136 protein-coding genes, 2 tRNA genes, 5 pseudogenes and 1 other annotated feature (2 of these 144 cut by a window edge) are annotated in these 113495 nt (G+C 37.6%); of the genes and pseudogenes, 122 read left to right on the top strand and 21 right to left on the bottom strand.

The features are described 5' to 3' along the window. From efrB to FTX43_RS01660, 3 genes are all read left to right on the top strand, one after another. Positions 1-400 carry the 3' end of a multidrug efflux ABC transporter subunit EfrB gene (gene efrB / locus FTX43_RS01670; RefSeq protein WP_002310221.1) on the top strand. 1361 nt of this gene lie to the left of the window's left edge, so only the last 400 of its 1761 coding nucleotides appear in the window; the start codon falls outside the window, past its left edge; it ends in the stop codon at positions 398-400. 94 nt (positions 401-494) lie between these two features. Then, a complete protein-coding gene (locus FTX43_RS01665; protein WP_002310222.1) occupies positions 495-692 on the top strand; it encodes a hypothetical protein in 198 nt (65 codons plus the stop codon). A 149-nt stretch (positions 693-841) separates the two neighbouring features. Beyond that, positions 842-1327 (top strand): gamma carbonic anhydrase family protein, encoded by a 486-nt coding sequence (locus tag FTX43_RS01660; protein WP_002310223.1) that lies wholly within the window; start codon positions 842-844, stop codon positions 1325-1327. Between the two features lie 100 nt (positions 1328-1427). Here FTX43_RS01660 and clpP read toward each other — a convergent pair whose 3' ends face one another. After that, positions 1428-2021: an ATP-dependent Clp endopeptidase proteolytic subunit ClpP gene (gene clpP / locus FTX43_RS01655; RefSeq protein WP_002289402.1), complete on the bottom strand. Its 594-nt coding sequence runs from the start codon at positions 2019-2021 to the stop codon at positions 1428-1430. Positions 2022-2200: 179 nt separating this feature from the next. Between clpP and FTX43_RS01650 the strand changes: the two genes are divergently transcribed. From FTX43_RS01650 to FTX43_RS01620, 8 genes and pseudogenes are all read left to right on the top strand, one after another. Next, on the top strand, positions 2201-2728 hold the full coding sequence (locus tag FTX43_RS01650) for a hypothetical protein (RefSeq protein ID WP_002289403.1): 528 nt from the start codon (positions 2201-2203) through the stop codon (positions 2726-2728). Positions 2729-2818: 90 nt separating this feature from the next. Then, the gene (locus tag FTX43_RS01645) at positions 2819-3556 is read left to right on the top strand and encodes a glycerophosphodiester phosphodiesterase (protein WP_147606686.1); all 738 of its coding nucleotides are present in this window, start codon (positions 2819-2821) and stop codon (positions 3554-3556) included. A 3-nt stretch (positions 3557-3559) separates the two neighbouring features. Beyond that, the gene (miaA, locus tag FTX43_RS01640) at positions 3560-4477 is read left to right on the top strand and encodes a tRNA (adenosine(37)-N6)-dimethylallyltransferase MiaA (RefSeq protein WP_002290343.1); all 918 of its coding nucleotides are present in this window, start codon (positions 3560-3562) and stop codon (positions 4475-4477) included. Position 4478: 1 nt separating this feature from the next. Further along, the gene (gene hflX, locus FTX43_RS01635; RefSeq protein WP_147606684.1) at positions 4479-5708 is read left to right on the top strand and encodes a GTPase HflX; all 1230 of its coding nucleotides are present in this window, start codon (positions 4479-4481) and stop codon (positions 5706-5708) included. 228 nt (positions 5709-5936) lie between these two features. Then, positions 5937-6329 (top strand): MerR family transcriptional regulator, encoded by a 393-nt coding sequence (locus tag FTX43_RS01630; protein ID WP_002290339.1) that lies wholly within the window; start codon positions 5937-5939, stop codon positions 6327-6329. Between the two features lie 27 nt (positions 6330-6356). Then, complete coding sequence (glnA, locus tag FTX43_RS01625) at positions 6357-7697, top strand: type I glutamate--ammonia ligase (RefSeq protein ID WP_002287001.1); 1341 nt, start codon at positions 6357-6359, stop codon at positions 7695-7697. A gap of 300 nt (positions 7698-7997) precedes the next feature. Next, positions 7998-8177, top strand: a pseudogene (locus FTX43_RS15400) (hypothetical protein); the annotation flags it as partial. 178 nt (positions 8178-8355) lie between these two features. Beyond that, positions 8356-9966 (top strand): CTP synthase, encoded by a 1611-nt coding sequence (locus FTX43_RS01620; RefSeq protein WP_002310226.1) that lies wholly within the window; start codon positions 8356-8358, stop codon positions 9964-9966. On the opposite strand, the gene FTX43_RS15395 is transcribed toward FTX43_RS01620, so the two are convergent. Then, positions 9943-10155: a hypothetical protein gene (locus tag FTX43_RS15395; RefSeq protein WP_002316919.1), complete on the bottom strand. Its 213-nt coding sequence runs from the start codon at positions 10153-10155 to the stop codon at positions 9943-9945. The genes FTX43_RS01620 and FTX43_RS15395 overlap by 24 nt on opposite strands. 102 nt (positions 10156-10257) lie before the next feature. On the opposite strand from FTX43_RS15395, the gene FTX43_RS01610 reads away from it, so the two are divergent. From FTX43_RS01610 to FTX43_RS01595, 4 genes are all read left to right on the top strand, one after another. Then, on the top strand, positions 10258-11127 hold the full coding sequence (locus tag FTX43_RS01610) for a class II fructose-bisphosphate aldolase (protein WP_002290335.1): 870 nt from the start codon (positions 10258-10260) through the stop codon (positions 11125-11127). 164 nt (positions 11128-11291) lie between these two features. Beyond that, positions 11292-12563, top strand: coding sequence for a UDP-N-acetylglucosamine 1-carboxyvinyltransferase (locus FTX43_RS01605; RefSeq protein ID WP_002290334.1), 1272 nt, complete (start codon positions 11292-11294; stop codon positions 12561-12563). Beyond that, positions 12560-13855, top strand: a complete 1296-nt coding sequence (gene rho / locus FTX43_RS01600; protein WP_002290332.1) for a transcription termination factor Rho — start codon at positions 12560-12562, stop codon at positions 13853-13855. Before FTX43_RS01605 ends, rho begins: the two co-directional genes overlap by 4 nt. 98 nt (positions 13856-13953) lie before the next feature. After that, entirely contained in the window at positions 13954-14217 is a 264-nt protein-coding gene (locus tag FTX43_RS01595; protein WP_002290330.1) for a type B 50S ribosomal protein L31, read from the top strand. A 91-nt stretch (positions 14218-14308) separates the two neighbouring features. On the opposite strand, the gene FTX43_RS01585 is transcribed toward FTX43_RS01595, so the two are convergent. Continuing rightward, positions 14309-15205: a helix-turn-helix domain-containing protein gene (locus tag FTX43_RS01585; RefSeq protein WP_002290328.1), complete on the bottom strand. Its 897-nt coding sequence runs from the start codon at positions 15203-15205 to the stop codon at positions 14309-14311. Between the two features lie 377 nt (positions 15206-15582). Between FTX43_RS01585 and FTX43_RS01580 the strand changes: the two genes are divergently transcribed. The 6 genes from FTX43_RS01580 to FTX43_RS01555 all read left to right on the top strand — a co-directional run bounded on the left by FTX43_RS01580 (position 15583) and on the right by FTX43_RS01555 (position 18717). After that, entirely contained in the window at positions 15583-16116 is a 534-nt protein-coding gene (locus tag FTX43_RS01580; protein WP_147606682.1) for a hypothetical protein, read from the top strand. A 114-nt stretch (positions 16117-16230) separates the two neighbouring features. Next, on the top strand, positions 16231-16593 hold the full coding sequence (locus FTX43_RS01575; protein WP_002310231.1) for a thioredoxin family protein: 363 nt from the start codon (positions 16231-16233) through the stop codon (positions 16591-16593). A gap of 165 nt (positions 16594-16758) precedes the next feature. After that, positions 16759-17472 carry a C47 family peptidase gene (locus FTX43_RS01570; RefSeq protein ID WP_002290326.1) on the top strand — a complete coding sequence of 238 codons (714 nt, stop codon included), beginning with the start codon at positions 16759-16761 and terminating at the stop codon, positions 17470-17472. A gap of 21 nt (positions 17473-17493) precedes the next feature. Then, positions 17494-17895: a hypothetical protein gene (locus FTX43_RS15075; RefSeq protein ID WP_002320697.1), complete on the top strand. Its 402-nt coding sequence runs from the start codon at positions 17494-17496 to the stop codon at positions 17893-17895. Positions 17896-17949: 54 nt separating this feature from the next. After that, entirely contained in the window at positions 17950-18195 is a 246-nt protein-coding gene (locus FTX43_RS01560) for a hypothetical protein (protein WP_002310235.1), read from the top strand. Between the two features lie 156 nt (positions 18196-18351). Continuing rightward, the gene (locus tag FTX43_RS01555; RefSeq protein ID WP_002289228.1) at positions 18352-18717 is read left to right on the top strand and encodes a DUF2512 family protein; all 366 of its coding nucleotides are present in this window, start codon (positions 18352-18354) and stop codon (positions 18715-18717) included. A gap of 146 nt (positions 18718-18863) precedes the next feature. Here FTX43_RS01555 and FTX43_RS01550 read toward each other — a convergent pair whose 3' ends face one another. Together FTX43_RS01550 and FTX43_RS01545 are read right to left on the bottom strand one after the other, a co-directional pair. Next, a complete protein-coding gene (locus FTX43_RS01550) occupies positions 18864-20072 on the bottom strand; it encodes an MFS transporter (RefSeq protein WP_002290321.1) in 1209 nt (402 codons plus the stop codon). Between the two features lie 18 nt (positions 20073-20090). After that, entirely contained in the window at positions 20091-20369 is a 279-nt protein-coding gene (locus tag FTX43_RS01545; RefSeq protein ID WP_002289230.1) for a hypothetical protein, read from the bottom strand. A 192-nt stretch (positions 20370-20561) separates the two neighbouring features. Between FTX43_RS01545 and FTX43_RS01540 the strand changes: the two genes are divergently transcribed. Beyond that, on the top strand, positions 20562-21218 hold the full coding sequence (locus FTX43_RS01540; RefSeq protein ID WP_033627209.1) for a Crp/Fnr family transcriptional regulator: 657 nt from the start codon (positions 20562-20564) through the stop codon (positions 21216-21218). 383 nt (positions 21219-21601) lie between these two features. Here FTX43_RS01540 and FTX43_RS01535 read toward each other — a convergent pair whose 3' ends face one another. From FTX43_RS01535 to FTX43_RS01525, 3 genes are read right to left on the bottom strand one after another with little or no spacing between them, the layout of a single operon-like run. Further along, positions 21602-22399 carry a TPM domain-containing protein gene (locus FTX43_RS01535; protein WP_002292333.1) on the bottom strand — a complete coding sequence of 266 codons (798 nt, stop codon included), beginning with the start codon at positions 22397-22399 and terminating at the stop codon, positions 21602-21604. Beyond that, complete coding sequence (locus FTX43_RS01530) at positions 22396-23580, bottom strand: hypothetical protein (protein ID WP_002292334.1); 1185 nt, start codon at positions 23578-23580, stop codon at positions 22396-22398. The genes FTX43_RS01535 and FTX43_RS01530 overlap by 4 nt, the downstream gene beginning before the upstream one ends. 24 nt (positions 23581-23604) lie before the next feature. Next, positions 23605-24852, bottom strand: a complete 1248-nt coding sequence (locus FTX43_RS01525) for an SPFH domain-containing protein (protein ID WP_002292335.1) — start codon at positions 24850-24852, stop codon at positions 23605-23607. A gap of 214 nt (positions 24853-25066) precedes the next feature. Here FTX43_RS01525 and dnaX point away from each other — a divergent pair, with 214 nt between their 5' ends. The 10 genes from dnaX to dinB all read left to right on the top strand — a co-directional run bounded on the left by dnaX (position 25067) and on the right by dinB (position 33143). After that, a complete protein-coding gene (gene dnaX / locus FTX43_RS01520) occupies positions 25067-26812 on the top strand; it encodes a DNA polymerase III subunit gamma/tau (RefSeq protein ID WP_002292336.1) in 1746 nt (581 codons plus the stop codon). Positions 26813-26832: 20 nt separating this feature from the next. Then, a complete protein-coding gene (locus FTX43_RS01515) occupies positions 26833-27147 on the top strand; it encodes a YbaB/EbfC family nucleoid-associated protein (protein WP_002292337.1) in 315 nt (104 codons plus the stop codon). 24 nt (positions 27148-27171) lie between these two features. Next, complete coding sequence (gene recR, locus FTX43_RS01510) at positions 27172-27768, top strand: recombination mediator RecR (protein ID WP_002292338.1); 597 nt, start codon at positions 27172-27174, stop codon at positions 27766-27768. Positions 27769-27831: 63 nt separating this feature from the next. Then, positions 27832-28476, top strand: a complete 645-nt coding sequence (tmk, locus tag FTX43_RS01505) for a dTMP kinase (RefSeq protein ID WP_002345571.1) — start codon at positions 27832-27834, stop codon at positions 28474-28476. A gap of 14 nt (positions 28477-28490) precedes the next feature. Continuing rightward, positions 28491-28820 carry a cyclic-di-AMP receptor gene (locus tag FTX43_RS01500; protein WP_002292340.1) on the top strand — a complete coding sequence of 110 codons (330 nt, stop codon included), beginning with the start codon at positions 28491-28493 and terminating at the stop codon, positions 28818-28820. A 13-nt stretch (positions 28821-28833) separates the two neighbouring features. After that, a complete protein-coding gene (holB, locus tag FTX43_RS01495; protein ID WP_147606680.1) occupies positions 28834-29772 on the top strand; it encodes a DNA polymerase III subunit delta' in 939 nt (312 codons plus the stop codon). Positions 29773-29807: 35 nt separating this feature from the next. Further along, positions 29808-30632, top strand: a complete 825-nt coding sequence (locus FTX43_RS01490; protein WP_002320696.1) for a stage 0 sporulation family protein — start codon at positions 29808-29810, stop codon at positions 30630-30632. After that, positions 30625-30972 carry a DNA replication initiation control protein YabA gene (locus tag FTX43_RS01485; protein ID WP_002288076.1) on the top strand — a complete coding sequence of 116 codons (348 nt, stop codon included), beginning with the start codon at positions 30625-30627 and terminating at the stop codon, positions 30970-30972. Before FTX43_RS01490 ends, FTX43_RS01485 begins: the two co-directional genes overlap by 8 nt. A 68-nt stretch (positions 30973-31040) precedes the next feature. After that, positions 31041-31913: a 16S rRNA (cytidine(1402)-2'-O)-methyltransferase gene (rsmI, locus tag FTX43_RS01480; RefSeq protein WP_073490628.1), complete on the top strand. Its 873-nt coding sequence runs from the start codon at positions 31041-31043 to the stop codon at positions 31911-31913. 108 nt (positions 31914-32021) lie between these two features. Next, complete coding sequence (gene dinB, locus FTX43_RS01475) at positions 32022-33143, top strand: DNA polymerase IV (protein WP_002316927.1); 1122 nt, start codon at positions 32022-32024, stop codon at positions 33141-33143. Between the two features lie 53 nt (positions 33144-33196). Here the strand turns inward: dinB and nrdG are convergent, their stop codons facing one another. Continuing rightward, positions 33197-33799, bottom strand: coding sequence for an anaerobic ribonucleoside-triphosphate reductase activating protein (gene nrdG, locus FTX43_RS01470; RefSeq protein ID WP_002292348.1), 603 nt, complete (start codon positions 33797-33799; stop codon positions 33197-33199). 557 nt (positions 33800-34356) lie between these two features. After that, the gene (gene nrdD, locus FTX43_RS01465) at positions 34357-36546 is read right to left on the bottom strand and encodes an anaerobic ribonucleoside-triphosphate reductase (RefSeq protein WP_002292349.1); all 2190 of its coding nucleotides are present in this window, start codon (positions 36544-36546) and stop codon (positions 34357-34359) included. A 319-nt stretch (positions 36547-36865) separates the two neighbouring features. On the opposite strand from nrdD, the gene FTX43_RS01460 reads away from it, so the two are divergent. The 11 genes from FTX43_RS01460 to FTX43_RS01410 all read left to right on the top strand — a co-directional run bounded on the left by FTX43_RS01460 (position 36866) and on the right by FTX43_RS01410 (position 48344). Beyond that, a complete protein-coding gene (locus tag FTX43_RS01460; protein ID WP_147606678.1) occupies positions 36866-37633 on the top strand; it encodes an ABC transporter ATP-binding protein in 768 nt (255 codons plus the stop codon). Beyond that, positions 37623-39665 carry an ABC transporter permease gene (locus FTX43_RS01455; RefSeq protein ID WP_147606676.1) on the top strand — a complete coding sequence of 681 codons (2043 nt, stop codon included), beginning with the start codon at positions 37623-37625 and terminating at the stop codon, positions 39663-39665. Before FTX43_RS01460 ends, FTX43_RS01455 begins: the two co-directional genes overlap by 11 nt. Before the next feature lie 404 nt (positions 39666-40069). Further along, the gene (locus FTX43_RS01450) at positions 40070-40219 is read left to right on the top strand and encodes a teichoic acid D-Ala incorporation-associated protein DltX (protein WP_002292353.1); all 150 of its coding nucleotides are present in this window, start codon (positions 40070-40072) and stop codon (positions 40217-40219) included. Positions 40220-40229: 10 nt separating this feature from the next. Continuing rightward, on the top strand, positions 40230-41744 hold the full coding sequence (dltA, locus tag FTX43_RS01445; RefSeq protein ID WP_065772842.1) for a D-alanine--poly(phosphoribitol) ligase subunit DltA: 1515 nt from the start codon (positions 40230-40232) through the stop codon (positions 41742-41744). Beyond that, complete coding sequence (gene dltB, locus FTX43_RS01440; protein ID WP_086310134.1) at positions 41741-42946, top strand: D-alanyl-lipoteichoic acid biosynthesis protein DltB; 1206 nt, start codon at positions 41741-41743, stop codon at positions 42944-42946. The genes dltA and dltB overlap by 4 nt, the downstream gene beginning before the upstream one ends. A gap of 44 nt (positions 42947-42990) precedes the next feature. Then, positions 42991-43224, top strand: coding sequence for a D-alanine--poly(phosphoribitol) ligase subunit DltC (gene dltC / locus FTX43_RS01435; RefSeq protein WP_002310246.1), 234 nt, complete (start codon positions 42991-42993; stop codon positions 43222-43224). Positions 43225-43226: 2 nt separating this feature from the next. Then, a complete protein-coding gene (dltD, locus tag FTX43_RS01430) occupies positions 43227-44492 on the top strand; it encodes a D-alanyl-lipoteichoic acid biosynthesis protein DltD (protein ID WP_147606674.1) in 1266 nt (421 codons plus the stop codon). Between the two features lie 141 nt (positions 44493-44633). Continuing rightward, positions 44634-45716, top strand: coding sequence for a M42 family metallopeptidase (locus FTX43_RS01425; protein ID WP_002310248.1), 1083 nt, complete (start codon positions 44634-44636; stop codon positions 45714-45716). Next, the gene (locus tag FTX43_RS01420) at positions 45716-46519 is read left to right on the top strand and encodes a DUF975 family protein (RefSeq protein WP_002335415.1); all 804 of its coding nucleotides are present in this window, start codon (positions 45716-45718) and stop codon (positions 46517-46519) included. Before FTX43_RS01425 ends, FTX43_RS01420 begins: the two co-directional genes overlap by 1 nt. A gap of 69 nt (positions 46520-46588) precedes the next feature. Beyond that, the gene (locus tag FTX43_RS01415; protein WP_025477114.1) at positions 46589-47329 is read left to right on the top strand and encodes an MBL fold metallo-hydrolase; all 741 of its coding nucleotides are present in this window, start codon (positions 46589-46591) and stop codon (positions 47327-47329) included. Between the two features lie 10 nt (positions 47330-47339). Then, positions 47340-48344 carry a lipoate--protein ligase gene (locus tag FTX43_RS01410; RefSeq protein ID WP_002310251.1) on the top strand — a complete coding sequence of 335 codons (1005 nt, stop codon included), beginning with the start codon at positions 47340-47342 and terminating at the stop codon, positions 48342-48344. Between the two features lie 46 nt (positions 48345-48390). Here the strand turns inward: FTX43_RS01410 and FTX43_RS01405 are convergent, their stop codons facing one another. Next, positions 48391-50235, bottom strand: coding sequence for a hypothetical protein (locus tag FTX43_RS01405; protein WP_147606672.1), 1845 nt, complete (start codon positions 50233-50235; stop codon positions 48391-48393). A gap of 210 nt (positions 50236-50445) precedes the next feature. Here FTX43_RS01405 and FTX43_RS01400 point away from each other — a divergent pair, with 210 nt between their 5' ends. From FTX43_RS01400 to FTX43_RS01380, 5 genes are all read left to right on the top strand, one after another. Next, complete coding sequence (locus FTX43_RS01400; RefSeq protein ID WP_002292363.1) at positions 50446-50964, top strand: signal peptidase I; 519 nt, start codon at positions 50446-50448, stop codon at positions 50962-50964. Positions 50965-51091: 127 nt separating this feature from the next. Continuing rightward, positions 51092-51775, top strand: coding sequence for an O-methyltransferase (locus tag FTX43_RS01395; RefSeq protein WP_002310254.1), 684 nt, complete (start codon positions 51092-51094; stop codon positions 51773-51775). A 313-nt stretch (positions 51776-52088) separates the two neighbouring features. Beyond that, positions 52089-52162: transfer RNA gene (locus FTX43_RS01390), tRNA-Arg, on the top strand. 156 nt (positions 52163-52318) lie between these two features. Then, positions 52319-52678, top strand: a complete 360-nt coding sequence (locus tag FTX43_RS01385) for a DUF1304 domain-containing protein (RefSeq protein ID WP_002310256.1) — start codon at positions 52319-52321, stop codon at positions 52676-52678. Positions 52679-52798: 120 nt separating this feature from the next. Continuing rightward, positions 52799-54430, top strand: a complete 1632-nt coding sequence (locus FTX43_RS01380; protein WP_002314221.1) for a SulP family inorganic anion transporter — start codon at positions 52799-52801, stop codon at positions 54428-54430. A gap of 61 nt (positions 54431-54491) precedes the next feature. On the opposite strand, the gene FTX43_RS01375 is transcribed toward FTX43_RS01380, so the two are convergent. Beyond that, positions 54492-55133: a uracil-DNA glycosylase gene (locus FTX43_RS01375; RefSeq protein WP_002344043.1), complete on the bottom strand. Its 642-nt coding sequence runs from the start codon at positions 55131-55133 to the stop codon at positions 54492-54494. Between the two features lie 189 nt (positions 55134-55322). Continuing rightward, positions 55323-55399 (top strand) — a sequence feature (ribosomal protein L21 leader region). A 19-nt stretch (positions 55400-55418) separates the two neighbouring features. On the opposite strand from FTX43_RS01375, the gene rplU reads away from it, so the two are divergent. From rplU to rpmA, 3 genes are read left to right on the top strand one after another with little or no spacing between them, the layout of a single operon-like run. After that, complete coding sequence (gene rplU / locus FTX43_RS01370; protein ID WP_002289450.1) at positions 55419-55727, top strand: 50S ribosomal protein L21; 309 nt, start codon at positions 55419-55421, stop codon at positions 55725-55727. A 27-nt stretch (positions 55728-55754) separates the two neighbouring features. After that, the gene (locus FTX43_RS01365; protein WP_002289451.1) at positions 55755-56099 is read left to right on the top strand and encodes a ribosomal-processing cysteine protease Prp; all 345 of its coding nucleotides are present in this window, start codon (positions 55755-55757) and stop codon (positions 56097-56099) included. 12 nt (positions 56100-56111) lie between these two features. Continuing rightward, complete coding sequence (rpmA, locus tag FTX43_RS01360) at positions 56112-56405, top strand: 50S ribosomal protein L27 (protein ID WP_002289452.1); 294 nt, start codon at positions 56112-56114, stop codon at positions 56403-56405. A 92-nt stretch (positions 56406-56497) separates the two neighbouring features. On the opposite strand, the gene FTX43_RS01355 is transcribed toward rpmA, so the two are convergent. The 4 genes from FTX43_RS01355 to FTX43_RS01340 are packed head-to-tail and all read right to left on the bottom strand — an operon-like array spanning position 56498 to position 58800. Next, entirely contained in the window at positions 56498-57646 is a 1149-nt protein-coding gene (locus FTX43_RS01355; protein WP_147606670.1) for a site-specific integrase, read from the bottom strand. Positions 57647-57657: 11 nt separating this feature from the next. Beyond that, positions 57658-57969: a hypothetical protein gene (locus FTX43_RS01350; protein ID WP_016628577.1), complete on the bottom strand. Its 312-nt coding sequence runs from the start codon at positions 57967-57969 to the stop codon at positions 57658-57660. Positions 57970-58021: 52 nt separating this feature from the next. Continuing rightward, entirely contained in the window at positions 58022-58417 is a 396-nt protein-coding gene (locus FTX43_RS01345) for an ImmA/IrrE family metallo-endopeptidase (protein ID WP_002321996.1), read from the bottom strand. A gap of 35 nt (positions 58418-58452) precedes the next feature. Next, positions 58453-58800 (bottom strand): helix-turn-helix domain-containing protein, encoded by a 348-nt coding sequence (locus FTX43_RS01340; protein ID WP_002301535.1) that lies wholly within the window; start codon positions 58798-58800, stop codon positions 58453-58455. A 297-nt stretch (positions 58801-59097) separates the two neighbouring features. Between FTX43_RS01340 and FTX43_RS14845 the strand changes: the two genes are divergently transcribed. The 21 genes and pseudogenes from FTX43_RS14845 (at position 59098) to FTX43_RS01245 (ending at position 67774) form a co-directional block, all read left to right on the top strand. Further along, positions 59098-59319, top strand: a complete 222-nt coding sequence (locus FTX43_RS14845; protein ID WP_002332750.1) for a hypothetical protein — start codon at positions 59098-59100, stop codon at positions 59317-59319. Between the two features lie 125 nt (positions 59320-59444). Next, positions 59445-60221, top strand: coding sequence for a phage antirepressor KilAC domain-containing protein (locus FTX43_RS01330; protein WP_002330307.1), 777 nt, complete (start codon positions 59445-59447; stop codon positions 60219-60221). 2 nt (positions 60222-60223) lie between these two features. After that, positions 60224-60436 carry a helix-turn-helix transcriptional regulator gene (locus tag FTX43_RS01325; RefSeq protein ID WP_002330306.1) on the top strand — a complete coding sequence of 71 codons (213 nt, stop codon included), beginning with the start codon at positions 60224-60226 and terminating at the stop codon, positions 60434-60436. Further along, the gene (locus tag FTX43_RS01320) at positions 60414-60698 is read left to right on the top strand and encodes a hypothetical protein (protein ID WP_002333281.1); all 285 of its coding nucleotides are present in this window, start codon (positions 60414-60416) and stop codon (positions 60696-60698) included. The genes FTX43_RS01325 and FTX43_RS01320 overlap by 23 nt, the downstream gene beginning before the upstream one ends. Before the next feature lie 20 nt (positions 60699-60718). Further along, complete coding sequence (locus tag FTX43_RS01315; RefSeq protein ID WP_002311421.1) at positions 60719-60907, top strand: hypothetical protein; 189 nt, start codon at positions 60719-60721, stop codon at positions 60905-60907. Next, complete coding sequence (locus FTX43_RS14840) at positions 60904-61077, top strand: hypothetical protein (protein WP_002301528.1); 174 nt, start codon at positions 60904-60906, stop codon at positions 61075-61077. Before FTX43_RS01315 ends, FTX43_RS14840 begins: the two co-directional genes overlap by 4 nt. 155 nt (positions 61078-61232) lie before the next feature. Continuing rightward, positions 61233-61574, top strand: a complete 342-nt coding sequence (locus FTX43_RS01310; protein ID WP_142972305.1) for a hypothetical protein — start codon at positions 61233-61235, stop codon at positions 61572-61574. Next, a complete protein-coding gene (locus tag FTX43_RS01305; protein WP_002322006.1) occupies positions 61567-62301 on the top strand; it encodes a DUF1071 domain-containing protein in 735 nt (244 codons plus the stop codon). Before FTX43_RS01310 ends, FTX43_RS01305 begins: the two co-directional genes overlap by 8 nt. A 5-nt stretch (positions 62302-62306) precedes the next feature. Then, positions 62307-62993, top strand: a complete 687-nt coding sequence (locus FTX43_RS01300) for a putative HNHc nuclease (protein WP_104867298.1) — start codon at positions 62307-62309, stop codon at positions 62991-62993. 2 nt (positions 62994-62995) lie between these two features. After that, positions 62996-63223 (top strand): hypothetical protein, encoded by a 228-nt coding sequence (locus tag FTX43_RS01295; protein WP_025481093.1) that lies wholly within the window; start codon positions 62996-62998, stop codon positions 63221-63223. Between the two features lie 2 nt (positions 63224-63225). Then, positions 63226-64053: a replisome organizer gene (locus FTX43_RS01290; RefSeq protein ID WP_147606668.1), complete on the top strand. Its 828-nt coding sequence runs from the start codon at positions 63226-63228 to the stop codon at positions 64051-64053. A gap of 11 nt (positions 64054-64064) precedes the next feature. Then, a complete protein-coding gene (locus tag FTX43_RS01285; protein ID WP_104857089.1) occupies positions 64065-64334 on the top strand; it encodes a hypothetical protein in 270 nt (89 codons plus the stop codon). 4 nt (positions 64335-64338) lie between these two features. Further along, entirely contained in the window at positions 64339-64503 is a 165-nt protein-coding gene (locus FTX43_RS14835; RefSeq protein WP_187160006.1) for a hypothetical protein, read from the top strand. Then, positions 64496-64798: a hypothetical protein gene (locus FTX43_RS01280; protein ID WP_002292987.1), complete on the top strand. Its 303-nt coding sequence runs from the start codon at positions 64496-64498 to the stop codon at positions 64796-64798. The genes FTX43_RS14835 and FTX43_RS01280 overlap by 8 nt, the downstream gene beginning before the upstream one ends. Continuing rightward, positions 64795-64956, top strand: a complete 162-nt coding sequence (locus tag FTX43_RS01275; RefSeq protein ID WP_002301517.1) for a hypothetical protein — start codon at positions 64795-64797, stop codon at positions 64954-64956. The genes FTX43_RS01280 and FTX43_RS01275 overlap by 4 nt, the downstream gene beginning before the upstream one ends. 2 nt (positions 64957-64958) lie before the next feature. Beyond that, positions 64959-65258 (top strand): hypothetical protein, encoded by a 300-nt coding sequence (locus FTX43_RS01270; RefSeq protein WP_048946631.1) that lies wholly within the window; start codon positions 64959-64961, stop codon positions 65256-65258. Further along, positions 65258-65533: a hypothetical protein gene (locus FTX43_RS01265; protein ID WP_002333651.1), complete on the top strand. Its 276-nt coding sequence runs from the start codon at positions 65258-65260 to the stop codon at positions 65531-65533. Before FTX43_RS01270 ends, FTX43_RS01265 begins: the two co-directional genes overlap by 1 nt. A 20-nt stretch (positions 65534-65553) precedes the next feature. Next, positions 65554-65766, top strand: a pseudogene (locus tag FTX43_RS01260) (hypothetical protein); the annotation flags it as partial. Beyond that, positions 65766-66083, top strand: coding sequence for a hypothetical protein (locus FTX43_RS01255; protein WP_002322112.1), 318 nt, complete (start codon positions 65766-65768; stop codon positions 66081-66083). The pseudogene FTX43_RS01260 and the gene FTX43_RS01255, both read left to right, overlap by 1 nt. Continuing rightward, positions 66080-66895 (top strand): prohibitin family protein, encoded by an 816-nt coding sequence (locus tag FTX43_RS01250; RefSeq protein WP_002322113.1) that lies wholly within the window; start codon positions 66080-66082, stop codon positions 66893-66895. Before FTX43_RS01255 ends, FTX43_RS01250 begins: the two co-directional genes overlap by 4 nt. Positions 66896-67033: 138 nt before the next feature. Next, on the top strand, positions 67034-67774 hold the full coding sequence (locus FTX43_RS01245) for a DUF1642 domain-containing protein (protein WP_147606666.1): 741 nt from the start codon (positions 67034-67036) through the stop codon (positions 67772-67774). A 144-nt stretch (positions 67775-67918) separates the two neighbouring features. Here the strand turns inward: FTX43_RS01245 and FTX43_RS01240 are convergent, their stop codons facing one another. Further along, on the bottom strand, positions 67919-68758 hold the full coding sequence (locus FTX43_RS01240) for a DUF4393 domain-containing protein (protein WP_147606665.1): 840 nt from the start codon (positions 68756-68758) through the stop codon (positions 67919-67921). Positions 68759-68852: 94 nt separating this feature from the next. Between FTX43_RS01240 and FTX43_RS01235 the strand changes: the two genes are divergently transcribed. The 16 genes and pseudogenes from FTX43_RS01235 to FTX43_RS01165 all read left to right on the top strand — a co-directional run. Then, on the top strand, positions 68853-69041 hold the full coding sequence (locus FTX43_RS01235; RefSeq protein ID WP_147606663.1) for a toxin PIN: 189 nt from the start codon (positions 68853-68855) through the stop codon (positions 69039-69041). 11 nt (positions 69042-69052) lie between these two features. Next, positions 69053-69349 carry a hypothetical protein gene (locus tag FTX43_RS01230; RefSeq protein ID WP_104833045.1) on the top strand — a complete coding sequence of 99 codons (297 nt, stop codon included), beginning with the start codon at positions 69053-69055 and terminating at the stop codon, positions 69347-69349. A 76-nt stretch (positions 69350-69425) separates the two neighbouring features. Next, a complete protein-coding gene (locus FTX43_RS01225) occupies positions 69426-69839 on the top strand; it encodes an ArpU family phage packaging/lysis transcriptional regulator (RefSeq protein WP_010706374.1) in 414 nt (137 codons plus the stop codon). Between the two features lie 12 nt (positions 69840-69851). Then, positions 69852-70250 (top strand): hypothetical protein, encoded by a 399-nt coding sequence (locus tag FTX43_RS01220; RefSeq protein ID WP_147606661.1) that lies wholly within the window; start codon positions 69852-69854, stop codon positions 70248-70250. Between the two features lie 347 nt (positions 70251-70597). Beyond that, entirely contained in the window at positions 70598-70972 is a 375-nt protein-coding gene (locus FTX43_RS01215) for a hypothetical protein (RefSeq protein WP_147606660.1), read from the top strand. 36 nt (positions 70973-71008) lie between these two features. After that, entirely contained in the window at positions 71009-71173 is a 165-nt protein-coding gene (locus tag FTX43_RS14830; protein ID WP_187160005.1) for a hypothetical protein, read from the top strand. Next, positions 71170-71400 carry a hypothetical protein gene (locus FTX43_RS01210; RefSeq protein WP_147606658.1) on the top strand — a complete coding sequence of 77 codons (231 nt, stop codon included), beginning with the start codon at positions 71170-71172 and terminating at the stop codon, positions 71398-71400. Before FTX43_RS14830 ends, FTX43_RS01210 begins: the two co-directional genes overlap by 4 nt. Positions 71401-71418: 18 nt before the next feature. Beyond that, positions 71419-71874, top strand: coding sequence for a terminase small subunit (locus FTX43_RS01205; RefSeq protein WP_002311445.1), 456 nt, complete (start codon positions 71419-71421; stop codon positions 71872-71874). Further along, entirely contained in the window at positions 71867-73165 is a 1299-nt protein-coding gene (locus FTX43_RS01200; RefSeq protein WP_008274581.1) for a PBSX family phage terminase large subunit, read from the top strand. Before FTX43_RS01205 ends, FTX43_RS01200 begins: the two co-directional genes overlap by 8 nt. A 12-nt stretch (positions 73166-73177) precedes the next feature. Then, the gene (locus tag FTX43_RS01195) at positions 73178-74677 is read left to right on the top strand and encodes a phage portal protein (protein WP_147606656.1); all 1500 of its coding nucleotides are present in this window, start codon (positions 73178-73180) and stop codon (positions 74675-74677) included. Between the two features lie 4 nt (positions 74678-74681). Continuing rightward, the gene (locus FTX43_RS01190; RefSeq protein ID WP_104889530.1) at positions 74682-75602 is read left to right on the top strand and encodes a minor capsid protein; all 921 of its coding nucleotides are present in this window, start codon (positions 74682-74684) and stop codon (positions 75600-75602) included. A gap of 161 nt (positions 75603-75763) precedes the next feature. Then, a complete protein-coding gene (locus FTX43_RS01185) occupies positions 75764-76366 on the top strand; it encodes a DUF4355 domain-containing protein (RefSeq protein WP_002322712.1) in 603 nt (200 codons plus the stop codon). A 12-nt stretch (positions 76367-76378) separates the two neighbouring features. After that, entirely contained in the window at positions 76379-77302 is a 924-nt protein-coding gene (locus FTX43_RS01180) for a phage major capsid protein (protein WP_002322711.1), read from the top strand. A gap of 17 nt (positions 77303-77319) precedes the next feature. Continuing rightward, positions 77320-77583, top strand: coding sequence for a hypothetical protein (locus FTX43_RS01175; protein WP_010725227.1), 264 nt, complete (start codon positions 77320-77322; stop codon positions 77581-77583). 11 nt (positions 77584-77594) lie between these two features. Further along, entirely contained in the window at positions 77595-77924 is a 330-nt protein-coding gene (locus FTX43_RS01170; protein WP_010725226.1) for a phage head-tail connector protein, read from the top strand. Beyond that, positions 77921-78118, top strand: a pseudogene (locus FTX43_RS01165) (hypothetical protein); the annotation flags it as partial. The gene FTX43_RS01170 and the pseudogene FTX43_RS01165, both read left to right, overlap by 4 nt. 139 nt (positions 78119-78257) lie before the next feature. Here the strand turns inward: FTX43_RS01165 and FTX43_RS01160 are convergent. Then, positions 78258-79475, bottom strand: coding sequence for an IS110 family transposase (locus FTX43_RS01160; RefSeq protein ID WP_073490895.1), 1218 nt, complete (start codon positions 79473-79475; stop codon positions 78258-78260). Between the two features lie 366 nt (positions 79476-79841). Between FTX43_RS01160 and FTX43_RS01150 the strand changes: the two genes are divergently transcribed. The 17 genes and pseudogenes from FTX43_RS01150 to FTX43_RS01070 all read left to right on the top strand — a co-directional run bounded on the left by FTX43_RS01150 (position 79842) and on the right by FTX43_RS01070 (position 96790). Then, positions 79842-80180 carry an HK97-gp10 family putative phage morphogenesis protein gene (locus FTX43_RS01150; protein ID WP_010722880.1) on the top strand — a complete coding sequence of 113 codons (339 nt, stop codon included), beginning with the start codon at positions 79842-79844 and terminating at the stop codon, positions 80178-80180. Then, a complete protein-coding gene (locus FTX43_RS01145) occupies positions 80180-80572 on the top strand; it encodes a phage capsid protein (RefSeq protein ID WP_147607131.1) in 393 nt (130 codons plus the stop codon). Before FTX43_RS01150 ends, FTX43_RS01145 begins: the two co-directional genes overlap by 1 nt. 10 nt (positions 80573-80582) lie before the next feature. After that, a complete protein-coding gene (locus FTX43_RS01140; protein ID WP_002293017.1) occupies positions 80583-81095 on the top strand; it encodes a phage major tail protein, TP901-1 family in 513 nt (170 codons plus the stop codon). A 45-nt stretch (positions 81096-81140) separates the two neighbouring features. Continuing rightward, on the top strand, positions 81141-81509 hold the full coding sequence (locus FTX43_RS01135; protein WP_002293018.1) for a tail assembly chaperone: 369 nt from the start codon (positions 81141-81143) through the stop codon (positions 81507-81509). A gap of 53 nt (positions 81510-81562) precedes the next feature. Further along, entirely contained in the window at positions 81563-81850 is a 288-nt protein-coding gene (locus tag FTX43_RS01130) for a hypothetical protein (protein WP_002318903.1), read from the top strand. Positions 81851-81866: 16 nt separating this feature from the next. Then, positions 81867-84688, top strand: a pseudogene (locus FTX43_RS01125) (phage tail tape measure protein). 11 nt (positions 84689-84699) lie between these two features. Beyond that, positions 84700-85488, top strand: a complete 789-nt coding sequence (locus FTX43_RS01120) for a distal tail protein Dit (protein ID WP_315970209.1) — start codon at positions 84700-84702, stop codon at positions 85486-85488. After that, positions 85485-88331, top strand: coding sequence for a phage tail spike protein (locus tag FTX43_RS01115; RefSeq protein WP_147606654.1), 2847 nt, complete (start codon positions 85485-85487; stop codon positions 88329-88331). The genes FTX43_RS01120 and FTX43_RS01115 overlap by 4 nt, the downstream gene beginning before the upstream one ends. Next, positions 88306-90063, top strand: coding sequence for a BppU family phage baseplate upper protein (locus FTX43_RS01110; RefSeq protein ID WP_147606652.1), 1758 nt, complete (start codon positions 88306-88308; stop codon positions 90061-90063). Before FTX43_RS01115 ends, FTX43_RS01110 begins: the two co-directional genes overlap by 26 nt. 16 nt (positions 90064-90079) lie before the next feature. Then, complete coding sequence (locus tag FTX43_RS01105; protein WP_147606651.1) at positions 90080-90862, top strand: hypothetical protein; 783 nt, start codon at positions 90080-90082, stop codon at positions 90860-90862. Beyond that, positions 90862-93111, top strand: coding sequence for a right-handed parallel beta-helix repeat-containing protein (locus tag FTX43_RS01100; RefSeq protein WP_147606649.1), 2250 nt, complete (start codon positions 90862-90864; stop codon positions 93109-93111). The genes FTX43_RS01105 and FTX43_RS01100 overlap by 1 nt, the downstream gene beginning before the upstream one ends. A 100-nt stretch (positions 93112-93211) precedes the next feature. Beyond that, a complete protein-coding gene (locus FTX43_RS01095) occupies positions 93212-94582 on the top strand; it encodes an O-antigen polymerase (RefSeq protein WP_002333072.1) in 1371 nt (456 codons plus the stop codon). 240 nt (positions 94583-94822) lie between these two features. Then, positions 94823-94960, top strand: coding sequence for an XkdX family protein (locus FTX43_RS01090; protein WP_002290625.1), 138 nt, complete (start codon positions 94823-94825; stop codon positions 94958-94960). A 37-nt stretch (positions 94961-94997) separates the two neighbouring features. Further along, positions 94998-95291 carry a hypothetical protein gene (locus tag FTX43_RS01085; RefSeq protein WP_147606647.1) on the top strand — a complete coding sequence of 98 codons (294 nt, stop codon included), beginning with the start codon at positions 94998-95000 and terminating at the stop codon, positions 95289-95291. 22 nt (positions 95292-95313) lie between these two features. Beyond that, entirely contained in the window at positions 95314-95511 is a 198-nt protein-coding gene (locus tag FTX43_RS01080) for a phage holin (protein WP_147606645.1), read from the top strand. Positions 95512-95521: 10 nt separating this feature from the next. Then, a complete protein-coding gene (locus tag FTX43_RS01075; RefSeq protein WP_147606643.1) occupies positions 95522-96538 on the top strand; it encodes a peptidoglycan recognition family protein in 1017 nt (338 codons plus the stop codon). A 178-nt stretch (positions 96539-96716) separates the two neighbouring features. After that, positions 96717-96790, top strand: a tRNA-Ile gene (locus FTX43_RS01070). Between the two features lie 513 nt (positions 96791-97303). Here FTX43_RS01070 and FTX43_RS01065 read toward each other — a convergent pair. The 3 genes and pseudogenes from FTX43_RS01065 to FTX43_RS01060 form a co-directional block, all read right to left on the bottom strand. Then, positions 97304-97606, bottom strand: a complete 303-nt coding sequence (locus tag FTX43_RS01065; protein WP_024636555.1) for a DUF5960 family protein — start codon at positions 97604-97606, stop codon at positions 97304-97306. Positions 97607-97700: 94 nt separating this feature from the next. Then, positions 97701-97814 (bottom strand): annotated as a pseudogene (locus FTX43_RS15485) (SHOCT domain-containing protein); the annotation flags it as partial. 128 nt (positions 97815-97942) lie between these two features. Continuing rightward, a complete protein-coding gene (locus tag FTX43_RS01060; protein ID WP_261801542.1) occupies positions 97943-98494 on the bottom strand; it encodes a PH domain-containing protein in 552 nt (183 codons plus the stop codon). A gap of 643 nt (positions 98495-99137) precedes the next feature. On the opposite strand from FTX43_RS01060, the gene FTX43_RS01055 reads away from it, so the two are divergent. The 17 genes from FTX43_RS01055 to recN all read left to right on the top strand — a co-directional run. Continuing rightward, positions 99138-101945, top strand: coding sequence for a sigma 54-interacting transcriptional regulator (locus FTX43_RS01055; protein WP_172757305.1), 2808 nt, complete (start codon positions 99138-99140; stop codon positions 101943-101945). 190 nt (positions 101946-102135) lie between these two features. After that, positions 102136-102627: a mannose/fructose/sorbose PTS transporter subunit IIB gene (locus FTX43_RS01050; RefSeq protein WP_002289455.1), complete on the top strand. Its 492-nt coding sequence runs from the start codon at positions 102136-102138 to the stop codon at positions 102625-102627. Positions 102628-102729: 102 nt separating this feature from the next. Next, a complete protein-coding gene (locus tag FTX43_RS01045; protein WP_147606641.1) occupies positions 102730-103719 on the top strand; it encodes a mannose/fructose/sorbose PTS transporter subunit IIB in 990 nt (329 codons plus the stop codon). 32 nt (positions 103720-103751) lie between these two features. Then, the gene (locus FTX43_RS01040; protein WP_002310261.1) at positions 103752-104555 is read left to right on the top strand and encodes a PTS mannose/fructose/sorbose transporter subunit IIC; all 804 of its coding nucleotides are present in this window, start codon (positions 103752-103754) and stop codon (positions 104553-104555) included. Between the two features lie 20 nt (positions 104556-104575). Next, entirely contained in the window at positions 104576-105490 is a 915-nt protein-coding gene (locus FTX43_RS01035; protein WP_002310262.1) for a PTS system mannose/fructose/sorbose family transporter subunit IID, read from the top strand. A gap of 82 nt (positions 105491-105572) precedes the next feature. After that, positions 105573-105947, top strand: a complete 375-nt coding sequence (locus tag FTX43_RS01030) for a DUF956 family protein (RefSeq protein WP_002310263.1) — start codon at positions 105573-105575, stop codon at positions 105945-105947. A gap of 137 nt (positions 105948-106084) precedes the next feature. Next, complete coding sequence (locus FTX43_RS01025; RefSeq protein WP_002310264.1) at positions 106085-106330, top strand: GlsB/YeaQ/YmgE family stress response membrane protein; 246 nt, start codon at positions 106085-106087, stop codon at positions 106328-106330. 172 nt (positions 106331-106502) lie between these two features. Beyond that, positions 106503-107567, top strand: a complete 1065-nt coding sequence (locus FTX43_RS01020) for a Xaa-Pro peptidase family protein (protein WP_002310265.1) — start codon at positions 106503-106505, stop codon at positions 107565-107567. Positions 107568-107812: 245 nt separating this feature from the next. Then, positions 107813-108238: an Asp23/Gls24 family envelope stress response protein gene (locus tag FTX43_RS01015; RefSeq protein WP_002291889.1), complete on the top strand. Its 426-nt coding sequence runs from the start codon at positions 107813-107815 to the stop codon at positions 108236-108238. Continuing rightward, positions 108231-108680, top strand: coding sequence for a transcription antitermination factor NusB (gene nusB / locus FTX43_RS01010; protein ID WP_002286662.1), 450 nt, complete (start codon positions 108231-108233; stop codon positions 108678-108680). The genes FTX43_RS01015 and nusB overlap by 8 nt, the downstream gene beginning before the upstream one ends. A gap of 96 nt (positions 108681-108776) precedes the next feature. Then, positions 108777-109631, top strand: coding sequence for a bifunctional methylenetetrahydrofolate dehydrogenase/methenyltetrahydrofolate cyclohydrolase (locus FTX43_RS01005; RefSeq protein WP_002310266.1), 855 nt, complete (start codon positions 108777-108779; stop codon positions 109629-109631). Beyond that, a complete protein-coding gene (xseA, locus tag FTX43_RS01000; protein WP_002310267.1) occupies positions 109632-110969 on the top strand; it encodes an exodeoxyribonuclease VII large subunit in 1338 nt (445 codons plus the stop codon). It begins immediately after the preceding gene. Positions 110970-110973: 4 nt separating this feature from the next. Further along, complete coding sequence (locus FTX43_RS00995) at positions 110974-111198, top strand: exodeoxyribonuclease VII small subunit (RefSeq protein WP_002286657.1); 225 nt, start codon at positions 110974-110976, stop codon at positions 111196-111198. A 1-nt stretch (position 111199) separates the two neighbouring features. Then, positions 111200-112090, top strand: coding sequence for a polyprenyl synthetase family protein (locus FTX43_RS00990; protein ID WP_002310268.1), 891 nt, complete (start codon positions 111200-111202; stop codon positions 112088-112090). Positions 112091-112098: 8 nt separating this feature from the next. Beyond that, complete coding sequence (locus tag FTX43_RS00985; protein ID WP_002310269.1) at positions 112099-112917, top strand: TlyA family RNA methyltransferase; 819 nt, start codon at positions 112099-112101, stop codon at positions 112915-112917. Between the two features lie 106 nt (positions 112918-113023). Further along, the gene (locus FTX43_RS00980; protein ID WP_002286653.1) at positions 113024-113473 is read left to right on the top strand and encodes an arginine repressor; all 450 of its coding nucleotides are present in this window, start codon (positions 113024-113026) and stop codon (positions 113471-113473) included. Between the two features lie 17 nt (positions 113474-113490). Further along, a protein-coding gene (recN, locus tag FTX43_RS00975) for a DNA repair protein RecN (protein WP_002316937.1) crosses the window boundary here: on the top strand, positions 113491-113495 show its 5' portion. Its footprint extends 1678 nt past the window's final position; only the first 5 of its 1683 coding nucleotides appear in the window; it begins with the start codon at positions 113491-113493; its stop codon lies beyond the right edge, outside the window.

The following is a 113495-nucleotide window of genomic DNA, read 5'->3' as shown; positions in this document are numbered from 1 at the left end:
TGCAAAAACAGCAAACGTAGACCATTTTATCCGGACAATGCCAGATGGATATGAGATGCCCATAAATGCTGAGGGAGACAATGTGTCTTTAGGACAAAAACAGTTACTCACGATTGCCCGAGCAGTGGTTTCAGATCCTAAAATTTTGATTTTGGATGAAGCGACAAGTTCAGTAGACACTCGTTTAGAAGCGTTGATTCAAAAAGCGATGGATCGCGTGATGGAGGGGCGGACAAGTTTTGTCATTGCTCACCGTTTATCGACGATACGCGATGCAGATCTGATTCTAGTGATGGATCAAGGTCAGATCATTGAAAAAGGAACACATGAGAGTTTATTGGCACAAGGCGGATTTTATGAAAAACTGTATAACAGCCAATTTGCTGAGGAAGCAGGATAAATCATAGAAGGATAAAACAGTTTGAAACTTATTTTTTGTTCTCCTTTCTTGATAATGGTAAAGTAAGGTTATCAAAAAAAGTGAGGGCACGGAGATGGAACAGTTTTTAAATGAAAAAATCACTGAAGCCAAAAGAGAAATTGATCGTTTAACGCACGTCTGTCAGACAAAACCACTTGATTCAGCTGATTTTTTTGAAAATGAGTTTCAAATCGAACGCTTGGCAGCACAAATCGAAGTGTACGAATTAGTTTTGAAGAAAGTAATAGAAGAAAATATAGAGGTACAATAAACAGGTAAAACGTCAGTTTACCAGATAGCGCAAATAGGCATCTGGACTGAGCAGGTTTTACCTGTTTTTTTCTTATAAAATAAATATATGCTATGATACATTTATTCAATAGGATTAGTTTCTACAAAAAACGAAAGGAGAAAATAGAGATGGAACGGTTTATAGCATCAAATGCTACAGTGATTGGTGACGTGACATTGTCAGAAGATGTGACGATCTGGTATCAAGCAGTTTTACGCGGGGACAGTAATTGGATAAAAGTAGGACAAAGAACGAATATCCAAGATGGTACAATCGTCCATGTCGATCATGATGCACCTGTGGATATTGCGGAGAATGTGACGGTAGGACATCAGTGCATGCTACATGGCTGTACAATCGAAAAAGGGGCGCTGATCGGGATGGGAACCACGATATTGAATCATGCGGTTATTGGTGAGAATAGTTTGATTGGTGCTGGATCATTAGTAACAGAAGGAAAAGTTATTCCTCCTAATGTCTTGGCGTTTGGTCGCCCAGCTAAAGTGATCCGACCTTTAACAAAAGAAGAAATCCAAAAAAACAAAGAAAACATCCAGCATTATGTCGAAATAGGTCGGATGCATGCGCAAGGAAAATTCAAGGAGCAAAGATAGGCAGTAGCATCCATAAAAATAAAAAAGGATGGTCAGTTTGAGCTGGCCATCCTTTTTTTGGTTTAGATAAGAGAGCTTAAAAAGCTTCCTTTGAAACAGATTAATTTAATGAAGAACTGTTTTCCATGACTTCATCAATCAATCCATATGCTTTTGCTTGTTCAGCTGTCATATAGTTGTCACGGTCTGTATCTTTTTCAATCACTTCAAGCGGTTGGCCAGTGCGTTCAGCTAAAATTTTGTTTAAGCGTTCGCGTGTTTGTAAAATATGACGTGCCGCAATTTCGATTTCGGTTGCTTGACCTTGAGCGCCGCCAAGAGGTTGATGGATCATAATCTCAGCATTTGGTAAAGCAAATCGTTTCCCTTTTGTACCAGCTGTCAGCAAGAAGCTTCCCATTGAAGCAGCCATACCCATAACGATTGTTTGGACATCAGCTTTGACAAAGTTCATTGTGTCGTAGATAGCCATACCTGCTGTAACTGAACCACCAGGAGAATTGATATAAAGATAGATATCTTTTTCAGAATCTTGAGCATCTAAGAAAAGCAATTGGGCGATGATCGAATTAGCAAGATCATCAGTTACTTGGCCGCTTAACATGATGATACGGTCTTTCAATAAACGTGAGTAGATATCATAAGCTCTTTCGCCTCGTGATGATTGTTCAATGACTGTAGGAATTAAATTCATAATAGAGTTCCTCCTTGGTTTCGTTTAGAAATAGTGTACCATAATTTAGTTTCTAATACCTAAAAAGTAGTATACATTTTTGGTCAAAAAAGGTCAAATAAAAAACTTAGGCAAATTAGTCGCATAAACCTGCTTTATGGTATGATAAGCAGAGAAGCAAAACAAGGAGGAACAACAGATTGATAGTTGGTATTACCGGTCTTATCGGCGTGTTGACGGGTGCTGTAGTTGTCTATATCGGCATGATACTGCAAATGCGTCACTTGGAAAATAAAGAACAGCGTAGACGTGAATTGGAATTGAAAGTCAAAGAAATCGAGACGCTGAACCAATTAAATAAAAAGATCAACGAGATCTTGCAAAAACGGACGACGCTGATGGAAGAATATGTCAGCTTTGATGCATTCGATGATTGTTATATCACGATTGACGATTTTGCATATCTCCAATCATTTTCAGCGCAGAATAGTTTTTATCTGCCAAATTATATTTTAGACGAGCTGTTTAAGAACATCTCCCATCGAAAAGTGATTTTATCTCCAGATGAAACAATGAAGATTGGTGGATATGCTTATAAAGGCGGACGCGTGATTTTAGAGAATTTTACGGATAGTTTGACTGAAATGATCAATGAAAAAAAAGCACAGTTGAAGACTATGACGCGCCAGCCGATTGGTTTCTTCTCGAAAGATGATGTTTGGAGCTGATATTTTGAAGTATTGCCGTTGCACATGAGAGCGTGGCAATGCTTTCTTTTTTTCTTAATGATACAATAGAATTGAACGGAGTGAAGAAAGATGTTACAAATCTATGCTCATCGCGGAAGCAGCGGTACCCACCCAGAAAATACGCTTCCTGCATTTGCAGAAGCTGTACGAGTGGGTGCAGATGGTATCGAACTAGATGTTCATCTAAGCAAAGATGGTTATTTGATCGTTATGCATGATGAAGAAGTGGATCGGACGACTAACGGTAAAGGGCTGATTCGAGAAAAAACATTGGAAGAACTCAAAAAATTGAATGCAGGAGGCAAATTCAGCAAAGAATTTCCAGCAGCTAAAGTCCCTGAATTGAAAGAAGTTTTAGGACTGCTTCTCCAAAAAAATTACCGAGGGATGCTAATGATTGAAATTAAAACTGATCAGTATGAATATCCCGGTATCGAAGAAAAATTAGACGAAACATTAAAAAGCAGAGATTGGCCTTTTCAACATGCATATTGCAGCTTTCATTTGGCTTCTTTGGAAAAAATCGCGTTATTGGAACCAGAGATACAGCTGGACTTATTGATGAGTACTTCTGATAAAAAGATCCAACTAGCAGCAGAAACCCCTTATATAGAAGGAGTACATCCAAAAAATACTTGGTTGTTCGAACATCCTGTCCAGGCAGCTGATTTTCCAAAAGCAATTCGTGCATGGACGATCAATGATGAAGAAGAAATGGCCAAATGTCAAGAACTCAAAATAGATGGAATAATAACTGATTTTCCGGAGAAAGCTCTTCGGTGGAAACAATCAACGAAAAGTAGGTAAAATATGGAAAAAGTATTAGTGATCGTCGGTCCGACAGCAGTCGGTAAAACAGCGCTAAGTGTGGAACTCGCACAACTATTTAGAGGAGAGATCATCAGCGGTGATTCATTGCAAATCTATAAAAATCTGGATATCGGTACAGCAAAAATCAAAGAAGAAGAGATGAATGATGTTCCGCATCATTTGATTGATGTGATCGAACCTACTCAACATTACTCAGCCGCTGATTTTCAGCGTTCAGGTCGACAATTGATTACTGAGATTGCGAACCGAGAGCATCTACCTATCATAGCTGGTGGCACGGGTCTGTATATCCAATCTCTTCTATACGATTACCAGTTAGGGGCGACAGAAGAAGCGAATCCTGAGATTAGAAAAAAGTATGAAACGTTAGCCGAGACAATTGGTTCCAAAGCGTTATGGAATCAGTTGAAAGAAAAAGACCCGGCAGCTGCTGAGAAAATCCACTGGAACAATCAGCGCAAAGTGATAAGAGCTCTGGAAGTTTTGGAGACGACAGGGCATAGTATCACGGCACCTAAAGAAGAGCCAAAGCGTTTATATGATTACCTCATGATTGGGTTAGATACGAAGCGTGATGTCCTGTATGATCGAATCAATCATAGAGTCGATTTGATGCTAGCAGAAGGCTTGGTAGCAGAAGCACGTAAGGTATATGAGCTTGGAGAAGTCCAAGCCAGTCAAGGGATTGGATATAAAGAATTTTTCCCTTATTTTGAAGGGAAAGAAACATTGGAAGAAGCAACAGAACAAGTCAAATTACATTCGAGAAGATACGCGAAACGTCAGTTAACGTGGTTTCGGAACCGTTTGGATGCACAGTGGTTTGATCTTATAAGTGAGCCAAATCAAAAAAGTCAGATTGAGCAAACAATCAAAAAATGGCTGGAGGCGGAATAAAATGGAAGAAAAAGTAATCATCGTAGGGGTAGAAACCGAAGCAAACCAGCGTTACTTTTCAGAGTCAATGGAAGAGCTAGTTCAGCTGACGAACACCGCATCAGGAGAAGTCGTATTCACAATTACACAGAAGAGACCACAAGTAGATCGGCAAACGATTATCGGGAAAGGGAAATTACAAGAATTAGTTCAAAAAGCAGATGCGCATGAAGCAGATTTGATCATCTTTAATCATGAACTGACTCCGAGACAGAGTCAACTGATTACGGATGCTGTTGGCCTTCCGGTGATTGATCGAGTACAGCTGATCCTAGATATTTTTGCGATGCGTGCTCGTTCGAAAGAAGGAAAGCTGCAAGTTGAACTTGCTCAGTTAGAATATCTTCTGCCTCGTTTAGTGGGGCAAGGGAAAACATTGTCTCGTCTTGGTGGTGGGATTGGAACAAGAGGACCAGGTGAAACAAAGTTAGAAACAGACCGCCGACATATACGGAATAAAATTTTTGCTGTTAAGAAAGAATTGAAAGAAGTAGAAGCCCATCGAGAGCGCAATCGTCAAAAAAGAAAAAACAGTGAGATTTTTCAGATTGGTCTTATAGGCTACACGAATGCTGGAAAATCAACCATCTTGAATTTATTGACACAAGCGGATACTTATTCAAAAGATCAGTTGTTTGCAACGTTAGATCCATTGACTAAAAGATGGCGTTTTGCTGAAGGATTTGAGATTACAGTAACAGATACCGTCGGGTTCATCCAAGATCTGCCTACGCAACTGATCGATGCTTTCCATTCTACGCTAGAAGAAAGTCAGAATATGGATCTTTTGTTGCATGTAGTCGATGCCAGTTCTCCAGATCGCATTTTACAGGAGCAGACTGTACTAAAATTGATGGATGAATTGAATATGAAAGAAATGCCGATACTGACTGTTTACAATAAGGCAGACCAGATTGATCCAGCGATGTTTACGCCCACATTATTCCCTAATGTCTTGATTTCTGCTCAAACGAAAGAAGGGAAGACGGCATTGATCGAAGCAATCAAGCGTCAACTGATGGAACTGATGACACCTTATACACTGTCTGTGCCAAGCAATGAAGGACAGAAATTAAGTGAGTTGAGAAGACAAACGATGGTTTTGGGCGAAGCCTACATGGAAGAATCAAACGAGTATGAAGTGAGAGGCTTTGCAAAAAATGATTCAAAATGGTTGAGAAAAAGCAAATAAAATTTTGTTTTTTTACAATAAAAATCACTGAGAAAGAATAGCATAGTACAATAAAAGTAAAAGGTATCTGGTACGAAAATCAACTAGATACCTTTTTTTGCGTTCATGTTTTTTGTTATTTTATAAAAAAATAGAGGTCTCATGTTAGAAAACCTAACATATGCAGTTGACAATATTTTTTTTAATTGGTACACTTTAGCCAACTTATAAAACGAAAGGGGACGTCTGATGGGAGAAAAGGAATTGCGCCGATCTATGTCCGTATTTCCAATTGGTACAGTTATGAAGCTGACTGATTTATCTGCTCGGCAAATTCGCTACTATGAAGAACAAGATTTAGTTCATCCGGAACGAAGTGAAGGAAATCGCCGCATGTATTCGTTGAATGATATCGATATGCTGCTTGAGATCAAAGATTATCTTTCAGACGGGTTAAACATGGCTGGGATCAAACGTGTATACGAAATGGCACAGGCGAAAAAACAAGAAGCAAAAAGCAAGAAGCCGTTGACAGATCATGACGTTCGACAAATTTTTCGTGATGAGATTTTGGCGCAAGGTGGGTTAAGCAAAACAGGTCATTATCAGTCGCAAGGATTGCAAAGACAATTCTTTGACTGAATAAATTAAAAAAGGAAGAGGGATACCATGGTAAAGAAACAGATAACAGGTGAAGAGATCAAACGAATCATTGAGGAAGAAAATGTACGATTTTTACGATTGATGTTCACAGACATCTTAGGTACGATTAAAAATGTAGAAGTTCCAGTGAGCCAGATCGACAAAGTGTTAGAAAACAAAATGATGTTTGACGGTTCTTCGATTGAAGGATTTGTTCGAATTGAAGAAAGCGATATGTATTTGTATCCAGATCTCTCCACTTGGATGATCTTCCCATGGGAAAGTGCTCATGGAAAAGTTGCTCGTTTAATTTGTGATATCTATAATCCAGATGGGACACCATTTGCCGGTGATCCTCGTGGGAATTTGAAACGAGCATTGAAAGACATGCGCGACCTTGGTTTTACCTCTTTCAATTTAGGACCTGAACCAGAATTTTTCTTATTTAAATTAGACGAAGACGGTGGGATCACAACGACCTTGAATGATAAAGGTGGTTATTTTGATTTTGCACCAACAGATTTAGGTGAAAATTGCCGCCGTGACATCGTGTTGGAATTAGAAAGCTTAGGCTTTGAAGTAGAAGCTTCACATCATGAAGTAGCGCCAGGACAGCATGAAATTGACTTTAAATATGCGGATGTAGTAGATGCTTGTGATAATATCCAAACCTTCAAGCTCGTTGTCAAAACGATTGCACGCAAGCACGGACTTCACGCAACTTTCATGCCGAAACCGTTATTTGGAATCAATGGTTCTGGTATGCATTGCAATATGTCTTTATTCAATGATGAAGGAAATGTCTTCTATGATAAAGACGGTGAATTGGAACTAAGTGAAACAGCGTATCATTTTTTAGGCGGTTTGCTGAAACATGCTCGTGCCTATACAGCCGTTTGCAATCCAACAGTCAATTCTTATAAACGTCTCGTTCCAGGTTATGAAGCGCCTGTTTATGTCGCATGGAGCGGTCGTAATCGTTCGCCATTAGTACGTGTACCAGAATCTCGCGGTTTGTCCACACGTCTGGAATTGCGTTCAGTTGATCCATCTGCAAACCCATACTTGGCAATGGCAGTATTATTGCAAGCAGGACTAGATGGTATCCGTAATCAGATCACACCGCCAGCCGCTGTTGACCGTAACATTTATGTCATGGATGAGGAAGAAAGAGAAGCTGCACATATCCAAGACTTACCTTCAACTATCCATAATGCTATCAAGGAATTACGTAAGGATAATGTAATGATTGATGCATTAGGACAACATATCTTCTCAAATTTTGTTGAAGCAAAACGTCTCGAATGGGCGGCATTCAGACAAACTGTTTCCGAGTGGGAAAGAGAACAATATCTAGAACTTTATTAAAACAGGAATGCCGTGAATTAGAGGTTGTGAAATCAGCGGTTTGACCTGAGTATTAGAGAAACAAACGGCAAAATAGTTCCTCATATTTTGCCGTTTTTTGAGCTAATACCGAGGGTCAGCTGATTGAACACCGTTTATCAAGAGGTTGTGAAAAAGACGTTTAGTTTCGAGTATTAAGAAAAATTTTGTGAAAATGGTTCCTCAAATTTTTGCATAAATTTGGCTTAATACCGAGAAACTGGCTTTTGAACACCGTTTATTTAGAAATAAAGGGGGCACGACGTTTGTCGCACCTCCTTCTTTTTTTATCTATTATTTCACTTAAAATTTTTCAGTAAAGATTTCCTGATTTGCTTAAGTTTAACGTTAGCTATGTTTATCTAAAGCCTATTATGTGGGTTAAATTTTTTTGCACTCATAAAGGACTTAAGAAATAATTTCTCAAAGGATATCGAAAAAGAAAAAATTGTAAGCGGATAGTCTTCATTTGAGTACTTGACTTTCCCTCAGTCAGCTTGTATTATACACCTTGGGCACCCTTTTAAAGGGTCAGAAGTTTACAGAAATTTCGGCTCCCTATTCTTATTAAAGAATAGGGAGCTTTGTTTATTTTCTGAGACTTTTCCTGCACATAAATTAAAAAGGAGTTTTTGAACTTATGACAAAATATATTTTTGTGACCGGCGGTGTCGTTTCATCAATCGGAAAAGGGATTGTTGCAGCTTCTTTAGGACGCTTATTGAAAAACCGCGGCTTAAAAGTAACTATCCAAAAATTTGATCCATACATCAATGTGGATCCAGGGACGATGAGCCCATATCAGCACGGAGAAGTATTCGTAACAGATGATGGTGCTGAAACAGATTTGGATCTGGGCCACTACGAACGTTTTATTGACATCAATTTGAACAAATACTCCAACGTGACGACAGGAAAAATCTATTCTGAAGTTTTGCGTAAAGAACGTAAGGGCGAATACTTGGGAGCAACAGTTCAAGTTATTCCTCATATTACAAATGAGATCAAAGAAAAAATCATGCGAGCAGCTAAAATGACTGATTCAGATGTGATCATTACAGAAGTAGGAGGAACAGTAGGGGATATAGAATCTTTGCCATTCCTTGAAGCACTTCGTCAAATGAAGGCAGATGTCGGTACAGATAATGTTATGTATATCCATACAACATTGATCCCTTACTTGAAAGCTGCTGGAGAAATGAAAACTAAACCAACGCAGCACAGTGTAAAAGAGCTACGCGGTTTAGGTATCCAACCGAATATTTTGGTGGTACGTACAGAGCAACCTGTTTCTCAAAGCGTGAAAAACAAATTGGCACAATTTTGTGATGTCGAGCCAGAAGCAGTCATCGAGTCGCCAGATGTAGATACACTTTACTCCATCCCGTTAGTTTTACAAGCACAAGGAATGGATCAAATCGTTTGCGACCATTTGAAATTAGATACACCAGAAGCAGACATGACAGAATGGAAAGAATTAGAAGAACGTGTCTTGAACTTGAAGAAAAAAGTACGGATCGCACTTGTCGGTAAATACGTCGAGTTACCAGATGCATATATCTCAGTAGTTGAAGCATTGAAACATTCTGGATTCGCCTATAATTCAGATATCGAGATCGATTGGATCAAAGCACAAGAATTAACGAGAGAAAATGTAGAAGAACGTTTGAAAGATGCAGATGGAATCTTAGTTCCTGGCGGTTTCGGCGATCGCGGAGTAGAAGGGAAAATCGAAGCAATTCGTTATGCTCGCGAAAATGACGTTCCATTTTTAGGGATTTGTCTTGGTATGCAGATGGCTTGTGTCGAATTTGCACGTAACGTCGTTGGGTTGGAAGATGCGGCATCAGCTGAAACGAATCCAGATACAGCAAACAACATTATTGATTTAATGGCTGATCAGGAAAACATCGAGAATTTGGGTGGAACTTTACGCCTTGGATTATACCCATGTAAAATCAAAAAAGGAACGAAGACGGCTGAAGCATATGATGGAGCTGATGTTGTGCAAGAACGTCACCGTCACCGCTATGAGTTCAACAACAAATATCGTCAAATGTTTGAAGAACAAGGACTAGTCTTTTCAGGTGTCTCACCAGACAACCGTTTAGTAGAAATCGTAGAACTGCCAGAGAAGAAATTCTTTGTGGGATGCCAATTCCACCCAGAATTGATTTCTCGTCCAAATCGTCCGCAAAAATTAATCAAAGCATTTGTCGGAGCATCATTAGCAGATCATGAAACAAAATAATTTTTTAGCTTGATAGAAAGAGAAAAGTAGCAAGAGAAGGGGATAAGCAATTTTCTTGTTACTTTTCTCTTTTTCTGATTTGTTATTATTTATAGGAAAAAAGATAGGAAGTAAAAGACTTTTTTTGAGTAAAGAGCGATTAAGCATTTTATTTTTTGCAAAAAACTTCTTGAAAATTTTCATTTTCATTGATTTTAGTAGAAAACTACCGAAATGTTTGGTAAAATAGGGTCGTTGGTTAAGAATTGTCTTAACAAATTTAGTTTTACAAAACTTAGGAGGAATTTTATTATGCCAGTAGTATCAGGAGCTGAATTTTTAAAAGCTGCTCGTAAAGGCGGTTACGCTGTCGGCGGGTTCAACACAAACAACTTGGAATGGACTCAAGCAATTCTTGAAGCGGCTGAAGCAAAACAAGCACCAGTACTTATCCAAACATCAATGGGTGCAGCTAAATACATGGGTGGTTACAAAATCTGTAAAGATTTGATCACTGATTTAGTTGAAGCAATGAACATCACTGTTCCAGTTGCTATCCACTTAGACCATGGTGACTACGAAGCTGCTTTGGAATGTATCGAACTAGGCTACACTTCAGTAATGTTCGATGGTTCACATCTACCATTCGAAGAAAACTTGAAATTAGCTAAAGACGTTGTTGAAAAAGCACACGCAAAAGGTATCTCAGTTGAATGTGAAGTTGGTTCAATCGGCGGAGAAGAAGACGGAATCATCGGTAACGGTGAATTAGCTGACATCGAAGAATGCAAACAAATGGTTGCTACAGGTATCGACTACTTAGCTTGCGGTATCGGTAACATCCACGGTCAATATCCAGAAAACTGGAAAGGATTAGCATTTGACCACTTACAAGCAATTGCTGATGCTGTAGGTCCAGACATGCCTTTAGTATTACATGGCGGATCAGGTATTCCTCAAGATCAAATCGAAAAAGCTATCTCAATGGGTATCTCAAAAGTAAATGTTAACACTGAATTCCAATTATCATTTGCTGCAGCTACTCGTAAATATATCGAAGCTGGTAAAGATAAAGAAGGTAAAGGATTCGACCCTCGTAAATTATTAGCTCCAGGTAAAGCAGCAATCGTTGAAGATGCGAAAGCTCATATCGACTGGTTTGGTTCAGCTAACAAAGCGTAAGCATCCACATAACAGATACGATGTATAGGAATGGAGAACGACTTTTGAAGTCGTTCTCCATTCTTTTTTACTTAAAACGGCAGACCATGCTCGTTTCTTTTTTTTATCTATGATAAAATACAAGCATATCCATGAAAAAAGATTAATAAACAAGGTGGAAACAGATGAAAAAAATCGTAATCAAAGGAAACCGACCTTTAGCTGGCGAAGTAACGATCAGCGGTGCAAAAAATAGTGCAGTCGCATTGATTCCAGCTGCAATCTTAGCTGATTCCCCAGTGATCTTGGAAGGTGTGCCGGACATACAAGATGTTCATTCATTAATTGAAATTTTAGAGATTATGGGCGCAACGGTCCATTTTTCCAACAACATACTAGAAATTGACCCTCGAGAAATCGTATCGGTTCCGATGCCGCACGGAAAAATCAATAGTTTGCGTGCGTCTTATTATTTTATGGGAACACTGCTTGGTAAATTTGGGGAAGCGGTGGTAGGCCTGCCAGGAGGCTGTTATTTAGGTCCTAGACCGATTGATCTACACGTCAAAGGATTTGAAGCTCTAGGTGCTGAAGTGACAAATGAACATGGTGCCATGTATTTACGGACAGAAAATGAAGGGTTGCATGGCAATCGGATTTTTATGGACGTGGTTTCAGTCGGAGCTACAATCAATGTGATGTTAGCTGCTGTAAAAGCAAAGGGACAGACAGTAATTGAAAACGCTGCACGAGAACCGGAAATCATCGATGTGGCAACTTTACTGAATAATATGGGGGCAAAAGTTCGAGGAGCGGGTACAGATGTGATCCGTATCGAAGGAGTCGAAGCATTACATGGCTGTCGTCATTTCATGATTCCTGACCGTATCGAAGCAGGAACCTATCTGGCATTAGCAGCTGCAGCAGGAAAAGGTATCAAAGTGAAAAATGTGATTTTTGAACATTTGGAAAGTTTTATAGCAAAATTGCAGGAAATTGGCGTCCATATGAAAATCAGCGAAGATGAAATCGAAGTTTACCCCTCAAAAGAATTAAAAGCCGCAAATATCATGACCTATCCTTATCCAGGATTTGCCACAGATCTGCAGCAACCACTCACTGCGTTGCTATTGATGACCGCAGGCACTTCAGAAATCATCGATACGATCTATGCGAAACGGGTGAATCACGTGCCTGAATTAGCTCGAATGGGCGCTGATATTACCGTGGAAGGAAATATGATCATCGTGAATGGTCCAAATAAACTTCACGGAACAGAAGTCGTGGCTTCCGATCTTCGGGCAGGTGCTTGTTTAGTGATTGCCGGACTATTAGCAGAAGGAACAACGACGATTTATAACGTAGATTATATCTTACGCGGTTATGATCATATTATCGAGAAACTAACAGCCTTAGGGGCATCAATCGAAATGATAGAGGAAGTGGGAGCTGAATGAGCGATTATTTGACAATGGCAGAACTAGAGAACAAAACGTTAAAAGAAGTTTATAGTTATGCCAAAGAATTTAAAATTCCTTATTACAGTAAGATGAACAAAAAGGAATTATCTCTAGCTGTGATTCGTGCACAAGCTGAGAAACAAGGATTTTATTATATGGAAGGGATATTAGATATCGTTGGTCAAGATGGTTACGGTTTTTTACGGCCAATCAATTATGGACCAAGTGCAGAAGATATCTATATTTCTGCCTCACAAATCAGACGATTCAGTTTGAGAAATGGGGACAAAGTGGCAGGAAAAGCCCGTCCGCCTAAAGAATCGGAACGTTATTATGGTTTGATGCACGTGGAAAGCGTTAATGGAAAAGATCCGGAAGAAGCAAAAGAACGTCCGCATTTTCCAGCCTTAACACCTCTTTATCCGCAAAGACAGCTTCAACTGGAAACAACACCGCAAAGACTATCTACCCGAATGATCGATATCTTCTCTCCAATCGGTTTTGGTCAGCGTGGATTGATCGTCGCACCACCAAAAGCAGGGAAAACTTCTGTATTAAAAGAAATCGCAAATGGTATCACCGAAAACTATCCGGAAGTAGAATTGATCGTTCTGCTGATTGATGAACGTCCGGAAGAAGTAACGGATTTAGAACGAAGCGTGAAAGGCGACGTGGTATCTTCTACATTTGATCTGCAGCCGCAAAACCATACTCGAGTTTCTGAATTAGTATTGGAACGTGCAATGCGTTTAGTCGAAGATAAACGAGATGTCGTTATCTTGATGGATAGTATTACTAGACTTGCTCGGGCCTATAACTTAGTCGTTCCACCAAGCGGACGTACATTGAGTGGCGGGATTGACCCAGCCGCATTGTATAAACCTAAGAAATTTTTCGGGGCGGCAAGAAACATCGAAGAAGGTGGCAGTTTGACGATTTTAGCGACCGCTTTAGTCGATACAGGAAGCCGCATGGATGACGTGATCTATGAAGAATTCAAAGGAACTGGAAATCTAGAATTACAACTTTCACGCGAGTTATCCGAACGTCGGATCTTCCCAGCCATCGATATCAAAAAATCAGGTACCCGAAAAGAAGAATTATTGATGCCAAGTGAAGAACTAGAAGAAATTTGGAAACTTCGAAAAAATATGACTGGAGATTCATTAGAATATACGGAACAACTGATCCGCTTTTTGCGTAAAACAAAAAACAATCAGCAATTTTTCAAAGAATTTCAAGATGTCTCCTTTGGTAAAAAAAATCCGACCAGAAATCTGAAAAGATAATTGCAACCTTGACTGAAACATGTTAAGATGTTAATGTTGTAAATCGACAAATCAACTCTGGTTCAGCAAATGGAGCAGGGCAAAGGAGCGAAAAAATCATGAAAGAAAACATCCATCCAGATTACCACCCAGTAGTATTCATGGATTCAACAACTGGTTTCAAATTCTTGTCAGGTTCAACAAAAACTTCACAAGAAACAGTTGAATGGGAAGACGGTAATACATACCCAGTCATCCGTGTCGAAGTAACTTCTGACTCACATCCATTCTACACTGGACGTCAAAAATTCACACAAGCAGACGGACGTGTGGACCGTTTCAACAAAAAATACGGTCTCAAAGACGCAAACGCTGCGGAATAATAAAAACGCTGATAACTCAACGTTTAGCAGACTATCCGATAGGGATAGTCTGTTTTTTTCGTTTTTGACCATAATGAATAGATGGATATCGTTACTCAAAAATGGGTGGGATACAGTAAATTTTTTCGAATTTTATTAAATCAAATTTAAATTCATTGATTAAACTATCCATCTCTAATAATTCTAGTCCTTGTAAAATTTTCATTATTCGTTTTCGTCCTTTGATGCTATCTCCTTCTATATGACAGATTAATGCCTTATAAAATTGAATGGATATCTGAGTATCTTTTGCAAACAATAATCTATGATGAGTAGCTTCAAATTTTTGTAAGTATTGTTTAGAAAAGTGAATATTTTTGCGTTCTAACATTAAAAGAAAAGCATTATTATAAAGACTGGATAATATCGGATGAAATATTTCAAAATCGTTGTATTTTTCAATTTTGCGTTCGATTTCTGTAAGCCTTTGGGAAATATAGTTTGTATCAAAAAGAAATAGTAATGAGCTAAAACTGATCATTTCAAATCTTCCCCACTCATTTACTTTTTCTAAATAATTGGCAAAGTGATCCAAGTGTTCTTTATCATTTTTATTCAGCTTACGTTTTTCTATGGGCAGAGTATACCAATCAAAAGTTTTTATGACTAAATAGTTGCGAATATCAACAATGTCTCGTGTAGTATTTGCTTTTTTTCGAATGATTTCTAAAGTATACTTCCGTGATCCTCTATTCTCTCTAGTAGCTTTAATAAAATCTTTTATCTTTTTATTTTTCTTTCGTATGCTATCAAATTCTAGATATAAGACAAATTCATCCATGGTTATATTCAATTTATCAAGAAATTCCAATAAAATAACAAAAGGTATGCTATTTTTTCCAGTTTCATATCTAGATAATGTATTTCTTGTTGTTATATTGTGAGCTAATTTTTTTTGAGAGATACCTCTTTCTACACGCAATTTCTTAAGCAATTCCCCACTATCCATATCACCGCTCCGTTCTTTTATAATTGTTATGCGCAAATTAATCACAAAATGAAAATAATACGTATTTTTAATCATAATAACATAGTAGATAAAATAAAAACACGGGAGGTGTGTATTTAATATTGAAAATCGGGGATAGGTTGTTATTTGGGTGGTGGATAGATTGTCGATCGATTATTTATCCCAGTTCTAAATGTTTCTGCAAGCAAAGTAGTTAATTCTAAGACAACAAATGAAAAAATGATTTCAGATTTTACGGATGAAAAATTAGATATATTCACGAAGTTGTTTGATATTACGGAAACTACAAAGTTAGTAAGTACAATAGTAACTAATGATATGAAGTCAAGATTTCAAATGAATTACGCAATAGAAATATGATTATTCATATACCAAAAAGCTCATTGGATTTAACAAACGCAAAAGTTCTACAAGTTACAGAAAATTCAAAGGATTTTTATACGATCACAGTGCCCATAGTAGGCGATGACTATAATTTATTTAGTAATTTGACGGTTACTTATAGTCAGAATGGAGAAAATGAAGGATATCAAGAAACTATTATTAGTCGAGGGTTGAACAATAAAATTCAAATTGAATCTTATGTAAAGGGTAAATTGATGAAATCTGATTTACTTAATGAAGAGTTTTTATCTAACGAGCAAATTAAGAAGGACATGCAAAATGTACAAAAACAAGGAGCTTTGTTACCTCAGAGTAGAGGTGTTGCTGCTAAAATTGCTTGTATTGTTGTTGTTCTTGGTATTAGTAAATACGTTGCGACTATCATTGCAGGAGCTTGTGTTGGTTCGTGCCCAGCTATACCAGTTATTTGTGCTGCTTGTATTGGAGGTTTCGTAGCTTTAGGCACTGGGACGATGAGTTCTGTAGTGGCTTGTTTTAAACTTTGATTGGATTGATGAGATGTGAAAAAGTCGATTAAAACTAGCAGAATAATTATATCGTTTCTATGTCTCTTTGTAGTAGCATTCTCGTTGATTTTTTTTCAAACGGGCAGATTTGGTATGAATAATATTCTACCTGAGATAAAGACAGAAGTGTTAAAATCAAAGCTTGAAGGTTCTGATACTTTCTTATTATATGTAGGTAGACCGACTTGCATTCAATGCCAAGAAATTGAACCTACCCTTCGAAACATATTAAAAAGTGTAGGAGTAAAAGCCAGCTACTATAGAACTGATATAGCTCGAAACGAAGATGAAAAGAGCTTAGAGGAAGTAGCTAAAAAGCTTGATTTAACTGTAGTACCCTCATTATTAATGATTTCTAAAGGTGTTTTAGTTGATAGATTAGATGGTGTTTACACTGAAAAAGCTATTTCTGAATTTTTAGAAAATAATAAAACTATTTTTGAGGAGGATGCATAGTTGTTTATCCCTATATATAGCATGATACTTCTAGGCTTATTTTTAGTATTTTGTCTTTACGCTCTGAAAATACTTCAAAAAATAATGATGATACGCGACGACAAATAGCACAATTAAGAAAAGATATTGAGTTGATCTTGGAAAAAATTAGGGAAAATAATTAAAATGGTGGATTTACGTTACTTAGAGAATTATTCTAAGCAAGTGCTTTTGTTAGCGGTTTCGTTTGCCTATGGATACTTTGTCAGTCCTAGCGAATTAAAATTAAGTAATTTCAATTTTCGTACATTGACAAATGAGTGCGAGAACAAATTTATTTTTAGCTTATCTACGGATAGTCAAACTATTGATAGGTTATCCAAAGCATATGGACAAAAGTATCTAAACTTGGATTTTCTTGAAAATCAAGGGAAAACTTCATGGTGTGCAGCATACGCTACTACAGCTATTATCCGTTATCAAACTAGGAAAAGTTTTCCTACTGCACGACAGATGATGACAACTTTGTATCCAAGTTCATCCAATTTAGCAGATGAATCTGCCTCAAATATCCAATGTATTAGCTACGCTAATTCTTATGGATTTCATAGTATTTCAAATAGATGGGGGACAGCTACAGCAGAAGGAACGATGCTTGAAATTAATGCGAATCGGCCATATTGGGTATCTGCGCTAAAACAAACTAGAGGGAAGGATAGGCATGCGTTTGTTGTTAGAGGGTACGCTAACTTTGATTTTTATAAAACGATTTCCGTATGGAATCCATGGAGTAATTCAAGCTATGGATATGATCTACTGGACCCTTCCAGTCATTTGATTAGTACTCATGGGGTGGTATTCAAACAAGATTCAGGATTATTTTCTTGGCATTATCTATAAATAGCATTAGGGGTGTTAGGAGTGAAGTATAAAAAAATTTCTTCTCTTATTCTAGTAACAATATTATTATGTACGGCTTGTTCTTCTCCCGCTAGTCAACCGAAGAAAAAAGAACTAGAATTATCAAAGGAAGAATGGGAGCAGCTAACTTTTTTTTGTGGAGAATGGGTATATACGGGAGATGAATCAATGTGGACAATCAACATTGATAAACATTCAATAGACATTTCGTATGATAAACACCAGTTTAATGGTGCTTTCACAGGCATAAAAGTAAATGATGGGTTGACGATATATTGTGAAGATAATCAATGGGCCTACACATTGGATAAGAGAGATGATGAGCGTATATTCGTTATACGCAGTAAGCTAGATTCTGGAACGACTTCAAATGCGATGGGAATAGAGTTAATAAAAAAGTAAAGAAATTAGAATAATTATAAATGAGAGCAAATTCAAGAGTTTGCTATAAGACAAGTGATAAAAACACCTTATATTAACAAAATGAAGAGGGGTTATTTCGAAGTAAAAAACCATTTACCTAAAAATAGAAAACAAGCAGACCGGCTTGCCGTTTTAGTTACACAGCAAAAAATCGCACATAAATTCATGCATCAAGCCATTGCTTTTCATGAAATCGATTATCTGGTGACAAGTAACGAACTGGCAAAAGAACAGTATGAGAAAGTAAAGGAACACCATATCGAATGTCTGTATGGATGAATTATTGCGTGAATATTCTAAGGTGTTTTCCCATTTTTTCATTTTCTTAGATAGGACCTTATCTTTGCTCGCTTCTCTTAGCCGATGGTATAATAACGAAAAGGTTATCTTGTTAGATAACCTTACTTTTTTATCCAGAAGAAAGGAGTGCAGAAAATGAAACATGTGAAGGCGTTGGTAGTGAAGGCAATCATGATCTGGGCAATTCTTTGGGTCGTGCTGACCGGTTTATACGGTGTTAGCTTTATGGATTCAACGATTGTTGGGGTAATTATCGTAGTGATGATCTATGTGCTAGGGGATCTGTTGATCTTACGTAAAGTAGGAAACATCGCAGCAACGATCGCAGATGCTGGTTCAGCTGCAGTTATCTTGTGGCTCTATCTATACTTTATGAATGATACAGTCGATATTTGGATGAAAGTCTTGATTCCTGCTCTATTGATTGGTGTGGCAGAATGGTTCTTCCACAAGTGGTTGCTAAGTCAAGGAATCGTACCAGATGAACGGAAAATGGAATAAATCAACAGTTAAACTATTCTTATCGATAAATGAAAGCTTTAAAAATAAATAGATGTTTAATTAAGAATAATCATAAACTATTTTTACTCAAAAAACCGCTCAGATCATTTTCAGATCTGAACGGTTTTTTTATCTATTCATCAAGATCAAATTTCATTTTTCAATGATTCAATCAATTCGCCCTCTGCTTCATGACTATGTTTTCGGCCATTAACAAGATAGAGTGCTGTACATACCAATGGAATGACTCCGGCAATCACATACAATCCTCTAAATGAAGTAAGAGATTTTAGCATCCCCATCAAATAAGGACCAACGCCTAAGCCTAGGTCTAAACCAATAAAGTAGGTAGACAAAGCAATACTGATGCGGTGTTCTTTTACGATCTTCAAACAGACAGCTTGTCCATTTGACATGAACGTACCATAACCTAAACCGACTAATGCTCCAGAAATAAGCAATGTCACACTATTCGTCGTTACACTCAGTAAAAATAATCCTGCTGTTAAGAATAAATAGCTAGGATACATCACGTATTGTTCTCCTTTGACATCGAAAATCCTTCCAGTCAATGGACGTGTAAATGTGATGACCAAAGCATATACGACGAAGAAAAATGACCCAGCAGCAACTAAGTGGATTACTTTTGTATAAGAAGATAAAAATGATAAAACACTTGAATAAGAAAGACCCATCAAAAAGGCGATTCCTGTAATGAAAAGTGCTTTCTTTTCAATAAAACTATTGATATTCCATGAACGAAGAGATGTTTTTTGTTCTTCAGATAATGGAATATTTTTTACAGGAAAGACAAGGCAGGCAATTGTAACAAAGAAGACCAGTACAATTGAAAACCAAATAATGAAACGAAAGTCAGTCATATTCAGCAAAATCATTCCTAAAAATGGTCCAACAGCGGCAGCTAAACTAGTACTTAATCCGTAATAATTGATGCCTTCCCCTTTTTTAGATGCAGGGATATATGCAGTAACAATAGCATTTGTAGCTGTAGAAACTGTACCGTAACCAAATCCATTCAAGAATCGAACTAAATACAATGCCCCGATAGTTGGTGTATAAAGATAAGCTAATGTTGTCAGAAGATAGAAAATCGCGCCGCCTCTTAAGGTAAACTTCCGACCAAATAGTTCTAACTGTTTCCCCATGAATAAGCGTGCCAGCAATGTTCCGATGATATATATTCCAGAAGCAAAACCTGCTTGGCTCAAGCTGGCGTGTAATGTGTCTTGCGCAATGACTGCCATGATGACCATCAACAGATAATAAATCAGGTAGACAATAAAATTGATCAATGTGATTCCGATAAAATATTTATTAAATAATTTCTTTTCCATGTATGTTATACATTCCCCTTAAGCTGAATATGCTTTTAATTTTTGTATTTGAACTTCTACATCGTGATAATTGGATGGATAGCGATCAACAAGTTGGCGAATAAATAAATCCCGTGTAGACATAAACAGGTTTAAAAATTCTTCGCATTCGTTTGTTGGATTCTCATCCACTGCTTTGATCAATTCGATCGAGTTTTGATACGCATCATTTAAAAAGACTAAAGAAGCTTTCATGTCAAATCTTGTTTGATATGCTGTTTCTAATCGATTAATGATTGTGTTCATCCAGTAATTCATGTTTTTTCCCTCTATTCTTAAAAAATTTTACTTCTGCAGTATAACGAATAAAAAAAAGGAAAAAAATCGCATAAGTGATGGAAAAAGGTACTTAACAAATGTTAATATCATTAGTAAAATACCTTTGGACTTTAAAAAGTTTTAAAGTACTGTATGATCTTTTTAGATGAAAGTTTGGATGGGGGAGCATCATTGGATAGTAGAGTCTTAAAGGAATATTTGGATAAAAATGATTTTCCGATTATACGCAAAGGATATCATAAATATTTGACATTCGAAGGGATGGAAGATTCCCATACGTATATCTTGAAAGAGGGAACGGTAAAAGCAAGTGTTATTTCAAATGATGGGAGAGAATTTAACCTTCGCTATATCAAAGATCTTGAAATCGTCTCTCTTTTAAAAGACGAATATTCACAATTCATCGATTCGCCGTATAATATTCGAGTTGAATCAGAATATGCAGAGTTTTATCGAATCAATCGTGTGAGATTTTGGCAAAATATCAACCAAGATCCAAAGCTACAACACTATGTAAAAGAGTATTACCGCTATCGCTTGCTTTATTCGATGAAAAAAATGCAACAAATGCTGTTAAATGGAAAACTGGGAGCTGTTTGTACGCAACTTTACGAATTATATGATTTATTCGGCGTGCGAACAGAAGAGGGGATGCTGATCGATTTTTCGATCACAAATGAAGAAATTGCCAAATTTTGTGGTATTTCAACTGCTAGCAGTGTGAACAGAATTTTAAAGCAGTTGAAAAAAGATGGTATTATCACAGTGAAAGATCATCGTATCGTTATTTTGAATATGGACTTGTTAGAAGACAATATTATCTTTTGATGAACAAAGAGGTTGTGACAGAAGTGGGCAGCTTCAAGAAATAAGAAGGAATTTCCGAAAATTGTTACTCAAATTTTTTGACAAATTTCGGCTTATTTTCGAAGAAGCTACTTCTGGAACACCGTGAATAAGAGGTTGTGAAATCATCGTTTTGAGCTAATACCGAGGGTCAGCTGATTGAACACCGTTTACCAAGAGGTTGTAAAAAAGCTGTTCTGCATCAAGTAATAAGAACAGCCAAGTAAAAACAGCTCCTAATGTTTTTAACTTGGCTGGACTTATTACCGCAGATGTAAGCTTTTGAACACCGTTTATTCGCAACAAAAGGGCTGTGACACGATTTTTGTCACAGCCTCTTTTTGCGAACTTTCATTTAGCTATTTTTAGAAACTTCTTCCGCCACCGCCAAAAGTCCCGCCACCGCTAGAGTGGGTAGTACTTCCGCCACCGCCGCTTCCAGGAGGTGGGCTTTTGGGGATTCTTCTTGTCGTGACAAAAGAATTTGTCAGACGATCGGTTTTTTCAGTTAATTTGATACTGGATTTTTCTCGGAACGGATATTTGTAGATGCCTGATTTCAATTGATAACGCGAAACAGTCACAAAATAAAAGACAAGACTAAGGATAAGAGCCAAAACAACAGCAATGATGATTTCCACTGTCGTCAAAACTTTATAGCGTGTGATTTTGCCAGTTTCTTCATCTACACGATAATGACCTCCTGGAACTCCGTCTTCCACATATGTGGCTGATTTAGACAAGTACGCTTTTGCAGCATCGTAGTAGGCAGCATTCGTCATCTGATCATAAACATCATCTAAGATCGAATCGATTCTACTGTCAGTCAAATAATCGATCATATTACCAGAAGTCGAAATGTAGATTTCACGCTGCCCCATATCCAATAGCAAAACTGAGCCATTTTGATCATTTCCGACTGCCTTTCTTAAGTAATTATCGGCAAAGTCTCTTGGTTCTTCTGAATTAGAAGTAGTTGTGACGATTAAGACACGTCCCTTGATTTTTTCATTCAGTTTTTCTGCCTGTTGTTCCAAAGAGTGGATTTGATCTGTAGTGAACAACCCAGCCTCGTCATTTACCGTTGCTGTATCCGCATGAGTAGCCACCGGCCAACTAACACTTACTAGCAAAAGAAAGAACAAAAAGAATTTTTTCATCATATCAAGTAACCTCCGATCAGAAAGAGGATCGCTAGTCCAGCGAAAATCCCAAGAGCAGTCAGTCCTAATTTTTTCTGGCTAATCGGCAGGACACCGCTGACTTTTCCTGTTTGTCCATTCATTGCATAATAGTAGACTTTTTTACTTGAGTCATTGCTTCGATAAGTAACGAGCCATACCGGCAACAATACGTAATTATTTACTTCATTTGTGATTGAAGCAGAGGTTCGGACACCTGTCAATGTTGTATACCCATTGGCAGTATCTTTTAACAGCTTCTCTGAATAGTCTTTTAATTCAGACTGAATTTGCGATTTGATTGCCTCGTATTCGATATCTCTTTTTTCTGCTTGGAACCCGGCTAAATACTGGCTTTTAAAATCAATTGCTTTATCTAACGGGAAAGGTTGCACGCCTTCGACCATCTTTTGTTGCGTATTTTTTGATAAGGCATTTTTTACTAGTTCTTTAAAAGAAAGCTTGCCTGCTCTTGAAACAGCAAATTGCTTCGTTTCTGTGTATTCGATGTCACCTATTCGCCAAATGCGGATAACGGTGCCGTTTGCCTGCATTGTGCCATCTACTTCAGCATCTGTAGCCCAATAAGGGAAATATACACCCGTCAACTTATCGATTTGATCCTTATTGAAAAAAGCTTTTGGAACAAACCATTTTTTCTTGGTCCAAGCGAGAAATCTATTGATTGCTTCTTCTTTCTCGACAGCAAAAGGAAGTACTTTATTTGGCAAGAATTCTCCGCTTAAACGTCCCGATAGTACAACGGGATTATGGCAGTAGTAACAATAAGTCGCAGCAGTGGTCGCATCGGTCACAATCTCTGCACCACAGTTGGGACAAAGGAAAAGATCCATCGATACAGTATTACCTGCAGCTTCGTCCGCTGTATCTGAAAAACCGCCTGCCTCGTCAAACGCTTTGCGCTCGGCTTCACTCATGTTGGTAAGCTGTTCTTGGGCTGTAAAAGTAAAATCTTCTGTAGACGAAGGTTCTTCTTTGCTCTCTTCGCCAGCCATACGCGCTTCTTTTTGCTTCTGCTCATATTGGCTGACTTCTTCTTCGGTATAAATATTCAGGCAGTATTCGCAATGAAATTTTTGGTCTTTAGGATCAAAAGTCAACGGACCGCCGCAATTAGGACATTTATGTGTAAGAACATCCATCAGCTGCACACCTTTCTCAATAAATTAATCAACGGGGATTCCTTTAAACGGTTTGCCGCAGTTTGGACAGAATTTAGGGATGCCGTTGGAAAGATCCACAATCTCGTTGCATTCGCTGCAACGCATCTGTAGCTTAGGCTGAGCGTTTTCTACTGGTTTGGCAGCGCCACAGTTGGAACAGAATTTTCCGGAATTTTCTGTCCCACAGACTGGACACGTCCAAGTATCTACATTCCCTTGTGCGGCTTGTTGATTTTGTTTTTCAGCTTGTTGCTTGATTTGTTCTTGGTTGTTTTGAGCCGCTTGGGAAAGGTAAGAGCCATTTGCATTCATTCCCATACCTACGCCCATAAAGCCAGTCATTGCTCCTGCTTCATTTTTTCCAGCTGCTTCCATTCCACGGGCAATGGAACCTTGCACGTATCCTTCACGTACGCTAGGATCACCTAGCATCGCCCCTTCGTTACGCATATTGATTAGTTTCACAGAATCATCTGTGTAAGAAATGCTGGCCACAGCGACAGAGACGATCTCCATCCCTCGCAACTCGCGCCAAGAATCATCCAATGCAGTATCCATGTATTTGCTTAACTCCAAACTCTTAGATGGGACATAAGAAATCCGTTGTCCATCCGCAGACATCTGATTGATTGCTGATTGCAATGCTGTTAGGAATTCAGCTAAGTATTGCTCATTGATATCATTGATTTCTACTTGTGTTTTGTTTTTAGGAATTGCGTTTGTATAAAATAAAATCGGGTCAACGACATGAATAGAATAAGTGCCATGTGCCCGTAAGAATAATTCTGCGTTATAGAAATTATCAAAGTAGTTCAATGGCGCACTCGTACCGAATTTGATTCCCTTTATTTCTTGGAGATTGATATAAAAAACTTGTTGTTTCTGCGGTGTAACGCCACCAAATTTAAATCGGTCAAATGTTTCAGCAATTGCTTCTTTCAGTGTTCCGTTGAACATGGAAGGAGCTGCGTCATTTTTAATGGTGTAATAACCTTCCTCAGCGGTATAATCGATGATTTTTCCACCATCGACCAAAAGCATCATCATGTTTGGATAGACATGGACGACTGTTCCGTCTGTCAAAACATCTTCTGTTCCTTTACGATTGGAGCCACGTTTGTCATCTTTACGAACTTTGACACCTTTCGTCATAACCGTTGTATCACTCATATTGTCTGGTTCGATGACTTCTAGCCATTGATCTGCCAGACCGCCGCCGACCATACTTGTTGCTGCTTTGATAAGACCCATAAAAAATTCCTCCTCTGATTCAGCTAATGCCAAACAATTATTGTTTATTTATTATACCATAGGAAGAAGTGAAACTTCTCGGACTAGAGACGGAATTGAAATGGAAACTTGCGTATTGATTAAATACCTGAAAAAGCCGAGAAGGATAGTAGTTTTTTTACCCAATATCACGTATAATAAGAGATAGTGAATTTTTTAAAAAAGGGGGATCCTTATGGCATATCAAGCACTTTATCGAGTCTGGCGTTCGCAGCGTTTCGAAGACATCGTTGGACAAAAAGCTGTGACACAGACACTAAAAAATGCTATTGTTTCCCACAAGACCTCACATGCCTATTTGTTTACAGGACCCAGAGGAACCGGAAAGACAAGTGCAGCAAAGATTTTCGCAAAAGCAATCAACTGTCCGAACAGTAAAGACGGTGAACCATGCAACGAATGCGAAATGTGTCGATCAATCACTGCTGGTACGCAAGAAGATGTGATCGAAATCGATGCTGCCAGCAATAACGGAGTCGAAGAAATCCGATTTATCCGTGATCGGGCAAACTATGCGCCTACAAAGGCAGCGTACAAAGTGTACATTATTGATGAGGTACATATGCTTTCAACAGGAGCTTTCAATGCCTTGTTGAAAACATTGGAAGAGCCAAAAGAAAGTGTCATATTCATCTTAGCAACGACCGAACCTCACAAAATACCAGCTACGATCATTTCACGAACCCAACGATTTGATTTTAAACGGATCAATACGGCAGATATTGTCGAACATCTTGAATTTATCTTAAAAGAATCGACTATCAACTATGAACCAGCTGCATTGAATGTGATTGCCCGTTCCGCAGAAGGCGGGATGCGGGATGCATTGAGTATTCTTGATCAGGCAATCTCATTTAGTGAAGGAACGATTACTTTAGATGATGCCATGCAAGTAACAGGCAGCTTGACAGACGAAATGATGGACAGCTACTTGAGTGCTTGCGTGAAAAAAGAAGTACCAGAAGCATTGGAAGCGTTGAATCAAATTCTCGCAGCCGGCAAAGAATCACGTCGCTTTCTAGAGGATATGTTACAATACTGCCGTGATCTGCTGATGTATCAGCAAGCGCCCAATCTAGTTGAAGAACAATCAAGTACGATCAGAAGTACATTTACGGAATTGGCACAAACTGTTTCAGCGGATCAGCTATTTTCAATGATAAAGATTTTGAGCGATACACAAAATGAAATCCGATTTACTAATAGTGCCGCTATTTATTTGGAAGTCGCTACAGTCAAACTCGCACAGCTACCCTCTGCTTCTGTTCCTTCAGCAAAAATGGCATTAGCAGATGATCAGATAGTAAAACAGCTGCAACAAGAGATCAAGGAACTGAGAAACGAAATCAAAGAACTTCGCAGTAACACAGGAACTGTGAATACAAAAGTACAGCCAGTACAGCAGACGAATCACAAAAAACAAACAAGTACGTATCGGGTACCGACGGAACGGGTATATAAAGTTCTGCGGGAAGCGACAAGACAGCATCTGAACCAAGTAAAAGAAGTATGGGAAGATTTGCTGATGAGCCTCTCTGTCACTCAGCGGGCAATGCTTAAAGCAAGTGAACCAGTTGCAGCTGGCCCTACAGGATTAGTGATTGCATTTGATTATGAGATTGTTTGTCAAAGAGCAGCAAACGACGAAGAACTGCAGCTTTCGGTACACAATAATTTAAGCCGAATGATCAAAGACTATGCGCCTGATCCGGTTTATATCACAAGAGAAAGTTGGCCGGAACTTCGAAAAAATTATTTGACGCAAGCACAAGAAGAGGGAGCAGAAAATTCTTTTGCTTCTGAAGAGTCAGAAGGAGAAATCGAATTACTCCCTCAAGAACAGGAAGTACCAGAAGAAACACTTGTAGTAAAAGCAGAGGAATTTTTTGGTTCCGAGGCTGTTACAGTAGTAGATGATTAAGAAAAAAGGAGTAGATAATTATGATGCGTGGAATGGGCAATATGCAAGGCATGATGAAACAAGTACAAAAAATGCAAAAAGAAATGGCGGAAGCACAAGAGCTGCTAAATAAAACAGAATTTACAGGTAAAGCCACTAATGAATTGGTCAAAGCCGTATTTACAGGTGATCGCCGTATGAAGGACATCCAAATCAATGAAGAAGTCGTTGATCCTGATGATATTGAGATGCTTCAAGATCTTGTCGTAATGGCAGTCAATGACGCAATCGCACAAATTGATGTGGAAACTGAGAAAAAATTAGGGAAATACGCAAAAGGTTTACCAGGATTTTAGTTTTAAACTGAAGGAGTAATGAATATGCAATATCCAGAACCAATTGCGAAACTGATCGACAGCTATATGAAACTTCCAGGAATCGGTCAGAAAACAGCGACAAGACTCGCGTTTTATACAATCGATATGAAAGATGAAGTAGTGAATGAATTTGCTAAATCTTTGTTAAGTGTAAAACGAGATTTACACTTTTGCAGTATCTGCGGAAATATCACAGAAGAAGATCCTTGCGAAATATGTAGAAATCCTTCACGTGATCGCAGCATTATCCTAGTGGTCGAAGAGCCGAAAGATGTAATGGCGATGGAAAAAATGCGGGAATATCACGGACTTTATCATGTACTCCATGGTGTGTTATCACCGATGGAAGGGACAGGTCCAGAAGATATCAATATTTCTTCGCTGCTGCAGCGGCTGCATGATGCAGATGTAAAAGAAGTGATCATCGCAACAAATGCGACAACAGAAGGAGAAGCAACAGCAATGTATCTCTCACGTCTAATTAAACCAGCCGGTATTAAAGTAACACGTTTAGCACATGGGTTGTCTGTAGGCTCTGATATCGAGTACGCAGATGAAGTCACGTTATTGAAAGCTGTCGAAGGAAGACGCGAGTTATAAATTTCTAATTAAAAGTTTTTTCAGATACAATATAGAAGCAGCATAAGAGATGGGGGCAACAATGTGAACGGACTATTTATTACAATTGAGGGGCCTGATGGTGCAGGAAAAACCAGCATCTTGAATGAACTTTTCCCTCTTTTGAAAGAAGTAGCAAAAACAGAAATCATTCAAACAAGAGAACCGGGAGGCATCCCGATTGCTGAAGAGATTCGAGCGGTAATCCTGGATCCAAAAAATGATCGGATGGATGAACGCACGGAAGCACTACTTTATGCGGCGGCAAGAAGACAGCATCTAGTCGAAAAGGTCTTACCTGCTCTGGCAAAAGGGAAAATCGTTTTATGCGATAGATTTGTCGACAGTTCTCTTGCTTATCAAGGTGCAGGCCGACGCATCGGCGTTACCGAGATTGCTCGGTTGAATGAGTTTGCTACAGAAGGTACTACGCCAGATTTTACCCTTTATCTTGACGTAGATTCAGACACCGGATTAAGAAGAATCAAGAAAAACAGACAAAACCAAATCGACCGTTTAGATTCGGAAGGTTTGGAATTCCACCAGCGTGTACGACATGCTTACTTAAAGCTGGCAGAAGAGAATCCGGAAAGAATCCACAAAGTTGATGCAAGAAAAAGCTTTGAAGAAGTGCTGCAAACAAGTTATCATACAATTATTGAACAATATCCGCAATTTTTTGGAAACTAGGAAGGTGAACGTTTATGAAAATTATTTTAGCGATTATCCAAGACAAAGACAGCAACCGTTTATCAAATGAATTGATTGATGCAAATATCCGTGCCACAAAATTATCATCGACAGGCGGCTTCCTTAAGGCTGGAAACAGCACGTTTATCGTGGGTATTGAAGATGATCGAGTAGAAGAAGCATTGGAAATCATCAAAAAAACATGTGAATCAAGAAAACAATTTGTATCTACACCTGTGACATTGGATATTTCGATGGATGGGGGCGTTCCTTATCCAGTAGAAGTAGAAGTAGGCGGCGCAACAGTCTTCGTCTTACCTGTTGAAGGATTCCATCAATTTTAGGAGGAGCTGAGCTATGAATCAAGAAATAAACTTGGCTCAAATGCAACCGATCGTGTATCAGCAGCTTCAACGGAGCTTTGAGCATGGGCGTCTCGCTCATGCTTATCTTTTTGAAGGAGAAAAAGGAACAGGAAAACATGAAGTAGGTGTGTGGCTCGCACAGCATCTGTTCTGTACCCAAATGGAAGACAATCAGCCTTGCGGAAAATGCAACAATTGTCAGCGAATCGAAAAGAAAGAACATCCGGATGTTCTGGTTATCGAACCGGACGGACAAACAATCAAAGTTGATCAGATCAGACGTTTGCAAACGGAATTCAGTCGCAGCGGATATGAATCAAGAAAAAAGGTTTTTTTGATTAAAGAAGCTGAAAAAATGAATAGCAGTGCGGCAAACAGTCTGTTGAAATTTTTGGAAGAACCACCGGGAGACTTTTTAGCGGTATTAGAGACAGATGCAGTAGGAAGGATTCTCCCTACTATTCAATCCCGTTGTCAAGTGCTGCATTTTCAAGAACTTTCGAAAGAAGCATTGATCCATCGATTGCAAGAAGAGCAGATTCCATTAGAAAAATCAAAACTTTTGGCTTTCTTAACAAACAGTTTAGGAAAAGCAGTTGAAATCTCTCAAGATGAATGGTTTAATGATGCTAAGGACTTGATTTATCAATGGTTCGTTTACTTGCAAAAGCAAGACACTCAAGCCTTTATCTATGTCCAAAAAAAATTAGTGAAATCATTTAAAGAAAAAACACAGCAGTTTACAGGATTATCTGTCCTGATGTTTTATTATCAGGAAGCACAACGTCAAGCAGTAGCGAAAGGCGAATATGGCAAAATAAAACAGATAAACCAGATAATTGAACGAATATTGATCGCAGAGCAGAAACTACGTAGCAATGTCGGTTTTCAAGCTGTTGCGGAACAGTTCGTTTTGCAGACGATTTTTTAGCTTGCCGCAGAGGACGATAATCAAGGAGGATGGAAATGGTAGAAGTAGTAGGTGTCCGATATAGAGATGCAGGTCATATCTATTATTTTGCACCAGGAGACTCTGAATATAGTTATAATGACAAGGTATTAGTCGAATCTCAGCAATCCTTACATATTGCTACTGTTGTCCTTCCTAAAAAAGAGATTGATCCAAATGACCTTCCTGAAGCTATTCGTCCAATCTTGCATAAAGCGTCAAAAGCTGAACTAGAAAAAGACAAAAAAAATAAAGAAGATGCGTGTGATGCATTGCAAATCGCAAAAGAAAAAGTGCAGTTGCGTGAGCTGGAAATGAAAATAGTCAAAGCTGAATATACATTTGATCGAAACAAACTGATTTTTTCTTTTACGGCGGACGGGCGAATCGACTTTAGAGAATTGGTAAAGGATCTAGCCGCTGTATTTCGTACTCGTATTGAGCTTCGACAAATTGGTGTACGCGATGAAGCGAAGATAATAGGCGGAATTGGTCCATGTGGGCGTCCATTATGCTGTTCTTCTTTTTTAGGCGATTTCGTGCCCGTATCGATCAAAATGGCAAAAGACCAAAGTTTATCTTTGAACCCAACAAAAATTTCCGGTTTATGCGGACGCTTGATGTGCTGTCTACAATATGAGAGCGAAGAATACGAGACAGCAAAAAAAGAACTCCCTGACTTTGGAAAAGTAATTGTTACACCTGATGGTAAAGGGAAAGTCGTAGGGTTGAATCTGCTTAGCCGTATCGTTAGTATTCGGCTGACTGGACGGGAAAATCCTGTCGAATATGAATGGGATGAATTGAAAGAATTTATCCAAGTAGGTGAGATAAATGGATAAGAGATCATTATACGACGGATTGAATCAGTTAGAATCAGAGTTGAGAAATACATTAACAGAACTTGTTGAAATGAAGCATGCTTTGCATGAGATCGTAGAAAAAAATACGACTTTGGAGATGGAAAATCAACGCTTGCGAGAACATCTTCGGGAATTGAATCAAGTTGCACAAGCTCCAGCTGAAAATGTGAAGCAAGAACTTTCCAAGTCTCGTATGAATCTTGAAAAAATTTATGAAGAAGGCTTCCATGTCTGCTACGATTTATATGGATCAAGACGGGACAATGACGAGCCTTGTGCGTTTTGTCTAGAAGTGATCTATCGCGAAAGCGGTCGATGATCAATAACAAGAGGAGACTGGAGCGGAGAAAGACTGCTCCAGTTTTTTTATTAAGGAGATTGTGACAGATGTATAATCAAAAAAGTTTCAAAGGAAATCCAGTATACGGGAATTTATATCTTGTACCAACGCCAATCGGAAATCTAGAAGATATGAGCTACAGAAGTGTTCGTATGCTACAAGAAGCAGACCTTATCGCAAGCGAAGATACGCGTAATACACAAAAATTATTGAATCATTTCGAGATTCATACGCCCCAAAAAAGTTTACATGAACATAATTATAAAGAACGTGTCCCTCAATTGATTGCTTTGTTAAAAGAAGGAAAAACGATTGCTCAAGTCAGTGATGCAGGAATGCCTTCCATCAGCGATCCTGGACATGAGCTAGTTTTAGCTTGTATAAAAGAAGGGATTTCTGTGATCTCTATCCCAGGACCTACAGCTGGGATGACGGCTTTGATTGCTTCAGGGTTAGTGCCTCAACCATTTTTATTTTATGGCTTCCTTCCACGCAAGAAAAAAGAACAGAAAGAAACATTGGAAAAACTAAAAGAACAAACAGCTACGCTGATTTTCTATGAGTCACCTTATCGAATCACAGCTACGTTGACGAATTTCTTAGACATTTTTGGTAATCGCCAAGTCGTTTTGTGTCGAGAATTGACAAAGATCCATGAAGAATACCTTAGAGGAAGTACAGAAGAACTACTTGCATATATCGAAGAACATCCAGTAAAGGGGGAATGTTGTCTGCTTGTAGAAGGAAATTTGTTTGAAACGGCAGGGACAGAAGTGGATGAAGAGCAGGGAACCTTAAAAGAACAGGTAGAAGCAAAGATTGCATCAGGCGAAAAGCCAAATGCTGCTATCAAAGCAGTAGCGCTTAAAAATGGACTGAAAAAACAAGAAGTTTACCGTCAATATCACGAATTAGGCTGAAATAGTATAAGTAGTATACAATGAAGCGACAATGTGGAAAACAGCTACTAACTTCTCAAATCTCTTGAACGCGAACGAACGTTCCTGTATAATAGCTAAGAGGTGAGGATGATGGAGCTGCAATTTCCTTTACATAATGATACATCAAGAAAAATCATTCATATCGATATGGATGCTTTTTTCGCTTCTGTTGAAGAACGAGATCATCCTGAGTTTCGTGGGCACCCATTAGTAATTGCTAGACATCCCAGTGACACTGGTGGGCGTGGAGTAGTGACTACGGCAAATTATGAAGCAAGAAAATTCGGAATTCATTCAGCAATGAGTGCACAAAAAGCGTATGAGCTTTGCCCGCAAGCCATCTTTAAGCCTGGCGACCATCATAAATACAGCGAGATTTCCAAACAAGTACGGGAAGTATTCTATCATTATACAGACATTGTGGAACCAGTTAGTATCGATGAAGCGTATCTTGATGTGACCGAAAACAAAATCAATTGCAAGTCAGCCATCAAAATTGCTCGAATGATCCAGGCAGATATTTGGGAAAGAGTCCAGCTAACATGTTCTGCGGGAGTAAGTTACAATAAGTTTTTGGCCAAATTAGCATCAGACTATCAAAAACCTAGAGGAATCACAGTAGTTGCACCTCAAGATGCTGTGCCATTTTTAAAAACTTTGCCAATTGAAAAATTTCATGGAGTAGGGAAGAAAACTGTACCTAGAATGCATGAGTTAGGAATTTATACAGGAAAAGACCTATATGAATGCACAGAAATGACGTTGATTCGAAATTTTGGAAAAATGGGCTATTCTCTTTATCGTAAAGTGAGAGGAATCCATGATTCTCCAGTAAATGTTACAAGAGAGCGAAAATCTGTGGGAAAAGAGCATACGTATGGACAGCCATTGCAAACGGAGGAAGCCGTGCTGGCTCAGTTGCGCCAACTAGCCGAAAAAGTAGAAGAAGCACTGAGAAGAGTCCAAAAACATGGGAAAACAGTGGTTTTGAAGGTCAGGTACACCGATTATTCTACTGTGACCAAAAGAGTGACATTGCCAGAATACATCTATAAAAAAGAAGCGCTCTTTTATCAAGCAAGTCTTATATGGGAGGAAATCTTGGGAGTAGAAAAAGGGATCCGATTGTTAGGAATCACCTTGACGAATCTTGACCCGATGACCTATGAAAATATCGTTCTTCCGTTATGGGGAAATCAAGAAATATAAAAACAGCTTTGAGAGTTGAAAATGGAAATCCGTTTTCTCTCTCAAAGCTGTTTTTATATCAAGTCTTGTTTTTTGATTTGTTCATAGGTTTCTGTTGCATCCGTACATTTTTCCCAAATCATAACTTGGTTGGATTCTAAAGATTTTTGGACATCAATGATTCGCTGGTTGCTGCTTCCTCGAAATTGTAGTTTTAGGTCACGTTTGCTCAATTCAAAGCGTCCGTCAACAAGGATATCGATTTGCGAAAGGAGTTCTAATTTATCTTCTGAATCTTGTAGCAATTCATCAAAGGTATAGCCTGTCCATGACCAGATATCTTTTGTCGTACCGAACTCTTTTCGGATACGTCGTACTACTTGCAAGCAAACATCTGTATTCAAAAAAGGCTCGCCGCCCAATAAAGTCAGTCCTTGTACGTAATCGTTGCGCAAGTCAGCGATGATTTGTTCTTCTAATTCAGGTGTGAATGGTTTGCCATATCGAAAATTTTGTGCCGCTTTGTTGAAGCAACCTTCGCAGGCGAATAAGCAGCCACTAACGTAAAGACTGTTACGGACACCTTCACCATCGACAAAATTAAACGGTTTGTAGTCAGCAATATAGTTTTGACTGTAGTCTTTTGCTAACCATTCTTTTGGTTTTGGATTTCTCATAAAAAAACTTCTTTCATTTAAGGTTCAAAGATATAGCTATTGAAGATAAAATCCACTCGACCATATAAATAAGAACAAACTGACCTAAATCCATTGTTCAAGAAAGCTTGTTCTTATTTTGATAGAGGGCGTTCAAAGATACAAAGCCATCGAAAGAGGGTGGTGAAAAAAGACTTGTCACAGCCTCTTATTCTGAATAAACGGTGTTCAAAAGCCAGTTTCTCGGTATTAAGTTCAATTTATGCAAAAATGTGGAAAGCCATTTTCACAAAATTTTTCTTAATACTCAAAACTAAGCGGCTTTTTCACAACCTCTCAATAAACGGTGTTCAAAAGCCAGTTTCTCGGTATTAAGTTCAATTTATGCAAAAATGTGGAAAGCCATTTTCACAAAATTTTTCTTAATACTCGAAACTAAGCGGCTTTTTCACAACCTCTGATAAACGGTGTTCAAAAGCTTGCATCTGTGGTAATAAGCCCAACTAAACGAAAAATATGAGGAGCTATTTTTGTTTAGCTGTTCTTATTACTTGATGCAGGACAGCTTTTTCACAACCTCATTTCATGTGTTTCACACGTGAGGAAATTTCTTTGTGGCGACCATGTACCATCGGACGAGCTTGTGGATTTCCTAAATAGCCACAAGTACGTTTGACTACATCACATGTTTTTGGGTCATGATTTCCACATTCTGGACATTCGAATCCTCGTTCTGTTGGTTTGAAATCACCTTCAAAACCACATTGGTAGCAATGGTCAATTGGCGTATTCGTACCAAGATACCCGATTTTATCATATGCAAAATCCCATACAGCTTCTAAGGCTTTCGGGTTTTGTTGGAGCATAGGGTATTCACAGTAGTGGATGAATCCACCTGAACAATATTTTGGATAATCCTTCTCAAATTCCAATTTTTCAAATGGCGTTGGGTTTTTACGCACATCATAGTGGAAACTGTTTGTATAATATTCTTTATCTGTGATGTTTTCGATGATACCAAATTTTTCTGTATCTAAACGACAGAAACGATCAGTCAGACTTTCACTTGGTGTTGAATAGACGCTGAAATGATAACCGTATTCATCACCCCATGCATCCGCATTGGCTTTTAATTCTTTGACGATGTCAAGTGTGAAAGCTTTTGCCTCTGGGTTTGTTTCCCATTCGCCACCGAAGAAAGCTGAAGCAACTTCATATAATCCAATGTAGCCTAATGATACAGTAGCTCGACGGTTTTTGAATAATTCATTGACAGAATCGGTACGTGAAAGACGTTTTCCGAAAGCACCATACATATATAAGATTGGCGCATTTGCTGGAATGGCTTCTTTACAACGTTCTACACGATAGAGAAGCGCATCTTTCATGATTTCCAAACGGTCAGACAATAGCTGCCAGAATTTGTTCTGATCTCCTTTTGATTCGATCGCGATTCTTGGTAAATTCAATGTAACCACACCTAAATTCATTCGTCCAACATTTACTTCTTGACCATTTTCGTCTTTCCATCCTTGCAAGAATGAACGACAGCCCATAGGTACTTTGAAACTTCCAGTTAATTCGACGATTTTGTCGTAATTCAGAATATCAGGATACATTCGTTTCGTTGCACATTCCAATGCTAGTTGTTTGATGTCGTAATTAGGATCTTCAGGGTTTAAGTTTACACCTTTTTTCAAAGTGAAGATCAGTTTAGGGAAGATAGCTGTGCGCTTTTCACTCCCTAATCCATTGATTCGGATCTGTAAAATCGCTTTTTGGATTTCTCTTTCAAACCAGTTTTCCCCCAAACCAAACCCTAATGAAGTGAAAGGGGTTTGCCCATTTGAAGTAAATAAGGTATTGATTTCATATTCCAAACTTTGCATAGCATCGAAGATATCTTTTTTGGTTTTTGCTTTTGCATATTCTTTTTGGCGTTCTGGCGAATCGATCCATTCTTCCGCGTCTTTTAGATGTTTTTTATAGTTCAATTCTGCAAAAGGAGCCAGCAATTCATCTGTTCGGTCGGCAGAACAGCCACCATATTGACTTGACGCAACATTAGCAATAATCTGTGAGATTTGTGCTGTCGCTGTCTGGATAGATTTAGGTGATTCCACTTCCGCATTTCCAATTTTGAAACCGTTGTTCAGCATACCTTTGAAATCAATCAAGCAGCAATTTGTCATCGGTGTGTAAGGATGATAATCCAAATCATGGTAATGGATATCACCTTTTTGATGCGCATTTGCTATATGTGGCGGCAACATTTTCAGTCCGATTGATTTTCCGACGATGCCGGCTGTTAGATCACGCTGTGTATTGAAAACATTACTGTCTTTATTTGCATTTTCATTCACGACAGTCTGGTCTTTGTTGATTAGTTTTTCAATCGAAAAGTTGATATCTGTCGCTTTACTACGAGCAAAATCCCGTTTTGTACGGTAATTGATATACTCTTCTGCTAATTCATATTCGTTTTTTTCTAATAAGATATGTTCCACGATGTTTTGAATCTCATAGATTTTGACATTTTCAGCAAACCGGCTTTTGATTTCTTGGACAACCAAGTCTGCAATCATTTGGATTTTTTCGTAAGTAAGTGGGGATAATGAGCCGTGAATTTTCTTTTCAGCTTTGATTAGTGCTTCGTTGATCTTTTGTTCATCGAAATCAACATGGCGACCATCTCGTTTGATAACTTTCATCTGGTGTGCCTCTGGTTGCTGAGTAACGACTGTTTTCTCTTCATAATTTACTTTCATTATCTTCAACTCCTGCTAAATTGTTCTTGTCTATCATAAAACAAAATTTAGGAAGGAGCAACTAATTATCAGCTATATATAGTATTCAATCCGTTGTATAATTGGATTTCTATACTATATGTAGTGTATATTTTATTGTGAAAAAAAGTGAAAACTTGTAGTTGATGGATTTATTTTTTGCATATTTAATTTAGCTGAATAAAATAATTGAATAAAATTTTTTTATTTGGGCTAAGAAAAAGTGACAAAAACATAAGAGCAAATTGTTCGTAGATATGCTACTATGCAAATAAACAGAAATGAAAGAGGAGAAGAAGAATTGGAAAAGATGATCGAAGTGAAACATCTCAGTAAAAGCTACGGTAGCAAACTTTCTCCCGTCAAAGCTTTAGATAATATCTCATTCACAGTCGAAGAAGGCGAATTTGTTGGAATCATGGGTCCAAGTGGTGCAGGTAAAACGACGTTGATGAATATTTTATCCACGATCAATTTGCCTACGATGGGTAGTGTCTTGATCCAAGGAAAAGAAATAACAAAAATGAAAAATAGTGAGCTGAGTGACTTTCGTCGAAAAAAACTAGGATTCATTTTTCAAGAATTCAATTTGATTGATACTTTAAATGCCAAAGACAATATCCTATTACCCCTAGCAGTTGGACGGATGACTAAGGAAGAGATGGAAAAGAGAGTAAGACACGTAGCTCAATTGTTGAATATAGAAGAACTGCTAAAACGATATCCAGATGAGCTTTCTGTCGGTCAGCGACAACGAATTGCAGCCGCTAGAGCCCTTGTTGTTCAGCCACAAGTAATCTTTGCAGATGAACCAACTGGATCTCTAGATTCGAAGTCGGCCACAGAATTGTTGAATTATTTACAGACTATGAATCAAAAAGAAAAAGCGACAATTTTGTTAGTCACCCATGACCCATATACAGCGAGCTACTGTGACAGAATTTTATTTATTAAAGACGGCGTGATTTTTTCAGAAGTTGTGAGAAGAGGGACAAGAAGGGAATTCTTTGAAAAAGTAATCGACATGCAGGCGACGATTGGTGGAGGAGGAAAAATGAATGCTGTGTAAACTAGCCGTCAAAAGTTTTTTTCGGCAGTCCCGAGGGTATCTTGTTTATTTTTTCAGTTTGACTTTATCCGTGATGATTTATTATTCATTCAGCGCAATGACCTATGATCAATCTTTAGTTAGAAGAGCAAGTCCAGATACTTCGATAGATGGCGGATTGAGTTTTGGCGGACTGATCATTACTGTCGTTTTACTTTTTTTCGTATTCAGTGCCAACCGATTTTTTTTGAATAGAAGACAAAAAGAAATAGGTATCTATCAACTTTTTGGTATGAACAAACTACAAATTTCAGGCATATATGTGTTGGAAATCATGATAATCGGGTTATTTGCCTGTATTTTTGGGATATTGCTCGGTATTATTTTCTCCAAACTCTTTTCCATGATTTTGGTTCGAATGATGGATATGGATCTTAATAGTCCGTTTTTTATCTCCATTCCATCAGTCGCAGATACTTTATTTGCTTTTTTCATCATCCTTTTAGCAGTATCTGTGTATTCGATATGGAAAATCTGGCGCTACCCGATGATTCGAAGTTTTGGAGAAAAAGAACAAGCAGATAGTTCAACGATGCGTTTCAGAACAAGGCATCGATTACTCGCTGTCATTGGGTTATTGCTTTTAACAAGCGGATATTTTGGGGCTAGTCATTTTAGAGAAATCACTTCATGGATGGTCAGTCATCATGACCTTGAGACATTCATTCTCTTTTTGCCTTTTCTGATCTTTTTCATTTGTGTGATTGGTACTTATTTGTTTTTCTGCTATACATTTCGGCTCTTTTTGATCATATTGAGTAAATGGAAGCTCTATTACTATGGGATCAATTTTTTAATAATAGGTAATACACAAGTGCACCTGCTCAAAAGCTGGCGTACGAATTCTCTAATTACAGTCATTCTTGGAATTTCTTTAATGACGATTGGCGGTACGGCTAGTATTTCTACTATTTTATCGTATCAGGAGAAAGTATCCTCCCCGATGGATTATCAGTTTGATGTCGAGACAGAAAAAAAAATCAAGCCTATTCTGGCAGAGGAAGGACAGAAGATAACTAAAGAAATCACCTTGCATTATAAAGTCATAGGTAGTATCTACAGACCAGATCTCGAAGAACCTATGTTTCAAACTGCTAATCTGATCTCAGAAACAGAATATCAAGCCTTCAGAAAAGTTAATCCGGATTTGCCGAACGTTTCTTTGAAATCTCCTAACCATACTGTTTTGCTTGATCAAATGCAAACTCTTTTTCGGAATATTTCATTATATGGTTCTAGTATTGGATTGCCAGATAATCAAGAGTTGAAGATTCAGCAAATGCTTCCAAGTGTATTAGGTGACGAAACGATAGTATATCTAAGTCCTGTACTAGTCGTGGATGATAACGTTTTTGAAAAAGCAAAAGGTGTAGATTATCAAGTAGTCAATGTGGATGTATCAGGTGGAAATAATGAAAAGATAGATGAACGATTGAGCAGTGAAATGTCGATAAAGTGGCTCAATGCTATTTATTATTCTTATGATATCGTAAATGGGCGTCTGCAAGGAGACATTAGTACAAAGAAACTGCCAGATGACAAAATGAAGGAAGCGCAGTTTAGTCAAGAAGGTTCTCGGTTGAACTTCTCTTCCAGCTATTCAAAATTGCGTGCAGTCAACCGGCGGATTGGTATCAATATTTTTGTCACACTGTTTGTCGGAATGATCGTCATTATTGCTACTGGCAGTATTCTGACCGTTCGACAATTAGCAGAAGCAGAGGAAGAAAAAGAAAATTATCACCTATTAACTAAACTGGGGATACCACAAAGAAGAATTAGAAGGATGATTTTCGAGCAAAACGCACTTACCTTTTTTCCACCCATGATATTAGGAATCACTCATGCAGTATTTGCAATCAATGTTTTCACTCAGTATATCAAAACTGCCGATTATTGGCTGGCTTATCTTGTCAGTGGCTTATTGATCCTTATCTATCTTTTGCTTTATGTCATTACGAGTCAGTTATATTGTCGGATTATCGAGGAATGACAGGCGGAATAAGACAAGATAATAAAAAGTACTAAATTTTAAACACCGTTTAAAGAAGAGGTTATGAAAAAGCTGTCCTGCATCAAGTAATAAGAAACAGCCAAGCAAAAATAGTTTCTCATGTTTTTGATTTGGCTGGACTTATTACCGCAGATGCAAGCTTTTAAACACCATTTATTTGGAATAAGAGGTTGTGACACGTTTTTGTCACAACCTCTTTATTTTTTATATTTTTTAAAATTACTAGAAATTATAAAGAAAAAAGCAGTGTTTTGATGTGCTATTTTTATAAAAGCTATGTGACAAAACTGTTAGTAAAAAAACGGTTTCTGTAAGCTAGACACATGTTTCTTTTTGTCAAAATTCGTTACACTTTGTGTGAGGTTATATGAGGAGGGAATTCAATGAACAAATGGTGGTCTAATCCAAAATTGAATTATTGGGGAAAATTCATCATTCGAACAATTTTTTATAGTGCGGTACTGCTGTTCCTAATCTACCTGTATCACTATAAAAATATTCAAGGAGGAACATTTATCTATAACGAATTTTAGGAGGAAGAGTATGGAAATCAAAACGATTATTGAAGCAATCGATGATTGGGGAATAAGCGAACCTGATCGAATTGCTTATCAGGCGGATGAGATGCATACTTTTGGAGAATTGAAACAAGCATCAGACGCACTTGCTTATTATTTAGAAGAAAAGGTAGAAGGGGATGGACCAATCGTCGTTTTTGGTAATTTAGAATTTGAGATGATTGTCGCATTTCTAGGAATTGTCAAATCTGGTCATGCTTATTTGCCAATTGAAGAACATACACCCAAAGAACGTATCCTGTCGATCTTTCGGGTGGCTAAACCATCTATGGTCATCAGTATTGGGAATTGGATAGAAGATATTCCTTCTGTTCCTGTCGTAACAAAAGAAGAATTTCAAGAAATCGAGAAGATACCAGTAGAATTTTATCCCAAAAATAGCGTAAAAGGCACAGAAAATTTTTATATTATTTTTACCTCTGGTACTACTGGAGAACCAAAAGGCGTACAAATCAGTCATGATAATCTAGTCAGCTTTGTTCAATGGACGATGGAAGACTTTGGGATCAAGCCTGGGATGCATTTCTTAGCTCAAGCGCCATTTTCTTTTGATTTATCGGTATTTTCTATTTATCCTGCATTAGTTTCTGGTGGAATGCTGAAGCCGTTAAATAAAGCAGTTATACAAGATTTTCGTCAATTATTCGCGACATTGCCTAACTTGAAGTTGAATATTTGGGTTTCTACTCCATCTTTTATGGATATTTGCTTGATGGAGCCTACCTTCAATGGAGAAAATGTACCAGAATTGGACATGTTTTTATTTTGCGGAGAAGAATTGACAAAAAAAACTGCAGAAACACTACTTGATCGATTCCCAAATGCACGGATATATAATACTTACGGCCCAACAGAAGCAACTGTGGCTATTTCAAGTATCCAGATTGATCAGCACATACTAGATAAATACGACCGACTACCAATCGGCTATGTAAAAAAAGACACCAAAGTTTCTATTGTCCAAGAAGACAAACTTGTTTCAAAAGGAGAAACTGGCGAAATCATTATTGCAGGACCAAGCGTATCAAAAGGTTACCTGAACAATCCAGAAAAAACAGCAGCTGCGTTCTTTTGTCAAAATGACTTAGCAAGTTACCATACAGGGGATGCAGGAAGGTTGGATGAAGATGGGCTTTTATTTTATGAAGGCCGTATGGATCAGCAGGTCAAATTGCATGGTTACCGGATCGAGTTAGGGGATATCGAACATTATCTGTTGCAAGACTCCCGGATCAAACAAGCCGTTGTCGTACCAAAATATCAAGGAACAAAAGTGCAGCAGCTTGTTGCTTTCATCGTATTAGAAAACACAACGAAACAACCGGATTTTCAACTGACCAAATCGATCAAAGAACAATTACTGCAAGTTGTGATGGAGTATATGATTCCTCAGAAGTTCCATTATGTCAATCTGCTGCCTCAGACAGTAAATGGAAAAATTGATCGAAAAAAATTAACAGCTGAGGTGAATCCTGAATGATGTTTCCTCATATGATCCCTTACGCAGAGCCGTTTTATTTTTTTCTTTTAGCCATTGCGCTTATACCAATCGTTCTATCTTTATTGATATGGAAAAAAAGATTACCAATTTATCAATCAGTGGTGACACTTTTCTTTTTATTTGTCAGCTTTGGAGGTACTTATTGGGAGCAGGGAACGGCGCTGATAGGGTATGTTTTTTGGCAGACAATCCTTGTATGGGGCTATTTTGTTCACCGGCAAAGGAAAAATCAAACAGGATGGTTTTACGCCGCCGTTATTTTAGCAATAATTCCACTGTTTTTAACGAAAGTGACTCCTTTTTTTGAACATGGAAAAGCATCGCTGCTTGGTTTTTTAGGAATCTCTTATTTAACCTTTAAGTCTGTGCAAATGATCATGGAAATAAGAGATGGCATGATCAAAGTATATAACCCATTTCGTTATATCCAGTTTCTGCTGTTTTTCCCGACAATATCTTCTGGACCCATCGATCGTTATAGGAGATTTGAAAAGGATCAGCTCCATCCACCTGTTCGTGATAAATATGTTGATCTCTTGGGAAAAGGCGTCCAAAATATTTTTGTCGGTTTTTTATATAAGTTCATTATCGGTTATTATTTTGGTCAAGTACTGCTCCCTGTAGTAGGGCGCATCGCATTACAGCATGGTGGGATTTCATGGGCGTTAGTGGGTTACATGTACGTGTATAGCATGTATTTATTTTTTGATTTTGCAGGTTACAGTTTGTTTGCAGTCGGTACAAGCTACATGATGGGGTATCAGACGCCAATCAATTTCAATAAACCATTTTTATCATGGAATATCAAAGAGTTCTGGAACCGATGGCATATGACCTTGTCTTTTTGGTTCCGCGATTACGTGTATATGCGGTTGATGTTCTTCATGATGAAGAAAAAAATCTTTAAAAGCAAGATCGTAATGTCAAATATTGGATATTTCGCTTTGTTTCTTCTAATGGGTGTCTGGCATGGATTGACGTGGTACTACATCGTATACGGTCTGTATCATGCTTGTCTGATCTGTCTAACAGATGCATGGATCCGATTTAAGAAGAAGCATAAAGATCAGTTACCTTCTAACAAATTTACGCATGGCGTAGCCGTATTTTTGACATTTCAAGCGGTATGTTTCAGCTTCCTGATTTTTTCAGGATTTTTAGATAAACTTTTTTTTAGCTAACGAATAGTGACATATTAATTTATATAACAAAGGAGAAAAGGAAAATGGAAGAACAAATTTTATCAATCTTAGAAGAAATAACAGGAACAGATGAAGTAAGAAAAAATCGTGATATTGATCTATTTGATGAAGGTTTGCTTGATTCTTTAGCATCTGTGCAATTATTAGTCGAGCTAGACGGAGAGTTGGATATCCAAGTCCCAGTCTCTGAATTCGAGCGGGAGGATTGGTGCACACCGAATAAAATCATTCAACAAGCAACTGCATTGAAGGGTTGAGTATGAAAAAGAAACTCTTTGCTATTTTTGGACCTGTTGTTCTCGCTTTTGGTCTGCTTGCCCTATTTTTCACTTCTTCCTATCGAGTAAATATTGATAACCCGGAAGTAATCAAGCGAGCGTCTTCATCTATGTCAGCAAATGTACTAAAGGGCGATGCAATAAAAAATAAAGCTTTGTCTGAAAAACAATATATCCCCTTTTTTGGGTCGAGTGAATTAAGCAGGATCAGTCCATTCCATCCGTCTGTTTTGGCTGAAAAATATGATAGAGGTTATCGTCCTTTCTTGCTAGGAGCGCCGGGAACACAATCATTAAGTCAATATATGATGATGCGATCTGCAGGGGATGATTTGAAAAACAAAAAAGTGGTGTTTATTATCTCGCCTCAATGGTTTGTAAAAGATGGTGTAAAAACAGATTATTTCAACACTTACTATTCTGAACTTCAGACCTATGATTGGTTGTTCTCATTGAAAAAAGTCACATCAGCTGATCGTTATTTAGCTAGAAGACTATTAACTTTTTCAAAAGTAAAAGAGAACGATACGCTGACAGAAATTCTACAAACGATTAAAGAAGGAAAGTTACCTTTACCTGAATCTTTGGATCAGTTGCACAGCCAATGGAACATGTTGAAGCGTGAGGATGAGATATTCAGTGATATCGGTTTGAAAGATCGTCAGCAAAAAATCGATCATGAATCAAAACGATTACCAGATCACTATCAAGAAACAGAATTATCCATTTTGGCAGATAAGATTGGAAAACAAGAAACGACAAATAATCCATTTGGTTTGAAAAACGATTTTTACACACATCGTATCCGATCCCACGAGCCAGAACTCAAACAGTCACAAAAAGATTGGGATTATCGTTTTTCACCAGAATTTTCTGATTTTCAGCTAATCTTGGATCAATTAGCAAAAAATCATAATGAAGTGTTGTTTATCATTCCACCGGTTAACGAGAAATGGAGCGATTATACCGGACTATCTCAAGAAATGCTACAAGGATTTGCCAAAAAAATCAAATTTCAATTAAATAGCCAAGGATTCAATCGAATAGCTGATTTTGTCAATCAAGCTGGTACCAATTATTTTATGGAAGATACGATCCATTTAGGGTGGAAAGGCTGGCTAGCCGCAGATCAACAGATTAGACCGTTCTTAGAAGAAAACCAGCTTCCTAGTAGGTACCAGCTCGATGATGCTTTTTTCAGCAAAGCTTGGCAACAACAAGTACCAGATAAACTACGATTAAAATAAATAAAACAGGTGGAGGATATCTGCCTGTTTTATTTATTTTAGAATATTCTGAAATAAACAGTAAAAATACCAAGTTAGCCTGAACAAAAAACAAAAGCAATGGTATAATCACAATATGAATATAGAAATGGGGGAAAACATTTGGATACAAAAGAAGAACAGCTACTAATTGATTTGACTTCTGCAAAAGGAGTACCTGGGAATGAAGAAGAGGTAAGAGAAGTATTCAGAGAATATGCTAAACCATTCGCTGATGATATTTTTTATGACGGATTAGGCAGTGTGATTGCAAAGCATGGCGCTGGCGGAGGACCAAAAGTCTTTATTTCTGGTCATATGGACGAAGTTGGTTTTATGGTAACAAAAATAACCGAAAAAGGCTTCTTGGAATTCCAAACACTTGGAGGCTGGTGGGGACAAGTGATGCTTGCTCAGCAAGTTGAAATCAAAACACGAGAAGGAAAAATCATTCACGGGGTAATTGGTTCAAAGCCACCGCATGTTTTAACACCTCAAGTAAGAAATAAACCATATGAAATCAAAGATATGTTTATTGATATCGGTGCATCAAACCAAGAAGAAGCCAAAGAGTGGGGCATACGTCCGGGAGATATGGTCACCCCATATATTGAATATAAACGAATGAACGGCAGTAAGTATTTACTGGCAAAAGCATGGGATAATCGGATAGGGACAGCTGTTTCTTTGCGAGTATTGGAGAATCTATCTAAAGAAGCACATCCAAATGTTTTATTTGCAGGAAGCGATGTGCAAGAAGAAGTGGGCTTGCGAGGCGCTCGAACAAGCACGCACCTTGTAAATCCGGATATTGCTTTTGCTTTAGATACTGGTACAGCAGGTGATACTCCAGGAATGACACCAAAAGAAGCAGATTCGGTTTTAGGAAAAGGTCCACAGATTTTGATTTTTGATGCATCGATGATTCCGCACAAAAAATTATTGAATTTCGTTATCGATGTAGCAGAGGAAATGGCTATCCCATTCCAATATACAGTGATCTCTGGCGGTGGAACGGATGCAGGACAAATGCATTTGACAAGAGACGGCGTTCCTTCTGTAGCCATTACTGTTCCTGTTCGTTATTTGCATTCCCACACATCAGTGATCCATGAAGATGATTATTTGAATACAGTGAAGCTAGTTACTGAGTTAGTGAAACGACTTGATAGTGAAACAGTTGAAAAAATCCGGAGTTATGAATAATGAATAATAAAATACCTATTTCTGAATATCGAAAAAAAGCGCGAGCTTCTTTGGAGAATCAATGGGGAATCAATGCTTGGCTTGTTTTCTTATCCATATTGTTCACGAGCGTCATACAGAATTTTTTTGACGGTTTCAGTCCTTTTACGGAAGAAAGCATGCAGCAAAACCTATTGAGTTTTCTAATCGATAATTTGCTGTTATTCGCATTCAACTATGCATTGTTTTATATTGCGTTAGTAGTTGTACGAGGTGGCAGACCAAAAAGCAATCTTCTATTTTCAGTTTTCCAAAAAAAATATTTTGGTTCGATACTTGTCATCAATTTGATTAATTCAATCATCAACTGGTTGCTCAACAGTTTGATCTTTCTGCCCATGTTTTTAATCAGCGGAGTGAGTGCTTATACGCAGTTGCTTTTCAATTCAAGTACGGTACCTACGGATGTCATGCCAGGAGATTTTCTTGATATCAGCTTTGTTTTATCAACGGTAGGGATGATTTTTGTTTCAGCACTTATCATGAGCATCGTTGGCGGATTGTTCCAATTTGCTGCATGGACGAAGTTCGACTATCCTGATTTGTCGGTCGTACAATGCTTAAAATATGGCTGGTTCTTATTGAAAGATAGAATCGGTACGTATATTTTGTTGCAACTATCTTTTATCGGCTGGTATTTGTTAGGGGCAATCGCTTTATTCATCGGTCTTTTGTGGGTCATCGTTTATGTGAATGTATCAGTTGCAGAATTTTATGAACAAGCACGGATTGAAAAAGGTGGTCCAGAAGCCTATTTTGCTTAATCTGTAAGCAGTTTATTCATTAGAAAAATAACTTTTGTGGTAGGATAAATCTTTGAGGGGGAATATATGATGAAATTAACTGTTTTAGGCTGCTTAGGGGCGTATCCTTATAAAAATCAAGGGACAACAGGTTATTTACTTCAATCTGACGGTTTCAACTTGTTGATTGATGCAGGTAGTGCTACGCTCATCAAATTACAAGAACATCTTGATCCACTTGATTTGGATGCTGTGATCCTTAGCCATTATCATCATGATCATATTGCTGACCTTGGTGTATTACAGTATTACTGGCAACTTCATCCCAAGAGAGATCCGGAGACATTGCTTTCAATTTACGGGCACACAAAAGATTCTGTCCACTTTGAAGAATTGACGATGGCGAATGTCTCAAAAGGACATCCTTATTTTGAAGCCGAAGAATTAAAAATTGGTCCTTTTCTGATTACTTTTATGGAAACAATCCATCCAGTAGTATGTTACGCCATGCGAATCGTAGAAGAAGCAACGGGGAAAGTATTCGTATTTACAGGAGATTCAGGTTATTTGGAAAGTTTCGCTGATTTTGCGAAAGAGGCTGATTTGTTTCTAGCAGATACCTATCTATTTGAAGGAAATGAACATCATCATGCACATTTCACTTCAAAAGAAGCTGGAGAACTGGCGAAATCAGCTAACGTAAAGAAACTTGTACTTACCCATCTACCTCAGTTTGGCGACTTAGAACAATTGAAAAATGAAGCGCAAAAAGCAGCAGGTAAAGGGATAGATGTAGAACTTGCTGCAGTTGACAAAGTGTTTGACATTTAGGAGGAAGAACATGATTTTTGTACCAAATGAAAACCACGACCCAAGAATCAATTTAGCAATTGAACAATACTTGTTGCAAGAAATGCCATTAGATGAACCCATTTTGCTCTTTTATATCAATGAACCTTCAATCATCATCGGTAGGAATCAGAACACGATTGAAGAAATCAATCGAGATTATGTGGAAGAACATGGTATTCATGTGGTCCGCCGTCTAAGTGGAGGCGGAGCTGTCTACCATGATTTTGGGAACTTGAACTTTAGTTTTATTATGCCTGATGATGGTGATTCCTTCCGTGATTTTGCGAAAGTAACACAACCAATCATCCAAGCACTTCATGAATTGGGTGTTGCCGGGGCTGAGTTGAAAGGCCGAAATGATTTAGTCATTGATGGTATGAAATTTTCCGGTAATGCGATGTATGCTACCAACGGCCGGATGTTTGCTCATGGAACGATCATGTTCGACTCTGATATCAATGAAGTAGTCAATGCATTAAAAGTAAAAAAAGACAAAATCGAATCAAAAGGAATCAAATCGATCCGTTCTCGTGTGACGAATATCAAACCGTTTCTTCCCGAAGAAAAACAAAAAATGACAACGGAAGAATTTCGTCAAGAAATCTTGTTGAAAATTTTTGGTGTAGAATCAGTAGAGGAAGTAAAAACATACGAATTGACCGACGAAGATTGGAAAAAAATCAATCGAATCTCTGAAGAATATTACCGAAATTGGGATTGGAATTACGGAAAGTCCCCAGATTTCAATTTCTCTCGTCAAAAACGTTTCTCTATCGGTTCGATCGAAGTCCACTTGAATGTATCAGAAGGAATGATTAAAGAAGCAAAAATCTTTGGTGATTTCTTCGGACTAGGAGATATCTCTGATGTCGAAAAAAAATTGGTGGGACAGAAATATGATAAAGAATCTCTATCAAAAATAGTTGACCAAATTGATGTGAAAAAATATTTTGGTGCGATAGAATCAGAAGAATTACTTACCTTACTTTATTAAAAACAAAAAGCAGCGGAATCCTTATGTATTGGATTCCACTGCTTTTTTATATAGAATTCGAGTAATTTCGGGAAAGCTGAACAGTGATCCGATCAATCAATGTATCTTTTTCCTGCGTTAGTGTTCCAGTGTAACGATCTGCCACATCTTTCATCATCATCAAATCAAAGCGTTCCTGATCATCTAATTCTTCTGTGATACCTCGACTAAATATATTCGTATCATAACGTGCACTATGTTCGCAACAAATGACGAAATGATTCTCTTGCTCATATATCGACAAATGAATTTTTCGATACAGCGGATTTTCGATGGCATGAGTTTCTCTAAAGGAATGCTCTAGGGCATGAATCAAAAGGTGGGCTAGATCATCATCTTTGATAGGAAGCTCCTCCGGAAGTTCTGCTTCGAAGATGATCTGGATATTCCGTTTATCAGCTAACTGTTGATAGCGCGCGAAAATCAGATTTGTCATCTGATGATTGCAAAAAGAACACAGCATTTCAAAATTTTTTGCTTCTTCCAAGATTGTTTCCACATATTTTTTTGCTTTTACTTGATCCGTATGCATTAAGTCTTGCAGATTTTCCATTTCCTGAACAAATTCTAAACGAAGCGTATTTACTTCTTGGATATGCTGTCGCAGTTGCTCATAATGCTGTTCCAGCAAATCGTTTTTGATTTTTAAGAAATCTACTTGTCTTCGGTCTTTATCTGTGTTCAGAATGTGGTCAATCAGATTGTAACTGATAATAACAATCAAAATAATAATGAATAAAATCGTAGACCAATTGATCGTCGTTTGATAAATACCTAGTGCTGTTTGGATATAAATCAAGCAGTGGATAATGGCAACCAAGACGATCCAAGGTGTACAAACTACATAAAAACGATTGTTCTTATATGCTTCACCAATGCAGGTAAGCGAAGTGACTAGAGTACTGATAACACTAGCTATATTAGCAATTGGCATCAATTCAGGAAGTTCAGCAGAAGTAAAAGCTGCATAAAGCAGAACACCAGAAAAGATCGAAAGTTGGATTATACAAAAAATCCCATACCATTTTTTATAATAAATCATCCGGCTCCAATAATAGCAGATAATGAAAGACGAGGTTAGGATAATAAATAAATGAGATAAAAAAGAGTGAACGAATGGTTCAAAAAGGATGCCACTTAAAATATCTTCTGAAACAGCTTCAAATCCTAATGCCAAAGCAAAGCAGCTTAAGATAATCAGCGAGTATTCAAGCCGTTTTTGTTTGTACATCAAGTAGATAGTATAGATAAACGTCCCAATAGCAATGAAAACTGCAATGATCATCGTTAATACTTGTGGTACTGATTGAGAATAGATAAAACCGATTAACGGACCAGTTGTACCCAGATAGACTTTCGGCGGTAACCCAGCGTAGTTCTGATAAGGAGATGAGACAGAGATCATCAATTTTTTTCCGATGTAATCTGATGGTAAATCTATCACAGCCAGTGATAGTCCAGGGTTGCTTTCTGCGTCGTAATCTTCCCGTTGGTATAAAATGTTTCCGTTTAGATACACAGTAATCCATTGATGATTTCCTTTGATTAGTAAATTTGCTTCGTTCAACGGTTTCTCAAGTGTCGTTTCCATAATAAATGTTTCGTCTTTGTCTACGGTAGGAATCGTACGAGTGTACTTGCTGTCAAACTTAAAATCAGGATCATCTTTTGAATAGAAAACCCATGAATCTTTTATTTCTTTCATTTGATTACTATTAGCAGGAGAGAAGATAAAATAGAAGAAATAAGCAATCCCTGCTAAAAATAACACTGATAATATAATTATTATGCTCCATTTTATGCGCATATAGAAAGATTCTTTTTTATTATATATGTTATTAAAAAAAGCCATAAAGGTATTCCTTTCTAAAACTTGTAATTTTAGGGTAAACGTTTTTTTAACTATCGTCAATTATTTATAATAAAAAATGAGATAAAGATGAGGAAATAGAATCAAAAAACGTCGTTGTCATAAAAATGTGTTTTTACAGTTATAATTTGAAAAAAATTTATCGTTATTATATGATTAAGAAGGATTGAAGAAAGAAAGGAGCTGAAAACGATGCCTGATTATAAAAAAATAACTTTTGTTAGTTCTGTAACACTGATTATATTTTTAATACTTATTCTTCTCGTCGTCTTGGTTCCTCGAATTTTTGGATTGACTCCTTACATTATTGAGGATAGAGAAATGAACCCATATTATGCACAAGGAAATCTGATATATGTACGACCAAAAAATACAGATGAGATTTTAGTCGGAGATATTATTACATATTATGAAAATTCAGGTAAAAAAATCTCGACACGTCGCGTAATAGCCATTGAAAACAACTACAACGACTTTTATACAAAAGCTGACACACGGACTTATATCGAGCCTGGAGTAGTAAAAAAGAGAAATATTATCGGTAGTCCAATCTTCCAGATTCCATATATTGGTCTGGTCCTTTCAAAAACAGCATTTGCATGGATCCAGGGGTTATTCTTTACGATTGCTTTTTGCTTAACAGGAATCACAGCTTGGAATACTTTTGTAGAGTTGAAGAAGAAGCGGAGACGAACACAGAAATTTTTGTGAGAATGTTGAAAAAGACAAATATATTCAAGAGATACCACTACTCTTCTGAACGAGTGATACGGAAAACACTAATACAGCTTGTAGATTTAGCTAGTTGTTCGTATAATGTGTAAAGAGGAGGAGTAGTATGCGCAATGAAATGATGCATCGTCCTGTAGTCAAAGAAGAACTATTGGACTTTATGCGTACCCAGCAAAAAAAATTACCGGGTGAGCTAGGCAAATTGGAAGAAGAAGCTCATGTAGCAGAAGTACCGGTTATTCCCCACGAAACAGTTGTATTTTTGAAATTTTTACTTGGACAAATTCAGCCTGAACGAATCTTAGAGATCGGTGCAGCTATCGGTTTTTCATCAAGTGTCATGGCGACAACAATCGGAGAAAACGCTCATGTTACGACCATTGATCGTTTCGATGTCATGATCGAGAAAGCGAAAAAAAACTATGAACGTCTAGGATTGACAGATAAAGTAACCTTGCTTGAAGGGCAAGCCGCAGATATTTTGCCTGAGTTGTCTGGTCCATATGACTTTATTTTTATGGATAGTGCAAAATCAAAATATATTGAATTTTTACCTGAATGTTTGCGTTTGTTACGAAAAGGTGGCGTTTTGATGGTAGATGATATTTTCCAAGGAGGGACGATCTTGCTCCCTGATGAAGAGATTCCTCGTGGCAAACGAGCTATCCATCGTAAATTAAATGAATTCCTTCGTGTCGTGATGAACCATCCTGATTTGACATCGACCATCTTACCATTAGGCGATGGTGTAATCTTAATGACAAAAGAATCAGAAGAAATCGATTTGTGATACATGATTATGACAATCAGTAAGTGATTGATTATATCAAGAAATCCATCTAAATTTGATGTGAAAGAGACTGTATTTGTAAAACAACTGAAGGAAATAGTGAATAGATTGAAATAAACAGGAGTAAGCATGAAGACAGTGCAACTCCTGTTTTCGACTGATAACCTTAGAATAGATGGAATCGAATGTGTCTTTTCAAAGGATTGATTTGGTAGTTGAATTAAAATAATTGGCTATTTGCTAATTAAATAACTATTTCGTATTGACAGAAGCAATTTAATTATCTATAATTATTGATGTTCCGCTGATTCCTGTCATAGTAGCTCAGCTGGATAGAGCATCCGCCTTCTAAGCGGACGGTCGGGGGTTCGAATCCCTCCTGTGACGCTAAAAAACCGTTAGAAACCTCAGTTTCTAACGGTTTTTCTTTGTTTTTTGTGCCAATATTGTTTGTTTTCAAAGGCAAATAAAATAAAAAAAACATCTTTATCTAGTATAATTATAGGAAGTAAAAATAAAATCCATCAGAAAGAGGAAGCAAATATGTCAATGTTATCAAAATTTTTAGTCACTCTAGTGGCCATCGAATTTTTTTATATCATGTACATCGAAACAGTAAGAACTGATTCCGATACGACAAGCAGAGTTTTTAAAATGAATAAAGAAGAATTAAGCAGAAAATCTGTTCAAACATTATTTAAGAATCAAGGAGTATACAATGGACTATTAGGAGTTGGACTACTTTACGGAGCTTACCTTTCTTCCGCACCTAAAGAAATTACAAGTATGCTGTTGCTATCAATTTTTATTGTTGCATTGTATGGAAGTCTGACTAGCGATCGTTGGATTTTACTAAAACAAGGTGGGTTAGCTCTGCTGGCCTTGCTTTCTATTTTCTTCTAAATGTAGAAAAACAAGGATTTATTGGACAAGAAACTTTGTGAAAAATATTACTTTATCTCATGAAATATGCTATTCTAATGAATGGTATTTTAGAAAATTTCATGAAAAGGAGTTAGATAGGTGTTCAAAAATTATGTTTTATCACTAAAAAAAGAATTTTCAGGTTATGATCTTTCAAGATTTCAGAAAGATCTTTTGGCTGGAATCACAGTAGCTGCTGTAGCATTGCCTTTAGCCTTGGCTTTTGGGGTATCAAGCGGAGCCGATGCGTCCGCAGGTTTGATTACGGCTATCATTGCCGGTCTCGTTATTGGCGGTTTATCAGGCGGTTTTTATCAAATATCAGGTCCGACAGGCGCAATGGCAGCTATTCTAATGTCTATTGCGGCAACAAAGGGAATGCAAGGTGTGTTGCTTGCTACTTTTTTGGCTGGTCTATTTTTACTTGTAGCAGGGCTTTTCCGATTAGGAACACTAACTTCTTTTATCCCAGCACCAGTAATCACAGGATTTACTTCAGGTATTGCTATTATTATTGCATTAGGTCAGATCGATAATTTATTTGGTGTTCATTCGGAAGGTACAAATGTTATTGAAAAGCTAAGTAGTTATCAAACACTAGGTTTTCCAATAAACATAGCATCTTTGATTATGGGAGGACTAGTCATTTTAGGGATGTTCATCTATCCGAAAAAATGGTCGAAACGAATGCCTAGTTCGCTGTTAGCCATCATTTTAGCAACAGTAGTTACGCTACTGTGTCATTTACCAGTAGCCACTGTTGGTAACATCCCACAAACATTGATCAGCAGTAATCGCTTGGGCTTGGGAGATTTTAGCTTTTCTGCCTTGCAACAAGTAGCAGTTCCGGCTATTAGCATTGCTCTGTTAGGGATGATTGAGAGCTTATTATGTGGTGCTTCTGCTGGTCGAATGGCAAATAAATCATTAGACAGTAACCAAGAATTAGTGGCACAAGGGGTGGGAAATCTATTGCTTCCTTTTTTTGGCGGGATTCCTGCTACTGCAGCCATTGCTCGTACAAGTGTGGCCATCAAATCTGGCGCACAAACCAGATTAGCTGGCATGATCCATGCAGTTGTCTTGTTGCTTTCCATGCTTGTTTTTGCGCCAGTGATGTCACAGATTCCGATGCCGGCACTTGCAGGTGTTTTGATCGTGACGGCTTGGCGTATGAATGAATGGAGAACGATTAAGGAGCTATTTGTTCATAAATATTGGTCAGCTATTCTATTGTTTGTTCTTACAATGATTTGTACAGTGATCTTTGATTTAAGTATTGCTATTGTAATTGGGATTATCGGCGGTTGTGTATTTTTTGTTGTAAAAAGTGCGGCTATCACGATTTCATTAGAAACAATCGATTGGCAAAGAATAGGGCTGCCAGAAACGGAAAAGCTGAATAATTGGACAGTAGTGTACATTAGCGGTCCGCTGTTTTTCATGTCTTCAGAGAAACTAAAAAATAAATTGGAAGAACTAAACCATCACGACGGTGTCATCTTCTCCATGCGTGGCGTACCAAGTATTGATTTGACGGCACGCGCAGTTTTTGATGAATTTCAAGAAAAAGCAGAACAGAGAGGACAAACGATTATCTATACTTCCTTGCAGCCGGAAGTAGAAAAACAACTTTCTCACTTATGGGAATATACATCCACACATCAACATCAAACAGTTGCCCATGCGTTGACAGCATTGCATGCGAAATATACTGCAATGAGCCATTAAAACAATGAAAAAGAACAGACAAGACTGTAAACTAACAATTTCACCGTCTTGTCTGTTCTTTTTAATCTTGTTGTAAAAGTGAAGCTAGTACTTGCCAATCTTGATGGATAACAGGTACAAGGGAACGATTATAGAAAATAGCTGCTGGATGAAAAAGTGGAAGGATACGGTAGTTTTTTTCTGACCATTCGTAGGCATCTTTTTGTTTTGTTAGCTGTAAGACGGGACCTGTATAGAGTTGACCATGGTTTTTGGTAACAGTATATTCTTTACCAAGTAATCGTTGCAGGCCGATATTTCCAAGTGTCGCAATTAATTTTGGCTGGACTTCCATCAGTTCGTAATCCAGTATCGGTGCGTGTGCAAATACTTCGGATCGCGTAGGTGTACGATTTGGATAAACAGTTTCTGTCTGTTGTGTCCGTTTATTGATCCGATGGGTCACGCGATACGGGCGACTCCGTACAGCACTGGTGATATAGACATCTTCTCGTGTTAAACCAGTGGAAGAAAGTGCCTGCATCAATTCTTTTCCAGCTTGTCCGCTAAAAGGGATGTGTGTATCAATCTCTGTTTTTCCTGGGGCTTCTCCTACAAACATTAATTTAGGATGAAGAGGTCCTTGCCCAGCGACAAACCCTTCTACAGGACGGCCGTTCATCCTTAAAGAAGCCTCTAGTATCAATTCTGTTGGGTATTCCATTTGTGCTCCTCCTTTTTCTTTTATTATAAGAAGAAAAGAAACGCAATGCGACTATTTTATTTGGCAGAAACGAAGAGGAAAGAAAAGCAGGAGCACGATTGTTTAAATCTTTATTTCATTTTTTGACTTTAAATTTAGTTGACGAACAGCGGCTGTTCTGGTAAGCTAGTACTGTTGTAATTGTGGACTCCACAGCTACAACCGCTCAGAACAAGTAATAAGCACAGCAGATGCTGTCACTTCGGATGGCGAGTCTAAGTATATCAGAAGGAGGTGCTTTATAGCATGTACGCAATTATTAAAACTGGTGGTAAACAAGTAAAAGTTGAAGTTGGACAAGCAATCTATGTTGAAAAACTTGACGTTGAAGCAGGAGAAAAAGTTGTTTTTGACGAAGTTATCTTAGTAGGTGGCGAATCTACAAAAGTAGGCGCTCCAACTGTTGCAGGTGCAACTGTTGAAGGTACTGTTGAAAAACACGGCAAACAAAAGAAAGTCGTTACTTTCAAATACAAACCTAAAAAACATTCACACCGCAAACAAGGTCATCGTCAACCATATACAAAAGTGGTTATCGACGCGATCAACGCTTAATCAGCGTTTGAGAAAGAAGGCCTATATATGATCAAAGGAACATTTAAGCGAAATGACGCAGGTCAGATCGTTTCATTCACTTTGACCGGGCATGCTGATGCTGGTCCTTATGGAAGTGATATCGTTTGTGCAGGTGTTTCTGCGTTAGCGATCAGCACTGTCAACGGGATTGCCTCATTAGCCGGTTTTGAACCGATTGTTGAAATGAATGAAGAAGAAGGCGGTTATCTTTATACCGAAGTCACTTCAGGAATGACACAAGAACAAAACAATATTGCTGAGATTCTATTAGAAAATCTTTTATTAGGTTTACAATCAATAGAAGCTGAAAACTCAGAATATATCCAAATTAAAACAATCAATGATAAATAGGAGGTGCAGACCATGTTGTTATCTATGAATCTACAATTATTTGCCCACAAAAAAGGTGGCGGTTCTACATCTAACGGCCGTGACTCAGAATCAAAACGTCTAGGTGCTAAACGCGCTGATGGACAAACAGTTACAGGTGGATCAATTCTTTATCGTCAACGCGGTACAAAAATCTATCCAGGTGTAAACGTGGGTATCGGTGGAGACGACACTTTATTTGCAAAAGTTGATGGCGTAGTACGTTTCGAACGTAAAGGCCGTAACAAAAAACAAGTGTCTGTTTATCCAGTAGCTCAAGAAGCTTAATAAATAAACTGCTCTATCTCTTGTGTGGCAAGGGATGGAGCTTTTTTGTAAATTATGGGGTTTTTTTTGACCATACTTTTGACCATACTTTCTTAGAAGTTAATATAATTTGTTAGTTTTTGTGTTGTTTCTTCTTTTTTACTGTTAGTAATGTGTGTATATGTGTCCATAGTAGTTTTTATATTTGCGTGGCCCATTCTTTCTTGGACTTCTTTGTGATCTGCGCCTGCCTCATATAGCATTGATGCATGTGTATGTCTAAAACCATGTAGACCGATATAAGGTAAGCCGGCACGCTCACGATATATATTGTATCTTTCTGCCACTGCTTGATTAATTGTGAAATTATTTTCGTCATTGGTAAATAAAAAATTAGCTTTGGTAAATCCTAATTGAAATAAGTACTTTCTTTGTTCGAGCTTCCAAAATTTTAGTTGCTTTATAGTTTTTTCATCCAAATAAATTATTCGATTTGATTTTTTTGTTTTAGGAGTTTCAGATATATAATATTTGTCTGAACGAGCTACAGTTTTTTTAATGGCCATTTCATTTGTTTTAAAATTAATATTGTCCCAAGTGAGCGCTAATATTTCGCCGATCCTACATCCGCTGAATGCTAATAGTCTAAAGAGTGTATAGTCTCTGTTTTTAAAATATGGATTCTGTTCTTGAGATACTTCATTTAGAAATAATTCCAACTGTTCTTTTGTATATAATTTTAATTTCTTTTCTGTTTTAATTTGTGGCTTTGGAATAAGTAAATTTAATGTTGGATTATCAGACGTTAAACCAATATTTATAGCATACTTAAAAACTTTATTCATATAGTTTATGAAAAGAGGGTACTGCTTTGAAGTTCCTTTTTCACTCCAATCATTTACTACCTTTTGACAATATGCCGTATTAATTTTAGAAAGCTTAATATTTCCAAATTTGGGATATATATGTTTATTAAAGATTATTTTAGTCCTTGAATATGAACTTTCTTTTACAGTTTTTTTATAGCTTTCTAGCCATAATTCTGCTGCTTCTTTGAAAGTAGTATTTGTACTTGTGGGCATTCCTGTTTTTTGTAATTCTAGTTCTAACCTAGAAAGTGCTGTTTTTGCTTCTTTTTGTGTTCTAAATCCTCTTTTAGTAGTATATTTTTTCTTTCGTGTTAGCGGATCAATACCGAGATAAGTTTTAAAGTACCATGCTTTTTCGCCATTTTTCTTTTTATATTGTTTTATCATTGCCATCAATATTACCCCTATTCAAATTCTAATTCTGCCATGCTATCATTGAAAAATTCGATCAGTCCTTGTTCCTCTATAAATTCAAGCCATATTTCCCTCCCGTTAATTAATGGAACTCCTTTTTCTTTACGAATTGTCTGATACAAGTTAGTCACGACTTGTTTCCACATTTCTAATACAGCTTTATCTATTTTCTTATCATCCCAGCGTTTTTTTTGGGGTCTATTTTTGTTTTTTTCAATTTGATAATTAGTAGCTTTGATGATAAATGTTTCGTATCCGGTTGTGTTTTTTTCTAACCATTCTTTGAATTCTGTATATATCATTTTTGTTCACCTTTCTATTTTTGAACATATGTTCTTTTTTGCTTAAAAAATTTTAGAGAGCTGCATAACAATAGATGCGAGCTTTTAATAATTCTTTCACAAGTGGTTCGAAGCGAACGCTTAAATTGTTATCTTCTATAAATTTCATGTAATTGATATTGTGTGGTTCTAATTCAGACTTTGCAATATATCTATCTAATAATTTTTCAATCATGAAGCGATCAGCCTCATATTCCATTTTTGAATGGAGAGAGAATGCTAAGTTATATAAAAAATAATTATCATGATGTTTAGAAGCGTGTCCTAATTCATGTAATAAGGTTCTTTGTCTTCTATACTTAGATAAATTAGCTTTTATTACTATGGTATTCATACAAGCAACATAATGGCCATCGGCATCAAGGTTTTCACGCTCTTCTACCTTAACGCCGAGTTCATTAATTATCATTTCAATTTGACTGTCCAAATGACTCACCTACTTATTTAGTTATCTTTTTTCTCTAAATATGCTTCAATCATAGCTGATAGTATTTCCCTATCATTATCGGTGAGCGGTTTTCCGTCGCTACTCATAACAGATGCTAAAGCTTCTTCCACGGTTAGTTTTCTTTCCTCTGGTGCAACTCCCGCGTTAGGATCATCTGTGCGTCCTAGCAAATAATCTGTTGAAACATGGAAATAGTCAGCAACTGCATTTAGTTTATCAATGGATGGCTTACTCTTTTTCCACGCATAAAGTGAATTTTTACTAAAATTAAGTTTTTCTTCCAATTCGACAATAGATATTTTGCGTTTATCTGCTAACATTTTTACTCTCTCAAATGTTGTCATAATAATGATTCTCCGATCATGCCTAAAACACATCTTAAAAACTTTGTAGATAATCGTTGACATCTACAAAACTTTATAGTAATATATGTTCGTAAGCTAATTTAATAAGCTAACAAGCAATAAGAAAGACACCTAATAAAGTAAACAAATTCAAGGTCGGGAAACTTAGAATGTTAATTTATAGGGTAATTCTGTGCTTATTTATCTATGCACTTATTCTACAAAACTTTTTAGAAACTGTCAATAAAATTAGCTAATTTTATTAGCTTACATATTTAAAGAAAAGGAGGAAACATCATGAAACAAAATAAAAAAACTCCTTCCGCAAAAGGAGCTTTAATAACTTTAAATTTTAAAGACCAAAAGTTTAGTGCTGTTGTTGATGAAATTCATCCACAAGAGCATCAAAAAAATTCTTTTGCAACTGGCGAGAAAAAGACTCAGAAACATTCCGAGAAAATTCTTCGAATAACTCAATTTCTGTTGGAAAAGATTCGTCATTTTGGAAATCTATTTTGAATTCTTTATTAACAGTCTTGAATACGGTTTGTTTGAATAAGGCGTCGACATCCATATTAAATTCTTCCATACTATTTTCACCTCGCTTTCTATTCAAAATTATACCAAAGAAAGGAATGAGCAAAATGAACACACCACAAATTTTTAATTTCGGACAACAGGAAGTAAGAACAGTTTTATTAAATGATGAACCGTATTTTGTAGGTAAAGATGTAGCTGAGATTCTTGGATACGAACGTGCAGACAACGCTGTCAGAAATCATGTTGACGAAGAGGATAGGCTAATGCACCGAATTAGTGCATCAGGTCAAAATCGTAATATGACAATCATCAACGAGTCAGGCCTTTACAGTTTAATCTTAAAATCAAAACTTCCTTCTGCCAAAAAATTCAAACGATGGGTAACAAGTGAAGTGTTGCCAGCAATTAGAAAACATGGAGGTTATCTAACTCCAGAAAAAGTAGAAGAAGCTTTGCTTAATCCAGATACAATCATCCAATTAGCAACTAAGTTGAAAGAAGAACGTACTGGAAGACTGATAGCTGAACAAAAAATAGCAGAATACGAACCCAAAATCTCCTATTTAGATAGCATATTATCTTCTACAGATTCAGTAACAATTAGCCAGATTGCAGCAGATTATGGGATGTCTCCACAACAGATGAATAAATTACTTCATAAACTAGGTATTCAGAAAAAAGTAGGCAATCAATGGTTATTATGTAAGAAACATATGAGACAAGGATATACAAAATCTCATACAACTGAGATTCCGAAATCTGATGGCGGAACAAAAGTTGTGATGAATACTAAATGGACTCAAAAAGGACGTTTGTTCATTTATGAGTCGCTAAAAAAAGAAGGATATATTCCAGAAATTGATCTATTAGAGGAGAGATAGTTATGTCGCAGGACTTCATTTTAAAAGTGCGTGTGGCGCTAGCTACGCATGACAAGAGTCAAGCTTGGTTAGCTGAAAAGCTTGGTATTTCAACAGCATACATGTCGGATATTATGAATGGACGTAGAAAGCCAGATAAACAAATCAAGCCAATTGAGGCAGTGCTAGCAGAATTAGAAAAGGAGAAAAATTATGCAAATAACAATTCCAGATAATTTAGTAGTTTCCGAATTAACTACACAGATCACGAATGCAGTGCTTAATTCTTTGGAAGAACGATTACACCTTATGAATAAATCAGTGGAGCTTCCTCCATATCCAAACAAATCAGAGGTAAAAAAAGTTTTAGGCATTGGTGATGACAAATTAGCACATTGGATAAACCTAGGCTTAAAAACACAGCAGTGGAGCAAGTTAGACATCAGAATTGAACGATCGGAGCTCCAAAGATTTTTGAAAGAAAACTTTGAGTTCTAAAGGCAAAGGAGAATGATTTTATGTCCTACACATTGCAACAAGAACATCAAATTCTCGGTTTGATTAAACAACGCAGGAAACAATTACAAGATGACCGTGCAGCGCTTAGAAAAGCCGATGAGCTATCAGATAGACAAGCTGAACTAATTGCTTCTGAACTTGAGGATTTGAGAATGCTAGAAATAAAAAATAGGGAGATTAGATTATGAAGAAGACAGACACACTTTTTATAGGATTCATTTTGGGGTTATTAGTGATTGTAGCGCACCAAAGTATTATCGGGGGAAGTTTGTTTGCAGCATTGATGGTTTTAATCAATCTGCTTGATTCAAAAGAAAGGAGCAACTACGGCACGAGAAGAAGCGCTAAAAATCGGTAAAGTGATTGCTGATAATTGGTGGGCAAATAGCCGTCCTATTATTTTAAGCAAGCAACATATCGAAAAGAAAAAAACATGGCAACAAATAAAAAAGTGACTCCGCCGACCAAAGCAATGAGTCACTCAAAAAATCATAACTAAGGAGATTTTAACATATGGAAAATGAACTTTCCACTCTAGATCAATATTTGACTGATCCTAGTTGGGGCAAATCGAATATCAAGGAAACAAATAATCGAAAAATCAGACGTAATCTTTTGACGGATGAAGAACTAGCATGTGATCAAGACGATTTGGGAAATTTTGTGAGTATTTGGGATCATGTCTATCTTATCCATTTATCGAAGAAGTCCAAAAAACCTGAATATATCTATGTCATCGAAGATGGCTTGATTGATGCGCTAGAAGAGTATGACAGAGATAACTTGATTGATATCTCTTATTACGGACCAGGTAAGAAATACATTGCTGAAATGGAGGCAGAATTTGATGAGTGAAGGAACGAAACGCAACGATAACAAATTATTCAATAGTCTATACAAGATAACCGTCAATGATGTTGTTGAAAAAAGAAACAAACTAACTTATCTGTCCTGGGCATGGGCATGGGCAGAAGTCAGCAAAATCTGCGAAGAAGTAGACTACGAAATCTATCGTGATCCAGAAACGCATCGTCCATACCTCTTTGATGAAAAAACAGGCTATATGGTTTTTACCAGTATCACAGTCAACGGAGTAAAGCGTGACATGTGGTTACCAGTCATGGATGGTGCAAACAAGGCAATGAAAGATGAGCCATATACCTACGAAGTCAATGATTATCAGTGGAATAACGAAACGAAGAAAAAAGAGATTGTTGGAAAAATCGAAAAGCGAGTTGAAGCAGCAACTATGTTTGATATCAACAAAACGATCATGCGCTGTCTTGTAAAAAATCTAGCAATGTTTGGGCTAGGGCTATATATATTTGCTGGTGAAGATATGCCAGAAGACGTCTCGATGCTTGAACCAGCTACTCAAAGAAGCAAAAAGCTATTCTTGGATGCTTTACAACTGGTTGCTAACAAGTACGAAAAATCAATTGATGAAGCAATTGTTGCATTGACTGATGCAGCTTCCATAACCGCTGATGACAGTAAATGGACCAAGAGAGACTTGGGCATTCTAAAACGAGGCGTTAATTGGCTTGAAGATCAGTACAGAGAAGAAACAAAAGAGAAGTGATATGAGTGTTTAAACCACTAATAGATTCATACTCGGCGGTACTAAAGAAATTTAAAGGTAACGACATTGGTGCAACAATCAACGAAGAAGTAAATATCGAACGGCTGAAAACAATGTATGACGGCTATGATGGCGATCGAATCATTGAAATTCGTTTTATTGATCCACGTCGGTTCACCGCACAGCAACGAAACTTCATCTATGCGCTCATAGGCGATATTTTCATCGATACAGGCATGCCAACGGACTTCTGGAAGGAATTCTTTTACTTCCGCTTTGAAGGTGTCACAGGGCGCAAAATAAGCCTCAAAGACGAATCGAATACAACCGTGAGTGATGCTAACGTCTTAGCAAATATCATCTTAGATTTCATCTTTGAACATCATATTCCTTTCAAAGAAGGCTATGAGATTTTACCAGCGAATCAAGAATATTACTTCTACAAATGCATCACAAAAAGAGTCTGCTGCATCTGTGGCAAAACAGGAGCTGACATCGATCACTTTGACAAAGCGCTAGGAAGACGAAAGCGCAAAGAAGTTGATCATTCAGAGTACACATTTGCAGCACTCTGCAGAATCCATCACACAGAGAAACACAAAATAGGTGTGATCAATTTTAAAAATAAATATCAAATCAAAGGAATCAAGTTAAACCAGGAGACAATCAAGAAATTAAGAATCGGGGTCTAATGATGATTAATTTAAATGCAGTAGCGTTTGCACAAACATGGCACACTAAGTATAAAAAAATGAGTCCAAGAGACAAATTGTTCTTAGAAATCATGACATTTGCTTTCATTGGCACACAAGCTGAACAAAGCGATATTAGTGTCGAAAAAATTAAGACCAATAGATTAGTTAATGGAATTACAGAGACTTGTTACCAGTACACGATTATCGTCGTGGATGAGGAGGAATAATTTTGGCAGAAAGAAGAATGTTCGCAAAGACAATTATTGATTCTGATGCATTCCTAGATATGCCTTTATCGACACAGGCATTATATTTCCATCTATCAATGCGCGCAGATGATGACGGATTTATTAATAATCCCAAAAAAATACAACGTATGGTTGGTTGTGGTGATGATGATTTAAAACTGCTTATGGCAAAAAGATTCATCTTAGTTTTCGAGAGCGGTGTGATCGTCATTAAGCATTGGAAAATACACAACTATATTCGTAATGATCGTTACAAACCCACGTTATATCAGGATGAAAAAGCTTTACTAGCAGACAAAGATAACAAAGCTTATACATTTGCAGAAGAGCTTTCTAAACATGATGAAAAACTTGGTATACCAGATGACAACCAAGCGGTATACCAAATGGATACACAGGTTAGGTTAGGTAAGGATAGGTTAGGTAAGGATAGTAAAGAGATAAAAGATGTAACGCCTTCGAAAAAATCGAAGGCTAAGCCCATCCGTCATAAATACGGAGAGTATAAAAATGTTCTTTTGTCAGATGAGCAGATGGAGAAACTCAAAATAGAATTCCCTAATGACTATCAAGAACGAATAGAACGGCTATCTGAGTATTGTGAATCATCAGGTAAGACTTATAAAAACTATTTGGCAACTATTCGAAGCTGGGCAAGAAAAGAAAAAAATGAATCTAAGAGCGCAAGCAGTGGATACAAGCGCACAGGGAGACGAGAGAAGCTTCCTGAGTGGGCAATCGACCAAGAAGCCTATCTTAAGAAAAAAGCGCTAGAACGAGCTAATAGACAATCAAAAGCACCATTCTAAGAGGTGGAAAATTGAAAATCGATTATCTAGAACTAATTAATGAAATAGCAAAGTATAAAACTGGTGAGGAAATAGAAATCCTGAGAGACGTATATGATCAACTCGAAGAAGCTGGAATCGAAGGAATTAAGAAAGACCGTTCGAGTTGGAGTAAACTCAGATACTATTTCGCACTCTATATCGATGCAACACAATTAAGAAATTTAGCTTATACAAAATTACTATTTGTTGATTGCGTTAAAGGATTGCAAAAACATCTTAGTGAACTTGAACAGGTGTAATCAGATGGATCTAAAAACATTTACAGCACAGATCGAACTAATGCATCAAGAAGTTTTAAGACAAAGCGCCTCGTACGAAGACAAGTGGCTCAACACGTTCCATGGCGGACGTGAGAGCGCACTTGATCAAGTACTCAAATTATTGAAAGGGGAACGTCGGGATGGATAAGAAAGCGGCAATGCAGCGAATTATCGAATTGACTTATTCAGAAGATTGGCAAAATGACAAAGAAGCTGCTTCGGAAGTGATGAGACTTGGAAGAGAGATGTGGGCAGACAAGAGCAACAAGCCAAGACCGCGAAAAATCGCAATCTGGCATGGCGACAAAATTCTAGTCACAGGAACTGCCCAGCAGTTAGCAACTCTCACAGGATTGCACGAGAAAATCGTGAGAAAGAGAGCTAGGTGTGGATACACAGACGTTAAGAAGAGAACGTTTAGGTACGTGGAGGAATCATCATGACAACAGAAGAAGTGATTCAAATGCGTATTCGAAGCATTCAACGTGAAATTGACGATCTGGAACGGACAAAGGCAGTGATGGTCAATGAAACAGCGAGAAAGGCAATCGATTTGCACATAGAGAATTTAAGAAGGGAAATTCGTAGATTGGAGGAATGAGCGTGGGTAAGAAAGCAGCAATGAAACGAATCATCGAACTGACACATTCTGAGAATTGGCAAGAAGACAAAGAAATAGTTGCAGAAGTCCAAAAGCTCGGTAAATCAATGTGGACTGAAAAACCCAAACGGAAAACGCCGAGAAAAATTGCAATCTGGCATGGTGACCGAATTCTAGTAACAGGTACCGCTGAACAGTTATCTGAAATTACTGGATTAAGCAAAAACATTATCTGGGATAGAGCTAGGAGCTTATGGATTGATTCAAAAGGACGACAGTTTAGGTATGTGGAGGAGAAATAATGAGAACAGAATGCAATAGATATCGAGATTATATGACTACTGGTCATAATACGATTGCTAACCATCGGATTTATAAATTCCCAAACGGTTGGGGAGCAAGTGTGATTTGCGGTTTTGGATCATACGGCTTGGAATTAATGCCTATCAGTTTTGATGGATCTTGTGATTACACCTTTGACTGGGAACCGTTTGGATATTTGTCTGATGAGGAGATGGAAAACCATCTAACTGATATTTTCGAAAATGGCGGAAACTTTAAACGGGCAGGAATTTAGTCCACTATCCGAAGAAATAGCAGGAAGGAAACATTCGCTACACCGAAGCAAAAGAAGAATCACGAGCAGATATCGGATACTTCCAAACTGTCTCATCGTGTTTAAAGGCGATACAACGCGATTACGTGTTAAGTGAAGAAAGAACGATAAAAAGTATTATCGAGTACAAAAAAGCGTTAGAAAACATCACTAGACAGTTTGAACAGGCATGTGAGATTGAGGAGGAGAAATAATGGAATTCGTAGACTTAAATGTACGTGGGATCAAATGCGATAATCCAGAATGTGATTATTCTGATATGGCAGTAAAATACGAAAATTATCCGCAATGGTTGAACAAGCCATGTCCGAAATGCGGCGCTAATCTTCTGACGCAAGAAGACTTGGATGCAACAGAGCAGCTTATGGAGATTGTCAATCTTACAAACGAGATCCTCAAAGATTCAGGATTGGAGAAGCAGGATATGAATAAATATATCGTACCTGTAGAAGCGAATGGAACCGGTGAATTGTCATTTGGAGAAATAAAAAAACTGGAGGAAGAAAAATGAACGAAAATAAATTAATCAAACTAGGTGTGGCAGGAGTAGTAATAGTAGGTATTGGAGTTATCGGAGGATTTAAGTTTTTCGAAAAAATTGATAACGGATATGTGGGTGTGCGCTATTCAATGAATGGCGGTATCAAAGATGAAGCACTGACGCAAGGTGTGAAATTTGTTGGGATTGACAAAGTGATCCAATATCCAATTCGCTTGCAAACTATCCAATCAAAAAACATTTCAGTATCAACAAGCGATGGCAAAAAGACAACGATTGATATCAAATATGACTACAAAGTTGATTCAACTAAAGCAGCAAAAATGTACAAAGAATTTGGGAATATCACTTCGGAAGATATCGAAAGTGGATGGTTAAAATCTAAGCTTCAAAAAGTAGCGCGTGAAGTTTATGCCAAATATAGCCTGCTTGATGTCCTTTCAGGAGATTCCTCTAAAGTTGAAGCTGAGGTACTAACGAACTTTGCTAAATCAGTTGAATCTAAAGGGTTTGAAGTCGAAGACGTAACACTTGGTGTTCCAGATGTCGATAAAGAAACACAAAAATCAATTGATGCGATCATTCGAGCTGGTCAAGAAAATGAAAAAGCGAAGCTAGATGCAGAAACTGCAAAAACTCAAGCTGATAGTGAAGCTTACAAGAAAACAAAAGCTGCAGAAGCGGAAGCTGAATCAAACCGTAAAGTTGCCGAATCTGTAACAGATAATTTAATTCGTTATGAAGAAGCTCAAGCTCGAAAAGAGCATGGATGGGTAACAGTAAACGGAGCAGATACTGTAGTTACGGATGAAACAGGTAAATAATATGGGATTCTTTATAGCTAAAATTCTCTTGTTCTTAGGTTTGGTAGGAGTGGCATATCTCGTGTATGCCCTCCTTTCCAAAACTGATGACAAAGAAGATGACAACGACGATGAAATGAAATTTTAGGAGGAGAAATAATGGACGAACTAATCACAAAAGTAGAGCAGTGGGCAAAAGATAAGGGATTGAACCAGGCAGATCCAAAAGCACAATTTTTGAAAGTAGCCGAGGAATTCGGGGAAATCGCTTCAGCAATGGCAAGAAGTAATGACGAGCTATTTAAAGATAGCGTAGGAGATGTAATCGTCACGCTGATTATCCTTTCCATGCAAAAAGGGACAAACGTACAAGAGTGTTTAGAAATGGCATACAACGAAATCAAAGGACGCACAGGGAAAATGGTAGATGGTGTATTCGTGAAGTCAAGTGATTTAAAACAACTAGACGAACCGAAGAAGCTAGTTATTCCACAACTCGTGGCCGGTTGGCTTGAGAAATTTACGGACCCTTTTACAAAAGCTGAAAAAATAGCGTATTTAATCAAATCTAAAGATGGTGATTCATATTATTTCTGTGATTGGTTTGTACGAGATGGCATAGTGACGCAAGAACAAGGAGAAGAATTACTCGCTTGGGCAAAGAGACAATCATATGAAACACTATTGAGCCTATACAACGGCTACGAGGTTGAGAAAAAGCCAAAATATATAGTCAAAATTGGCAAACTTTACTTAAAGGAACCTTTAGGTGATACTAGCAATTTTACAATTCTCACAACTTGGGATAAGAAATGTGCTTACCCGTTTAGTAGTTTCCATATGGCTGATATACATGCTGCTAAATTTGAGGGAACAGTGGAAGAGGTGGCAGAAGGATGAGTGAATTGGTAATAATCATTTTAGTCTCTATAATAACTTCTTTTATTATTTCTTTTAGCATGGTGAAATGGCACATAAGGATGTTTAACAAATGGATGGAAAAGTTTTTCGATGAAGAAACAAAACAAATAAAAAACTACTTGTCTAGAGACAAGTAGCACAAAAATTTTTACCAAAGGGAGTCATTTTAACTAAGCCATGGGCAATTTTAGGTTCAGACATTATCATATTTTGATATTGTTGTTTTATCATTTCAGGGATGTCTGTTTTCTGCAAAATACTGTTAACTTGATTATTGTTGTTTTCAATTTCTTTTAAACAATCACTGTATTCTAGAGTATCTTTAAAAATATCATAAACTTTTTTATTATTTTTCCATTCAGAGAAAGTTATTTCAACAAGCCCAAGTCTGTTCAAATTAGCTAGTGAGGAAGCCTGAAGTTTTTGATTTTTTTGATTTTTATTTCCTAAAAAAAGAGGAGATTGATATTCTTTGTAACCACCTGTTTCAAACATAATATTTAGTTTAGCTATTTCATATATATCTTCGTTTAAATGAATAGCCAGCAGATTTTCAGCATCTAAAGGTTCCATCTGTTTTATTATTTCAACAAATGAGGAATGCACTGTGAATTTTTTAGTTTTGTCCATAGAGGATGCAATTAATTTTGCAAACATCTCTCTAAGAGATTCATCATCTATATAATATTTAGATGCCTCAAGGGCAGGACCTAAAATTTTTAATTCAGGTTCCTTGAGATTTTTAGGATTAATTGAAGAAGCTTCTTTTAATAATTGATTCTTGTAAGCTTCGATATTTGCACTTTGATTAGCGCGTAGCATTTCAGCTCTTTCATTAGTAGCGTGTCCAAAATTAACATACCACCAATCTTCTAATGTCTGTATCGGTCCTTTAAAGACCCCAGCTGAAGCTGCTCCGCCAAGCATACCAGATAAAATTGGAAAAAAAGATGATGGGTCCATGAGCTTACCTCCGTTATCTTAATACATTAATTATAAATAAAAATTCAAAAAAATACCATTAAGTATAGAAAAGAAAAAAGGGAGTTGATTGACAATGAACACCAGACACCGCAGAGTAGCAAAACTAAGAAAACAAGAACTGAATGTACTAAAGACAAAGTTTGAAAAAGAATATGGAATTTCAACAGAAGAAACATATAAAGTGGCAAGTCAGTGTGTTGCTGATGCAAGTGATGCTATTCGTAAGTTTGGAATTTCGATATTAAGTGATGATCGTAAATAGGAGGAAAAAGAATGAAACTAAAAGACGGATTTTACGCTAGTAGTCACGGCATCGGCGGTTTAATGCTAGATATGCCGACTAAGAATCCTAAAACACGTAAGAAACCAAAAGTCAAAGTCGGTGACATGGTTCGCTGCGAAGCAGAAGGGTTCATCTATCCATTTCGTGGATATGTAGAACACGTCTATAATCACTCAGCAATCATTCGTATCGAAAATACAATGAAGTGTGACAAGTGGTTAGCGAAAAGTAAAGAGAATTTAGCAGTGGTGAGATTGGTGGATATTGAACTAATCAATGACAAATAAAAAAGCCGGATCGCTCCGACTGATGTAATAAATCCGACAAGTTTATTATATCACATAAAAGGAGCGGTTTGACTTGATGCAATTGTTACGAGAGGTAGATTTCAAACAGACAAGATGTAATGCGAGAGATGTGCTGAAGAACTTTCGGCGTTTGGAGCGGATGGCAGGTCGCTCTTTGATAGATATTAAGTCGCCTATCATAACCGATATGCCGAAGGCTCCGAAATATGGAAACAAGGCAGAAGACGCGATCATTCAGATGATGGATATAGAAGCAGAGAGAGATGCGATTCTAGCGGCTTTGATGGCTCTTAGTCTGATTAGTCGTCAGATACTCTACTACAGCTTTTGTGTGCCAGATAGCTTCTCAAACTACAGGATTAGCCGTGAAGTGGGTTATTCAGAAAGAAGCATACAACGGATGAAATCGGAAGCTCTAATAGAGTTTGCAGAAGCGTATAAACATGGGGAAAAAATTGCTTATAAATAAGAGGTGGAGTCAATGAAAGTTTATACTAAAAAAGATTATGATTATAGACAAACAGTACTTGAAAATATTAAAAATGTAGAACCTCTATTTCAAACAGATAAAGTAATAGAGTTTAACCAGCCTTTTTCCTACAAAGGCAGAAACTATATGAGTTGTATGCATGATCCTGAAAATGACATTCTTATTGTTGAATCTTTTGAATTAAAGGAAATTCCAGAATATGATTATCAGTATTCGGATGAAATTATGTGTCCGTATTGCGGAGATTTGCAATGTGATTCATGGGAATCAGATGAAATAGGCAAAGAACAATGCGATATATGTGGAGGTACATTTGAGTACTCACGTGAAGTGACGGTTAGCTATTGTTCAACTAAGCTAGAATATCCTCAAATAACTTTAATCGAATAATTTGGCGGTTTTTTGGCGGAATGATGGCGGTTTTTAGCCGTTTACCAGTGATATTATGATAGTGTCGAAAGATTAGGAAACAGGACTTCGACAAAATAAAATGTAAGGGAGGAAATCTCCCTCATCGTTTTAATTAAGCTTCGATAGACAGCAGCAAATAAGCTAAAGGATGTGGGGTTCAGCTCCTACAGTTAGTTCATGTGTTGCTGTCTATTAATTGCAACTCTTTCGGTTTTATTGAGTATTTACTCAACTTAAAAAAACTGTTGTTTGTAGATGTAAGCTGTGCCTATTTATACATAGTAAAAAATGATATAATAAAAATATTACGAAAGGGGTGAGAGTGCATGGAAGACAAAATGTATTTAAGACAAAATGTTTTCACAAAAAAAGATATTGAAAATCAAATTAATGGATTTATACAGAAATTAGAAAATGCAAATTCTTATTTGATAAATAAGGAACTAAATAAAGCTTATGACCAGTGGAAAGAAGTATATGATGAGTTGAAATTGATTCGAAATGAAACAAAATTAGTACGAACGGAGAAAAAGAATGAAAATAGTTTCTTTTTTGATGGATATGCTATATTGATGTTGGAAACTGTAGCAAAACAAAATATAAAAGCTCCCAAAAAAGAACTATCTGACAATATTGATAACGCATTAGCCGAGTTAAGGTATTACGTTATGCAAATAAAAGATGTTAGGATCACTCGTTGAGTGGTCTTTTTATTTTACATAAAGGAGGTAACAACAATGTATAGACCACAATACTTAGAACAGAAGTATGAAGTAATCACTGTGCAAAATGGTAACGGTGAGATAGTACGAAAGTATAGAAGACCAATAAAGAGCGATACATATAAACGAAAGGAAAACAATGAAGTTATTTCTTTTCGCAGAAGGAGAAAAGTCAAATGAGAAACTACTGGTATGTATCACTAACGAATAGGTATCCACAACCAAACGCAGATGATCCAATTAGAGTTGTCCAATCAGTCCAAATTAAAAAGAAATACTCCATCATTGAAATGACCAGAGAAGCTACACCGAAAGAGATCGATAAGTACAATCTTCGTTACTGTGGCCATGGATATTTTAGTGAGCAGAACATACAGACAAATATAAAAAATATCATTAACATATAACAAAGGTGGTGATGGAAAATGAGTAAGTTGAATCCTAAGCAACAAGCCTTTGCTGATGAGTACATCATCACAGGCAATGCTTATCAGTCAGCGCTGAAAGCTGGCTATAAAGAAAACTACGCTAAGAACGCACAAGAAAAATTGGTGGAAAAAGGTGGAAAAGTATCCGACTACATTCAAGAGAAGCTAAAAGAAGTTCAAACTAAGAGGCATTTAACAATGGAAGAAGCTTTGGCTATTACTGCTTCTATTGCAAAAGGAGAACCACAACGCTTTGAAGTTGTTAAGAGAGATCCTTATACAAACGAAATCATAGAGCGTGAAGTGAGTGAATATTCAGCAGGTTTCAAAGAACGTAACCAAGCACTTGAACATTATTATAAAATAAACGCAGCATTTGTAGATAAGCAGAAAGTTGAAATTTCTGAAATACCTACTTTCATTGATGATATAAGTAGTGATGATGATGGCTAAAAAACTATCTGAATTTCTTCCGCCGAAGTTTCATTCAGTATGGAGAGCAACTTTAAATCAAGACATTCTTAATATAGTTTGTAAAGGTGGGCGTGGTTCAGGAAAATCATCGGATATAGCGCATATCGTTACTCAGTTACTTATGAGATATGCAGTGAATGCTGTAGGTATACGTTATGTTGATAATACACTTGAGCAATCTATTTATGAACAAATGAAATGGGCAATTGAGAAGCAGGGAGTATCGCGCCTATTTAAGTTTAATAAGTCACCACTTAAAATTACTTATCTTCCAAGAGGGAATTATATGATATTTCGTGGTGCTCAAAACCCAGAACGAATCAAGTCTTTAAAAGATAGCAAGTTTCCATTTGCTATAGGTTGGATTGAAGAATTAGCAGAATTTAAAACAGAAGATGAAGTCACGACTATCACGAACTCCCTTTTACGTGGAGAATTAGATGATGGTCTTTTTTATAAGTTTTTTTACAGCTACAATCCACCTAAGAGAAAACAATCTTGGGTAAATAAAAAATATGAGACTTCTTTTCAACCGGACAATACTTTTATTCATCACTCGACCTATCGAGATAATCCATTCATCTCTAAGGAATTTCTGAAAGAAGTTGAGGCAACTAGAGAAAGGAATCCAAGAAGGGCTGAGTGGGAATATGATGGAAAAGCTGTGGGGTCAGGAGTTGTGCCTTTTGATAATCTACAAGTTAAGAAAGGTTCTATTACAGATGAAATGATCTCTAACTTTGATAACATCCGCAACGGTTTGGACTATGGATATGCAACGGATCCTTTAGCGTTCGTCAGATGGCATTATGACAAAAAGAAAAACGGTATTTATGCAATCGATGAAATTTACGGCGTGAAGATCAGCAATAGAGAATTTGCAAACAAAGCTAAATCTAAAGGTTACCAAAATGAGGAGATATTTTCAGATAGCGCAGAGCCAAAGAGTAATGCTGAATTAGTTAATGAACATGGCATGAAAGGAATAAAAGGCGTGAAAAAAGGACCTGATTCTGTTGAGTACGGTGAACAGTGGCTAGATGATTTGGCTTTTATTTGTATTGATCCACTACGCACTCCGAATATTGCTAAGGAATTCGAGAACATCGACTATCAAACAGATCGTGATGGAAATCCTAAGCCAAGGTTAGAGGATAAAGACAACCATACGATTGATGCGACAAGATACGCCTTCAACGAAGACATGTGGGCCAAAAAGAAATCAACCGTTACTAAAGAGCAGCGGAACAAAATCAAGAGGATGTTTTAAGGAGAGTGAACAATGGATAAGGTAAATGAGTTTGAACATGGATCTGATATACATTATTCTAACGACGTGAACACAAATTATGTAAAGTTTAGCGTAGACTCAAATCTTCACTATAGATTTAGCTCAGCAGAAGATTTACTAAACGATTCAGATACTTTAGCAGCAATGATAAAACATCATCATGAATATCAGGTAAAGCGGCTTAGTGTATTAGATGATTATTACAAAGCTAGAAATACAAATATCATGGATAACCGTAGACGTAGAGAAAAGGAAAAAGCGGATCATCGATCAGCACATAACTTTGGAAAAGTTCTTTGTACGTTTGATGTTGGGTACAACACAGGCAATCCTATAAAAGTGCAAATCGAGGACACAAATCAACAAAAAGAAATCGAAGAGTTTAATACTAATAATGACATAGATGGGTTAAATGCTGAACTCTGGCTTGATATGGATAAGTATGGGAGAGCCTATGAGATTATCTATCGAGATTCAGATGATACAGATTATGTTGATTTGGCTAATGTATTTGAAACGTTTGTTGTATATGATACTACAGTAAAACGAGAGCCTATTTTGGCTGTACGGTATCCTAAGACAAGATTCAACAAGGATGCTGATAAACAGTACATTCAACCAATCGTATACACAAAAGAAAAAAGTATCACTTATGATGAGACGACGCTAACAGCAATTGAGTTAAAGAATCCTCAAGATGAACTGCATGAATATAAAGAGGTACCTATTACAGAGTATTCTCCTAATCGTTTCCGAATGGGCTTGTATGAAGATGTGCTATCCTTGATTGATCTATATGATGCAGGACAGTCTGATACAGCCAACTATATGACTGATCTAAACGATGCTCTTCTAGTTATTAGTGGTGATATTGAAGCAGCAGGACTATCCACAGAGGACGCCATCAAGCAGAAAGAAGCGAATATGCTTTTGCTTGAGTCTGGAACTGATGTGAACGGTAATAAAACAAGTGTGACTGCAGGATATATTTACAAACAATATGATGTGAACGGTGTAGAAGCATACAAAGACAGAGTGCGCAAGGATATTCACGAAATCTCAATGGTTCCTGATCTTACAGATGACAATTTTTCCGGAGTGCAATCAGGAGAAGCAATGAAATATAAATTGTTTGGATTTGAACAAATGACGGCAACAAAGCAAAGGCTATTCAAAAAAGGCCTTATGCGGCGTTATCGTCTTTTATTTAGCCTAAAATCAAGTATTTCTGAAATGGATAACTCCGATTTGAAAGGCTTACGTGTAATATTTACGCCTAATCTACCTAAAGCCATTCTGGAAGAGTTGAAATCTTTGGTTGATGCTGGAGCTGAACTCAGTCAAGAGACGATCTTAGGACTCGCTTCTTTTGTTCCAGATGTACAGGCAGAGTTGAAACGAGTAAATAAAGAAACGCAAAAGCAGACTGGTATTTTTGATTCAGATGGTGAAGAAGTAATTAGCAACAAAAAAGATGAAACAGGGGAGTGATTAAATGAACTCCCAAGAATATTGGATCAAACGGGAAAAAGAATGGCAAAAGCAACAAATTAAAGATGATAAAAAGCGCATGGCAGAAATTAAAAGTCGCATGCAATACGCGCAAGATGCGATACAAAAAGAAATAGACGCGCAGTGGGATAGTTTTTCCAATGGTCAGAAAATCACTCGTAGCGAAGCGATGAAGCGTGCTAGTGAAATGGACGTCAAAGCATTCGCTCGCAAAGCAAAGAAGTATGTTAAAGAGAAAGATTTTTCTCCTACAGCAAACCAAGAATTAAAGCTATACAATCTTACGATGCGTGTAAATAGATTAGAGCTCTTAAAAGCTAATATCGGACTTGAACTGATTTCACTGTTTAATGAATTGGATAAGTACTTTTCGAATGAATTAACAAAAGCGGGTATGGATGAACTAAAGCGTCAAGCAGGAATACTTGAACTGACAATATCTGAAAAAGGCTATCTGAAATTAGTGGAACATGTAATAAATAGCTCATTTAGGGCTGATGGATTTGCAACATTTAGCGAACAGCTTTGGATGTATCAATCAGAATTGAAAGCCGATTTGGATAAGTTACTTGTTCGAAGTGTGACAATGGGTCGTAACCCTAAGCAGTTGGCTCCAGAATTAAGTAAGTTTCTAACAAAAGAAGGGCGAGAGAATACTAAGTTTAATGCACAACGTTTGATGGTAACCGAAACAACAAGAATTCAAAGTGGTGTACAGAAGGAAAGTTATCTAGATGCGGATATTGAGAAATATGGATGGGTAACTGAACCTAACGCTTGTCAATTATGTAAAAGCATTGCCGCTGATGGTCCATATTTAGTAAGTGAAATGGAAGTTGGCAAAAATATGATGCCGGTACATCCTTTTGATAGATGTTCTACTTATCCCATTGTGGATCGCTAAAAGTTAATAGTCGATAAATATAGGAGCCGCTAGCCAATTCGCTAACGACTTTTTATTGTGCCTTCTTACAGCTTACAGGCGTTAAAGAGAAAGCTATTTTCGGCTGACCGGCGTAACTGGTCAAATTTATCGGGTAGCGGCGTAACCGTGGAGGATTAATCATGAAAAAACGTTTATTTATGCCAATGAACTTACAATTTTTTTCTGAACCAGGAGATGGTGGATCTGGTGATGAGGGACAACAAGGAAACCTACCAGCTGGCTCACAAGAGACACCGACCGAAGCAAAAGAAGAAAACAATACTGGCAAAACATTTTCTCGTGATGAAGTAGCGAAAATGATCGCTGCTGAGACGAATAAAGCAAAAGCAGCGTGGGAAAAAGAACTAGAAGCAAAAAAAGAAGAAGCTAAAAAGCTGGCAAAAATGAATGCGGAAGAAAAACTACAGCATGAGTTGGAACAAAAAGAAGCTGAAATCGCTGAATTAAAGCGTGGACAGGCACTATCTGAAATGACGAAAGAAGCTTCTAAAATGCTGACAGATGCAAATTTACCACACGATGATGATTTACTTGGTCTGATTGTTTCTGATGATGCAGATGCCACAAAACAAGCTGTAGCAGTCATCACTAACTTTGCTTCTTTGATTAAGAGAGAAAACGCAAGACAAACACCACCAAATGAAGGTGGACAATTTACAGCATCGAAAAATACTAAAGAAACAGTGGCTAAACTAGCTGCTAAAAATCGAATTATCAAATAGGAGGAAAACTTAATGAAAAAGAAACAACTTTTACCAATGAACTTGCAAATGTTTGCTCAAACATGGGATCCAGATAATGTCTTGGTATATGAAACGAAAGAGGGAAAAATTCCTGATAAATATAATACGCTCATTTTGAGTGAAGTTATGGAAAATTCTAAGATCATGCAGTTAGCAAAATACGAAGAAATGACTGACAAAGAAAAGAAATTTGAATACTTTGCAGAAGGACCAGGCGCATACTGGGTGGGTGAAGGTGAAAAAATTAAAACGTCTAAACCTAAATGGATGCAAGCTACGATGACTGCAAAAAAACTCGGTGTCATTCTTCCGGTTTCTCGTGAATATTTAAATTATAAATTATCAGATTTCTTTGAGGAGATGCAGCCAAAAATTGCTGAAGCTTTCTATAAAAAATTTGATGCAGCTGCCTTATTAAATAAAGAAAACCCATTTCCTCAGTCACTAGACGGATCAGTTATTAGTGCGGGGAATGTGGTTGAAGGCGGATTGACTTATGATAATATCCTAGCCTTAGAAGACAAATTAGCAGAAAATGAATTTGAACCTAATGCGTTTATTTCAAACCGAAAAAATCGTACAGAATTACGTTCTGCAGCTCAAACAGTAGGGTCAAATGTTGAGTTTATTTACGATCGCTCTGCTAATACAATTGACGGATTACCAGTAGTAGACCTTAAGTCTTTAGATAAAGGAACTCTTTACGCTGGAGACTTTAATTACATGTTTTATGGAATCCCATATAATATTTCATTTAAGATTTCTGAAGAAGCCCAATTGTCTACTTTAACTAATGAAGATGGAACCCCAGTTAACTTGTTTGAGCAAGAACTGATTGCTTTGCGTGCAACAATGGATGTTGGATTTATGATTGTAAAAGATGAAGCATTTGGGAAGATTTCCCCAAAAGCGTAACGCCTGCTACCGGTATTGTGCCAAATCAAAAGACATGGACCGGTAAAGTAGGCGATACTAAAACATTTACTATTTCAGCTGTGCCTGCAGATGCTAGCGATGCAGCTGCTGTTGTTGCAGCTACTACAGCAACTTCAAGTGATGGAGCTATCGCAACAGTGACCAAAAATGAAAATGGTGGTTTTGATGGAACAATTGCAGCAGAAGGGTCAGCAACATTCACATTTACTTCTGGAGAATTCACTACTTCAATCAATGTGACAGGTCAACCTGCTGGTTAGGAAGTAAAAATATGACGATTGCAGAGGATATTAAAAAACTTCTTAAAGGAACACTAGATGAAAAGCTTGAAGTTATTGAGCGAAGAACGAATGAGCGTATGAAAACCTTGTTAAATACGCAAGAAGTTCCTAAAGAATTTGAAACAGTTGTATATGAAGTATCGTTGAAAAGATTCAATAGAATTGGTCAAGAAGGTATGCAGTCATATTCTCAAGAAGGTTTATCTATGGCTTTTCCTGATTCGGATTTTTCAGAGTATCAAAATGAGATTGACGAATTTAAGCGTAAAGATCAGGAAGAGTTGTACAAACCAAAGCGAGGGAGGTTTAAATTTATATGAGATTTACAGATGAAATTATATTTGTTAAACGTTCATCTGACTCTAAATATGATCCAGATCTCGGTGAGTGGGTTGAAGGCAAACCAGAAAGAACAAGAACAGAGGCAAACGTGACAGATATTGGTACTGATAGAAGTGTGACTATTTTTGGTAGTGTGGAAGAAGGGGCGAAGGTCATTAGGACACAGCCTCTTTCCTACGATTAGTCAAGTAAAAGGTGCAAGAAAAATAGCTCGTAAACGAAAGCGACAAAATCAAGGCACACCAAATAAAGCCCCGTTCGTAAAAAATTTTCGATCTGGGCAAAGAAGTGGTATACTGTAAGTGGTTTAGTTAATGGTCCACTGAGACCGCGTACGCATAGTCGTACTCTGTATGTGCCCTAACCATAGCGTGCATACATTTCAGAAGCTTGTTCATACAAGCAACTGTGGCAACCTTCTCTTTCTTAGGGATAGGTTGCTTTTTTAATTTGTAGTAATAATCGACAATATGATTAGGAGCTGCGCGTTGCTGGCGAATCATATTTCGAATGGTGAAGAAAATAATTTTCCGTGCTTTGGGATTACCACGCTTATTGATGCGGTCTTGGCCAGTATACTTACCTGATTGATACCGTCGGATGTCGATTCCGACAAAAGCATTCAATTGTTTATGGGTTTTAAATCGTGTGATATCTCCTAATTCACCGAGCAATAAAGCGGCTGTGAGTGCGCCAATCCCAGGGAACGTTTGGTACAACAAAAAGCAAGGAGAGCCTTCGGCTTTTTTGATCATTTGTGTCGCCAGTGCTTCTTTTTGTTCGAGTAAATCTTGGAGAAGTTCGGCGTAATAGATTGTTTTTTGACATTGGATACTGTCTTTTTCAACAGCTGGATAGGCACACTGTGCATAGTGGATGATTTGATCTGCCTTTTGCTCGGCACGATTCGCGGAGATTTTTTTCCGTGTTTCGTTGATCAGTTTATTTTTTATTTTTGTCCGAGTAGATGCCAATACAAAATCTGGATGGGGAAAAAGACGGATCAATGTCAATGCGTAAGGGGTCAGCCTGTTTGAAAAGAACTGTTCAAGCTCTGGAAAAGTCAACTGAAGACAGTTGTGTAAATCCATGCGCAGACGAGTGATTTTCTTCTCAATTTCTTGATAAAAACGGGCTAAATCGCGCATCTCTAAGTAAAAATTGCTTTGTACTTCTTTTGGCTGACGTTGACTTTTAAGATGAGTCTGTGCGAGCCGATGGGCATCCGATTTATCTGTTTTCCAACTGCGTAAGGTGCTTTCTTCCATCTGTTTTTTCGCTTCTAACGGGTTTAACAAACAGTAAGAAAAGTGATGATCTTGAAAGAACTTTTCGACTGGTCTGGAATAAATCCCCGTTGCTTCAAAAACAATCAATGGACGTTCAGGCAAGTGCTGGATCTCTTCGAGTAATGCATGAAATCCTCTTTGAGTGTGTTCAATCTCGTCTTCAAATAAGCAGGTGTCGTCTTTGTATAGGACACTGTAGCTGTGTCCCATTGAAACATCTAATGCAAGAATGTAAGGCATTTGTTTTCCTCCTTTTTAAGTTTTGAAAGAACTTTACTGCTTCATTTCGATTCCAATTTCCTATACACGGGCTCATGGCCCCAACATACGTAAACCTGATTCTAAAATGACAGTAAAGAAGTTCGGTTTTTGATAGGGACTCGTAGTCCTCAAGGCTTTGTTCGAACTTTCTTTCACTCTTCACTATAATCTAAAAATAGAAAATAGAGGAGAACATCATTCGTCAATGATGTTCCCCTCTAATCTTAGTATGTTTTTCTATCCCTACATTTGACTTTATCGAGATTGAAGGAAAGACTTGGCAACAAACAACAGCTAGAAATCCAGCATATAGAAATAGTTTAATTGTGCAAGAGGTGGTTCTTGATGAAGGCACAACTTGAATATAAAGGAATCGATCAGCTGATGCGACATCTGAAAAAAGCAGCAACGCTTAATGACGTTCAAAAAGTCGTGAAAAGCAATACTGCTGAAATGACTGAACGAATGCAAAAAGGTGCGCCAGTGGATACAGGTTATTTACGAAGATCAATCAACATGACCTTGTCAGAAGCTGGCTTAACTGGGATTGCAGGACCGACAGCAGATTATGCACCTTATGTAGAATATGGCACTCGATTTATGTCGGCACAGCCTTATGTTAGACCAGCGTTTAATTACCAAAAAGTCAAATTTATGGCTGAAATGAAAGCCTTGGTGAAATGATGATTAAGACAAGAGATCAATCAATTTTTGATGAACTTTTTAAAATATCCCAAGAAAAACTAGGATACAAAACATATGATTACAAGCCTTTAGATAATGTTGGTTATCCTTTTGTGGAATTTGAGAACACTCAGACCATCCATGAAGTAAATAAAACTGACATTAAAGGGTCTGTAATTGTAGTTTTATCCGTCTGGGGATTACAGAAGAAACGAAAGCAGGTGTCAAATATGGCATCTGCTCTTTTTAATGAAGCTAGATTGATAGAAGCCACAGAAGGCTATTATTGGGCTTTAAATTATCAAGCAAGTGGAATTCAAGTGATGGACGACACAACAACCAATACGCCCCTAAAACGAGCGGTTGTCACACTTGAATTTAGAATTAGATAGGAGGAAGAACATGGAAGCATTAAAAGGTATTGATGTCATTTTGCTTTATCGCTTATTGAAAAAAGAAACTCAGGAAGCTGCTTGGAAAATGGCATTTCAAACAGAACATGAAAATGGATTATCAAGAGATTCAGACTCTACAGTGACAAAAGACGGAAACGTTCAAAGTTTAAGCCCGGTTGAATATGATTTTTCGGCTACTTCAATAGTTGCTAAAGGAGATTCTCATGTAGATGAAATGAAACAAGCCTTATTAAATGGCGATATCATTGAAATTTGGGAAATCAACAAAGCAGAACAGGGAACAGATGATAATGCAAATAAGTACAAAGCTACTTATTACCAAGCATATGTGTCTGAATTTACTCCATCGGCTGCTGCAGAGGATAACGTTGAATTAAGTTTATCATTTGCAGTAAATGGTGTTGGTCAAGATGGTTATGCAACCTTGACAGAAGATCAAGCTGCTGTCGTTCAATATACATTCAAAGATACCGTGAAAGCAACTTCGACAGGAGCATAAGAGGGCTTAGATGCTCTCTTTTTTATTTTAGGAGGATGAAAAACATTGAAATTAAAAATTAAAGGTAAAGAATATTCGTTTAAATTTGGCACTAAATTTGTACGTGAATTAGACAAAGTGATGCCTTTCATCGATGGAAATATGGAATTCGGAATGGGACTCTCAGCAAAAGTCTTACCGGAATTACGTTCTTATAATGTCAACACGTTGTCACGAGTCTTAGAAATAGCAAATAGAACAGAAGAAGAAACTATTACGTTGGATGAAATGGATGATTACATCGATGAAGTTAAAGACATCGAAAAATTGTTTGATGAAGTCCTAAAAGAATTGGCGGAGTCGAACGCGGGAAAGTTAGCGGTCCGAAACCTGAATCAGAAATTGAAAGAAGCGGAAAAACAACAAGCGGAATAGATTCTGCACTGGCATACGAACAAATTCTTATCAATTCTTTTCGATATTTGGGAATGACCAATATCTCAGATATCGAAAGAATGACGTTATATGAATACAACATTCGTATGACTGCAGCCCAGTTATCTTGGCTTGACAAAGAAAAGTTGATTCACGAATTAGCGTGGGCAAATCAGCAAGTCCAAGCGGAGAAAAAAGTAGGCAAAAAGACAGTTCCTGTATATCGATCCTTTGAAGAATTCTTTAATTATCAAAAAATCGAAGATTCAATCATGGGAGTTTCCGAACTTTCAAAACAAGATAAAAAATTCCAAAGCTTACTAACTAAAGCTAACTCTTGAGGAAAGGAGGAAAATCATGGAACAATTTTCTGTTGAAGCCTTATTAAAAGCCACAGATAGTGGATTTGTAAAGACTTTTAAAGATGCACAAGATGCTGTTAAAACTTTTGAAAATAATTCAAATAGTATGACAACCGCTGTTGGTAAAGTGATGCAAGGTACTGGTGCCGCAATGACAAAGTATATTACCACACCTCTTATAGGAGTAGGCGTAGCAGCTGCTAAAGTTGGTGGTGACTTTGAAGCACAAATGAGTCGTGTAAAAGCTATATCGGGAGCAACTGGCGACACATTCGAACAGATGAAACAGCAAGCGATTGATCTAGGAGCAAAAACTGCTTTTAGCGCAAAAGAATCAGCTGCTGGAATGGAAAACTTAGCTTCTGCTGGATTTAGCGCACAAGAAATCATGAAAGCAATGCCGGGTCTTTTAGACTTAGCAGCTGTATCTGGAGGGGATGTGGCTCTAGCTTCTGAAAATACTGCTACTGCTTTGAGAGGATTTGGTTTAGAAGCAAGTGAAGCAGGACATGTCGCTGATGTATTTGCTCGTGCTGCTGCGGATACCAATGCTGAAGTTGGAGACATGGGAGAGGCATTGAAGTATGTTGCTCCTGTAGCCAATTCAATGGGTATTTCTTTGGAAGAAACTGCAGCAGCTATTGGTATTATGAGTGACGCAGGCATTAAGGGTTCTCAAGCAGGTACAACGTTGCGAGGAGCATTGTCTAGGTTAGCAAGGCCAACAAAGGCTATGCAAGATACAATGGATAATTTAGGTGTTTCGTTTTATGATGCTGACGGTAAAATGAAACCTTTAAAAACTCAAGTAGAATTACTTAAAAAGCTTTTGAAGGCCTGACGCCTGAACAACAACAAAATGCTTTGGTAACACTATATGGGCAAGAATCATTATCAGGGATGATGGCCTTGATTGATAAGGGACCTGACTCATTAGGTAAATTAACTAAATCGCTGAAAGATTCTGATGGTGCAGCTGATAATATGGCTCGAACCATGCAGGATAATATGAATTCTTCCATCGAGCAAATGTTTGGAGCTTTTGAGTCAGCAGCTATTGTAATTCAAAAGATTCTAGCTCCAACGATCAAAAAAGTAGCAGATGCCATTTCTGGTTTGGTGGAGAAATTTGTAAGTGCTCCAGAATCAACTCAAAAATTAGTAGTGGCCATAGGAGCAATCGCTATTGCAATTGGGCCAGTATTGTATGCATTAGGAATGCTGGTTAAAGCGTTTCAAACCATGAAAGTGGGGTTAGGTGTATTAGGTAACGGAATCTCTTTGTTCAAGAAATTAGGTTCCGCCATAGGTTTTCTTACCAGTCCAGTCGGATTGGTTATAGCTGCGGTAGCACTACTTGTTGTAGGTTTCATCTATCTTTGGAATACGAGTGAAGATTTTAGAAACTTTTGGATTGGCTTATGGGAGGGAATCAAGTCTGCTGTAAGCTCGGCAGTAGAATGGATTCAGAATGCATGGAAATCTACAGGAGAATGGTTTAACAATTTATGGAAGTCCATTAAAGAAGGCGCAGACAATGTTTGGACTACAATTCAAGAAGCCCCTGGGAAAGCGGCAGATTGGATCAAGAATAAATGGACTGAAACAAAAGAGTTCTTTTCGAGTATATGGGATGGCATCAAAGAAGCTGCCAGTTCCGCTTGGGAAGGAATTGTAAACATTCTAGCACCGTATGTTATTGCCATAAAAAATGTTTTTCAGCCAATGATTGATTTCTTTACGAACCTATGGTCTCAAATTGGATCAATCGCAGGCTCTGCATGGGAAATTATAAAAACTGCTGTAATGGGTCCAATTCTGCTTTTGATTGATTTGATAACAGGCAATTTTAATCAGTTAAAAGAAGATGCTTCGATGCTGTGGACTACATTAACTACAAATATCCAAAACATTATCACGACGTTTGTAGATATAGTTGTTGCTTATTACACAGCCTTAAAGGATACTGTGATAAATATCTGGAATGTGTTAACTTCTACCATCAAAGATGTGTGGAATTCTTTTACTACATGGATCAAAGAGACAACTAACAATATTGTAAATAGTATTAAACAGGGATGGAATAACCTAAAACAAGGGACAATCGATCTGTTTAATAATATGATTCAAGGAGCGAAAGATTTATGGAATTCTTTCAAAGCTTGGTTTATTAATCTAGTTATTGGAACTAAGGATAACATTATTCAGGGATGGGAAAACCTAAAACAAGGTACTATAGATACTTTCAACAATTTAGTAAGTGGCGCTCAAGAAGTGTGGGATAATTTAGTAAATGCTGTTAGTGATACGGTGGATAGAGTAACTGGCTGGTTTGATAACTTGAAAAATATCGACTTATTAGCAGCCGGAAAAGCCATCATGGATAGTTTTCTAGAAGGGTTACAAAATGCATGGAAATCTGTGCAAGATTTTGTTGGAGGTATTGGTGATTGGATTCGTGAACATAAAGGACCTATCCAATACGATAGAAAGCTATTGATTCCAGCTGGTCAGGCTATTATGAACGGTCTGAATAAAGGACTGACAGGAGGATTCAATGATGTACAGAATACTGTTGGAAGTATGGCAGACTTTATCGCGGAACTTTTCAATGCAAATTCTGATGTAGATATAGCTGCAAATTTGAAAAATGCAAATAAAAACATTGATGCACAAGTTGAACATAAAATAAATATGGGTGGCTCTACTAAACCAGCTGTATTTAAATTCAATCTTGGAAGACAATCGTTTAGATTGTTTGTGGACGATATTTCACAAGCTATGGGCGAAGGTGCAGACATTAATCTAGAATTTTAGGAGGGAATATTTTGGATCAGCGAGAAAATAAAATGTACTCATTCAAAGACACAACTATTAATCTCAATAGTTCTAAAAGATTCCTTCCAACGTCTGCCATGATGTACGATGGAATGTATTTAGAAGATTTGATTGAGGGGTATCAAACACTCACGGTTGAAGGTAGAGAAATGCTTTCTGTAGAAGTTGAACAGCAAGAGATACAAATTGGTTCAATCATTACAAATCAGAAAATACCTTCAAGAACACTAAAAATAACATATAAACTGGAAGATAGAGATCCAGAAAAACTACAGTTTAAATTCAAAGAACTGTTGAATTATTTATACCGGAATGAAGACGTGGAAATTAGGTTTCATGATGAATTAGATTATTATTACTACGGTCGCTATACATCAACTGATACTGTTCCAGGAGAATCCAACTCGATTATTTCGAGTTTTAATGTATTCTGTGCGGATCCACTAAAGTATACGAAAGAATGTGTTAGTGATGGCTATATTGGAAATCCGATACAGTTTCCTATAACACCAAGAAAAATTGAAGTTACTTTATCCATGAATAATTCAATCAAAATTACAAACGGAGAACAAAATATCACGATAACTGATGCGGCAATAAAAACAGGAGACGTGTTGGTTTTTGATTTTTCCGATGAGCAGGTAACTGTAAACGGAGAAGATTGTACTTCTATGATTGATTTAGAAAGTGATTTTGAGAACTTTTATCTTAAGCAAGGTCAGAAGATAACTAGCAATAATGGGAAGCTTAAAATATTCTATAGGGGGGCGACAATTTGAGTGAGACAGTTTATTTCTTTGATCACTTGCAAAAACTTATTAAAAGGAAAAATACAAGAAGTTTGATTGAAGTCTCCCAAGAAAAAGAAATTAGTTCTGATAAGAGCGATCTAATGAAAGATACTCTATACGTTACGACAAAATATGATAAAGAAATAGAGGATGCAAGATATATGGCGATTCGTGAAAACGAGTCGTCTTTTTCGTTGTATCGAATTACTAAAGTTAGCGACCCATCTGAAACATTAGAGTTTACAGGGTTAGGATTTGCAACAAATGAATTAGATGCTTACATCATCAAAGATATTAGACCGAGTGGGCAGCCCTTAAAAAATGTCCTTGATCGATTGATTGAATTTACTGAAGGAAATTGGCGCGTTGGTCACGTAGAAGCAATGTTACCAGCAGTAACTGCAACTTTTTACTATGTCTCTGTAAAAGAAGCGTTGAAAGAATTGCAAACCTTAGGCATGGAATTTGTCTTTAGGTGTTCTTTGAATTCTGATGGAATAAAGGATAAATGGATCGAAGTATATGAACAAATTGGTGAAGAATCGAATACACGTTTTGTATATGGTAGTAAAGCATTAACAGTTGTAAGAGAGATAGATAGAAGCTCAATCTCAACTTCAATGATAGGTCGTGGGCGAGGCGAAGAGGTCGGCGACGGATACGGTAGAAGAATTGAATTCACTGATGTTGAATGGAAAAAGTCGAATGGTGATCCTTTAGATAAGCCTAAAGGTCAAAATTGGCTTGAAGATCCGGAAGCAACTCAAAAGTATGGGATACCACAAAAAGATGGATCAATGAGAAAACGAGAAACCGTAGTAGTGTTTGATGATATAGATGATCCAACAGAATTACTTAAAAATACTTATTCAACCTTAATCGATTCTGCTAGACCGTTAGTACAATTCAAAGCTGAAGTCACTGGAGGAGATGTGATAGGAAATACAGTGACTATTCACAGATACGATAAAGGTTATCACTATAAAACTCGTATTTATAAAACTACATTCAATCGGCTTACCGGTCAAACCCATATCGAACTAGGAGATAATTTAACACAAGACGTTAGAAAACAAACGGCTTCTATTGTCAATAATATTAATAGTTTAGAATCTAGCAAAATGACATTTTACGAATCGACAGAGATTGGAAAATACCAAGATGACATTATGCGAGGCGCAGGAGATAATGGCGGTTCTATTTATTGGGTAAATGGAATTGAAGCTGGTGTTAGTGATAGTAGAGAAATCTATGAAACTGTTTACATGGATGGACCTAACATTCCTAGATCGCGCTTTTTTATGGTCCAAAATAACTCAGGAATATCTTTCAAACAGTGTAAAAAAGGTGAATGGCAAACAATCCAAGATGTACACAATGGCGATAGCACGACTGCGTGGACGTTGGATGGAACTTTCAATGCTAATTTTATTAAAGCAGGAATTCTTTCAGGTATTCTCGTGCAAGGGGTAGCTTTAAAGACATTGGATGATAAAGATTTCCAATTAGTGGCAGAAGGAGGACAACTTTCTTTTGAAAAAAAGGTCATTTCAACTGGGCTTGACGATGTTCACGGAGAATCGCTTGGATCCATCGTAGCAACTTATGGAGGCGGAAAAATAAATGGGTTTGCTGTATGGAAAGAACCAAACTATATTTTTTCCATTAACGCTGGGGACGGCGGCGATCGAGGGAATCCTATTTTTCAAATTCCAGCAGACGTTACTGCTGATAAGCGCAAATATAATCTTTACGGTGATGGTAAATTTTCAGAAGGAAATATAACCATAGATGGCCGTCTAGATGTCAAAGAATTATATGTGAACGGCGTTAAAATCGATACAAACGGTGGAGACAATAATGGAGGAGACAATACTGGAGGAAACGATAACGGTTGGAATGGACAATATCCACCAGAAGTAACTACTGATCGGGATAAACGTTATTGGCAGATTTGGGCAATGGCAATAGGTGCTGGCTTTACTAAACAAGCTGCTGCAGCCTTACTTGGAAATGCTCAAGGAGAATCAGATGCTAATCCAACCGCTGATGAGGGCAATGGCGCACCAGGGTTCGGATATGGTATATGGCAATGGACGGATTCCACAGGTGCAACTAGCGGACGTGTCTATATGCTCAACTTAATGACAAAGGCTGGCATCAGTGATGATCCAGACACGATCACGGCGCAGTTCAAATTGTTGATGTGGCATGCACCGAACGGTCAATGGCTTGTTACTAGCGCTTATCCTTACACATGGACACAATTCATGAATCTAACCGATATCAACACAGCAGCACAAGCATTCGTGGCTAACTTTGAACGTCCACGTGATCCACATCCAGAACGGACGACATGGGCACAAGAATGGTACGACAAATTCAAAGATTTGGAAATTCCTGCATCAAAAGGATATATAAAACCAATTGCAGATCCAATCAGAGTGACGAGTGAATTTGGCTGGCGCACTTCTCCAATTACAGGCGCACAAGAATTTCATAACGGTATTGACCTTGTAAATGGAAATCCTAATACACCTATTTTTGCATCAGCAGATGGCGAAGTGATTGTTGCAGGTGATGCAAATTACTTTGACTGGTATGGAAATTGGACAGTGATTAAACACGCTGATGGAATGTATACAGGCTACGCACATCAAAGCCGAGTAGACGTCTCAAAAGGTCAGAAGGTAACTGCTGGTCAGCAAATTGGACTGATGGGCACTACTGGACCGTCAACAGGAGAACATTTACATTTTCAATTTATGGATGAGTTTTATCCATCATCGGCAGCGCATTTTCACAATGCAAGAGACTACATCGATTTCTAAAGGAGGGATAGTCGTGGCAGAAACGCAGCATAAAATGGTCCTATCCACCACCGAACCAAACAACGGAATAAATTTGGTTCGAATTCGGCAAGGGGATGTTTTAACCCAAAAGTTCGTTGTTGAAGTGGTGGAACATGGCAAACTAAAAACATTCGATGGCTTAGTGCCATTTTTTATTAATACAACAAAATTTGGCGAAAACCAACCTGTTGAACAAAAAGTACAGGAATACAGTCCAGCACAGGCAAGGCTTGTTTACACGTTAAGCGAGCCTGACTGGCAATGGGGTGGTGAAAACACCGCCCATTTCAGCTTCCGATCACTCAATGGCGATGGAACTTGGAGTGAACAATTTAGCACGCAAGATTTTACCTATCGAGTCATTTCTGGAATATCAAGAAGTCGATTACGTGATTCTGGCTATGTTTGGACTTTTGAAGATTTACTAAGAAAATTCAAAGATTATATGAATCAAGGAAAGAGTGACTGGGAGCAGTGGTTAGAAGATAATCGTGAAATACTGGAAAACATCGATCCAGGTGGTACGATCATCAACATTTTGAATGAAGCTAAAGGCGACTACGAATCATTAGCTGATCGTTTAAACAAAAAATACCAAGTGCCAGTCGGCAGCTCACAAATTAGAGAAACAACACGCTTTTTTGATTACGACGCGATGAAATACGTTGACCTAGTGCCGCGCAATTTGAATACGGTTGTCAACAGTGTTAATAACAGTAAATTTAACTTTTCTTTCATTACAGACATTCACGTAGATAATCACAACTTGCGTATAGATGGTGTCGGCTACAAAGACGCTTACTATCTAAGACATTGGCGCGCAATCCCTCAATTTCAAAAGTTAGGGAACAAGACAGATGTGATGATCTATGGTGGAGACAATATTGACGGCGGGCTTGGTTCACTCGGTAACGACACAGGCATTATTGACGAATGGAGCGCGCGACATTCTATGTTAGGCACGCTCAAACGCTTCACTAACGCAGCAGTAGCAGGACAAGAGAAACCGGTCGTTATCTGTAAAGGGAACCATGACGCTTGCTTTGAACCTACGTGGCTCAAACGAAAAGGGATGTTATGTAACGCCGACTTTGAAGAGTATTGGAACGGCCTATACGGAGGTACATTATTCCCAAATAAAAATGTAGCAATTTACCGTTTTGATACTTGCGATTTTTACGAAGGCGGCACAGGCGACAAGTACGTGGACGGTTACAGCAATGAAACGCCGGGAGTTTTCAGCGCTAAACAAATCAACGCCTTCGGAGAATGGTTGATGAACGTTCCGAGAAACTATCATGTGGTATTAGTAGGACATACACCTTTACGTTTAGCTAGTGCTAATGTTCGTAATATCAACATGATTAGCGCGTTGGTAGAAGGCTTTAAATCTGGAAGCCCAGTAACTATTAATTGGGCCGACTTAGGGCAACCGAATGACGGTTCGTTCGGTGGATCGAAGACCTTCACTATGAACACAAAAGGCGCGGGCGTTGTGGTAGGTTATTTCTGCGGACATTGGCACCAACACCTCGAAGATATGTTCGGAACAGTAAAAATGATTATTTGCGACGTTGGTTTTTCTCAAACAGCTAGCCAAGTAGACACGCCGGACGAATTAGCGTTTTACAAAATAGAAGTTGACACAGCAACGAGAAAAGTGACAAGTAAAGGCGTAGGACGCGCGAAAGACTTCACTTATAACTATTAAGGCGGTGAACAATTAAATGTTAGATTTTCAAAGCAAACCAAATATTTTTGAAGAAATGAGTTATGAAGAGGCTGTAAAATGGTTATTGCGTCAAGCGGCTATCCATTACGACGGTTCGGATCACGACGCGCACGTCCTAGCTACTGAAAGCAACGCGGGCTTTGCTACACCGGAAACAGTTATGCAAGCGCGTGGGCGTTGGTTACGCGATTATAAGCTACCACAAAAATATCCGAACATTTTAGACATTCCGCCCGGCAAATACGCAACCAAAGCCGGATGGGGCGCAGACAACCCCGGCGAAATCGAAGATAACAGTTACGTCGAAATGATGGTATTCGCGGATCACGATTTGAGAAAATTAATCGTTGCTTTTGCTCGTTATAGCGGCGAAATTTACATCAAAATGACACATAACAGCGACCCGGTAGAAGGTTATAATTCGCTAGGTTGGCGGCGCGTTTACACTACTTCTGTTCTTTTTGAGGGAGAATTAAGAAAAGGGCAATCAGTCAATCTACCAGACGATACTTTCCGTTACCAAACGCTCCGTATCCACTATACAGACGGCAACGGCGACTTTGGGGAAGAAGTAAAACGTCAAAGATACGCGCGGATTACAAAAGCTAATTTATGGAACGAGAGTGCAGGAATGACGTTGATCGAGTTTGAACTGACAATCGAAGCGCGAAAGATAACGATGTCAAACGGCAGAGCTTTAGATATTTCATCCGGCAATGTTTCCAATCCCGCAATGAGCAACGACGTGAAAATAACTAAGATTGAAGGTGTGAAATAATGGCGCATGTCATCAAAAAAGGCTCTATCAAAGTACCTACACAGCCGAAAGACTACGATTTGCAAGCAACGGGGCTTGTATTTAAATCATACGATAATCAAATAGCGTTAGAGTTCAACGTCGAACAACAGAACGGCACACCGGCGGACTTGCTAGGAGCTAACTTGCGCTTGTTGATGTTTATTTATGATGAAGTAGATGGAATGATCACGAAAGAGCCAATCCCTTTTATCACGAAAAACCTCATTACAGAGAGTTTTCTAAACGGTCATGTAAAATACATCCTACCAGAAGCGCTGAAAGCCTATAACGGCGTCGTGGAAACTTATGTTTACATCGAGTATCCCGACGGCACAACGAGCGATAACATCGGTTTTACATTCCGTATGAAACGTTCAGAAATCGACGGACTAGCGCAAGATAAAGCTGACTACTTCATTGAAGACTTCAAGCAATTGCTTGATGGAGTCAAACAAGAAGCAACGGATGCAGTGAATGAGGCACTAGCAAAGGTTGAGGTTGTTTCTGAAAATGTTAGTTCAGCGCAAAATGATCTAACTATACTTGAAGGTCGTATTGATCAAGCCAATCGGGAAATCGACAAGGTTCTTTCTGGCGCAAATAAATTCCGTACAGATATCGATACACTTAAAAATAGCAAAGCAGATAAGACATTTGTTGATGCACAGTTGGCACAAACTGCTCAGGATTTAGAGCAACGAGGAGTTAATATTGAACAATTTGGAGCAAAAGGTGATAACAGTACAACTAACACTCAAGCTATTCAAAGCGCTGTTGATTTTTTAAATGGATTGGGTGGAGGTACACTGGTTGTTCCTGACGGAATTTTCTTGATAGATGGTTTAATTAATATTCCTTCCAATATACAGATTACCGGTATTACTAGAGCTAAATCCAAAATTAAAACAACAAACCAAAATGCTCACATTTTTAGGATTAATGACAATGCCGTTAATATTAGAATTTATGATTTGTCTTTTGAAGGCACTGGCATTGTCAGCGCTAGTGGGACACCTAGTTACGGTGTTTACGGAAGGGGTACTACAGGTGTAACTATTGAAAGATGTTCCTTTGAATACTTAGGTGGTGGCGGTATTTATTTACTCTCGAATACAAAAAGAGTAAGGATTTATGATTGTTATCTAAATAATAATCCATATGCAAGCCAAGAAAACTTCGATATTCAGATTTACGATAGAGCAGAGGATGTTCGCATTATAAATAATGAATGTCTTTCTGATAACGATATGGGAATTGGTGTATTCTTTAGAGACCTCACTAATGTATGGGTTGAGAATAATAAGTGCCATAATCATCAACGACATGGAATTATCGTAGGTTATCACTCGGGCACACCTATAGGAATTAATATTAGAGATAATAGGTGTCATAACAACGGATGGGTAGGGATATACACCGCTTTCGATCCGAGTACTGTATTGGACGGTAAAACCGTTATTACTAATAACCAATGCAGAGGTAATGGCTATAACGCTTCTCCTGTAGGCTCTCCGGACGAAAGCATAAGAGGCGGTATCGTTTTCTCTGGTTTCAACGCATTAATCGAAGGCAATCACTCTTATAATAATTTAGGTAGCTTTGGCTCAGGTATAAGATCTAGAGGAACCGACCTCTCAATTTTAAATAATTTTTGTTTGGATAATGAAGGTGATGGAATAATCATGTGGGCGACCGTCTCTTCGATAAAAAATAATAACTTAATACAGGGTAATTCTTGTTTGCGAAATGCAGGAGATGGAATAAGAGCGGCTGGAGGATCAAATTCTATATCGGTCGAGAATATAAACATAATCTCTAACAAATGTAATAAAAACGGGGCTAGGGGTATCAGCGCTATTTATTGCCCTTCGGGTTCAATTACGAGCAACGAATGTTTAGAAAACGGGTATAACGGAATATACTCCATACACAATACTTTTAAGCTAATGATCCATAATAATAAATTATTAAATAATTGCAAAGATGAAAGTAGAACAACTTATTTAGCTGGATTGTGTCTTGGTGGTGGAAGTGGTGTTAGTGTTCAATCAAACATTATCTCTCAAGATAGCGGAGAAAGACAAACGCATGGAATTTGGGCATTAAGCGGTCAAGCTAAGGCTGTTATTATTGGTAATGTAATTGATGGAGTGAGTACAGGTATTCAAGATGCAAGTGGAACGGCATTAAGAGCTAACAACGCTATTAATGGAGTTTTAGGGGGGTAATGTTCAGGGGGAAATTTACAGGTTAATCTAATATAGGATATATATATTTCTATAAATGTATGGTATTTTAGTATTAGTAATTTGATAGGAGATATATATAATGATTAACAATTACACCCAAAAGAGAGTTGGAGCAATAATTAGACAGGGAGTATTAGGGTCGCTTTTAATTGTAACTGCAATGATCTTAATATTACCTTCATTCATTAGTAACCAGTACCTAACCACACTTAATTATGGTTTTATTCTCACGAATTTATTAATTGGTGTTGTTTCGTGGTTTATGATCGTATACGAAACCAGAAAAGCCCCATACTCTTTGCATTTGATACATTGGGTATTCCAATTTATATTCTTTTTTATTGCATCTGCCGTACAATATTGGGAAAACACTTTTCCGTGGGGATTTTTAACTTCTAATAGTGAATATTTATTGAAAGCTAATTTGGTTATCTTAGTTTGGCAATTTTTGTGGATTTTAGCAACTAAGGTGAAAAGCCCAAACCAAGTAATTACCAAAACAAAATCGGACAAAACTTTTGTAAGTTACGCAAAGATTAATTTTGTTTTTATACTATCTTTCTTGGTAATGTTGTATTTTATTTATCTATATGGCTTTTCTGGCTTGTTCACAAGGGGAAGTAATATGACAAACCTTGTTGATAACTCATCTTTTAGAACAGTTATTACTGTTACTCTTAGGTCGATACCGGTTTTATTATTAACTTTAATCGCTTTAAAAATGAGATCAAATAAAGGACCAATTCTTAAGATAGTATTATTAATAGCTATTGGTATAACACTTTTAACGAATTTTCCGTCCGCTACTGCAAGATATTGGGCAGCAGCAATATATCTGGGCTTGTTTTTAACTTTCTTCAATATAAAGTCTAGGAATTTGGTAGTTTTCTTATTAATATTCGGTTTAAATGTTATATTCCCTATTTTAGGTGGTGCTAGACGAGTTGAAACTTTAGGCGAATTTCTTTCTGGTATTTCATTTTCGTTGGGCTCAAACTTAACTTCAGGTGATTACGATGCTTTTTCACAAATTGCCCATACTATGTTTTATATTGATCATTACGGAATCACAATGGGAAAACAATTACTTACTGTTATGTTATTCTTTGTTCCGCGAAGTATTTGGGAATCTAAATCGATTGGAAGCGGATATTTAGTCGCAGAAGGTATTCAACTTCCATTTTATAATGTGTCTAGTCCTTTACCCGCAGAAGCTCTGATTAATTTCGGAATAATAGGTGTAATAGGATTTGCGATCTGTATATCAAAGTTGTTTTCGTGGCTAGATAAACAGTATTGGGAAGGTAATAAACCTTCTATAAAAATAATATATCCATTTTTTATCGGATTCACTTTTTTTGTAATGAGAGGAGATATGTTGTCATCGATTGCTTATATTGTCGGTTTTTCAATTTGTTTTCTTTTATTTAAACCCAAACTCAAGTCATAGTAGGAACAAACTGCGCGGTAAATAAAAATTAAGAAACGAAGGTAGCCGAGAAATCGGCTGCCTTTTTATATTGAGAAAATGAGAGTGAGAAATGGTAAATAGGAAATTAAAACAAGATCTACAGAAAGTTTCCAACAAGCGACCTAGTGACTTCTAGGATGCTTTAGGGTGTCACTTAAGAGGGATTACAGTGCATGAGTTGGGAATGGCTAGTAGGTTTGTTAATTGGAGGTGAGTAGTATGTTTAGTTTTAGCGATGTGAAAATGATGTATGATTGGGGCTGTTTTACTGACGATCAAGTTCGACTATTCGTTCCACTATGCATTACAGACGAAGAAGCAGATAAAATTATTAGCAAAGAAGAAAGCGCATCTTAATTGATGTGCTTTTTATTTTGATTTAAGGAGTTGTCACATGATTAATTTAGGGGAATGGGGAACAATCGCAGGATCAATCACTGCGATTGTTTCTTTGGTTTTATTAGTAATAAAACCAATTACTGCATCTTTCTCGAAGATTACTGAGACTCTTTCAAAAGTAAATCACAATTTAGATTTGCTGACTAAAGATTTAGAATCGAGCAAATCAGATCGATTGATGATTCATGAAGAACTAAAGAAACACGATGAAAGATTAGATACACATGCAGAAAAATTGGTGGAACACACGCAACAAATTAAAACTTTATTTAGAGAAAGATCCAGGTAAAAAAGAAAGGAGTTAAGAAGAAATGATTTTACCCGATAAGTATTATCAAATCACCAAATGGACGGTTTTAACAGTTTTACCAGCTGCATCTGTTTTAGTAGCCACGTTAGGAAAAGCGTATGGATGGAATGGAACAGATATGACAGTACTGACTATCAATGCAGTAGCGACGTTTTTAGGTGTTATCACTGGTGTGTCGGCTTATAATTTGAAAAAATAGGAGGAAAAAAATGAAAAAGAAAATTTTTGTAGGAGCCGTGGTGGCTCTTTTTTTGTTGCCAGTAAACGCATTTGCCTATACTATTAACGATGAATATAATCTAGCTCCAAATCAAGGAGATTCAAGATTAGCAATCCCAAACAAAATTATTTTACATGAAACTGGGATAGATGCACCTGCAAGAAACGTAGCCGCCAACATGAAAAATAATTATAACGGAAGTAATCCTTATACTACAGATGTTATTGGTGACGGTGGGATTGTTTACCGTGTGGGTGAGCAAGGATATGTTTCGTGGGGAGCTGGTAACGCCAATCCTTATGCGCCTGTACAGATTGAATTACAACGCACATATGATAAAGCATTGTTTGAAAAAAACTATCGAGCTTACATTGATTATACAAGAGATAGTGCAAAAAAATATGGAATTCCATTAACTCTTGATCAAGGAACTTCTTTACTTACAAAAGGAATCGTTTCTCATTTGTGGGTGACAAATTATGTTTGGGGTAATCACACCGATCCATATGGGTACTTATCGCAAATGGGTGTCAGCAAAGAAAAGTTAGCCTATGATTTGGCTCATGGCTTTACGGATGACAACCCAACAACTTCGGACGATAAACCAGTCATTGATCCAACTAGAACAGGTGCAGCAAATCCTACACTGACAGATGGAACGAATTACGCCCACATTGATCAGTTTGGAGAAATCGAAAATGCAAACTTGCATGTGGCTGGATGGCACATTGCTAATTATAAATACGAGTATATTTTCATTATGGACTACAATACTGGGAAAGAATTAGCTCGAGTAAGAGCTGATGGAATTTATAGACCAGATGTAAACCAAGCTTATAATACTTCTGGAAATGTTGGTTATCATGTATCTTTCAATATGCGTAATTTTCCTAATAAGAAAGTCTATGTAATGATGCGGGCAACGAATGATCCAGAAGGGAACACTAAAGGCGGAGCACAAGATTTTCATGATAAACGCTGGTATTTAAATATTCCGCAACGATAAAAAAATAGCCCCTCGTTGAGGGGCGGTACATAATTATATTGAAAACTATAAAAATCATTCGATAAAATAGTGATGTTGCCGCATATCTTCACTATCACTCATAAATAGTCACACTCCAAGATATGCGATAACAGGTTTGTTGCCACACATTCTACTGGTTGACTGTTTATGGCTTTCCGTACCCTTAGCTCAGTTGGTCAGAGCAAACGGCTCATAACCATCCGGTCGTAGGTTCGAGTCCTACAGGGTACATTAATGTAGCCAATTGAATCGTTCTGTGTTAGAATTTTTTGAAGAGTATTATACAAGCTAAAGCTTTTCTCCATTGCCACTCAAATGAGTGGCTTTTTTATGTATCCTTTTATGGATTAATGAAAGGATGTTTCACATAGTTATACTTCTGTATATTTGAAAAGTTTTACTTTGATTTTTAAATGGAAAGACATTTGGGTTATATTGTGAGATAATAATAAAGAAGAGTTTAAAGCGTTCCCCAAAAACCACTCCCCAAAAGTGTGTTACGCTTTAAACTCTTTTATATTTGAAGCCATTAAAAAGCATACCATATAACTGTAAAAAATAATGGGAAAAAGACTTATAATTGGAGTGATAGTTAATTAGTGACTTATTTTTGATTTTATAGCACTGATACTATAAAATATAGATATCATCATATTACACAATCTTAATACCAACTTAAAAATATCTCCTTTCATAAGTATGGTGATAAAATCCATTCCGGGCTACCTTTTTAGGTAGCCTACTTTAATCTTTATACCTTTCTGGATCAACGAAAGTATACTTCAAATAGTCATAACGCCGATGATCGCTCCGTGCGTCTGGCACATCAGTCACGATATCAAACAAAAAATATACGTCTTTCTTCATTCTAGTTTTTGCAGCAGGGATTTTAAAGTAGTTCTTATTAGAATAGTAGAGATTGATTAATAAGCTATCTTCGATTGCTAAAAAGAAAACTTCTGAATCCCATACTTTATAAAAATCTTTGATAAATCTATTCGAAGGATCAAATTTAAACCATAATTGTGTTTTTCCTTCCATTAACATAATATTCACCTCAAAAAAAAGTATACGAACTAATGTTTGTATTGTAAATAGAAAAAGATGAGCTAAATTATATGCTCATCTTTTTTGATAGATATTATAAATCTAATAATTCTTGTTTCTTTTTATTAAATTCTTCTTCTGTAATGATTCCGTCATCCAATAGTTCTTTATATTTTCTTATTTCTGAAGCTGAGGAAATTGTTGATGTATTGGAATTTGTAGCAGAAATATTTCTTCTTTTTAAATTATAAATAATTTCGTTTAAAGAATCACTTATCCTATCAACAGTATCTTTATCAACTGCAACATTCAATACTTTACCAAGAGTATCAATAGTTAATGTACCCAACAGTATTCCTCTTTTTTACTAATATTATTTAAATTGTCTAATATAATACTTTGTACATTATTGCCTATCATTTTTTGTTGAGCTACAATTAAACGTTTATTAGTTAATGCGTATGCATAATTATTGTCATGCTTAGTTGACGAGATATAGTTATGCAATCCTACAAAGCAGAAGATTACGTATTCGTCACTGTTAAGTTGATCTGATATTAAGTTAAAATGATGAGTTGTCCATTTTTTAGTCATTCCTTTACCATAGCCGTATTTAAGACAAAATTCTACCATCTCTTCAGTAGTTCTCATTCTATCATTACCTATATCATGATTGTTTTGTGTAGTATAATCAGATATGTTTAATTTTCTTTTTTCTGATGGACCCTTATCTAAATCTTCTAAATTCAAAGATCTTATTATTTTATAAGGAGTAGTCATACCGTAACCAGCTTTTTTCATACAATTGCCGCAAACAATTTGTTTATCTTTGATTTTATATGAAGTTAAGCCAATTTTACCTCCGCACTTTGCACATTGTTTACTCATATTAGTTCCTCCTAGATATCAGCTTTCTACTACTATTAATATTCTATCAATAGTGACCATACTTTGACCATACTTTTTAGAAAGAATAGAAAATTACAAGATATTTAATAATAGAAGAAAAGCACTAATATCATGGGTTCAGAAGCATTGAGAGCTTATCAGGAAACAGTATAATTGAAGTGTCTGTTTATCCAGTAGCTCAAGAAGCTTAATTGAAGCTTGCGATTAAAGAGGTTGTGACAAGATTTTTGTCACAACCTCTTTTTTGTTTATAAAAAAAGTTGGAATGAAGGATGCGAAGGTTGCCATGTCTTTTTACGCTTAAGATTTTTTTGCCATTTTGTAATCAGAATGTTTTGATAACTATTGTTTTTATTGATGAAAGCGATATCGTTTGCTATCAGCAGCATCATTGTAGGATAAATAGTGTTCTTTTTCTTGTTTCCGATATAAAAATGGAGTTGATATTTTGTGTTCTTTTATCTTCATTACGCTTGTCCCTTCGCTTGTTGTCAACGAAACAAAATCAGGTAAATAGTTGACGAAACGGAAATAAATACATAGTATTATGTTTTGAAGCCTAAGAACAACAGTCTATAGAAAAGGAGCGATACCATTGGCAAAACGCATGGACCGAATTTATATGTATGTCAAAGAAAAAACCGCTCATTTAACAAAGGCAGAATATGACCAAGGAGTAACGACACAAGAAATTGCTGAAGTGTTAGGAATCCAAAGAACGAATAGCAGTAAAGATCTGAATCAGCTAGTGCGCGAAGGAAAACTGATAAAGACAGATGGACGACCAGTACGTTACATATATCAAACACTCGCTACGCACGTAAAGCCAGCTGCAAAACATGTGGTCAGTTACAAAGAAACGCCGGTCTCTGAAGAAAAAAATACGCTCCAGATAGATACTAAGGATATCTTTGCAAAAATCATTGGAGCTAATGGTAGCATGAAAAACTCAGTGGAACAGGCAAAAGCTGCGATCTTGTATCCGCCAAGAGGATTAAATTGCTTGATTACAGGACCTACCGGATCAGGAAAGACTTATTTTGCGCACGCGATGTATCATTTTGCCAAAGCACATCATGTAATAGATGAGGAAACGGAACTGATTGTTTTCAATTGTGCTGATTACGCGAATAACCCTGAGCTTTTGATGAGCCATTTATTTGGGTATGCAAAAGGAGCCTTTACAGGTGCAGATGAAGAAAAAATGGGAATTATCGATCAAGCGGATGGTGGTATGTTATTTCTGGATGAAATTCACCGATTGCCTCCAGAAGGTCAAGAAATGATCTTTTACTTTATGGATCACGGGACTTACAGTCGACTTGGAGAAACAACGAAATCTCATGAAGCAAATGTACGAATCGTAGGTGCGACCACAGAAGATCCAGGCTCTTCGCTATTGGAAACTTTTGTTCGGCGTATCCCAATTAATATCAAACTTCCGGCTTTTGAAAAACGCCCTGCAAATGAGAAAGTCGATTTAGTAAAAATTATGATTGCCCACGAAGCGAACCGCACGCAACGAAAGATCTCTTTGACAGAAGATGTAGCAAAAGCACTGATTGGCAGTGTGACTTATGGGAATATAGGTCAATTGAAGTCGAATATCCAGTTAGTATGCGCACGAGGATTTCTAAATCATATGCAATCTCCCGAAATATCGATTACGATTGATGATTTGACAGAAGGGATTCGTAGCGGATTGATTCAATTAGCAAGCAACCGCAGTGCAATGGCAGAGCTTTCTAAAATATTGGAGCCAAAGATAACTGTAGCACCAAACGATACAATCATGAAAATCCAATCAGACTCCTATGAATTACCTTATAATCTATATGATATCATCGGAGATAAAGCAGCTTTGCTGAAGTCGGATGGGTTGGACCAAGAAGCAATCAATCACTTTATTTCTACAGATATCAACATCCATCTGAAGTCTTTTTATAAAGACCATGGGTTTTCTTTTAATGCAGATAGCAAATTAGCAGAATTTGTAGATCCAAAAATCATAGAAGTGACCAATCAGATTTATGTAATGGTCAAAAGATCTTTACCATATGACTTTCAGCAAAACTTTATTTATGCTATGAGCTTGCATATCAGTTCGTTTTTGAAAAAGATCAATTTAGGAGAAGAACGGCATACGAATGATAATATCCGTGAGATGGCATTTGATTTTCCAGATGAATATGCTGTTGCGAAAGAAGTGCGTAGTTATATAGAAACGTATTTTCAAGTGGATATTCCAGAAAGTGAAGACTACTACTTGACTGTTCTACTCGTCTCGTTACGGGCGAACCAAGCAAGCGGCAGAATCGGTGTAGTCGTTGCAGCTCACGGAAACAGTACAGCGAGCAGTATGGTTCAGGTTGTCCAACAGTTGTTAGATGCAGAGAACGTACGAGCAGTAGACATGCCGTTGGATATGGATCCGAAAACAGCTTTAGACCGCATTGAACGCAATGTACAAGAAGTAGATGAAGGAAGTGGGGTCATACTATTAGTGGATATGGGGTCCCTCGCCTCATTTAATTCGCAAATTCAGCGAGACACCGGGATACCTGTACGTACCGTTGACATGGTAACAACTTCTCTAGTTTTGGAAACTGTACGAAAGGTCTCTGTATTAGGGACAGATTTAGATATGTTGCATGAATCATTGAAGAATTTTCGAGGTTACGCAGAAATATCTTCTGTAGAACCTGTCCAGGAAACAAAACCTATCCATAAGAAAAAAGCTGTTTTGGCCATTTGTGCATCTGGCGAAGGTACAGCGCAAAGAATCAAAGAATTGATCGAACGAGCGGTAAATAAGCGTCAAGAAACAGAATTAGAAGTTCTAGCTTTGTCGATTGTGGAAGTGAAAGAAGAATTGCCAGTTATCCAAAAAGAATATCAGATCATAGCAACTACTGGAATTACTGATTTGAATATCCAAGCACCATTTATTCCTTTAGAGCGCTTCATTGATCAAAATATCGAAGTCATTTTGGATCAGTTGCTTATGGAATCAGAAATGGAAGAAACTGAATTCATCTCGCTAGATGAAGAGACAGCTAAAAAAACATGTGTTGAATTTATCTCTGAGAACTTCATCTTTATCAATGGTAGTAAACTAATTGATCCAATGTGGCAATTTTCTACACAAATCTCTCAGACGATGGGAATTGGCAATGAAGAATATGGCTTTAAGATCAACTTAGTGATGCACACAGCAGGAATGATCGAACGGATTATTCGAAATGAAACGTTGATGGTGGAACAAAACGAATTGACGAATATAACGAGTGATCCTCTTTATAATCAATTAACAGCCTCGGTTGTCCTGCTAGAAGATAAGATAAAAGTAAAAGTGCCAATAGAAGAAATGTATTATCTGCTACGTCTAGTGCATAATCAGCTAGATAAAAAAGAATACACTATGCCTTAAATACACAAAAACGATACACTTTTATAGTGTATCTTTTTTGTGTATTGGTTAAGAATCCTTTAAATTCAATTAGTGTATCACAAAAAAATTGGCACGCTTTTTGCTTATAGTAGTGTGTGCTAGGAGGTGGTTGTTCACACAGAAATGATAGGGGTTTCTGTGAAGTAGTGAGGAAGAAGGAGTTTTGCAGATGGATATTCGATTGGCACGTATAGATGATCGTTTAATCCACGGGCAGGTCGCAACAGTTTGGTCGAAGCAAACAGGTGTTGAACGTATCATTGTGATCAGCGATGTAGTTGCTCAAGATAAATTGAGAAAGTTTCTATTAAAAGAAGCTGCACCGCCGGGAATCACAGCAAATGTAATAACCGTGCAGAAAATGATTCAAATCTATCATAGTGGACTATTATCACGAGCAAAAGTGATGCTTTTATTCACCAATCCTCAAGATGTTGAAGCGGTTGTCCGCTGCGGTGTACAGTTGAAGTCGTTGAATATCGGCGGTATGAGTTTTACTGAAGGCAAATCAATGATTACCAATTTTGTTTCAGTAAATCAACAAGATATTGATTCCTTTCGTTACTTGAACAGTCAAGAAGTGGAGTTAGAGATTCGAAAAGTACCTGCTGACAGGAAAATCCTTTTGATGGAACTACTAGCGAAAATCAAAAAGGTGTAACAAAAATGGTTGTTGGAAAAGGTCAAATAATTCTGTTGTAATGGTTAGCAATTATTAATATTTTTGAATTTGTTACAACAAAAGTAAATAGGAGGTATAAATATGGTAGGGATTATCCTAGCAAGTCATGGACAATTTGCTGAAGGAATCTTACAATCCGGTTCAATGATCTTTGGCGAACAAGAAAACGTCAAAGCCGTGATTTTGAAACCAAGTGAAGGTCCAGATGACTTGAGAGCCAAATTGGAAGAAGCGGTTGCTTCTTTTGATAATCAAGACGAAGTGTTATTCTTAGTTGATTTATGGGGCGGAACACCGTTCAATCAATCAAACACATTATTCGAAGAGCACAAAGATAAATGGGCAATCGTCAGCGGTTTGAATTTGCCAATGTTGATTGAAGCCTATGCATCACGCTTTTCAATGGAATCTGCTCATGAAATTGCAGCGCATATCATTGAAACAGCAAAAGATGGTGTAAAAGTGAAACCGGAAGAATTAGAACCGGCAGAAGCACCGAAAGCAGCAGTTGAAGACGCACAACCTAAAGGAGCACTTCCAGAAGGAACTGTGGTCGGAGACGGGAAAATCAAATATGTATTAGCTCGTGTTGACTCACGTCTGTTACATGGACAAGTTGCGACGGCTTGGACAAAAGCAGTGCAACCAAACCGTATTATCGTTGTTTCAGATGCAGTATCAAAGGATGATCTGCGTAAGAGACTAATCGAACAAGCTGCTCCTCCAGGTGTAAAAGCAAATGTTATTCCTATTAGCAAAATGATCGAAGTCGCAAAAGACCCTCGTTTTGGAAATACCAAAGCATTGCTTTTATTTGAAAATCCTGAAGACGTATTGACAGCTGTTGAAGGTGGCGTGGACATCAAAGAATTAAATGTTGGATCAATGGCGCATTCAGTTGGTAAAGTCGTTGTAAGTAAAGTATTGTCTATGGGACAAGAAGATGTTGAAGCGTTTGAGAAGCTTGAACAAAAAGGTGTGAAATTCGATGTACGTAAAGTACCTAATGATTCACGCGGTAACATGGATGACATTTTGAAAAAAGCAAAAGCTGAATTAGCAAAAGCGTAATAAATAATATTAAAGTTTATAGGAGGCTTATCATGTCTATTATTTCAATAATTTTAGTCGTATTAGTTGCCTTTCTAGCTGGTATGGAAGGTATTCTTGATGAATTTCAATTTCATCAACCACTAGTGGCATGTACATTGATCGGTTTAGTTACCGGTAACCTCGAAGCTGGTATCGTACTTGGCGGTACACTTCAAATGATCGCTTTAGGTTGGGCAAATATCGGTGCCGCTGTAGCACCAGATGCTGCATTAGCATCAGTAGCATCAGCAATTATTTTAGTTCTAGGTGGACAAGGTGTTAAAGGTGTTCCTTCTGCGATCGCGATTGCCGTTCCTTTGGCTGTTGCAGGGTTGTTCTTAACAATGATCGTACGTACAATCGCTGTTCCAATCGTTCATTTGATGGATGCGGCTGCTGAAGAAGGAAACATCCGTACGGTTGAAATGTGGCACATCATTGCTGTATGTTTACAAGGGGTTCGTATCGCGGTCCCAGCAGCAGCATTGCTATTTATCCCAGCACAAACTGTGCAATCATTCCTTGAATCAATGCCAGCATGGTTAACAGATGGTATGGCAATCGGTGGGGGAATGGTCGTAGCTGTAGGTTACGCTTTGGTAATCAACATGATGGCTACAAAAGAAGTATGGCCATTCTTCATTATCGGTTTTGTTGTAGCTGCAATTTCTCAATTAACATTGATTGCTCTAGGTGCTTTAGGTGTTGCATTAGCTCTTATTTACTTGAACCTTTCTAAAATGGGTGGTTCATCAAATAATGGAGGCGGAAGCAACTCTGGTGACCCTTTAGGCGACATTTTGAATGACTATTAATCTTGAAGGAGGAAAATAAAATGGCAGAAGAAAAAATCAAATTATCAAAAAAAGATCGTTTAGCTGTTGCATGGCGCTCTACCTTCATTCAAGGTTCATGGAACTACGAACGTATGCAAAACGGTGGCTGGGCATTTTCTATGATTCCAGCAATCAAAAAATTATACAAAACAAAAGAAGAACGTTCTGCAGCATTGAAACGTCACTTGGAATTCTTTAATACACACCCATACATTGCTTCTCCAATTTTAGGGGTTACATTGGCACTGGAAGAAGAACGTGCGAATGGCGCACCTGTTGATGATGTAGCGATTCAAGGGGTTAAAGTAGGTATGATGGGTCCTTTAGCTGGTGTTGGTGACCCAGTGTTCTGGTTTACAGTACGTCCAATGCTAGGTGCACTAGGTGCTTCATTAGCTATGGGAGGAAATATCCTTGGACCAATCATCTTCTTCTTAGGTTGGAACATTATTCGTTGGGCATTCATGTGGTATACACAAGAATTCGGCTACAGAGCTGGTTCTAAAATTACGGATGACCTTTCTGGCGGATTATTACAAGACGTAACAAAAGGTGCTTCTATTTTAGGGATGTTCGTATTAGCTGCCTTGGTACAAAGATGGGTATCAATCAAATTCTTACCAGTTGTATCAACTGTAAAATTAGATAAAGGTGCTTACATCGAATGGGATAAATTACCTTCAGGTGGTGAAGGAATCAAGAGCGCATTTGAACAAGTTAATAATGGCTTAGCCCTTTCTCCTGAAAAGGTAACAACGTTACAAGACAACTTAGACCAATTGATTCCTGGTTTAGCTGCATTAGGATTAACATTGTTCTGTATGTGGTTGCTTAAGAAAAAAGTTTCTCCAATCGTTATTATCCTTGGTTTATTCGTAGTCGGTGTTGTAGGACACGTCATCGGACTTTTATAATCCATAAAAATATAGCTCGGGCGTTGTCCCGAGCTTTTTTTATATAGTATACTGTGAATAAACAGATATTTGGAGGGAGACAATGGTTCAATCAATCAATACAAAAGTAGACTTAGTAATTGACGCTACTTCATTTACGGGGCTGACAGATTACGGACAAATCATGATAGGCGATAATGGCTTTGAATTTTACCATGCGCGAGATAAACGCAAATATATCCAAATTCCATGGGAAGAAGTGGATTATGTACTAGCATCGGTCATGCTAAAAGGAAAATGGATTCCTCGATATGCCATTCAAACGAAAAAAAATGGTACATACACATTTTCTTCCAAAGAACCTAAAAAAGTACTTCGTGCGATCAGAGAATATGTAGATGAAGATAGAATGGTACAATCATTGAGTTTCTTTGATGTAGTGAAACGTGGTATCCGTAGCATGTTTAAACGCAAATAAAAAATAAAGAAAACTTCTAAGGGGAGGTTTTCTTTATTTTTTACTTTGCAGAAGAAAATATGAAATAGCAGTACCAATTATTTGTCCCCTTTAAATCCCTTATGCTAAAATTGATTAGCAAAGAAGGAGGTTATATTATGAGTTGGTTATGGACATTGATTGTTGGAGCTGTGATCGGAGCGATTGCAGGTGCAATCACCAGCAAAGGAAATTCGATGGGCTGTATCACGAATATCATTGCTGGATTAGTTGGTTCAAGTATTGGACAAGCGATTTTCGGCGAATGGGGACCAGAAGCTGCAGGTATGGCACTTATTCCATCTATTTTAGGTGCAGTAATTTTGGTAGCAGTTGTCTCGTTTTTCTTTGGAAAACGGTCATAAGTTTTTTACAAAATAGTAAACTAAAAGGAGTTGCAGCGAGACTGTGACTCCTTTTTGGCTTTCTTTCTTTAAAAGAAAAAGAAGTTTTCCGGAAATTTTTATTTAACTGTCGTGTACGAAGAAAAGTTTGCTATAATAGAAAAAAGCGTGCAAAGAAAGAGGGAGTTTCATTATGATGCTACGTGTAGAAAAATTGCGCAAAAAAATGCAAGAAGAAAATTTGGATTCATTTTTGGTTACCAGTCCGTACAATCTTCGTTACTTAACGAACTTTACAGGTACGACAGGATTAGCTGTTATTACTTTGGAAAAAGCATTTTTTATTACTGATTTTCGTTATACCGAGCAAGCGGCAGCGCAGGCTCAAGGGTTTGAAATTATTAAAAATGTCGGACCTATTTTTGATGAGGTAGCAAACTTAGTACGCAAAGAAGAACTGCACTCATTAGCTTTTGAGGAAACAACAGTCTCATTTTTAGAATATTCTGTTTTAGAAGAAATCATCGATGCGGAATTAGTACCTGTTTCACAGATGATTGAAGAACTCAGAGAAGTGAAAGATGAAGAAGAAATCGCCATTATCGAAAAAGCATGTAATATTGCGGATATGGCTTATGATCACATCCTGAAAATGATCCAACCGGGCATGACTGAGATTGAAGTCGCAAATCAACTAGACTTTTATATGCGTTCTCTTGGCGCTTCAGGTGTTTCTTTTGATACGATCGTTGCTAGCGGATTGCGTTCGGCTATGCCGCATGGTGTAGCAAGCAAGAAACTCATCGAACAAGGTGACTTGATCACGTTGGATTTTGGCTGCTATTACGAAGGGTATGTTTCTGATATGACACGTACATTCGCTATTGGTGATCCTGGAGAAAAATTAAAAGAAATTTATCAAGTAGTTCTAGACGCGCAATTAGCGGTTATTGATGCTGCGAAACCAGGAGTGACTGGTGTACAATTAGACGCAGTTGCTAGAGATTATATTTCAAAACATGGTTATGGTGAAGCGTTTGGACATTCTACAGGACATGGGATTGGTCTTGAGATTCACGAAGGACCAAATGTTTCTTCTCGTGCGGAAAAGCAATTTGTACCAGGAAATGTAATTACTGACGAGCCAGGGATCTACTTACCAGGAATCGGTGGGGTACGTATTGAGGACGATTTGCTGATCACAGAAGATGGCAATCGTGTATTGACTCGTTCACCAAAAGAATTGATCATCTTATAGTCTCGTCCATAAAAGAAGTAAGCGTAAAAATCAGTGTTCACAGACTTTGTTATAGAAAATCGCTTGATTTAATGATACACTATAGAAGAACTTTTAAGCTGTAAGAGATAATAAAGTTGGATATTTTCTCCAATTCATAGCAATTTGCAGCTGATCGGCGGCAGTTTTTTACCAAATGATCATTATAGCCGCATCATAGAGAATTCGGATGTATCTCGTGCTTAGGCAAAGGGAGGAATAAATAAATGGCAGATGAAAAAAATTTGATTTTAAACGCAAACCAAGATTTGGGAGAGATTGTGATTGCTCCTGAAGTCATCGAAGTAATCATCGGGATTGCTGCTTCTAAAGTAGAAGGCGTATACGGAATGCGCGGAACTTTTGCCAGCAATGTCACTGAATTATTAGGACGAGCAGCTCACGGAAAAGGTGTTTACTTGGCAAATGAGGAAGATGGCTTGAAAGTAGATCTTTACTGCTACCTGGAATATGGTGTTTCAGTTCCTAAAGTTGCAATGGAAATGCAAGAACGGGTTAGCCAGCAAGTCCTTTTCATGACAGATATCGATCTAGCTGAAGTCAATATCCATGTAGTAGCTGTTGTTCCTGAAAAATTAGAACAACCAACAATCGAAGAACTTTTTGAAGACGAAGAGGAAGAGAATGAATAAAGAATTATCAAGACACGAGATTCGGGAGATGGCATTGCAGGCTTTATTTCCGTTAGACTTCAATGCAGACCTAACAAAAGAAGATGCGATTTTCAACGCAATCGAATTAGACCACCGCGACATGATCAATGAAGATGAATCAGAGTTTGTTCCTGTTTATCTTGATACGCTAGTTGGCGGTGTCTGTGCAAAAAAAGATGAATTGGATAAAGTGATCGAAAAACATTTGAAAAATAATTGGCATATCAATCGGATCTCAAAAATGGATTTGGTGATCTTGCGTATCGCAATTTTTGAAATGACTTATGTGACAGATGTACCAGCGGCTGTTGCTTTAAATGAAGCAATTGAGTTGGCAAAAACATTTAGTGATGACCGTTCGCGTAAATTCGTCAACGGTGTCTTATCCAATGTATTAAAAGAATTAGAAGCTGGGGCGTAAGTCCTAGCTTTTTTCTGTGAATCATCATAAACCTGTTATAAATCGGGAAAATTCTATGGTAGAATGAAAACACAAAAAATATCTGGGAGTGGTTAGATGGCAGAATTGATTAACGGAAAAGAATTAGCTGAAAAAATGCAGGCAGAGATTGCTGAAAAAATCCAAAAATTGAAAGATAATGGTATCCATCCCGGATTAGTTGTTTTATTGGTAGGGGAAAATCCAGCCAGTCAAATCTATGTAAGAAATAAAGAACGCGTAGCAAAAGAAATCGGAATCCATTCATCAGTAGAGCGTTATCCTGAGACAATTTCTGAAGACGAACTACTTGCAGAAATCGAAAAATACAATCAAGATCCTAGATTTCATGGTATATTGGTCCAATTACCATTGCCAAAGCATATAGATGAAGAAAAGATCCTGTTAGCTATCCGTCCTGAAAAAGATGTAGATGGCTTTCATCCAATGAATTTAGGCAGACTCCTTGCGGGTAAACCGGACAAGATTCCTTGTACTCCATACGGCATCATGAAAATGTTTGAAGCTTATTCTATCGATCCGACGGGTAAACGAGCAGTAGTTATCGGACGAAGCAATATCGTCGGTAAACCGATGGCTCAGCTGCTCTTGATGGCAGATGCAACTGTTACTGTTGCTCATTCTAAAACCGAAAATCTGGCTGAACTGGCACAAGAAGCAGATATTTTAGTCGTAGCAATAGGACGTGGACATTTTGTCACAAAAGAATTCGTAAAACCAGGTGCTGTAGTGATCGATGTAGGGATGAACCGTGATGCTAACGGTAAGCTGATCGGTGATGTGAAATTTGATGAAGTGGAGCCTGTTGCAGGCTGGATCACTCCTGTGCCAAAGGGTGTAGGGCCAATGACTATCACGATGCTGATGTATCAAACCGTAAAATCTGCCGAAGCTTTTGGAGCAGGTGAATAAATGGCACAAGAATATTTAACTGTCACTACATTAACGAGGTATTTGAAACGTAAATTTGATGCCGATCCTTATTTAGAACGAGTATATTTAACAGGCGAAATATCGAATTTCCGTTTACGCGCCAATGCCCATCAATATTTCAGCTTAAAAGATGATCATGCAAAAATATCTGCTATCATGTTCAAAGGTGCATTCCAAAAATTACGATTCCAGCCAAAAGAAGGAATGAAAGTCCTTGTTGTTGGGCGTATTTCACTCTATGAAGCGGGAGGTTCGTATCAAATCTATGTAGAGCACATGGAGCCTGATGGAATAGGTGCTTTATATCAAGAATTGGAAGAACGAAAAGAAAAGCTCATGAAGGAAGGCCTTTTTCAAGGTCCTAAAAAAATGTTGCCGCGTTTTCCAAAGCGAATCGCAATCCTTACCAGTCCAAGCGGAGCGGTTATCCGCGATATCATCACGACGGTAAAAAGAAGGTATCCAATTGTCCAATTGGTTTTGTTCCCAACCGTTGTACAAGGGAATCAAGCAGCGGACAATGTTGTCAAAAATATCCGACGAGTAGAAGAGATGGGCGATTTCGATACAATGATCATTGGTCGTGGGGGCGGATCAATTGAGGATTTGTGGCCGTTTAATGAAGAACGGGTTGCCCGAGCGATTTATCAAGCCAATACGCCGGTAATCTCATCTGTGGGACATGAAACAGATACCACGATCGCTGATTTAGTAGCAGATGTTCGGGCTGCTACTCCAACAGCAGCTGCAGAATTAGCTGTTCCTGTTTTGTCAGAAGAGTTGATGCGCATTCAAGAACGGCAAGCTAGATTGCAGCAGGCGTTTGTACACCAGATCCAGCGGAAACAAGAACGGTTCGAGCGTGCTCGACGTTCCTATGTCTTTCGGCAGCCTGAAAGATTGTATGAAGGTCAGACCATCAAATTAGATCAATTGAAACAGCGATTATATCAAGCTACACAGCAGATTTATCATGCAAAAGAAAAGCAAACGATCGCGTTAAGCCACCAATTGGAACAAGTGGCTCCGATTTATCGAGTCAAAGCAGCCCGCCAAGAAACTGCTTATCTAGAAAAACGTTTAGAAGAGAAAATCCAACAATATATGAAACAACAGCAGCAGCGTTTTGCTCAAGCTGTTCAATCTCTTGATTTGTTGAGTCCATTGAAAATCATGGGAAGAGGCTACAGCTATACGACGTTAAATGATCAAGTAGTAAAAAGTGTCTCCGAGATCCATCAAGGGGATTTGCTGACGATCCATTATCAAGATGGAATCGTTAAAGGACAAGTACAAGAGATAGACAAAGGAGAATAAAAATATGGAAAATCCAACTTTTGAAGAGTCACTGCAAGAATTAGAAAAAATCGTCATGCAGCTAGAACAAGGAGACGTTCCATTAGAATCAGCTCTAGATTCGTTTAAACGAGGAATGGAATTAAGCAAACATTGCCAAGATACCTTAGCTAAAGCAGAAGAAACCTTGACGAAAATGATGACAGAATCAAATGAAGAAGTTGATTTTGACGGAAACGAGGAAAGCTGAAATGAGATTAACTGACTTTTCAGCTATTCATCTACCAGCTGTAGAAAAAGAAATCTTGTCTTTTTTAGATGAACATACGACGGATAGAGCACTCTGTGATGCGATGACTTATTCAGTGAAAGCAGGTGGAAAAAGAATCCGTCCCTTATTACTTTTAACGGCTGTTGCTTCCTTTGATGAACCTATCGATGTTCCCGTCTATCAAGTAGCAGCTGCTTTAGAAATGGTTCATACGTATTCCTTGATCCACGATGATTTGCCTGCGATGGACAATGATGATCTTCGAAGGGGAAAACCTACCAATCACAAAGTATTCGGCGAAGCGTTAGCAATATTGGCCGGAGATGGTTTACTGACAGGCGCATTCCAGCTGATCAGTATGGCACACTTGGGTCATTCTCCTAAGCTTCTGTTGCTTCAGCAATTAGCTGTTTGTGCGGGGTCACAAGGTATGGTGGCTGGACAAGCTGCAGATATCGAAGGCGAATCGAAAAAGCTTTCATTAGAGGAATTAGCATTTATTCATGAAAGAAAGACAGGGCGTTTGATTCGTTATGCCTTGCTAGCTGGAGGTATATTAGCGAAGCAACCTGAAGAAATCTTATTGCTACTTCAACGATTAGCCGAACATTTAGGTTTGGCTTTCCAGATAAGAGATGATCTACTTGATGTGATTGGTACAACGAAAACATTAGGGAAAACAGCTGGTAAAGATGAACGTATGGAAAAAAACACTTACCCGCGTTTATTAGGCCTGGAAAAGACACGTGAGGCGTTGGAGATTGAGTTGTTATCCGCTAATAAGATCATAGACAAATTAGAAGAGGATGTTTTTTCTTTTGATGGCGGGCTGATGCGCCAGATGATCAAGCAATTTGATGTGGAGAAATGAGGGAAAGAATGGAAAAAGAACGCGTAGATGTATTAGCGGTCAAACAAGGATTATTTGAAACAAGAGAACAGGCCAAACGTTCAGTTATGGCTGGTTTGATTTACAACGAAAAAAACGAGCGGTTTGATAAACCGGGAGAAAAAATTCCAGTAAGTAGTGAATTAAGAGTCAAAGGTAAAAAACTTCCTTATGTTTCTCGGGGTGGATTAAAATTAGAAAAAGCGCTCAAAGCATTTGATCTATCTGTTGAAGGAAAAACATTGTTAGATATCGGTGCTTCCACTGGCGGATTTACTGATGCAGCTTTGCAAAATGGTGCAAAAATGAGTTATGCTTTAGATGTCGGTTACAATCAGCTAGCTTGGAAAATCAGACAAGATCCTAGAGTTGTCGTAATGGAAAGAGTGAATTTTCGTTATGCAAAACCCGAAGACTTTACCTTAGGAATTCCAGAAGTTGCTGTTATCGATGTTTCTTTTATTTCACTAAAACTGATGCTACCTCCATTACATGCTATTTTAAAAGAAGAGGGAGAAGTGATTGCCTTAATCAAACCTCAATTCGAAGCAGGTAGAGAAGCTGTAGGGAAAAACGGAATTGTTCGTGACGCACAGACCCATCAAAAAGTTTTAGAAGACATTTTGTCATTTGCGGCACAAGGTGGATATGATGTGCTGGAAGTAAGTTATTCTCCGATCACGGGGGGAGAAGGAAATATCGAGTTCTTGGCTCACTTGAAGAAAGTACCTGAAAGCGGCACGATCAATCCAGCTATTAATATGGCAGAAGTGGTTTCAAACGCACATGAACAATTTGACCATAAATAAATTGTAACTGTGAAAATCAAGTGAGAAGTATGCGGATTCTTCTTTATTATACCAAGGAAATAAGCTATCATTGGATAAGAAGAATAAGCTAAGGAGCGAAGACGTAATGAGAAAAAAAGATCGGCATCGTTTGATTACTCGATTATTGAGTGAGCAAGATATCCGAAAGCAGGAAGAATTTGTTGAAATCCTGAAAAGCAAAGGAATATCTGTTACTCAAGCTACGATTTCCAGAGATATAAAGGAACTGAAACTGATTAAGGTACCAGCCTCAGATGGCGGCTACCGTTATAGTATACCAGCTGAAACAAATGAAGATGTAAATACTAAATTGGAAAAACTGTTAAAAGACGCTTTCGTAGCAGTTGACCAAATGGAAAAATTTGTTATTTTGAAAACTTTGCCGGGGAATGCTTCGGCAGCAGCGAATTTGATCGATAAGCGCTACAAGAAAGAATTATTTTCGATTATCAATGATGACGATAATGTTTTGATGATTACACGAACTGAAGACCAGGCAGTTTTACTAAAGAAAGACTTCCTGCATTACCTTTAAGTTGAGGAGCGAATGTGATGCT

It is taken from the genome of Enterococcus sp. DA9 (assembly GCF_008000875.1).
In the GTDB taxonomy this organism is placed as follows: Bacteria; Bacillota; Bacilli; order Lactobacillales; family Enterococcaceae; genus Enterococcus_B; species Enterococcus_B lactis.
This window is presented reverse-complemented; position numbering and strand designations above follow the sequence as displayed.

Coding starts and splice junctions, on each gene's coding strand:
- FTX43_RS01315 (WP_002311421.1), top strand. CDS start 60,719: ATGTCCTACACATTGCAACAAGAACATCAAATTCTCGGTTTGATTAAA.
- FTX43_RS01140 (WP_002293017.1), top strand. CDS start 80,583: ATGGAAGCATTAAAAGGTATTGATGTCATTTTGCTTTATCGCTTATTG.
- FTX43_RS00995 (WP_002286657.1), top strand. CDS start 110,974: ATGGAAAATCCAACTTTTGAAGAGTCACTGCAAGAATTAGAAAAAATC.
- FTX43_RS01585 (WP_002290328.1), bottom strand. CDS start 15,205: ATGGATAGTGGGGAATTGCTTAAGAAATTGCGTGTAGAAAGAGGTATC.
- FTX43_RS01100 (WP_147606649.1), top strand. CDS start 90,862: ATGGCGCATGTCATCAAAAAAGGCTCTATCAAAGTACCTACACAGCCG.
- miaA (WP_002290343.1), top strand. CDS start 3,560: ATGGAAAAAGTATTAGTGATCGTCGGTCCGACAGCAGTCGGTAAAACA.
- FTX43_RS01085 (WP_147606647.1), top strand. CDS start 94,998: ATGATTAATTTAGGGGAATGGGGAACAATCGCAGGATCAATCACTGCG.
- dinB (WP_002316927.1), top strand. CDS start 32,022: ATGATGGAGCTGCAATTTCCTTTACATAATGATACATCAAGAAAAATC.
- FTX43_RS01580 (WP_147606682.1), top strand. CDS start 15,583: ATGATTATTCATATACCAAAAAGCTCATTGGATTTAACAAACGCAAAA.
- FTX43_RS01065 (WP_024636555.1), bottom strand. CDS start 97,606: ATGTTAATGGAAGGAAAAACACAATTATGGTTTAAATTTGATCCTTCG.
- FTX43_RS01200 (WP_008274581.1), top strand. CDS start 71,867: ATGGCTAAAAAACTATCTGAATTTCTTCCGCCGAAGTTTCATTCAGTA.
- rplU (WP_002289450.1), top strand. CDS start 55,419: ATGTACGCAATTATTAAAACTGGTGGTAAACAAGTAAAAGTTGAAGTT.
- FTX43_RS01320 (WP_002333281.1), top strand. CDS start 60,414: ATGCAAATAACAATTCCAGATAATTTAGTAGTTTCCGAATTAACTACA.
- FTX43_RS14835 (WP_187160006.1), top strand. CDS start 64,339: ATGGATCTAAAAACATTTACAGCACAGATCGAACTAATGCATCAAGAA.
- FTX43_RS01630 (WP_002290339.1), top strand. CDS start 5,937: ATGGGAGAAAAGGAATTGCGCCGATCTATGTCCGTATTTCCAATTGGT.
- nrdD (WP_002292349.1), bottom strand. CDS start 36,546: ATGAAAGTAAATTATGAAGAGAAAACAGTCGTTACTCAGCAACCAGAG.
- FTX43_RS01535 (WP_002292333.1), bottom strand. CDS start 22,399: ATGATGAAAAAATTCTTTTTGTTCTTTCTTTTGCTAGTAAGTGTTAGT.
- FTX43_RS01595 (WP_002290330.1), top strand. CDS start 13,954: ATGAAAGAAAACATCCATCCAGATTACCACCCAGTAGTATTCATGGAT.
- FTX43_RS01490 (WP_002320696.1), top strand. CDS start 29,808: ATGGTAGAAGTAGTAGGTGTCCGATATAGAGATGCAGGTCATATCTAT.
- FTX43_RS01245 (WP_147606666.1), top strand. CDS start 67,034: ATGGACGAACTAATCACAAAAGTAGAGCAGTGGGCAAAAGATAAGGGA.
- FTX43_RS15395 (WP_002316919.1), bottom strand. CDS start 10,155: ATGAAAATGAAAATTTTCAAGAAGTTTTTTGCAAAAAATAAAATGCTT.
- clpP (WP_002289402.1), bottom strand. CDS start 2,021: ATGAATTTAATTCCTACAGTCATTGAACAATCATCACGAGGCGAAAGA.
- FTX43_RS00980 (WP_002286653.1), top strand. CDS start 113,024: ATGAGAAAAAAAGATCGGCATCGTTTGATTACTCGATTATTGAGTGAG.
- FTX43_RS01345 (WP_002321996.1), bottom strand. CDS start 58,417: ATGATAATTAATGAACTCGGCGTTAAGGTAGAAGAGCGTGAAAACCTT.
- FTX43_RS01530 (WP_002292334.1), bottom strand. CDS start 23,580: ATGGATGTTCTTACACATAAATGTCCTAATTGCGGCGGTCCGTTGACT.
- FTX43_RS01060 (WP_261801542.1), bottom strand. CDS start 98,494: ATGAGTAAACAATGTGCAAAGTGCGGAGGTAAAATTGGCTTAACTTCA.
- nrdG (WP_002292348.1), bottom strand. CDS start 33,799: ATGAGAAATCCAAAACCAAAAGAATGGTTAGCAAAAGACTACAGTCAA.
- FTX43_RS01210 (WP_147606658.1), top strand. CDS start 71,170: ATGAGAAACTACTGGTATGTATCACTAACGAATAGGTATCCACAACCA.
- FTX43_RS01110 (WP_147606652.1), top strand. CDS start 88,306: ATGCAAGAGACTACATCGATTTCTAAAGGAGGGATAGTCGTGGCAGAA.
- FTX43_RS01015 (WP_002291889.1), top strand. CDS start 107,813: ATGGCAGATGAAAAAAATTTGATTTTAAACGCAAACCAAGATTTGGGA.
- FTX43_RS01340 (WP_002301535.1), bottom strand. CDS start 58,800: ATGACAACATTTGAGAGAGTAAAAATGTTAGCAGATAAACGCAAAATA.
- FTX43_RS01660 (WP_002310223.1), top strand. CDS start 842: ATGGAACGGTTTATAGCATCAAATGCTACAGTGATTGGTGACGTGACA.
- FTX43_RS01665 (WP_002310222.1), top strand. CDS start 495: ATGGAACAGTTTTTAAATGAAAAAATCACTGAAGCCAAAAGAGAAATT.
- FTX43_RS01415 (WP_025477114.1), top strand. CDS start 46,589: ATGAAATTAACTGTTTTAGGCTGCTTAGGGGCGTATCCTTATAAAAAT.
- FTX43_RS01090 (WP_002290625.1), top strand. CDS start 94,823: ATGTTTAGTTTTAGCGATGTGAAAATGATGTATGATTGGGGCTGTTTT.
- FTX43_RS01190 (WP_104889530.1), top strand. CDS start 74,682: ATGAACTCCCAAGAATATTGGATCAAACGGGAAAAAGAATGGCAAAAG.
- rpmA (WP_002289452.1), top strand. CDS start 56,112: ATGTTGTTATCTATGAATCTACAATTATTTGCCCACAAAAAAGGTGGC.
- FTX43_RS01645 (WP_147606686.1), top strand. CDS start 2,819: ATGTTACAAATCTATGCTCATCGCGGAAGCAGCGGTACCCACCCAGAA.
- nusB (WP_002286662.1), top strand. CDS start 108,231: ATGAATAAAGAATTATCAAGACACGAGATTCGGGAGATGGCATTGCAG.
- FTX43_RS01160 (WP_073490895.1), bottom strand. CDS start 79,475: ATGCCTTACATTCTTGCATTAGATGTTTCAATGGGACACAGCTACAGT.
- FTX43_RS01095 (WP_002333072.1), top strand. CDS start 93,212: ATGATTAACAATTACACCCAAAAGAGAGTTGGAGCAATAATTAGACAG.
- recR (WP_002292338.1), top strand. CDS start 27,172: ATGCAATATCCAGAACCAATTGCGAAACTGATCGACAGCTATATGAAA.
- FTX43_RS14840 (WP_002301528.1), top strand. CDS start 60,904: ATGAAGAAGACAGACACACTTTTTATAGGATTCATTTTGGGGTTATTA.
- FTX43_RS01170 (WP_010725226.1), top strand. CDS start 77,595: ATGACGATTGCAGAGGATATTAAAAAACTTCTTAAAGGAACACTAGAT.
- FTX43_RS01220 (WP_147606661.1), top strand. CDS start 69,852: ATGAAAGTTTATACTAAAAAAGATTATGATTATAGACAAACAGTACTT.
- FTX43_RS01575 (WP_002310231.1), top strand. CDS start 16,231: ATGAATAATATTCTACCTGAGATAAAGACAGAAGTGTTAAAATCAAAG.
- FTX43_RS01455 (WP_147606676.1), top strand. CDS start 37,623: ATGCTGTGTAAACTAGCCGTCAAAAGTTTTTTTCGGCAGTCCCGAGGG.
- FTX43_RS01265 (WP_002333651.1), top strand. CDS start 65,258: ATGAGAACAGAATGCAATAGATATCGAGATTATATGACTACTGGTCAT.
- FTX43_RS01230 (WP_104833045.1), top strand. CDS start 69,053: ATGAAACTAAAAGACGGATTTTACGCTAGTAGTCACGGCATCGGCGGT.
- FTX43_RS01550 (WP_002290321.1), bottom strand. CDS start 20,072: ATGGAAAAGAAATTATTTAATAAATATTTTATCGGAATCACATTGATC.
- FTX43_RS01020 (WP_002310265.1), top strand. CDS start 106,503: ATGATGCTACGTGTAGAAAAATTGCGCAAAAAAATGCAAGAAGAAAAT.
- FTX43_RS01400 (WP_002292363.1), top strand. CDS start 50,446: ATGCCTGATTATAAAAAAATAACTTTTGTTAGTTCTGTAACACTGATT.
- hflX (WP_147606684.1), top strand. CDS start 4,479: ATGGAAGAAAAAGTAATCATCGTAGGGGTAGAAACCGAAGCAAACCAG.
- FTX43_RS01405 (WP_147606672.1), bottom strand. CDS start 50,235: ATGGCTTTTTTTAATAACATATATAATAAAAAAGAATCTTTCTATATG.
- FTX43_RS01225 (WP_010706374.1), top strand. CDS start 69,426: ATGCAATTGTTACGAGAGGTAGATTTCAAACAGACAAGATGTAATGCG.
- FTX43_RS01385 (WP_002310256.1), top strand. CDS start 52,319: ATGTCAATGTTATCAAAATTTTTAGTCACTCTAGTGGCCATCGAATTT.
- FTX43_RS01570 (WP_002290326.1), top strand. CDS start 16,759: ATGGTGGATTTACGTTACTTAGAGAATTATTCTAAGCAAGTGCTTTTG.
- FTX43_RS01610 (WP_002290335.1), top strand. CDS start 10,258: ATGCCAGTAGTATCAGGAGCTGAATTTTTAAAAGCTGCTCGTAAAGGC.
- FTX43_RS01545 (WP_002289230.1), bottom strand. CDS start 20,369: ATGAATTACTGGATGAACACAATCATTAATCGATTAGAAACAGCATAT.
- FTX43_RS14845 (WP_002332750.1), top strand. CDS start 59,098: ATGAAACAAAATAAAAAAACTCCTTCCGCAAAAGGAGCTTTAATAACT.
- FTX43_RS01025 (WP_002310264.1), top strand. CDS start 106,085: ATGAGTTGGTTATGGACATTGATTGTTGGAGCTGTGATCGGAGCGATT.
- FTX43_RS01145 (WP_147607131.1), top strand. CDS start 80,180: ATGATTAAGACAAGAGATCAATCAATTTTTGATGAACTTTTTAAAATA.
- FTX43_RS01180 (WP_002322711.1), top strand. CDS start 76,379: ATGAAAAAGAAACAACTTTTACCAATGAACTTGCAAATGTTTGCTCAA.
- FTX43_RS01075 (WP_147606643.1), top strand. CDS start 95,522: ATGAAAAAGAAAATTTTTGTAGGAGCCGTGGTGGCTCTTTTTTTGTTG.
- dltD (WP_147606674.1), top strand. CDS start 43,227: ATGAAAAAGAAACTCTTTGCTATTTTTGGACCTGTTGTTCTCGCTTTT.
- FTX43_RS01205 (WP_002311445.1), top strand. CDS start 71,419: ATGAGTAAGTTGAATCCTAAGCAACAAGCCTTTGCTGATGAGTACATC.
- FTX43_RS01305 (WP_002322006.1), top strand. CDS start 61,567: ATGAGTGAAGGAACGAAACGCAACGATAACAAATTATTCAATAGTCTA.
- FTX43_RS01410 (WP_002310251.1), top strand. CDS start 47,340: ATGATTTTTGTACCAAATGAAAACCACGACCCAAGAATCAATTTAGCA.
- FTX43_RS01295 (WP_025481093.1), top strand. CDS start 62,996: ATGATTAATTTAAATGCAGTAGCGTTTGCACAAACATGGCACACTAAG.
- dltA (WP_065772842.1), top strand. CDS start 40,230: ATGGAAATCAAAACGATTATTGAAGCAATCGATGATTGGGGAATAAGC.
- FTX43_RS01275 (WP_002301517.1), top strand. CDS start 64,795: ATGACAACAGAAGAAGTGATTCAAATGCGTATTCGAAGCATTCAACGT.
- FTX43_RS01035 (WP_002310262.1), top strand. CDS start 104,576: ATGGCAGAAGAAAAAATCAAATTATCAAAAAAAGATCGTTTAGCTGTT.
- FTX43_RS01310 (WP_142972305.1), top strand. CDS start 61,233: ATGGAAAATGAACTTTCCACTCTAGATCAATATTTGACTGATCCTAGT.
- FTX43_RS01515 (WP_002292337.1), top strand. CDS start 26,833: ATGATGCGTGGAATGGGCAATATGCAAGGCATGATGAAACAAGTACAA.
- FTX43_RS01325 (WP_002330306.1), top strand. CDS start 60,224: ATGTCGCAGGACTTCATTTTAAAAGTGCGTGTGGCGCTAGCTACGCAT.
- FTX43_RS01375 (WP_002344043.1), bottom strand. CDS start 55,133: ATGGAATACCCAACAGAATTGATACTAGAGGCTTCTTTAAGGATGAAC.
- FTX43_RS00990 (WP_002310268.1), top strand. CDS start 111,200: ATGAGATTAACTGACTTTTCAGCTATTCATCTACCAGCTGTAGAAAAA.
- FTX43_RS01130 (WP_002318903.1), top strand. CDS start 81,563: ATGACCAATATCTCAGATATCGAAAGAATGACGTTATATGAATACAAC.
- FTX43_RS01255 (WP_002322112.1), top strand. CDS start 65,766: ATGGAATTCGTAGACTTAAATGTACGTGGGATCAAATGCGATAATCCA.
- FTX43_RS01450 (WP_002292353.1), top strand. CDS start 40,070: ATGAACAAATGGTGGTCTAATCCAAAATTGAATTATTGGGGAAAATTC.
- FTX43_RS01050 (WP_002289455.1), top strand. CDS start 102,136: ATGGATATTCGATTGGCACGTATAGATGATCGTTTAATCCACGGGCAG.
- FTX43_RS01420 (WP_002335415.1), top strand. CDS start 45,716: ATGAATAATAAAATACCTATTTCTGAATATCGAAAAAAAGCGCGAGCT.
- holB (WP_147606680.1), top strand. CDS start 28,834: ATGAATCAAGAAATAAACTTGGCTCAAATGCAACCGATCGTGTATCAG.
- dnaX (WP_002292336.1), top strand. CDS start 25,067: ATGGCATATCAAGCACTTTATCGAGTCTGGCGTTCGCAGCGTTTCGAA.
- FTX43_RS01365 (WP_002289451.1), top strand. CDS start 55,755: ATGATCAAAGGAACATTTAAGCGAAATGACGCAGGTCAGATCGTTTCA.
- FTX43_RS01045 (WP_147606641.1), top strand. CDS start 102,730: ATGGTAGGGATTATCCTAGCAAGTCATGGACAATTTGCTGAAGGAATC.
- FTX43_RS01005 (WP_002310266.1), top strand. CDS start 108,777: ATGGCAGAATTGATTAACGGAAAAGAATTAGCTGAAAAAATGCAGGCA.
- xseA (WP_002310267.1), top strand. CDS start 109,632: ATGGCACAAGAATATTTAACTGTCACTACATTAACGAGGTATTTGAAA.
- FTX43_RS01150 (WP_010722880.1), top strand. CDS start 79,842: ATGAAGGCACAACTTGAATATAAAGGAATCGATCAGCTGATGCGACAT.
- FTX43_RS01330 (WP_002330307.1), top strand. CDS start 59,445: ATGAACACACCACAAATTTTTAATTTCGGACAACAGGAAGTAAGAACA.
- FTX43_RS01195 (WP_147606656.1), top strand. CDS start 73,178: ATGGATAAGGTAAATGAGTTTGAACATGGATCTGATATACATTATTCT.
- rho (WP_002290332.1), top strand. CDS start 12,560: ATGAGCGATTATTTGACAATGGCAGAACTAGAGAACAAAACGTTAAAA.
- FTX43_RS01185 (WP_002322712.1), top strand. CDS start 75,764: ATGAAAAAACGTTTATTTATGCCAATGAACTTACAATTTTTTTCTGAA.
- FTX43_RS14830 (WP_187160005.1), top strand. CDS start 71,009: ATGTATAGACCACAATACTTAGAACAGAAGTATGAAGTAATCACTGTG.
- FTX43_RS01105 (WP_147606651.1), top strand. CDS start 90,080: ATGTTAGATTTTCAAAGCAAACCAAATATTTTTGAAGAAATGAGTTAT.
- FTX43_RS01240 (WP_147606665.1), bottom strand. CDS start 68,758: ATGGACCCATCATCTTTTTTTCCAATTTTATCTGGTATGCTTGGCGGA.
- FTX43_RS01080 (WP_147606645.1), top strand. CDS start 95,314: ATGATTTTACCCGATAAGTATTATCAAATCACCAAATGGACGGTTTTA.
- glnA (WP_002287001.1), top strand. CDS start 6,357: ATGGTAAAGAAACAGATAACAGGTGAAGAGATCAAACGAATCATTGAG.
- FTX43_RS01280 (WP_002292987.1), top strand. CDS start 64,496: ATGGATAAGAAAGCGGCAATGCAGCGAATTATCGAATTGACTTATTCA.
- FTX43_RS01555 (WP_002289228.1), top strand. CDS start 18,352: ATGAAACATGTGAAGGCGTTGGTAGTGAAGGCAATCATGATCTGGGCA.
- dltB (WP_086310134.1), top strand. CDS start 41,741: ATGATGTTTCCTCATATGATCCCTTACGCAGAGCCGTTTTATTTTTTT.
- FTX43_RS01525 (WP_002292335.1), bottom strand. CDS start 24,852: ATGGGTCTTATCAAAGCAGCAACAAGTATGGTCGGCGGCGGTCTGGCA.
- rsmI (WP_073490628.1), top strand. CDS start 31,041: ATGTATAATCAAAAAAGTTTCAAAGGAAATCCAGTATACGGGAATTTA.
- FTX43_RS01500 (WP_002292340.1), top strand. CDS start 28,491: ATGAAAATTATTTTAGCGATTATCCAAGACAAAGACAGCAACCGTTTA.
- FTX43_RS01485 (WP_002288076.1), top strand. CDS start 30,625: ATGGATAAGAGATCATTATACGACGGATTGAATCAGTTAGAATCAGAG.
- FTX43_RS01355 (WP_147606670.1), bottom strand. CDS start 57,646: ATGGCAATGATAAAACAATATAAAAAGAAAAATGGCGAAAAAGCATGG.
- FTX43_RS00985 (WP_002310269.1), top strand. CDS start 112,099: ATGGAAAAAGAACGCGTAGATGTATTAGCGGTCAAACAAGGATTATTT.
- FTX43_RS01395 (WP_002310254.1), top strand. CDS start 51,092: ATGCGCAATGAAATGATGCATCGTCCTGTAGTCAAAGAAGAACTATTG.
- FTX43_RS01215 (WP_147606660.1), top strand. CDS start 70,598: ATGGAAGACAAAATGTATTTAAGACAAAATGTTTTCACAAAAAAAGAT.
- FTX43_RS01605 (WP_002290334.1), top strand. CDS start 11,292: ATGAAAAAAATCGTAATCAAAGGAAACCGACCTTTAGCTGGCGAAGTA.
- FTX43_RS01250 (WP_002322113.1), top strand. CDS start 66,080: ATGAACGAAAATAAATTAATCAAACTAGGTGTGGCAGGAGTAGTAATA.
- FTX43_RS01620 (WP_002310226.1), top strand. CDS start 8,356: ATGACAAAATATATTTTTGTGACCGGCGGTGTCGTTTCATCAATCGGA.
- FTX43_RS01350 (WP_016628577.1), bottom strand. CDS start 57,969: ATGATATATACAGAATTCAAAGAATGGTTAGAAAAAAACACAACCGGA.
- FTX43_RS01030 (WP_002310263.1), top strand. CDS start 105,573: ATGGTTCAATCAATCAATACAAAAGTAGACTTAGTAATTGACGCTACT.
- dltC (WP_002310246.1), top strand. CDS start 42,991: ATGGAAGAACAAATTTTATCAATCTTAGAAGAAATAACAGGAACAGAT.
- FTX43_RS01040 (WP_002310261.1), top strand. CDS start 103,752: ATGTCTATTATTTCAATAATTTTAGTCGTATTAGTTGCCTTTCTAGCT.
- FTX43_RS01235 (WP_147606663.1), top strand. CDS start 68,853: ATGAACACCAGACACCGCAGAGTAGCAAAACTAAGAAAACAAGAACTG.
- FTX43_RS01055 (WP_172757305.1), top strand. CDS start 99,138: ATGTATGTCAAAGAAAAAACCGCTCATTTAACAAAGGCAGAATATGAC.